The sequence below is a fragment of the Rhizobium sp. NFR03 genome (assembly GCF_900111275.1).
Taxonomy (GTDB): domain Bacteria; phylum Pseudomonadota; class Alphaproteobacteria; order Rhizobiales; family Rhizobiaceae; genus Ferranicluibacter.
This window is the reverse complement of sequence record NZ_FOGR01000001.1, coordinates 113,993-229,335: the sequence shown is the minus strand read 5'-3', so window position 1 is coordinate 229,335 and position 115,343 is coordinate 113,993. Positions and strand designations below refer to the sequence as shown.

Below are 115,343 nucleotides of genomic sequence, written 5' to 3'. Positions count from 1 at the left end.
CTGGAACACCATGCCGACTTCGCGGCGGACCTCGTCGATCTTCTTCAGATCGTTGGTCAGCTCGATGCCGTCGACGAAGATGTTGCCCTTCTGGTGCTCTTCCAGCCGGTTGATGCAGCGGATCATCGTCGATTTGCCGGAGCCCGATGGGCCGGCGATGACGATGCGCTCGCCGCGCATGACCTTCAGGTTGATGTCACGCAAGACGTGGAAATCGCCGTACCACTTGTTCATGCCGATGATTTCGATGGCGACGTCGGTGGAGGAGACGGACAGATTCTGGGCAGCTTGAGCCATTGGTGATCCCCGATTTATCGTTTGTGGCCGGTATCGAGACGACGCTCGACGGAGGCTGAGTAGCGTGACATGCCGAAGCAAAAGATCCAGAAGACGAAACCTGCAAAAATCAGGCCGGTCAAGGGTGTAACAGGCGTGCTCCACCCGCTGTCGCCGAAGCTGGCCTTCACGATGCCGAGCAGGTCGTACATCGAGATGATGGTGACGAGTGAGGTATCCTTGAACAGGCCGATGAAGGTGTTGACGATGCCGGGAATGACCAGCTTGATCGCCTGCGGCAGGATGATGAAGGTGGTCTTGTGGAAGTAGCTGAGGCCGAGCGCATCGGCCGCTTCATACTGACCCTTCGGAATGGCCTGCAGGCCGCCGCGAATGACCTCCGCCATATAGGCGGCGGCGAAGATGGAAACGCCGATCAGCGCGCGCAGGAACTTGTCGACCGGCGTGCCCGGCGGCAGGAACATCGGCAGGAGAACGCTCGCCATGAACAGCACGGTGATGAGCGGCACGCCGCGAACGAACTCGATGAAGAGGACGCTGGCCGTCTTGACGATCGGCATTTCCGACCGCCGGCCGAGCGCCAGCACGATACCGAGCGGCAGGGACACCACGATGCCGACGAACGACAGGATCAGGGTGACCATCAACCCGCCCCAGAGCGACGTCTCGACATGCGACAGGCCGAACCACCCGCCGACCAGCAGGAAGAAGGCGACCAGCGGCATGACGAACAGAAGCAGGATGGCGTTCAGGCCCTTGCGCGGCACTTTCGCCATCAGGAAGGGTACGAGAAGGCCGACGGCGAGTGCGAGGACCAGCAGCGGACGCCAGAGCTGGTCGCGCGGGTAGGAGCCGAACATGAACTGGACGAAGCGGTCGTTGACATAGGCCCAGCAGGCCCCTGTCCAGCCATCCGGCTGGATGCCGCCCTGCGCCGCCGTGGTGCAGACCGAGCGGTCGGCGCCGGTCCAGACGGCGGAGAGGAACAGCCAGTCGATGGCGCCCGGCAGGTAGTACAGCACCGCGATGATGGCGATGAGGGACAGGGCGCTGTCGGTCGGCGTCGCGAACATATTCTTCCGCAGCCAGCCGACGGCGGAGGAGTCCGTGGTCGGAGGCTTTTCGGGCGCGATGAAGTCGTGACGGACAAAAGCGATATTCTTGGCCATCTCAGCGCTCCACAAGTGACATTTTGGCGTTGAACCAGTTCATGATGACCGAGGTGATCAGGCTGATCGAGACATAGATCAGCATCCAGATGGAGATGATCTCGATCGAGCGGCCCGACTGGTTGAGAATGGTGTTGCCGACCGCGACCAGATCCGGAAAGCCGACGGCGACGGCCAGCGACGAGTTCTTGATCAGGTTGAGAAACTGCGAGGACAGAGGCGGGATGATGATCCGCATCGCCTGTGGCAGCACGACAAGGCGGGTGGTGAGGCCCGAGCGCAGGCCGAGCGCATAGGAGGCTTCCGTCTGCCCGGTGGAGACGCCGCGAATACCCGCCCGCACGATCTCGGCGATGAACGAGGCGGTGTAGAACGACAGCGACAGGTAGAGCGCCAGGAATTCCGGGCCGATGACCGTGCCGCCACGCATGTTGAACGAGCCGGGGATGGGATAATCCAGCGTCATCGGACTGCCGAGCAGGAAGAAGACGAGGATGGGAAGGGCCACGATCAGGCCGAGATTGACGATAAGGACGGGCGGCCGGATGCCGGTTTTCAGCTGGTGCGCATTGGCCCACAGGGTAAAGCCGATGGCGGCGACGATGCCGAGCGCGAAAGCGGCGAGAACATAGCCGAAGCCGTCGCCGGCAATGGGCGCCGGGAAATAGATGCCGCGATTGCTGACGAAGAACACGGCACCGGGATTGTCCTTCACATGCTGGAAGATGGTGCGGATGCTCGGCAGCAGCGCCAGAACCCCGAGATACCAGAAGAAGATGACGAGCAGCGGCGGAATGTTGCGGAAGACCTCGACGTAGATCGTGCAGAGCTTGGCGATCAGCCAGTTCTTCGACAGGCGGCCGATGCCGACGAGAAGGCCGACGATGGTTGCCGTGATGATGCCGAAGAAAGCGACCAGCAATGTGTTGAGCAAGCCGACCTTGAGCGCCTCGAAATAGGTCGAATCAGCCGAATAGGAGATCAGCGATTCGCCGATATCGAAGCCGGCGCGGCTGTTGAGAAAGCCGAAGCCGCTGGCCATTCCCGAACTTGCCAGATTGGCGGCGACGTTCCTCACCGCGAAATAGATGGACCCGACGACGACGGTCAGAATCACGATCTGGAAGAGGATGCTTCGGAAGACGGGATTGTAGATGAGCGACGCGGTCGGTCGATCCTCGCCGCCCCGTATCTGGACGTCGTTTGCTGCCATTCACATATCCCCTGTCGGTCACCCTTTTGTCCGGGTGTTCACGTCAAATGAGAAGAGGCGGGACAGGCCCGCCTCTTCGTTTTCTTCCGGTTAGCGGATCGGCGGTGCGTACTGCAGGCCGCCCTTGTTCCACAGCGCGTTCAGGCCGCGTTCGATCTTGAGCGGCGAGCCCTGACCGACGTTGCGCTCGAACACTTCGCCGTAATTGCCGACGGCCTTGATGATCTGGACGGCCCAATCCTTGGGCAGGCCGAGATCGGCGCCGAGCGTGCTGTTGGCTTCTTCGCCGAGGAAGCGCTTGATGTCCGGGTTCTCGGACTTCTTCATCTCTTCGACATTCGCCTGCGTGATGCCGAATTCTTCCGCCGTGATCATGGCGTAGTGCGTGAAGGAGACGACGTCGAACCACTTCGAATCGTTCTGGCGAACGGCCGGTCCGAGAGGCTCCTTGGAGATGATTTCCGGAAGAACGACGTGATCGTCCGGGTTCGCCATCTTCAGGCGGATCGAGTAGAGGCCCGACTGGTCGGTGGTGTAGACGTCGCAACGGCCGGCATTGTAGGCAGCGTCGGCTTCGTCCTGCGCTTCGAACACGACGGGCTTGAATTCCATCTTGTTGGCGCGGAAGTAGTCGGCGAGGTTGAGCTCGGTGGTCGTGCCGGACTGGACGCAGACGGAGGCGCCGTTCAGTTCGAGCGCCGACTTCACGCCGAGTTCCTTCTTCACCATGAAGCCCTGGCCGTCATAGTAGTTGACGGGGCGGAAGTCGAAGCCGAGCTGGCTGTCGCGGCTTGCGCTCCAGGTCGTGTTGCGGGCGAGCATGTCGATTTCGCCGGACTGCAGCGCGGGGAAACGGTCCTTGGCGGACAGGGGCGTGAACTTGACCTTGGTCGCATCGCCGAAGACGGCAGCGGCAACGCCCTTGCAGAGGTCGGCGTCGAGGCCGGTCCAGTTGCCGGAAGAGTCCTGAGCGCCGAAGCCGGCGAGGTTGGAGCCGTTCACGCCGCACTGCACGAAGCCCTTGGCCTTCACGTCATCGAGCGTGCCGGCGGACGCTGCATGGGCACCGAAACCCAGGACAGCCGCGCCGATCACGATCGGGAGAATTTTCTTTGCCATTCTTTAGACCCTTTTTCTGTTTCTTGTCGCTCTCACCCTGGCCACCGTTAGGCTTGCCGGAAGAAGCGCCCCCGCCACCCTCCTGGCGCGAGTGGGTCTATCTCATTCGTAAAACCGGGACGGGTCAAGTGACGTTGCCGAATTTCTAGGCCGTTCCAACATTATCACCTATTCTGCCTCTTTTCTAAACCGATACTGTTGGCGAGTGCAGTGTCCTGCGTAAATTCTAGGCAATTCCGGAGTAAGCCCGAGATAACCTTCCATCATGGGCTTGACCGCTGCGTCGGGCTCGCCCGAAAAGGGGTGCCTGAAACGGTGCGCGTAAGGCGTGCCGGCCGGCAGAATTCATGCGGATAACGGGATACGGTCTGGCCGCATTTCGGGGAAGAAAAGGACGGACGACATGAGCGACAAGCAGGATTTTCTGGCGACGGCGGGCGTGAATACGCGGCTGGCGCATACGGGAAATGTGCCGTCCGAATATCACGGCTTCGTCAACCCGCCGGTCGTGCGGGCGTCCACCGTGCTGTTTCCCGATGCGCGGACAATGGAGACGCGGGCGCAGACATACACCTATGGCACGCGTGGCACGCCGACGACGGATGCCCTGTGCGAAGCGATCGATGCGCTTGAGGGGTCTGCCGGCACGATTCTCGTTCCGAGCGGGCTGGCAGCCGTGACCGTGCCGTTCCTGGCCTTCCTCTCATCCGGCGATCACGCGCTGATCGTCGACAGCGTCTACTTCCCGACGCGCCATTTCTGCGACACGATGCTGAAGCGGATGGGCGTGACGGTCGAATATTACGATCCCGCCATCGGCGCCGGCATCGAGGCGCTCATCCGCCCGAACACGCGGCTGGTGCACACCGAGGCGCCGGGCTCCAACACGTTCGAGATGCAGGATATCTCGGCCATCTCGGGGGTCGCGCACAAGCATGGCTGCGTCGTCACGATGGACAATACCTGGGCGACGCCGCTTTATTTCAAGCCGCTCGATCATGGCGTCGATATCTCGATCCATGCGGCGACGAAATATCCGAGCGGGCATTCCGACATTCTGATGGGCACGGTTTCCGCCAATGCCAAGCACTGGGAACAGCTGCACGAGGCGACGATCACGCTCGGTATCTGCGGTTCTCCGGACGACAGCTACCAGATCCTGCGCGGGCTGCGGACCATGGGCGTGCGGCTGGAGCGGCACCAGGAAAGCGCGCTGAACCTCGCCCGCTGGCTGGAGGAGCACGAGGATGTTGCGCGGGTGCTGCATCCGGCACTGCCGAGTTTTCCGGGCCACGACATCTGGAAGCGCGATTTCACCGGGGCGAGCGGTATCTTCTCCTTCGTGCTCAAGGTGGATGATCCGGCACAGGTCAAGGCGCGTGCGCATGCGTTTCTCGATGCGCTCTCGTTCTTCGGGCTCGGTTATTCCTGGGGCGGGTATGAGAGCCTCGCGCTCGTCGTCGGCCTCTCGGACCGCACGATCTGCAAGCAGCCCGCCGAGGGACCGGTAATCCGGCTTCAGATCGGGCTTGAGGACGTGCCGGATCTGCGGCGGGATCTGGAAGCCGGATTTGCGGCGGCTGCGGCGGTCAGCGCCTAGAGTATTTCCGGTGAACACGGGTTCACCGGAAATACTCTGTCCTCTTGTTTCCTCCGCATTGTCCGACGCCGAAGCGATCCCGCTTCGGCTGGAAATGCTCTAGGACAACAGGCCGGGGAGGCGGTGGCCGTAGAGCCAGTCGAAATCTTCGGCCAGCCGCTCCGGTGTGCGCAGCGATAGAACGAAATTCCGACCAACACGGACGGGGCCGGATGCGTGGTAGGCGAAGCGGTTGAAGGCGCCGCGGGCGCGGACCTTTTCGATGCGGGGCTTGCGGCTCTCCACGAAGCTGTCGAGGGCGCTGCGGATGTCGATCCTGTGCGTGAGGGCGTTGGCCAGAGCTTCGGCAAGCGCTGCGGCATCCTCGATGGCCATGGCGGCGCCTTGGGCGGCAAACGGCATCATGGCGTGAGCGGCATCGCCGATGAGAACGCGGGTGCCGTCGTGCCACGGGCCGTCCGAGACCTCATAAAGCGGCCAGGCACCGAGCGGATCGGCCGATTCGAGGGCGGCGAGGAGCGCGGGGCTCCATCCGGCAAAGAGATCGGCGACGGCGGCGCGGGTCACAGCCTTTCCAGCTTCCGATTCGGCCGATGCGCGCCCGCTGCCGATCGCGACGAGGTTGAGGCCGCCATCGTTTCCCATGGGGTAGGCGACGAGGTGGGCGTTTCGGCCGAGATAGGCGGTGACCACGGTGGGATCGAAAGGCGGCGGCACCGGCCTGCGTGGCGGGAGGGTCAGCCGCCATGCGACATTGCCGGAGAAGCGTGCGGTGGCTGGATGCGAGGACAGCGGGCCGGAGATGCTATCGCGGACTTTGGAGCGGACACCGTCGGCGCCGACGATGAGGTCGGGCATTTCGCCCGTGTGACGGGCGATGGCTGCCGGGGTGTGGTCGCCGAGGGATACGCCGAGATGCAGGCGGCAGAGCGGATGCGCCCGGACGGCATCTGCCAGCGTGCGCTGGAGATCTGCCCTCGATATGACGGCGTAGGGCGCGCCCCAACGGCGGCGGGCGAAGGCCCCGGAGGGGACGGTCGCGAGCGTCTGAAGGCTGCGGCCATCGGCAAGACGAATCTCGTCCGGCTCGAACCAGAATGCGCGGAGCGTATCGGTCAGGCCAAGAGCTTGAAGGATGCGGGTGGCGTTGGGCGAAAGCTGAATGCCGGCACCAACCGCATCAAGGCTCTCAGCGCGCTCCAGGACATCGACGGCGATGCCCCTGGCGGCCATCGCCAATGCGCTGGTCAGGCCGGCGATGCCTGCACCGACGATCGCGACCTTAAGCTGCGGAAGGCTGCCATCGGCGGGCGCCGGATGTGGCATCCCGCGGGCGCCGGATCAGGCCGCCTTCGTCTGGAACAGGCAGCCGGTCGGGCGGGTTTCATCCATCTTCAGCGCGCCATTGAAGCGGAAGAGGGTCGAGCAGTAGGAACAGACCTTCTCGTTGTCGTCGCCCATATCGAGATAGATGTGCGGATGGTCGTAGGGCACGGAGGCGCCGGTGCACATGAATTCCTTGACGCCGACCTCGATCACCGCGTGACCGCCATCGTTCTGGAAATGAGGAATACCGTGCCCGGCCATGTCGTTCTCCACTGTCTCGTCTGTCTGTCGCGTCTATCTGGCGCGCCGGGGCGTCAATTCGGTCCGGGCGCTTTCGGAGCGGACATTAGGCCGGTTTGGCGGAAAAAGGTAGACGATTGCCGGCAGGCAACCGCGTTTTTTGCACGGCACGGGTTTTTTCGCGCGGCGGCGGGCAGTAAGGGAGACGGATGACATGAGGGGACCCGCTGAAATGGATCTGTCGCCGCCACCATTTTCGAGCTTTCGCCATGAAGGGCTCGATATCGCTTACTTCGACGCGGGAGATCCGGCCGGCGTGCCGGTGCTGCTGATCCATGGCTTCGCATCGTCGGCAAACGTCAACTGGGTGTTTCCCGGTTGGCTGAAAACGCTGGGCGATGCCGGCTACCGGGTGATCGCGCTCGACAATCGCGGCCACGGCGCCAGCAGCAAGCCGACCGATCCGGCGCTCTATCACCCCGATGCCATGGCGGGCGATGCCGCGGCCCTGCTGACGCATCTCGGGCTCGGTTCCGCGCATGTCATGGGTTACTCGATGGGTGCGCGGGTATCGGCATTTCTGGCGCTTTCCCATCCCGACCGGGTGCGTACGCTGGTGCTCGGCGGCCTCGGCATCGGCATGGTGACGGGCGTGGGCGACTGGGACCCGATCGCGGACGCGCTGCTGGCGCCGTCGCTCGATGATGTCACCCATGAGCGCGGGCGGATGTTCCGCATGTTCGCCGACCAGACGAAGAGCGACAAAAGAGCGCTTGCCGCCTGCATCGCGACATCGCGCGAGCTTCTGACCGAGGCCGAAATGGGCCGGATCGACGTGCCGACCCTGATCGGCGTCGGGACGAAGGACGACATCGCAGGCTCGGGGCAGGCGCTTGCCGATCTGATGCCGCAGGCGGTCGCCATCGACATTCCCAACCGCGACCACATGCTCGCCGTCGGCGACCGCGTGTTCAAGAAGGCGGTTCTGGCGTTTCTGGCGGAGAACGAGCCGGGCGACTAGGAACGGATCAGGCCGGGAACGAAGAAGGCTGACGACCCCCCATTTAAAATCGCGTGGAACTGCCCTATTGTGACGGGGTCTGTTTGGAAACCCGGAGGCGGTATCTCCGGTTTCCAAGCGGACCCTGACAACCCCATCCGCAGGCAAGATGCGGCCGCGAAGGAGTGCGACATGGTCGCCAGGACTGATACGATGATGGACATGCGTGCGAACGATACCGTCAAGACGATGGATCCGATCTGGGACAGCCTGCAGGATGAGGCGCGGCATGCAGCACTTCAGGAGCCGATGCTCGCTGCGTTCTTCTATTCCACCATCATCAACCAGCGCTCGCTGGAGGAAAGCGTCATCCACCGGATCGGGCAGAGGCTCGATCATGCGGATCTCGATGCGAGCCTCCTGCGGCAGGCCTTTCTGGACATGGCGGAAGACTGGCCGGAATGGGCCAGCATCCTTCGCGTCGATATACAGGCCGTCTACGATCGCGACCCCGCCTGCACCCGCTTCATGGAGGTCATCCTCTATTTCAAGGGTTTCCACGCCATCCAGACGCATCGGCTTGCCCACTGGCTGCTGATGCGCGGACGGCGCGACCTCGCGCTCTACCTGCAAAGCCGCTCGTCCTCCGTGTTCCAGACCGACATCAACCCCGGCGCGCGGATCGGCAAGGGGATCTTCCTCGATCATGCGACGGGCCTCGTCGTCGGCGAAACCGCCGTCATCGGCGACAATGTTTCGATCCTGCACGGGGTGACGCTGGGCGGCACCGGCAAGGAAGGCAGCGACCGCCATCCGAAGATCGGCAACGGCGTGCTGATCGGCGCGGGGGCGAAGATTCTCGGCAACATCCATGTCGGCCAGTGTTCGCGTGTCGCGGCAGGCTCCGTCGTGCTGAAGCCGGTTCCCCCCAAGGTAACCGTTGCCGGCGTTCCGGCACGGGTGGTGGGCGAGGCGGGCTGCTCTGAGCCTTCACGCTCGATGGATCAGGTGCTGCAAAGTTTCGAGATCTGACGGCGGACGCGTTTTTTCGGGAACATGTGCTCCTTGCGCAGCTTGTGTAACGGCTGCCATCGCCGTCGATGCAGGGTTTACAGCCGTTGGGGCTTCATGAGAGAAGCCCCGCACTTCAAACTGCTAGGAGACACGACTTGAAGCCTGAAGACATCAAGAAACTCGAAGCCTACTTCAAGCGCATTTTCAACCCGCAGATCGTCGTCAAGGCGCGTCCGAAAAAGGACGAGTCGGCCGAGGTCTATCTCGGAGACGAGTTCCTGGGTGTGGTGTTTCGCGACGAAGAAGACGGAGAACTGTCGTTCAGCTTCTCCATGGCGATCCTCGATATCGACCTCTGAGGTTTCTGTCGAAAACCGAAGTTCATTTATATCTCGCCCGGCTGGCCACGTGCAAGCCGGGCTTTCTCTTGTCTGGAGCACATCGACCGATCACGAAATGGTGCGCCGCGGGGCGAAACTTGACTTTATTGTGCACTGCACCTAAACTCCTGCCATCACAGACATCAGGAGGAATGTGCATGTTCAATTTTTCGGATGCCGGTTTTGCCGGAAAAGACGCCATGGAAGCGATGACGAAGAACTACGCTGCCATGACCAAGGGTTTTCAGGCGATTGCCATGGAAGCGGCGGAATACTCCAAGAAGAGCTTCGAGGAGAGCGTGGCGCATATGCAGAAGCTGACCGGCGTGCGCAGCGTCGAGGCCGCTGTCGAGTTGCAGACCGCCTTCCTCAAGTCCTCCTATGAGGGTTACGTCTCCGAAGCCACCAAGCTTGGCGGCATGTATACGGACCTCGCCAAGGACAGCTACAAGCCTTACGAAGCGCCGATGGCGCAGGCGGCAAACGCCATGCAGGCGGCCACCAAGGCGGCGGCTGCCTGATCGCGACATAGCGAAGGCCTCACGGCCTTTTGACATATACAAGCCGGTTGCGGGCGCCGCGGCCGGCTTTTTTGCGTCCGGTTCGTTCCTATATGTGGCTCGACCCTGGTTTCGCGAGCCCGCTTTTCACGTAAGGATGACAAAAACCATCAAACTTGGACGCGTGGTTCGAATATCGTTGCAGTGGGATGGAACGGGCTTAAAATCGCCGAGAGACACACTATCTGATGTGTCATGGAATGGTCGCAATGGGCTCCCAAGCTTTGCGATCCGACGAGGGAATGAAGACGAATGATCGCTCTGCCGATCCGGATGGCCAGGGGTGGCGAAGGGAACAGCGATACCAATCGCGGCACCTCGGTCATAACTAGGACGAAGACACAGACCAAGAAGCCGAGCCTGTACCGCGTGCTGCTTCTGAACGACGACTATACGCCGATGGAGTTCGTCATCCACGTGCTGGAGCGTTTCTTCCAGAAGGATACCGAAGCGGCGACACTGATCATGCTGAGTGTCCACAACCATGGCGTCGGAGAATGCGGCGTCTTCACCTACGAAGTAGCCGAAACCAAAGTGACGCAAGTGATGGATTTCGCCCGTCAGCATCAGCATCCGCTGCAATGCGTCATGGAAAAGAAATGAGGATCCGACGTGCCAACATTTTCGACTAGCCTTGAAAAGGCGCTGCACCAGGCTCTGACGCTGGCCAATGAGCGCCACCACGAATATGCGACACTCGAACACCTGCTGCTGGCGTTGATCGACGATGGCGATGCGGCTGCCGTCATGGGCGCCTGCAACGTCAATCTCGATGCCCTGCGCAAGACGGTGTCCGACTATGTCGACAACGAACTCGGCAACCTGATCACCGGGTATGACGAGGACAGCAAGCCGACAGCCGGTTTCCAGCGCGTCATCCAGCGCGCGGTCATCCATGTGCAGTCTTCGGGCCGCGAGGAAGTGACGGGCGCGAACGTGCTCGTCGCGATCTTTGCCGAGCGCGAAAGCCACGCGGCCTATTTCCTGCAGGAGCAGGAGATGACGCGCTACGACGCCGTCAACTTCATCAGCCACGGCATCGGCAAGCGTCCGGGCTCTTCCGAACCGCGCAGCCCGCGCGGCGCGGATGACACCGACGAGGCGCCGAAGGCTGCGCGCGACCAGGAAGAGGGCGGGCCCAAGAAGCCGCAGGACGCCCTGACCGCCTATTGCGTCAACCTCAACGAGAAGGCCAAGGTCGGCAAGATCGACCCGCTGATCGGCCGCCACACCGAGGTCAACCGCACGATCCAGGTCCTGTGCCGCCGCTCCAAGAACAACCCGCTTTATGTGGGCGATCCGGGCGTCGGCAAGACGGCGATCGCCGAAGGCCTTGCCAAGCGCATCGTCGAGAAGAAGGTGCCGGAAGCGTTGCAGGACGCGACGATCTTCTCGCTCGACATGGGCACGCTGCTCGCCGGCACCCGCTATCGCGGTGATTTCGAGGAACGCCTGAAGCAGGTCGTGAAGGAACTCGAGGAATATCCGGGCGCCGTGCTGTTCATCGACGAAATCCACACCGTCATCGGTGCGGGTGCGACATCGGGCGGCGCGATGGACGCGTCGAACCTCCTGAAGCCTGCTCTGTCCTCGGGCGCGATCCGTTGCATCGGTTCGACCACCTACAAGGAATATCGCCAGTTCTTCGAGAAGGACCGTGCACTGGTGCGCCGCTTCCAGAAGATCGACGTGGTGGAGCCGACGATCGACGACACCATCGAGATCATGAAGGGGCTGAAGCCTTACTTCGAGGACTACCACAAGCTGAAGTATTCGAACGAGGCCATCAAGTCCGCCGTCGAGCTTTCGGCCCGCTACATCAACGACCGCAAGCTGCCGGACAAGGCGATCGACGTGATCGACGAGACCGGTGCGGCCCAGATGCTGCTGCCGCTGAACAAGCGTCGCAAGCTGATCACCGAGAAGGAAATCGAGGCGACCATCGCGACGATGGCCCGCATTCCGCCCAAGACCGTTTCGAAGGATGACGAGACCGTTCTCGCCAATCTCGAAAAGGAACTGCGCTCGGTGGTCTACGGGCAGGATCTCGCCATCGAGGCCCTGTCGTCTGCCATCAAGCTGTCGCGGGCGGGCCTGCGCGAACCGAACAAGCCGATCGGCTCCTACGTCTTCTCCGGCCCGACAGGCGTCGGCAAGACGGAAGTGGCCAAGCAGCTGGCGGCGTCGCTCGGCGTGGAACTGCTGCGGTTCGACATGTCGGAATATATGGAACGCCACACGGTCTCGCGACTGCTCGGCGCACCTCCCGGCTATGTCGGCTTCGACCAGGGCGGCTTGCTGACCGATGGCATCGACCAGCATCCGCATTCGGTTCTGCTGCTCGACGAAATCGAGAAGGCGCATCCGGACCTGTTCAACATCCTGCTGCAGGTCATGGATCATGGCCAGCTGACGGACCATAACGGCAAGAAGATCGACTTCCGCAACGTCATCCTGATCATGACGACCAATGCGGGCGCGTCCGACATGGCCAAGGCCGCTTTCGGCTTCGGCTCGTCCAAGCGCGAGGGCGAGGATGTGGAGGCGCTGAACCGCCTGTTCACGCCCGAGTTCCGCAACCGTCTGGATGCGGTGATCCCGTTCGGCTCGCTGCCGACGCCGGTCATCCATCAGGTCGTGCAGAAGTTCGTCATGCAGCTGGAAACCCAGCTGTCGGAACGCAACGTCACGTTCGACCTGCACGAGGACGCGATCGCCTGGCTGTCCGACAAGGGTTACGACGAGAAGATGGGCGCCCGCCCGCTGTCCCGCGTGATCCAGGAGCACATCAAGAAGCCGCTCGCCGAGGAGATCCTGTTCGGCAAGCTGAAGAAGGGTGGCGTCGTCAAGGTCACCGTCGGCGTGAAGCCGGATGGCAAGAAGGGGCTCATCCTCGAGACGATCTCGGAGACGGCCCGCATCAAGCCGAAGGCCGAGGTGGAGCAGAAGCCCCGCAAGCCGGCCAAGGCTGCCAAGGCCGCGGAAATGGAAACCGTGGGTGCGGACGCCGGGCCGAAGCCGAAAAAGGCCAAGTCCGCCGACACCGAGGCGACCGCCGGCACGGATGCCGCAGCCGACGCGGCACCCCGCAAGGGCCGGACGGTGCCGAAGGTTCCGCGGAAGTAAAAGCGGATAGAGAACGAAAAATGCCGGGCCTTGTGCCCGGCATTTTTGTGTGTGGATGATGTGCCGAGCACTCTCTAGTGATGCTTGGGCTTGTCGTTCTCATCTGTACGTCCTGATCACGAACCTGTCTTGCAAGCGGAAATGATGAGCATCATGGGGCGTTCCAGCTCTTCTGCAAGGTCCGGTGTGGCCGCGATCTGGTCTTGCGTGGGTGCGAATTCGGCGATGTGACGCAGCGCGAAGCCGGCTTCGGTCAGGGTGTTGAGCGTGGTCGCGAGCGTGCGGTGGTATTTGAGCACGCCTTTGGCGAACCAGTCCGTGCGGCGCTCGCCTTCCATGGCATAGCCATTGACCGGCCAGGTCTTGCGTCCGTCCTCATCCGCAATCCAGTGCGGGTGCCGGGCTGCCATGAAGATGGGGTGCTCGATGGAGAAGACGAGATCCCCGCCGTCGACCAGCGCTTGCCCGATTGTCGTCACGAGCCTTGGGAAATTCTCGACATAGTGAAAGGCGAGGGCGCTGTAGACCAGATCGAAGCAGGCCTTCGGCAGGGCCAGTGTGTCGAGGTCGGCGATGTGGTAGTCGATCGCCGGGTCCGCTGTGTCGGCCCGCGCCCGTTCGATCATGTTCTCCGAAAGATCGTATCCGTGGACTTCGGCGGCACCCTGCTCGCGCAGCCAGCGCGCCGCCCAGCCGAAACCGCAGCCAAGATCGGCGACGTTCTTGTTTTTCACCGTAGGCAGCATCGCCCGGATGGCGGGCCATTCTGGTGCTCCGTCCAGCCCCTTAACCTGCCTTGGCAACTGGCTGTATCCGTTGAAGAAATCGGCATTGTCGTAGATGTTCTGGGCCATGCTCTCTCTCCGGTGAAGCCTGTTGCGCATGCGTGTGAGCGGTTTTGCAACAATGAGAGGCGTCGAGGCAAGAACGTCAGCCGTCCTCAGCGCCTCTACCGCACAGCCTCGATAACCCGCGCGTCGCTCCTTCTCGCCCACTCGGTCAGTCCGAAGGCGGCGATGCCGGCGAATGCGAGCGCGGTGGCAAGGGCGAAAAGGGTTCCATCGTAGAACGCGCCGAAGAGCGTGGCGAAGAGGGTGGAGACGAGGCTGGAGCCGGAGGCGATGAGGGAGGCGCCGAGGCCTGCCATGTTCCCGAGCGAGCGCATGGCCATGGCGTTGAGATTGCCGAAGAGGATGCCGATGGCGAAGAAGGCGGCAAAGGCCATGGGAAGGAAGGCGGCGAGCGGCGGTCTGCCGGACCAGAGCACGGACACCGCAAGGAGTGAAAGGCCGGCTGCCATCAGGCCGGCATAGCCGGCGCGCGCCATGGTCTCCATGCCGAAACGGTGCACGCATCGCGCATTGACGAAAGAGGCGAGGCCGACGCCGAGGGCAAGCAGGGCGAAGTAGAGCGGGAAGGTCTCGGCAATGCCGTAGATGTCGAAGAAGAGATCGGCGGCTGTTGCGAGATAGAGGAGCTGCGCGCCGAAGACGAGGCCGGTCGCGAGAATGAGACGTGTCACGCGCGCCGATGCGAGGATGCGGGCGGCGTTAGCGAGGAGGGTTTTCGGGCGAAGCGGTATGCGGCGGGCCGGGATCATCGTTTCGGGCTGGCGGCGGAAGAACCAGATGCCGAGAAGGAGCGCGATGGCAAGGTAGGCCGCGAAGATGGCGCGCCAGCCGGCAAGCGCCATGAGACCCTGAGCCAGAAGCGGCGCCAGCATGGGCACGAGGATGAAGAGCGTGAACATGAAGGACAGGATGCGCGCCATGGCATCGCCTTCGAATTGATCGCGGATCATCGCGCGCGTCGCGATCTTCGGACCCGCGACGCCGATGCCCTGAAGGATGCGGCCGAGGACCAGCACGGGAAGCGAGGTGGACTGGAGGGCGACGATGGTGCCAATGGCATAGATGCCGAGGCCGAGGAGGAGCGCCTTTCGGCGACCGATGGCATCCGAGAGGGGCCCAAGGAAGAGTTCGCCGATGGCCATGCCGAAGATGAACAGCGATATGACGGACTGGGTGGACAGCGGCGGCGCGGCAGGCATCTGCGTTCCGATACCGCGAAGCGCCGGCAGAAGGCCATCGATGCTGAGGGCGGTGAGGGATGTCAGGCAGGCGTAGAGAACGATCCGCTCGCGCAGGCTGGTCATGGCCGTCCTTTCCAAAAGATGGTGTTGCGGATCCGTTCAGCCGGGCCAGTGTGTTGATTACGTCATCCGGGATCCCGGCGATAGCGCGCATCGGACGATGCCGGGCGGTCGCCGCAGGTGGCGGGAGGCGCCGAGCTTGTTCCCTTCGCCGCTCAGTCACCGGTGTGATCGCCGCGCCGCATCAAGCGGCAGGCTTCCCGGCAGGAATGGCTTGACGGGGCATCGCCGTCGCGTCATCTGGTCGAGCATAACGGTTCAGGCGCCGCCTGCCGCTGAAAGGCGGCGCGGGTGCGGGGAAAGGGCGGCGTGGCGTATTCAGGGGACGATGGCGAGGGAACGGCCCGGTTCTGGTTCCTGAAGGGTGTGAAGGGCATTTTCAGCCTTCCGGCAACGATCCTGCTGGTGTCCTTCGTGGGCTTTACCGCCTTTGCACAACAGTCCGGCGTGCCGGTGGATCAGGCGGTGTTCATGACGGGAATCGTCTGGGCGCTGCCGGCCAAGCTCATTCTCGTCGGTTCGATCCACTCCGGCGCGAACCTCTTGACGGCCTTCGTGGCGGTGACGCTCTCCTCGATCCGCCTGATGCCGATGGTGGCGGCCTTGATACCGGAGATCCGTGCGGAAAAGACGCGCACCTGGGTCCTGCTGATCGTCTCGCATCTGGTCGCGGTGACGGCCTGGGTGATGGCGATGGAGCGCGTGCAGCATGTGCCGCGGGTGCATCGGGTTACGTATGTGCTTGGTCTCGGCTTGACCCTCGTTCTGGCCAATATGATCGTCGTCGGCGTGCTCTACCAGTATGTCGCAGAGTTCCCGCCGATCGTTGCCGGATGCCTGTTCTTCCTGACGCCGGTCTATTTCCTTACCTCCATCTGGAGCTCCGGGCGTCATCCGGTCATCCATATCGCGCTGGTCGTCGGCCTGCTGCTCGGGCCTCTTGCCACGCTGCTCGCGCCGGATTTCGACCTGCTGCTCTCCGGTATCGTCGGGGGCACGCTGGCCTGGGGCCTCGACGTGCTGCGCCGCCGACGGCTGGACGCACGGGTTTGAAGGAGGGATGGCTATGAACTGGCAACCCGATGCCTGGGGCTATGTCTTCATCGCGATTGCCGGGTTTCTGGCAACGGATCTCTGGCGCTGGCTCGGGGTCGTCGCCGGACGGCGGTTGCGCGAGGATTCGGAGGTTCTCAACTGGGTCCGGGCGGTGGCGACGGCTCTGGTCGCGGGTGTCGTGTCCAAGCTCATCGTCTTCCCGACAGGCGTGCTCGAAAGCTCGCCGCTCTGGCTCCGCGTCGGGTCGATTGCGGTCGGGGCGCTTGCCTTCTTCCTCGGGCGGCAGGTGCCGGCTATCGGCATCGCTTCGGCCATCGCCTTTCTGGGGGCGGGGCTCTATCTTCTCGGGTTCTGACACGAGACGACCTCATACGAAGCGAGTGGGGCCCCATGGCCAAAGACACCTCAGCGATGATCGACGGCCGGCGCGCGCGCCCTGGCGTGGAGCGTCATGCCATCGGAGAACGACAGGGCTCGCGGCCGGGGCCGGTGATGCTCAGCCTTCGCTGGCTGGCCCTCGCCGCGCTCGGCGTGCTGCTCGTCGTCGTCAACCCGCTCGCGGACCGGGCGGCGCAATATAATCGCGACGTGACCATCGGCAGCACGGCGCTCTACGGCACGTTGCGCGTGATGAACTCGGTGATGAGCGTGGCAAAGGATGCGGATGTTACCGGCGGGGTGGGGGTCGCCTCGGTCACCGCAAGCCCGGGACAACTGTTGCAGCCGGTGACCAACACCATCGACCGGATGGCCGATCTCCTGTTCTGGCTCGCTATCTTTTCCGGCGTGCTCTCCACGCTGTTTCTGCCGGTCGCCAAGGTCGCCGCCATCGGGCTTGCCGCCGTATCGGTATTGCGGGCCGGCGTGAGCCTTTCCCGACGCCGCTTGCCGCGCTCTGTGGAGCGGCTGGCGCGTGCCGTTCTGACGCTGTGCCTCCTGGGAGCCGTGGTGCTGCCGCTATCCTATGCCGTGGCGTTCCATGCCGGCGCGCGCATGACGGATAATGCATGGAAGGGCGCGACCGTCGTGTTCGACCGGATCAATGCGGATTACGATGCGGAAGCGGTCGGGCAGATCGATGCATTGAAAGAGACGCAGGCGCCTGCGGCCCCGCAGGCCGCACCGGACACGAGCTTTCTCGGGCGCCTCGGTTCGGCGGTCGATCAGTCGCAATCCGCGATTTCCGGCACGGTCTCTGCGGCGTCCGGTCTGGTGACGTCGCTGACCGAAGGCGTGGCATCGAAAACCAAGGTCATCACCGACGGTATCGCCATCTCCTCCGACCTCTTCACCGCCTCCATCGCCATCGCCGTCTCCTACCTCGTGAAGATCCTGGTAATGCCGCTGCTGATTCTCGGCGCGGCGCTGTATCTGATGCGGGCGGCGTTTCGGTAGGGGTATACGCGCAGACCTCGCGAGACGTCATTCTCGGCTTCGTGCCGAGGATCTGCTGTCGTCCCCGCGAACATCATGGTCCTTCATATCTCGGGCGGTGCAGCAGATGCTCGGGACAGGCCCGAGCATGACGAAAGAGAGCGCGATGCGGTTTCCTCAGCCTAGTGCGGCGCGGAGCTTTTCGGCGTTGGCCTTCAGGATATCGCCATCTTCCATTGTGCCGGAATGGGCGCGCATCGGCTGGCCTTCATGGCGCGGGATGATGTGGACATGGAGGTGGAAGACGGATTGGCCGGCGGGGGCTTCGTTGAACTGCATGATGGTGATGCCGTCGGCCGCGAAAGCCTTTTTGGACGCGATGGCGACTTTCTGCACGGCGGCCATCAGCGCGGGCAGGGTGGCGGGGTCGGCGTCCAGCAGGTTGCGCGAGGGGGCTTTCGGCACGACGAGCGCGTGACCGTCTGCCTGCGGCATGACATCCATGAAGGCAATGACGGCGTCGTCTTCGTAGACGGTGTGGGAGGGGATCTCGCCGCGCAGGATCTTTGCGAAAATATTGTTGGTGTCGTACTGGGTCATGAGAGGTCCCTCGTCAATGTTCGGTGTCGGATTCCACATCCTGCCGCTCGCCCTTTCGGAAAGGGCTGTGCTCGGTGAGGATGTCGCCCATGGCTTCCACGTCGAGGCGTTCCCGCTCGAGATAATCGGCGACAGCCCGCTTCAGGCCGGGATGCGTAAAATAGTGCGCGGAGTGGGTGGTGACGGGGAGGTAGCCCCGGGCGAGCTTGTGTTCGCCCTGCGCACCGGCTTCGACGCGCTTCAGCCCGCGCGAGATCGCAAAGTCGATGGCCTGATGGTAGCAGACCTCGAAATGCAGGAAAGGGTGGTCTTCGATGGCGCCCCAGTGACGGCCGTAGAGAGCATCGCCGCCGATGAAGTTGATGGCGCCGGCGATGTAACGGCCCTCGCGCCTGGCCATGACAAGGAGGATGTCGTCGGCCATGCGTTCGCCGATCAGCGTATAGAAGGCGCGGGTGAGGTAGGGGCGTCCCCATTTTCGGCTGCCGGTGTCCATGTAGAAGCGGAAGAACTGATCCCAGATGTCTTCTGTGAGATCGGTGCCGGTCAACCAGTCCACGGTGATGCCGTTTTCCAGAGCCGCCCGGCGCTCCTTCTTCAGAGCCTTGCGCTTGCGGGAGGCGAGGGTCTCCAGAAAATCGTCGTGGCTGGCATAGCCATTATTGGTGAAGTGGAATTGCTGATCGGTGCGGTGCAGGAAATCCGCGTCGTCGAAGATCGGAATTTCCGTCTCGGGCACGAAGGTGACGTGGGCTGAGGAGACCTTGTGACGCTTTGCAAGCTCCGTCAGGCCCGTGGCCAGCGCTTGTCTGACGGCTTCCGGCGCGAAGGGCTCGGATGTCGCCAGCAGGCGAGGGCCGGTGGCCGGGGTGAAGGGCACCGAGCTTTGGAGCTTCGGGTAGTAGCGCCCGCCTGCCCGCTCCAGCGCATCGGCCCAGCCATGGTCAAAGACGTATTCGCCCTGGCTGTGATTCTTCAGGTAGCAGATGAGCGCGCCCGCGAGCGCGCCTTCGCCCGTCTCCATGAGAAGATGCTGGCCGAGCCAGCCGGTCTCCGCCGTGGCCGAGCCGGAGTCCTCCAGCGCCGAGAGATAGGCGTGCGATACGAAGGGGTTGTAGGGCACCTCGGCGGTGCTCGAACCCTTCGACGTTCCGATGAGGCGATCCCACGCGGCCTTGTCGATGTCCTTGAACGACGTCTCGATGCGGATGCTGACTTCGTCTGCCATGCGTCAGGCCACCAGATCCCCGGTTGACCGCGCGCGTGGCTCGAAGCCTTCGAAGGTCATCTGGTCGGCGTGAAGGAAGGTGTGGTCCGCCGCCTCCTCGTCCCGCACCGTCCAGGTGATCACGGTCCGGCCCAGGTCGCGCTGGGCCGATATGAAGGGATTGGGCAGGTCACCATAGTGATAGGAGATGAAATCGAGGCCGAGCGCCATGGCCTCCTCGTGAAGCGCGAACGTCTCCGGCATTGCGCCTTCCGCCGTGAGGCCGAGGGGGAAGCGCGATTCGAGCGCCTTCAAGTCCTTCAGCAGCCAGTGGTCGAAGCTCATCAGGGCGACAGGGCCGTCGTAATTTTCGAGGATATCGACCACGGAATCGGCAAAGCCTTCATCGTCGCCCTGACGGCCCTTCAGCTCCAGCACCAGGGGAACGCGGCCCTTCACAAGACGCAGGAGCTGGGAAAGCGAGGGGATGCGGTCGGCCGTGTTGCCGATGGAGAAGAGGCCGAGTTCGCCCACGGTCTTCACGCGAATGTCGCCCTCGACACCGCAGAGGCGCTTCATGTCGTCATCGTGAAAGACGACGGGCACGCCGTCCGCCGTATATTGCAGGTCGCACTCGATGGTGTAGCCGTGGTCGATGGCGCGCTGGAAGGCCGAGACGGTGTTCTCCCAGATCGCATTGTTCATGTCGTGATAGCCGCGATGGGCAATCGGCCGGGCCGTCAGAAAAGCAGCACTGGGCATCGCGGTCACGCGATCTCGATGACAGCGTCGATCTCGACGGCGGCGTTGAAGGGCAGGCCGGCCATGCCGACGGCGGCGCGGGCATGAACGCCGGCCTCGCCGAGAATGGTGACGATGAGGTTCGAGGCGCCGTTCATGACGAGGTGCTGCTCGGTGAAGCCCGGCGCCGACGCGATGAAGCCGTTCAGCTTGACGATCCGGCGGATGCGGCCGAGATCGCCGCCGAGAGCGGCCTTCGCCTGCGCGAGGACGTTGATGGCGCAGAGTTCGGCGGCGCGCTGGGCCGCGGTGACATCGACGTCAGCGCCGACGAGACCGAGGACGGCGACCTTGCCGTTTTCCATCGGCAGCTGTCCGGAAATATAGAGGTGCTGGCCGCTGATGACGAAGGGGACGTAGTTTGCCGCGGGGGCGGCTGCAACCGGCAGCGTAATGCCGAGCTGTTCGATGCGGGCTTCGATTTCTGCGGACATGGATGTCTCCGGACAATATTGTATTCTCATAGGGAATGCGTCATGCACTTGTTTGTGCGTTGCAACGGAAACAGATCCGATGCCTCGCTTTCGACGCATGATTCAATATAGCATCGCGCGTCGATCCAACAGGAGCAGTTGAATGTTTCGTTCAGGCATGACCCGGTACGTCGTCGCATCCGCAGCGCTTCTGGGGACGACGGTGGTCGGGACGGAGAACGCCGCGGCGAACATCCTGGTTCCCCATCGCGCGGTCTACGATCTCGAGCTCAAGGATTCTTCCGAGCGCTCGGGCATTACCAGCATGTATGGCCGCATGGTCTACGAGTTCAACGGCTCGGCCTGCGACGGTTACACCGTGAGCTTCCGATTCGTGACCAAGGTGGATACCGGCGAGGACGTGCGGCTGACGGACCAGCAGACGACGACCTTCGAGGACCTGAAGACCGGCAATTTCCGCTTTCTGACGCGCTCCTTCACGGACGAGAAGCTGGACAAGGAAGTGCGGGGGCTCGCCCACGACGCCAAGGACGGCGTCACGGTGGACCTGACGGCGCCGGACAAGCGCGAGGTGGATCTGGCGCACAGCCTGTTTCCGACCGAACACATGCTCGAAGTGATCGACCGCGCCAAGCGCGGCGACAAGATCTTCGAATCGCGGATTTTCGACGGCTCCGACAGCGGCGACAAGACGCTGGTGACGACGACGCTGGTCGGTGCGCAGCACAAGCCCGAGGCCAGCGACGAGGATGCAGATGTCGGCAAGGCCGGCGTGATGGCGCAGAAGCCATTCTGGCCTGTGACGATCTCCTATTTCAACGACGAGGCGACCGGCGACGCGGTGCCGATCTACCGCATGGCCTTCAAGCTCTATGAAAACGGCATCACGCGCGACCTGACGATGGATTACGGGGACTTCGTGCTCAGCGGCAAGCTGGCCAATCTCGAAATGTTCAAGCAGGGCGGCGAGGGCACCTGCAAGTAGGCTTGGTCGGTGGTTCGAGGCATAAAACCTCGAACTTCACGCCTTTTGCCTTGATATTCGCGGCGTCCCGCTGTATGGCGGGCCGCATTCCACACGTGGGGTCTGGGACGTTTCGGGAGACATCCGTTGCGTTCCGCCCGGTGGCAGGTTCATCCGAGCCTGCTGTTTTCCCCACGGAGGTTCAACCGGAAAAGGATAAACGGCATGGCATTGCCCGATTTCAGCATGCGCCAGCTTCTTGAAGCTGGTGTTCACTTCGGCCACCAGACTCACCGCTGGAACCCGAAGATGAAGCCCTACATCTTCGGCGAACGTTCCAACGTTCACATCATCGACCTTGCACAGACCGTGCCCATGCTGTCGCGCGCCCTTCAGGCCGTCAGCGACACGGTTGCCAAGGGCGGCCGCGTTCTCTTCGTCGGCACCAAGCGCCAGGCGTCGGAAATCATCGCCGACAGCGCCAAGCGTTCGGCCCAGTACTACGTCAACGCCCGCTGGCTCGGCGGCATGATGACCAACTGGAAGACGATCTCCAACTCGATCCAGCGCCTGCGCAAGCTCGACGAGATCCTCGCTTCCGACGCTTCGGGCTTCACCAAGAAGGAACGCCTGAACCTCGAGCGCGAGCGCGAAAAGCTCAACCGCGCTCTCGGCGGTATCCGTGACATGGGCGGCGTTCCCGACCTGATGTTCATCATCGACACCAACAAGGAGTCGATCGCGATCGAAGAAGCCAAGCGTCTTGGCATCCCGGTCGTCGCCGTCATCGACTCGAACTGCGACCCGGACCAGATCGACTACGCGATCCCCGGCAATGACGACGCCTCGCGCGCCATCTCGCTGTACTGCGACCTGATCGCCCGCGCCGCTCTCGACGGCATCGCCCGTCAGCAGGGCGCTTCCGGCCGCGATCTCGGCGCCGCCAGCGAGCTGACGCTCGTCGAGCCGGCTCTGGAAGAAGAAGCCGTCGCCACCGACGCCTGATACCAGACACGATAACGGTCGGTCTCCTGAGAAGGAGGCCGACCGAGACTTATAGACGGGGCCGTCTGCGACTGATGAAGTGGGCGGCCCCGCATCTTTTCGAGGAGACCGCCGTTTCGAGGCGGGTCCGCATCGGGTGAGATTGTTCATCACGATGTCATCTTGAGGGGGCAAACCCTCACACACTTTCCGGCAAACGCCGCTCGACCGCATCTGAGCGCACCGGACGAGAGACAGAAAGAGGCCAAGACGATGACGACCATTACTGCAGCAATGGTGAAGGAACTGCGCGAGAAGTCCGGCGCAGGCATGATGGATTGCAAGAAGGCACTGGGCGAAACCAACGGCGACATGGAAGCCGCGATCGACTGGCTGCGCGCCAAGGGCATCGCCAAGGCCGACAAGAAGTCGGGCCGCACGGCTGCCGAAGGCCTGATCGGCATCACCAGTGCCGGCACCAAGGCCGTCGTCATCGAAGTCAACTCCGAAACCGACTTCGTTGCCCGTAACGACGCCTTCCAGGAACTGGTCCGCGGCTTCGCCAAGGTCGCCGTGGAAACGGACGGCACGGTCGACGCCATCAACGCCGCGACCTATCCGGCGACCGGCAAGTCGGTTTCCGACAGCATCAAGGACGCGATCGGCACGATCGGCGAGAACATGACGCTGCGCCGCGCAGCCCTGCTCTCCGTCGAGGACGGCGTCGTCTCGACCTACATCCACAATGCGGTGACCGACGGTCTCGGCAAGCTCGGCGTTCTCGTCGCGCTGAAGTCGACCGGCGACAAGGAAGCCCTGAACGCCATCGGCCGCCAGGTTGCCATGCACATCGCTGCGACCAACCCGCTCGCCATCCGCTCGACGGAAGTCGATGCCGCAGTTGCCGAACGCGAACGCAACGTGTTCATCGAGCAGTCCCGCGCTTCGGGCAAGCCTGACAACATCATCGAAAAGATGGTCGAAGGCCGCATGCGCAAGTTCTTCGAAGAAGTCGCGCTGCTCAGCCAGGCCTTCGTGATGAACCCCGACCTGACGGTCGAGGCTGCCATCAAGGAAGCCGAAAAGACGGTCGGCGCGCCGATCGAAGTCACGGGCATGGCCCGCCTCCTGCTCGGCGAAGGCGTCGAGAAGGAAGAGAGCGACTTCGCAGCCGAAGTGGCCGCTGTCGCCAAGGGCTGATTCTTCTTCGGCTTTGCGCAAATCGGAAGGGCATCGCGTGGACAACGCGGTGCCCTTCGTGTATCCGGCTGGACGCAATCTGCGTCCGCCCGGATACACGCAATCTGCGTTCATCCGGCTTGCCGCAACCGGCGCCGTCTGGCTGCCTGATTGTCCATATCCGATGCAGCCTCTACGAGTGCCGTATTCTCGACCCAACAGCGCGCCGGACGACCGGACGCGCGCCACGACAGGAGTGACGATGCCGGCCGAACCGCTCTATAAACGCGTGCTTTTGAAAGCCTCCGGCGAAGCGCTGATGGGCAACCAGGGCTTTGGCATCGACGTCACCGTTGTCGACCGGATCGCCTCCGATATCGCCGCCGCGCGCGCCATGGGCGTCGAAGTGGGTGTGGTCGTCGGCGGCGGCAACATCTTCCGCGGCGTCGCGGTTGCATCCAAGGGTGGTGACCGCGTGACGGGTGACCATATGGGCATGCTGGCGACCGTCATCAACGCGCTGGCGCTGGCCACATCGCTGCGCAAGCTCGAGATCGACACGGTGGTGCTGTCGGCTATCGCCATGCCGGAGATCTGCGAGAGCTTCTCGCAGCGCGCGACGCTTTACCACCTGTCTCTCGGCCGCGTCGTGATTTTCGCGGGTGGCACGGGCAACCCCTTCTTCACGACCGATTCGGCGGCGGCACTTCGCGCTGCGGAAATGGGAGCACAGGCGATCTTCAAGGGCACCCAGGTAGACGGCATCTACTCGGCCGATCCCAAGAAAGACCCGACGGCGACCCGCTTCGAGCGGCTCACGCATAGCGAAGTCCTGGACAAGGGCCTCGCCGTCATGGACGTTTCCGCCGTCGCGCTCGCGCGCGAAAACAGCATTCCGATCATCGTCTTCTCGATCCACGAGAAGGGCGGGTTCACCGATATCCTGACGGGTGGCGGCCGCGCCACCATCGTCACCGACAACTGAAAGAGCGGCCAACAGACGAAGCGGCGGTCTCGTGCATGCGGGATCGCTCCGATCGAGCAGGGAGAATGAAGATGAGTGAAGGTATCGACCTCAACGACCTGAAGCGCCGCATGGATGGCGCGATCAATGCGTTCAAGAACGACATCGCCTCGCTGCGGACGGGACGGGCCTCGGCCAACGTTCTCGATCCGGTGATGGTCGAGGCCTATGGCTCGCGCGTACCCCTGAACCAGGTCGCCAACATCACGGTGCCCGAGCCGCGCATGCTCGGCGTCTCCGTCTGGGACCGCTCCATGGTGAACGCCGTGGACCGGGCGATTCGCGAATCGAATCTCGGCCTCAACCCGATCATGGACGGCCAGACGCTGCGGATCCCGCTGCCGGAGCTCAACGAGGAGCGTCGCCGGTCGCTGGTGAAGGTGGCGCATGATTACGCCGAGAAGAGCAAGGTTGCGATCCGTCACGTGCGCCGCGACGGTATGGACAACCTGAAAAAGGCGGAAAAGGACGGCACGATCGGCCAGGACATCAGCCGTATCCAGTCGGAGAAGGTCCAGAAGATGACCGACGACATGATTTCCGACGTCGATCGCTTGCTCGTCGATAAGGAAAAGGAAATCATGCAGGTCTAGACTGCATATTGCATTTTCTCCTCCTCTGCGAAGTCAGGCCGTCCATGTCCGATCCGTCCGCCAGAATGCTTCCCGCGCACGTTGCCATCATCATGGACGGCAATGGCCGTTGGGCCGCCCGGCGCGGTCTGCCGCGGACCATGGGACATCGCAAGGGTGTCGAGGCCGTGCGCGAGACGGTGCGCGCGGCAGGCGAACTCGGTATCCGGTATCTCACGCTCTATGCCTTCTCCTCGGAGAACTGGAGCCGGCCCGAGCCTGAAGTCAACGACCTCATGGGTCTGCTCAAGGTCTTCATCCGCCGGGATCTGGCGGAGCTGCATCGCCAGAACGTGCGGGTCCGCATTATCGGCGATCGCTGGAACCTGCGCAGTGACGTGTTGCCGCTGCTGCTGGAAGCCGAGGAAACGACGCGCAACAATACGGCGATCACCGTCTGCATCGCCTTCAACTACGGCTCGCGTGACGAGATTGCCCGGGCCATGCAGTCGCTGGCGGTGGATGTCGCCGAGGGACGGCTCAGTCCCCAGCAGATCACGCCGCCGCTGATCGCCAGCCGGCTCGACACGGCCGGCATGCCGGATCCCGACCTCGTGATCCGCACCAGCGGCGAGGAGCGGCTGTCCAACTTCCTGCTCTGGCAATCCGCCTATTCCGAGTTCGTGTTCATGCCGGAATACTGGCCGGACTTCGACCGGACCCTGCTGATGCGCGCCATCGACGTCTATCGCCAGCGCGAGCGGCGTTTCGGCAATGTCGCTCCAGCGTCTTCCGCCACCCCGCCTCCTGCCAGCCTTGCGGTCGGTTCCTGATGAGCCGCGAACTCCAGCTCCGGATCGTCTCCGGCATCGTGCTTGCGGCCGTCGCGCTTGGCGACACGTGGATCGGCGGTCCCGCCTTCGCGATTCTCTCGGCTATCATCGGGCTTGCCGTCTGGCATGAGTGGACGAGCATGACGCGGATCGCCGAAGGCGATCGTGGCGCCTATTTCGCCGGCTGGGGTGTGCAGGCGGTCGTGGCCGTCCTCATCATCGGCGGTGGCGACGAATATGCGTTGCCGGTGCTCATTCTCGCATCCATCGCCGCCATCGTCTGGTCCCGATTCGAGGGACGGAACGGGGGGCGGGGCTGGTGGCTTCCGGGCGGCGTCGCCTATGCCGGGATGACGACGATCTCGCTTGCGACCATTCGTGACGACACCCAGGTCGGCTTCGTCGCCATGCTCTTCGTCTTCGCGGTGGTCTGGGCAACGGACATTCTCGCCTTTTTCTTCGGCCGCGCCATCGGCGGGCCGAAGCTTGCGCCCAGTATCTCGCCCGGCAAGACGTGGTCCGGCGCCATCGGCGGCGCCGTCTCCGGCGTCGTTGCAGGCACCGCTGTCTATGCCTCCTACTTCTCGCTCGAAGATGCGCGCATACCGCTCGTCGCGCTGGTGCTGTCGATTGCGAGCCAGTGCGGCGATCTCTTCGAATCCTATGTGAAGCGCCGGTGCGGCGTGAAGGACAGCGGCCGCATCATTCCGGGGCATGGCGGCGTCTGGGACCGGGTGGACGGGCTCGTGGTCGCCTGTTTCGCGGCGCTGATCATTGCTCTGGGGGAAGCCATGACGGGCGCTGGCGGCAAGATCGGGTCTCTGCTCCTGGGGCTGTGACCTGATGACAGCGGGGATACGGGCGAACCGATGACCGTCCCGCAGAAACGTGATTTCGCGGCCCGTATCGCATCGCATCTGCCGCCTCTATAAGACGTGTGCCGACGCCGACGAAACAGCCTCCGGCGACCTGAGCCCGCCTACGGCGAACTGACAAGGACGACAATGACTTACCTTGCCGATCTTCTCCATCTGTTCGTGGGCTATATCGTCCCGTTTCTGCTGGTTCTCACGCTGCTCGTCTTCGTGCATGAAATGGGGCACTATCTCGTCGGCCGTTGGTCGGGCATCAAGATCGTGGCCTTCTCCATCGGATTCGGACCGGAACTGGTGGGCTTCAACGACCGGCACGGAACGCGCTGGAAGTTCTGCGCCATTCCGCTCGGCGGCTACGTGAAGTTCTATGGCGATGAGGATGCGGCGAGCACCCCGGATTACCAGAAGCTCGAGGGGCTCTCGGCCGAGGAACGCGTGCGGACCTTTCTGGGAGCGGCGCTTTGGAAGCGCGCGGCGACCGTTGCCGCCGGGCCGATCGCCAATTTCATCCTCGCCATCGTCATCTATGCGCTTCTGTTTTCGACCTATGGCAAGCCGATCGCCGATCCCGTCGTCTCCGAGGTGAAGGCCGGCAGTGCGGCGGCCGAATCGGGCATTCGACCGGGCGACCTTCTCGTCTCCATCGACGGCTCCACCGTGACGACGTTCGACGACGTGCGCCGCTATGTCGGCGTGCGCCCGGAAATGCCCATCGTCGTTGAGATCCGTCGCGACGGGCAGCTGCTGCAGGTGCCGATGGTGCCGAAACGCACCGAGATCACCGACCAGTTCGGCAACAAGATGGAAATGGGCATTATCGGCATTCTGACGAACCAGGAGAGCGGCAATTTCCGCCTCCAGAGTTTCGGTCCGCTGGAGGCGATCGGGCAGGGCGCCGTGGAGAGCTGGCATATCGTCACCGGCACCTTCGCCTATATCGGCAATCTCGTGACCGGCCATATGAAGGCCGACCAGCTCGGCGGCCCGATCCGGGTGGCGCAGGCGTCCGGGCAGATGGCAACACTCGGTATTGCCGCCGTGCTGCAGCTCGCCGCCGTTCTCTCGGTCTCCATCGGTCTTCTCAACCTGATGCCGGTCCCGGTGCTCGACGGCGGACACCTGATGTTCTATGCGATCGAAGCTGTGCGTGGGCGGCCGCTCGGCCCCTCCGCGCAGGACATCGCTTTCCGCATCGGCTTTGCCATGGTCCTGATGCTGATGGTTTTCGCAACCTGGAACGATATTTCGTCACTTGTCGGACGAATGAGCGGCTCGGTTGGCTAAAGGTTAAGGAAGAGGCGCTAAACAGGAGCAAGGCTTCTCTTCAACGATTTGATTAGAAACGATTTGTTTACGATAATTCTCCTCAGTAGTGGCCGTTCAGCCACGGTGGGAATTGAAGTAAACGGAAATTAACGTGCTACCTTGCTTGTATGAGAAAAGCGGGTAAAACGGCAGGCATGACCGGAGTCGGCACGAGTTCGCCGCGGGACATTGGAAGAAGGTAAGATCAGAACATGAAGGCTGGTTCAAAGTTTTTGAACGCGGTGTCGGCGGTTGCGCTGTCTGCAGGGATTGTCGCATCTGGAACTGGCGTCGTCGTTCTTGCCAGTGCGTCTGTCGCTGAAGCTGCGACGATCCGTCGTATCGACGTTCGTGGCGCAACGCGCGTCAGCGCCGAGACGGTTCGCTCCAACATCACCATCGTTCCCGGCCGGGAGTTCACCAACAGCGATATCGACGCTTCGGTGAAGCGCCTGTACGCCACGGGGTACTTCTCCAACGTCAGCATCAACGTCTCCGGTGGCGCGCTGGTCGTTTCCGTCAGCGAGAACAACCTGATCAATCAGGTCGTCTTCAACGGCAACCGCAAGATCACCGACGAAAAGCTGGCTGGTGTCGTCAAGACCCGTTCGCTGGGCGCCTATAGCGAGGCGACCGCGCAGGCTGATATCCAGACGATCAAGGACGCCTACGCGGCCATCGGCCGCAACGATGTGACCGTAACCGTTCAGACGGCGCCGATCGCCGAAGGCCGGATCAACGTTGCTTTCGTCGTTAACGAGGGTGACCGGACCAAGATCCGCTCGATCAACTTCGTCGGCAACAACGCCTATAGCGACGGTCGTCTTCAGGGCGTCATCGCCACCAAGAAGTCCGGCATTCTGTCCTTCCTCAACCGGAAGGACGTCTACAATGCCGACAAGCTGCGTGCCGACGAGGAGCAGCTTCGCCAGTTCTATTACAATCGCGGCTATGCCGACTTCCGTGTCGTAAGCTCGGATGCCGTTCTCGACGAGACGTCGAACGAATACACGATTACGATTACGGTCGAAGAAGGCGAGCGTTACGACTTCGGCCCGGTGAATGTCGAGTCGACCGTCGAGGGCGTCAACGCCGAGGAACTGAAGGGTCTGGTTCAGAGCCGTCAGGGTACGATCTACAAGGCCAAGGACGTTCAGGAAACGATGTCGGAGATCTCCAAGCGCGTCGCCGCGCAGGGGTATCCCTTCGCTCGCGTCACGCCGCGCGGCAACCGCGACTTTGCGGGCCGCACGATCGCCGTCGATTATCTCGTCGATCAGGGTGAGCGCGCCTATATCGAACGCATCGAAATCCGCGGCAACACCCGCACGCGCGACTACGTGATCCGTCGCGAGTTCGACATGAGCGAAGGCGACGCCTTCAACCAGGAAATGATCGCGACGGCCAAGCGCCGCCTCGAAGCTCTCGGCTACTTCTCGACCGTCAACATCTCGACCCAGGCCGGCACGGCGTCCGACCGCGTTGTCGTCATCGTCGATGTGCAGGATCAGTCGACGGGTTCGTTCGGCATCGGCGCCGGCTACTCGGCCGGCAATGGCGGCGGCTTCCTCGTGGAAGCCTCGATTGAGGAAAAGAACTTCCTCGGACGTGGTCAGTACATCCGCATTGCAGCCGGTCGCGGCGAAGACAGCAAGACCTACAACGTTTCGTTCACGGAGCCCTACTTCCTCGGCTATCGCCTGGCTGCCGGCTTCGACGTCTTCAAGAACGAGAACGATTTCAACGACGACAACTACAGCTACGAGGATCAGGGCTTCAGCCTGCGCGTCACCGCGCCGATCACCGAGCGACTGTCGTCGACGCTGCGCTACAACTACACGGAACTGGACTATCACGCGTCCGACGACGAGCTCTCCGATCTGTCGTCGCCTTACCGTCGCGTCGTGAATTTCTCGCCATGGACCCGTTCGTCGATCTCGAACTCGTTCACCTACAATTCGCTCGACGATGCCCAGCTGCCGCATGAAGGCATCCTGGCAACGGCGACGCAGGAATTTGCCGGTCTCGGCGGCACGTCCGATTTCTACAAGCTGACGGCCAAGGCCAAGTGGTACTACACGCTTAACGACGACGCCGACGTGATCGGGTCGCTGTCGGCCGGTGCAGGCCATGTCTTCGGCACGGGCGGCGAGATGGAGGTGTTCGACCAGTTCCAGATCGGCAGCAACGAAGTCCGTGGCTTCGAACGTAACGGTATCGGTCCGCGCAGCCGCGAGTATGACGATGCCATCGGCGGCACGACGTACTTCACGGCTTCGGCTGAAGCGACGTTCCCGCTTCCGGGCGTTCCGCGTGATGCGGGCTTCCGTGGCGCCGTCTTCGCAGATGCCGGCACGCTGTATGGCAACGATGTCAGCACACGCGCCAGCGACCGGATCGTCGGTACGGATGCATCTCTGCGCGCATCGCTTGGTGTCGGTCTCCTCTGGGCTTCGCCCTTCGGTCCGCTCCGCGTCGATTACGCTGTTCCGATCGCCAAGGAAGATTACGACAAGGTACAGAACATCAAGTTCGGTATTTCGTCGAATTTCTGATATCGGCAGTCCAGAACTGCATGCCAAACTGTTCTGGAGTCTGGCCCATGGATGCTAACTGGTTTTTCCCGCCGCATGACGGGCTCCGCCTGAGTGATCTGGCGGAGCGCATCGGCGCTTCGCTGCAGGACGAGACGGCCGGTGACCGGATCGTCTCGTCCGTTGCACCGACCTATCGGGCTCGCCCGAACGAGATCTGCTACATGTTGCAACGGCGATATCGTGACGAGTTCACGACATCGCAGGCGGCCGCCGTGATCTGCGACGAAAGTGTCGCGTCGATCGTGCCGCCGCATATTCCGGTGCTGCTCGCGAAATATCCGCACACCGCCTTCGCGCTTGCCGGCGCCATCTTCCATCCCGAAGCGCTGCGCCCGATCCAGAACCTTGGCGGACAAAGCGGTATCTCGCCGGCGGCGTTCGTCGATTCCACGGCGCGGCTGGAAGACGGCGTTGACATCGAGGCAACGGCGGTGATCGGGGCAGGGGTCGAGATCGGCTCGGGCACGCGCATCGCGGCCGGCGTCGTCATCGGCCCGGGTGTGCGGATCGGTCGTGATTGCACGATTGCGGCTGGGGCGACGATTCTCTGCTCGCTCGTCGGCAACAATGTCATCATTCATCCCGGTGCCCGTATCGGGCAGGACGGTTTCGGCAATGCGCCTGGCCCACGCGGCGGCATGATCAAGATCGTGCAGATCGGCCGCGTCATCCTGCAGGATCATGTGGAGATCGGCGCGAACACGACGATCGACCGTGGCGCGATGGACGACACGGTGATCGGCGAAGGCACCAAGATCGATAATCTCGTTCAGGTTGGACATAATGTCCGTATCGGGCGTCATTGCGGCATCGCTGCGAAGGTCGGCATTGCCGGCAGCACGCGCATCGGCGATGGCGTCATGATCGGCGGCGCGGCTGCAATCAACGGGCATATCACGATTGGCGACCGCAGCCAGATCGGCGCGATGAGCGGCGTTGCCGCGGACGTGCCGGCCGGCGAGCGGTACGGCGGCATTCCCGCGCGCCCCATGCGTGACTTCCTGCGGGAAGCGGCAGAGATCGCGGCGCGGGCCAACTTAAGAAAGCGTAAGACGACGACGGGAGACAAGCAATGAACGACACCCCAATGGGCGACACCCCAATGTCTGACGCCCCCATGCGCGACACTGGGGCAACCGTTCTCGGCACGGCCGACATTCGCGAGATCATGAAGCTCTTGCCACACCGCTATCCTTTCCTGCTGGTCGACAAGATCATCGAGATCGACAGCGACAATTCCGCCATCGGCATCAAGAACGTCACGGCGAACGAGCCTCATTTCACAGGCCATTTTCCCGATCAGCCGATCATGCCCGGCGTTCTGCTCATCGAGGGCATGGCGCAGACGGCGGGTGCGATCTGTGCGCGAAAGACGGCGACCGGGAGCAATCTCGTCTACTTCATGACCATCGACAATGCGCGCTTCCGCAAGCCTGTCGTGCCGGGCGACCGGGTCGAGTATCATGTGGTCAAGCAGAAGCAGCGCGGCAGTATCTGGAAGTTTCATTGCGATGCCAAAGTCGATGGGCACCTCGTCGCGGAAGCGGATATCGGCGCGATGATCATCAGCAAGGACGAAGCCTGACATGATTGCCGAGAGCGCCAAGGTTCATCCGTCCGCCGTCATCGAAGACGGCGCCGTAATCGGCGAGAACGTCACGATCGGTCCGTTCTGTCATGTCGGCGGGCAGGTTGAGCTTGCGAGCGACGTCGTGTTGATGAGCCATGTGGTGGTAATCGGTCGCACGAGCGTCGGTCGGGGAACGAAGATCTTTCCGTCGGCCGTCATCGGCGGAGATTCGCAGAGTGTGCACCACAGTGCGGTCGATACCCGGCTTGTGATCGGCGAAAACTGCACGATCCGTGAAGGCGTGACGATGAATACCGGCACCGTGGAGCATGGTGGCCTGACCTCGGTCGGTGACAACAACCTGTTCCTGGCCTATGCCCATGTGGCGCATGACTGCCGGCTCGGCAACAACATCATCCTGTCGAACAATGTGATGCTGGCAGGCCATGTCGTGGTCGAGGACCGAGCTATTCTGGGCGGCGGTTCGGCCGTGCACCAGTTCACGCGCGTCGGGCGGCAGGCTTTTGTCGGCGGTCTTTCCGCCGTCAGCTACGATGTCATCCCCTATGGCATGCTGAACGGCAATCCCGGCATTCTCTCGGGCCTGAACGTCGTCGGCATGTCGCGCGCCGGCCACGACAAGGCGGTCATCCATCAGGTGCGCCGCGCCTACAAGCAGATTTTCGAAGGCGAGGGCTCCGTTCGGGCCAATGCGGCGGCAATCCGCGAGGACTATCTGGACTGTGCGCCGGTCATGGAAATCCTCGACTTCATCGGCGCGGAAAGCGACCGCGCGCTCTCGTCCCCCACACGGGGAAAGAAGGGCTGAACGCCGTGCCGGGCGAACTGCCCCAGAGCCCGGACCATTCTTCGGAGGCGAACACGGGACCTCCTCGTCAGGCAAGGCAGGGGCGTCTGGCGATCATCGCCGGCGGCGGGCGTCTGCCGCATCATGTTGCGGATGCGGCGCGGGCGCATGGCGAAAACCCCTATATCATCGCGCTGACCGGCGAGGCCGGGGACGGTTGGGGCGGCTATGACAGCTGCACGCTGGGGATCGGAAATTTCCGCGATATCAGCGCGACGTTCCGGAACGAAGGTATCGACCGTGTCGTGCTGAGCGGGGGCGTGCAACGGCGGCCGGAATGGCGGGATATCCGCCCGACGCTCAAGACGCTGTCGCGCGTGCCAGCGGTGTTGAAGACGCTGATTTCGGGCGGTGACGACGCGGTCCTGAAAATGGCAATTGCGTTGATCGAGGCAAGCGGTGCGCGTGTTATCGGCGTCCAGGAAATCGTGCCGGAGCTTCTGGCCGACATCGGGCCGATCGGGCGGATTTCGCCGGATGACGACGATCAACGGGATATTGCTGCGGCAACGGCGGCGGCCAATGCGCTCGGCAAGCTCGATGTCGGGCAGGGCGCCATCGCGGTCGGCGGACGGGTCGTCGCGCTCGAGGGACCTGAGGGCACCGACGCGATGATCGCACGCGTGGCGGGCCTGCGTCGCGACGGACGAATTTCGCAGCGCCGACGCGGCGTCCTCGTCAAGCTTTGCAAGCCGCAGCAGGATCTTCGCGCAGATCTGCCCTCCATCGGGCCTTCGACGGTCGAGAGCGCACTGGCGGCGGGCCTTGCGGGGATCGCCGTGGAGGCGGGCCGGGCTCTGGTTCTGGAGCGCACCGCAACCATCGATCTTGCCGACCGTTCAGGCTTGTTCGTGACGGGTCTCGATCGCGCTCTGCCGGTTTCCTGAACCAGCAGACGCGGTATGCAGGCTGTCGAGCGCGGTTTAGCGGGCATGTGATGGAAGGCGGGCGCGCTTTCGGCTTGCGATAGAGTTTCAAGGAGGCTGCATGCCGAGAGAGAATAGGCCGGAGCATATGAAGGTCGCGGTCGTTGCGGGGGAGGTTTCCGGGGATCAGCTGGGCGGCGATCTCATTCGGGCGCTGAAGGAGCGTGTCGGGTCCGTCTCGGTGGTCGGCGTGGGCGGCGAGGAGTTGGAGGGGCAGGGGCTCGTTTCGCTGTTCGATTACTCCGAACTCTCGATCATGGGCATTTCGCAGGTGCTTGCCCGGCTTCCGAAGCTGCTGATGCGCATTCGCCAGACGGCACAAGCGATCGTTGCCGCCAAGCCGGATGTGCTCGTCATCATCGACAGCCCGGATTTCACGCATCGCGTGGCAAAGCTGGTCCGGGCGTCGTTGCCGGACCTGCCCATCGTCGATTACGTCTGCCCCAGCGTCTGGGCGTGGAAACCCGAGCGGGCCCTGCGGATGCGACCTTACGTCGATCATGTCCTCGCCGTCCTGCCATTCGAGCCGGATGCCATGGCGACGCTCGGCGGGCCGCCGACGACCTATGTCGGGCACCGGCTGGCATCAGACGCAAATGTGCTTGGCGTGCGCGCGGCGCAGTGGAGCCGGGGCGAGGCGCGCAGTGCGCTCGGGGTCGAGACTGGAAGTGAAGAGGCACAACGAACCTGTCTTATCCTTCCGGGTTCCCGCGGCTCGGAGATAACGCGGCTGCTTCCCGTGTTCCGGGAGGCGGTGGAGATCCTGGCGCGGCGGTCGCCGGCGTTTCGCTTCGTGGCTCCGACCGTGCCGCGACAGGCCGAGCGTGTGCGGGAGCTGGTGCGCGACTGGCCGGTCGAGGTCGAGGTGCTGGTGGGAACGCAGGCCAAATGGCAGGCGTTCGCCGAAGCCGATGTCGCCATGGCGGCCTCCGGCACCGTTATCCTCGAACTCGGTCTTTGCAGCATTCCCGTCGTGTCCAATTACAAGGCGGACTGGCTGATCCGCATGATGCACAAGCGCATCCGTATCTGGACGGCCAACCTGCCGAACCTGATCGGGGACTATGTGATCGTGCCGGAATATTTCAACGAATCGATCCGTCCGGGTGCGCTGGCCCGCTGGATGGAACGCCTTGCACTCGACACACCGGAACGCCGCGCGATGATCGGCGGCTTCGATACGGTGTGGGATATCATGCGGACCGACATTCCGCCGGGCGAGCGCGCGGCGGACGTCGTGCTGGAGACGATGGAGAAGAAGGCTTCGCGCCTTTAGAGGCTGTCAGGTTCATTCTGAACCGGCCAGACTCTAAACCCCTTTTTTGTCGTTTGTCTCTTCGGGATAACCGGATTCCACTTATCCCTGACAAATTCTAGCCCGTCAGCCTTTGTCTGCCAGAAGGCGCTCGACGAGATCCGGGGTCAGCTCGGTGAAGTGGGTGATCACGACGGTGGGCCCGAGCGTTTCCACGGCGACGTCGGAGTAACCGAAGGGGACGGCGATGGAGGGAATGGCGGCATTCTGGGCCACGAGGATGTCGTTGCGGCTGTCGCCGATCATAACAGCGCGGCCGGGCGTTCCGCCGGCAAGGCGAATGGTGGCGAGCAGGTGCTCGGCATGGGGTTTGCGCACGTCGAACGTGTCGCCGCCTGTGATCGCGGCAAAGCGCGCCGTGAGGCCGAGTTTTCCGAGCAGCGTCTTTGCCAGCATTTCCAGCTTGTTGGTGCAGACGGCCAAGAGATAGCCGGCTTCCGACAACCGGTCCATGGCATCGAGCACGCCGGGATATGGCATGGACGCGCCGGGCATGGTGGCGTGGTAATGGGCGACGAATTCCTTCATCTGCCAGGCAAGATCGTCTTCGCTCAGCGGCTTGTCGCGCAGCTTGAAGGTTCGCTCAATCATGGCCTGCGCGCCATGGCCGACGAGATGGGTCAGGTCGTCATAGCCGACCGGTGCGAGGCCCGCCTGCATGACCGCATGATTGAGGCTTGCGACGAGATCGGGCGCGGTATCGACCAGCGTGCCGTCGAGATCGAAGACGATGGTGGCGGGGGGCAGGGAGCCGGCTGGGGAGGTCGAACTTGAGGGCATGGGCGAGGGCATGGGGCGCGGCCTTTGCGGTCTGGAGTTTGTCTGCCGGGGTATGCGACCTCGCGCCGAAATGCAATCTTTGGAGGACCGGCTTTGCAGGATGGGCTTTGCAGCCGCTGCGGGCTCTGCCGCACGCAGGTTCGGCGGGGGTGTTCGCGCCGGGGGCTTTCCTCTGCCGCTTGGGCCGTGTAAACCTCCGGGCGACCGGGCCCTGCCCGGACCATGGGTTCAACGGGAGACAGCGGCGCATGGATGCCCGCCAGATGAAGATCAAGGCCGCCGAGGCGGCGCTCGCGCATGTCGAGGACGGCATGCGGCTCGGGATCGGTACAGGCTCCACGGCGGAGGAGTTCATTCGCCTGCTCGCCGAAAAGGTCGCGGACGGTTTTCGCATCGAAGGTGTTCCGACATCCGAACGCACGGCGCGGCTGTGCCTGGAACTCGGCATTCCCCTGCGTTCGCTGGACGAGCTGCCCGAACTGGACCTGACGATCGATGGCGCGGACGAGGTCGATACCGACCTCAACCTCATCAAGGGCGGTGGCGGTGCGCTTCTGCGCGAGAAGATCGTCGCATCGTCTTCGGCGCGCATGATCGTCATCGCCGACGAGAGCAAGGTCGTGAAAACGCTCGGCGCCTTCAAGCTGCCGATCGAGATCAACCCGTTCGGTCAGAAGGCGACGCTGATCGCCATCGAGAAAACCGCTTCGCGGCTGGGGCTTTCCGGCGACCTTGCACTGCGCAGTTCCGGCGACGGATTGTATGAGACGGACGGGGGACATCTGATCGTGGATGCATCTTTTGGCCGCATTCCTGATGCAGATGCGCTGGCGCGCGAGCTGAACGGACTTCCGGGCGTGGTCGAGCACGGCCTCTTCATCGGCTTGGCTTCTCTGGTGATCATCGCCGGCGAGACGGGTGCCAGGATGATGACGAGCGCACGATCGGCCTGATCCCCATCGAATTACCGACGCGTCGAACCGGCGCGACGCCCAAGAACACACAGGAGCTTTTTCGAATGAACAGATTTGCAGGCCGGGTCCGCGTCTTGACCGCCTTCGTTCTTCTCGCCACCACGGCACCCGCAGCTTTTGCGCAGGACGTGACGGAAGACCACCTGAAGGCTGCGCGCGCTGCCATTTCCGCCATCGGCGCCACCGATAATTTCGACAATATCCTCCCGAACCTCGCCGAGCGCCTGAAGGCCAACCTGATTCAGGCTTCGCCGAACTATCAGGACCTCATCTCGTCCACGATCGACACGAAGGCGCTGGAACTTGCCGGTCGCCGCGCCGATCTGGAGCGCGAGGCAGCGACGATCTACGCCAAGACCTTCACAGTCGAGCAGCTCAACGCCATCAGCGCCTTCTACCAGTCGGAAGCCGGCAAGAAGCTGCTGAACGATGGACCGATCGCTTCGCGCGAAATGCTGAAGGCAGCCGACATCTGGGCAGCCGGCGTTTCCCGTGATCTGAATGCCGAAGCCACCAAGACGCTGCAGGCGACGCTGGCCGCCCCGGCCGAAGAAGCCGGCAAGCCGCCGACGGCACCGGCACCGGCACCGACCCCGGCGCCCTGAGGCTTCCCGGCCGATCATCAGCACGACACCATCGAGCCCTCCGCACCTGCCGGGGGGCTTTTCTTTTGCCGGTGTGGCGCCCTATATCAGGGACATGCCAAGTGGCAGCGCCGGATACGAGCGCGCCGCGCCCGCAGGCATTCGCAGTCTTCTCGGTCCCCGGAGCCTTCCATGACATCTTACGATTATGATCTCTTCGTCATCGGCGGCGGGTCCGGCGGGGTGCGCAGCGGTCGCGTTGCCGCGGCGCATGGCAAGAAGGTCGGGATTGCCGAGGAATTTCGCTATGGCGGCACATGCGTTATTCGCGGCTGCGTACCGAAGAAGCTCTATGTCTACGCGTCCGAATTCTCGACCGATTTCAAGGACGCCGAAGGATTTGGCTGGACGGTCGGCGAGACGTCTTTCGACTGGCACAAGCTGGTGGCCGCCAAGGAAGCCGAAATCACGCGGCTGGAGGGGCTTTACCAGAAGGGCCTCGCGAATGCCGGCGCGGACATTCTGCATACGCGGGCGGAACTGGTGGGGCCGAACAGCATCAAGCTGCTGTCGACCGGCCGCATCGTGACCGCGGAGCGGATCGTCATCGCCGTCGGGGGACGTCCGGCACCGCATGCGGCTCTTCCGGGCCATGAGCTGACGATCACCTCGAACGAGGTGTTCGATCTTCCCGAGCTGCCGAAATCCATTCTGATTGCCGGCGGCGGCTACATCGCCGTCGAGTTCGCCAACATCCTTCACGGCCTCGGCGTCGAGACGACGCTGATCTATCGCGGGAAGGAAATCCTCTCGCGGTTCGACAGGGACATGCGGCAGGGACTGCACAGGGCGATGGCGGAGAAAGGCATCCGCATCCTCTGCGAGGACATTATCGAAACCGTTTCGGATGCCGAGGATGGCCGTCGACTGGTGACGACGCTGAAGGGTGAAATCCTGACGGTGGACCAGGTGATGCTGGCGCTCGGGCGGGTGCCCAATACGGAAGGCCTGGGGCTGGAGGCTGCGGGCGTGAAGACCGACCATCAGGGCGCGATCGTCGTGGATGCGTTCTCGCGCACAAGCGCACCGGGCATCTATGCGCTGGGGGACGTGACGAACCGCGTGCAGCTGACGCCGGTCGCCATCCACGAGGCCATGTGTTTCATCGAGACCGAGTACAAGGGCAATCCGACCTCGCCAGATCACGACCTGATCGCCACGGCCGTGTTCTCCCAGCCGGAGATCGGCACGGTGGGCCTGTCGGAGGAAGAGGCGGCGCGGGCGCTGACCGATGTCGAGATCTACCGGACCGAGTTCCGGCCGATGCGTGCGACGCTCTCCGGCCGCTCCGAGAAGACGATCATGAAGCTCGTCGTCAACGCGGAAAATCGTAAAGTGGTCGGGGCGCATATTCTCGGGCCGAGTGCCGGCGAGATGGCGCAGCTTCTGGGCATTTCGCTGAAGGCTGGCGTTACCAAGGATGATTTCGACCGGACGATGGCGGTGCATCCCACGGCGTCCGAAGAGCTGGTGACGATGTATGCGCCGAGCTACCGCATCCGCAACGGCGAGCGGGTGTAGAGCCGGTCCGGCTTTGGTCGGCGCGCCGGTTCGGCTTTCGGTGAGATAGGCCGCGTCGACCGGAAGAGGACCGCGAGGAGCGGCACGAACCATCGCAGGCCATCCCACGAGGGGTGGTCGAGCGGATCGGCGAAGGGGTCGGTCTTGCCATGTGCACTGCGGTTCTTGAGCGTGTGGATCAGAAGCTGGTCGCGCATTGCGATCTCCTTGAGAATGCATGCTCCTGACATAGCCGCCGGTATCGCGCGCTCGTAGACGCAGGAATGAAAGGGGCGTTTCATTTCTGCGCGGAGGGCAGTGCCGAAAGGGATGCTATAAGGACGCTCGAAGGTATCACGCGGGCGGCGGCGCCCGGGTCGCGTCATGGCGGGGCGAACGATGGATGAGACGGCTTGGGATGAACTGCAACTCTTCCTGCATGTCGCCATGGCGGGCGGCCTGAGCGCTGCGGCGGCACGCACGGGCCTCTCCGCGCCGACGATCGGGCGGCGGATTCTGGCGCTGGAAAAGTCGCTCGGCCGGTCGCTGTTCGAGCGCAGCCAGCAAGGCTATCGCCTTGCGCATGACGGCGAGATCCTGCTCGACCGTGTCCTCGCGATGCAGGCGGCAGCCGATGGTATTTCGGGATGGCGCTTCGCGTTTCCGATCGTGACGCTGGCTGGCCAAAGCTGGATGGCAGGGTTCATGGCCGATCATCTTGGCGATATCAGAGACGCCTTCGACCGCTTCCGGCTCTGCTGCCGGGGAACGACCGAGGAGCTTGCTTTTCGTGGCGTCGATGTGAGCCTGCTTCCCGAAGCACCCGCCGGCGGCAATGTCGCGGCGTTGCGCTCGGTCGGCATACGCTACGCCGTCTATACGTCCCGGAAAGCCACTGCGGAAGCGCGGGCGCGGTGGGTCTCGATGTCCACCGACGCGGCGCGACGGGCGCCCGAGCGCTGGGTCTTCGAGAACCAAGAGGCCGATATCCACACCTGGACGACGAGCTTCGATCTTCTTCACAGGCTGGTGCGCAGCGGAGCCGGGCGCAGCCTCATGCCGGTCTTCGTGGGGGACGCGGATCCGGAGCTGGAGCGGATCGGCGAACCGGTCGCAGCGCTCGATCATGCGATCTTCATCGTCAGCCACGACGACGAGCGGCATCGCCCGGAAGTGCGGCTGGTGATCGAGCGTCTGGCGGCGCTGCTCAAAGCCAAAGCAGGCCTGTTTCGGGGCAATCCGTGATATTTCCCGCCTAAGCGTCAGGCGCGCTGAACGGTGAGTAGCGGCGGCGCCGACGGGCTTTGCAAGCGGCATCTTAACGTCTATAAGCCCGCATCGAAGATGGCACCGGAGGAGGCACCGGTGCGACGAGGCCCGCCCGATAGAGCGGGACCGTGAAAGGCGATCGAGATGGCACAGAACTGGACACCGACCAGCTGGAGGCAGAAGCCCGTCAGCCAGGTTCCCGATTTTCCGGATGCAGCCGCACTGGCGGCGACCGAGGCGCAGCTTGCGACCTATCCGCCACTCGTTTTTGCCGGTGAGGCGCGCAACCTGAAGAAGGCGCTCGCCAACGTATCCGAAGGCCGGGGCTTCCTGCTGCAGGGCGGGGACTGCGCCGAGAGCTTCGCCGAACATGGCGCGGACACCATCCGCGACTTCTTCCGCGCTTTCCTCCAGATGGCCGTCGTGCTGACATTTGGCGCGCAGCAGCCGGTGGTCAAGGTCGGGCGTATCGCCGGACAGTTCGCCAAGCCCCGCTCGTCCAACATCGAGCGTCAGGGCGAGACCGAGCTTGCGAGCTATCGCGGCGACATCATCAACGGCATCGACTTCACGCCCGAGTCGCGCATTCCGAACCCGGAACGCCAGATCATGGCCTACCGCCAGTCGGCAGCGACGCTGAACCTGCTGCGCGCTTTCGCGATGGGTGGCTATGCCAACCTCGACAACGTGCACCAGTGGATGCTGGGCTTCGTGAAGGACAGCCCGCAGGCCGAGCGTTATCGCAAGCTCGCCGACCGGATCTCCGAAACGATGGACTTCATGAAGGCCATCGGCATCACGCCGGAGACGAACCCGTCGCTGCGCGAGACGGATTTCTTCACCAGCCACGAGGCACTGTTACTCGGCTACGAACAGGCGCTGACCCGCGTCGATTCGACCTCGGGCGACTGGTATGCGACGTCGGGCCATATGATCTGGATCGGCGACCGCACACGCCAGCCGGACCATGCCCATGTCGAATATTGCCGCGGCATCAAGAACCCGATCGGTCTGAAGTGCGGTCCGTCGATGACGGCCGACGGGCTGATCGAGCTGATCGATATCCTCAACCCTGCCAACGAGGCGGGCCGGTTGACGCTGATCTGCCGCTTCGGCCACGACAAGGTTGCCGAGCATCTGCCGCGCCTCATCCGCGCCGTGCAGCGCGAGGGCAAGAAGGTCGTGTGGTCCTGCGACCCGATGCACGGCAACACGATCACGCTCAACAGCTACAAGACGCGGCCGTTCGAGCGGATCCTGAGCGAAGTGGAAAGCTTCTTCCAGATCCATCGCGCCGAAGGCACGCATCCGGGCGGCATCCACATCGAGATGACCGGCAACGACGTGACGGAATGCACCGGCGGCGCTCGCGCACTCTCCGGCGCCGACCTCGGCGATCGCTATCACACGCATTGCGACCCGCGTCTCAACGCCGATCAGGCGCTCGAACTGGCCTTCCTGCTCGCCGAGCGGATGAAGGGCGGACGCGACGAGAAGCGGATGCTGGTCAACGGCTGGGCATAAGCTGCCGCAATCCTCTCCTTCGTGATCCTCGGGTTTGTCCCGGGCACCTGCAACCGATGGATTTGGTTGACGTCAGCGGATCCTCGGCACAAGGCCGAGGATGACGGCTTCGTCAAAAAGCTGTGTGTCAGCGGTGTGAGGCCGGAGAGCGATCTCCGGCTTTTTGCGTTGGAACGCCCGACCGGATGGCGCCTTCAGTTTCGCCTGTTCTCATAGGATTCCAGACGGTCGTGGAGACGGGCGATGTTGGCCTGGAGGATGGCGATTTCCTTGAGGAGGACATCATCGATCTTGTGGTGCAGGGAGATCAGCTCGATCTCGGATTTCAGGTTCACCTCATAGTCCTTCGATGCGTTCAGACGGTCCTTCGCGGCTTCCCGGTTCTGCGACATCATGATTATTGGGGTTTGAAGGGCGGCGACCATCGAGAGGACGAGATTGAGGAAGATGAAGGGGTAGGGGTCGAAGGCTTCGTTCGGCATGAGGATGACGGTGTTGATCAGCGCCCAGCCGGCGAGGAAGACGAGAAAGCTGACGATGAAGCCCCAGGAGCCTCCGACGCGGGCGATCTGGTCGGCAAGCCGGTCTCCGACGCTCTGGCTTGCGATGAAGCTTGCATTGACATCCTCCGACAGTGTCTGGCGCGCGCTGGCCCGTCCGAGCACATGGCGCTCCACAGCGCCCAGCGCTGCCGCCGGCTTGTTGAAAAGGCGGCGGGAGATATCTTCGATGGTCGACATGCTGGCTCCAAGCTTCTGACTACTTTAGCAAAATCGATACCTCTTCCTTTTCGGCGGAACTGTGTCGTTGGGCTTTCAGGACAAAAGTGGGGTTCTTCCGGAAGGTAAATTAAGTCTTGGTTATCCGTTTCCGCGCTAAAAATGAAACCGCGCGATGTGCCAAATCCCCCTCTGCGCCTTGTCGGACATCATGTCCTCTCCCTCCCTGGCTGTCCTTGCGCGGTGATGCGCTTCACCGGAGTTTTCCGCATGTCGTTTCAAAATCTTTCCATCCTGAAAAAGGTCGGACTGGTCGTCCTCGTCATGGGGCTGTCCTCCGCCGCCATTGCCACCGTGGGTATCCGCGGTATCAGCGCGCTGGAGGAGACGATGGTTTCCGTCGGCGCACGCGAGGAGGTGGCCCGCGAGGCGATGGATCTCCGGGTTGACGTCATCTCCATCAGCCGCATGACCTATCAGCTCGCCGCCGAGCCGGCCAAGGTTGCGGATTTCCGCACGGAGGCCGCGCGCCGCCAGAGCGAAATGCTGGCGCGACTGCCGAAAATCGAGGCCGCCTCCGACGAGACGCAGCGGACCCAGCTCAAGGCGGTGGAGAGCAAGCTCAACGCCTATTTCGCCACGATCGACGCGATGCTGGATGCCGCTGCCGCGCCCGGCGCCAACAGTGCGTCGATGGCGGCGCCGCTTGGCATGGCGCTCGATGCGCAGAAGGCGGTGACCGCCGCGGTCAAGGTTTACAGCACCTATTCCGGCGATGCGCTGGCAACGGCGCGGACCGAGGCCCTGCAAAGTTCGGCCATGACCATGTTTATCGAGATCGGCGCGGCCATTGCCGCCATCGCGCTTGGCGGCTTCGTCAGCCTGCTCGTGGCGCGCCGTGGTATCGTCGCACCGGTTCGCGAGATGACCGGCGTGATGCGCGAGCTTTCCGAGGGCCGGCTGGATGTCGGTACGATGGACACCGCCCGCCTTGACGAGATCGGCGAGATGGCGCGGGCGCTCGACGTCTTCCGCCGCAACGCCATCGCCATGCGGGATATGAAGGCGCAGGAGGCCGCTCTTCAGGCCAGCAGCAGCGATCTCCAGTCGAGCATCGCGTCCGTCGTCGCCGCGGCTGTTGCCGGTGACTTCACGGCGCGCATCGACCGTGATTACGGATCGCCGGACCTCAACCGCTTTGCGGCGAGCGTCAACGAACTCGTCGGCAGCGTGGACCAGGCCATTGCCGAGTTGCGCCGCGTCATCGAGGCGCTGTCGCGGGCTGACCTGACCCAGAGCATGAACGGCCGCTTCCAGGGCGCATTCGGCGAGTTGCAGGCCAATGTCAACGCGACGATGGTCACGCTACGCTCCACCATGGAAAGCGTGCGCGGCGCAGGCTCCACGATTTCGGAAAGCTCGGCGGAACTGAGCGGCGCGGCGAACGATCTGTCTAAGCGCACCGAGCAACAGGCTGCGGCGCTGGAGGAAACAGCGGCCGCGCTCGACGAGATCACGGCGACCGTTCGCACGGCCTCGACACGCGCCCATGAGGCGCAGGAAATGGTACGCGAGACAAAGGCGAGCGCCGAGCGCTCGGGCGCCATCGTGCGCAGCGCCGTCGCTGCGATGGGACGGATCGAGGACTCGTCCAGCCGCATCAGCCAGATTATCGGCGTGATCGACGAGATCGCCTTCCAGACCAACCTTCTCGCGCTCAATGCCGGCGTGGAAGCGGCACGCGCCGGGGAGGCCGGTCGGGGTTTTGCTGTCGTTGCACAGGAAGTCCGGGAGCTTGCCCAGCGCTCGGCCAATGCCGCCAAGGAGATCAAGACGCTGATCAGTGCCTCGGCTTCGGAAGTGGAGGGCGGCGTGACGCTGGTGCGCTCCACCGGCACCGCGCTGCTCGAGATCGAAACCCTGGTCAATCAGGTCAACAACCATGTGGAAAGCATCGCCACGGCTTCGCGAGAGCAGGCAACGGCGCTGGGAGAGATCAATACTTCGGTCAACCACATGGACCAGATGACGCAGAAGAACGCTGCCATGGTGGAAGAGACGACGGCCGCCAGCGAGACGCTGGCCGACCAGAGCCGTCAGTTGCAACAGCTTCTGGCGCGTTTCCGCCTGGAAGAGGGTTACCAACCGGCCGCGCGCCGCGCAGCTTAAGGTCTGCGAAGATCAGCGACGAGGCGCGGACGATGTCCGCGCCTCAGACGGATGGGAGCATTCTGCAGCTCTCCGTCGTCATGCTCGGGCTTGTCCCGAGTATCTGCAACGGATTGGTTCTTTCGAGGTCGGCAGATCCTTGGCACAAGGCCAAGGATGACGTTGCACAAGACGGGCCGCAGACCCGCACCCGCCACCTCCGCCGATCACATCGCCGGCTGCGGAAACAGCTCTGCATGGGTCTCGAAGAAGCGGTCTGTGCCGTAGCGTTTGCCGAACATCATGTCGTGCTGGAGAAAGCGGTAGTCGCGCAGGACCGGGGCGATCTTCTTGTTGCGGGACCAGGCTTCGGTGTCCTTGCCCGCGGCGTCGATGAGCATGTAGCGGTCGACGACGTGGTAGCGGTTGAAGACGTCGCCTAGAAAGGCGGTGTAGTAGGGATGCTCGAAGCCGCCGGTCTTCAGGATCTGGTAGGAGAGGAAAGCAGGGCTGATCGTTCCGACGTCCTTCACAGGTCCGGTCTTGTTCGACCAGATGACCAGCGGCGTTTCATGGCTTGCCGCCATCTGCTCGACGGTCCCTTTGCGGGACGCCGTGACGTCGGGCATGTAGCCGGTGGAGGTGTAGACCGTGTTGAGCGGCGGCAGGTGGTCGCCGAAGAGCACGATGATCGTTTCGCGATCACGCTCCTTCGCCCAGTCCATCAGCATCTTCAGGCTGTCGTCGGCTTCCTTCACGCCCTGCGCATAGGTTTCGAGCACCTGACGGTCGTTCTCCGGCAGGTCGCCTTCGACCTTGATGGTGTTGTGAGCGTAGCGGTTGGCCTCGTAAGGGCCGTGGCCCTGCAGCGTTACCGTGAAGAAGAAGAAGGGATCGCGCAACTCGTCGGCCTGCCGCATGATCTCCTTTGTCAGGGACTCGTCGGAGGTGAAGATGCCGCGCTTTTCCATCGGCGGCAGGTTTTCCTCCGAACGAAACTGCTCGAAGCCGAAGGACTTGTAGACGGCGCTACGGTTCCAGAACCAGCCCTGGAACGGGTGAACGGCGCGCGCGACATAGCCTTCGCCGCGGAAGAAGGTGGCAAGCGACGGGATCGGGTTGCGGATGTACTGCTGGTAGGGAATGCTGCCATAGGGCAGGAACGCGTTCGAGAAGCCGGTCAGCGCCTCGAACTCGACATTGGCGGTCATGCCGCCGAACTCCGGAGAGAACACGTCGCCGGACTGCATTTCGCGAATCGTCGGCATGGGGTCCGGTGTCAGCGTTACGTTCGGCAGTCGGGTCGGGTCCCAGAAGGATTCGCTCATGAGGACGATCACATCGGGCTTGCCGCGATGCGACGTGCCGGCGGGAACAGGCTCTGTCGGGATCGCGTCGATCGCGTTCTGCATGTAGCCCGGAGGTGCTGCGACGTTCGCCATCGGCAGGTTCAGGACGAAAGCGAGCGTGAAGCCGTTGTGGCGATAGTTCTCGGTCTGGTCCCACATGATGGGAATGATCTGGAGACGATCGCGCACCCAGGAAAACTGGTTGTAGTCCATCAGATGGTAGAAGCCGCCAAGGAGCGGCAGGGCGAACGCAAGCCGGGCCATGCGCTGGCGGCGGGTCAGCCGGGGAAACCGGCGCCAGGCATGGCGGATGAGCCAGGTGAGGCCTGCAAGCGAGAGGACGAGGCCGATGGCGATGCCGATCGCGGTTCCCGGACGGTCGCGCACGAGAACGGGCATCAGCTCCATGATCTGGCGGCCGAAGAGGAAGTCGGTGGGATAAAGCGGATCGGACAGGAAGATCTGCTTCTGGCGCGTGATGAGGGCCGGCACCAGTGCCAGCGGCGCGATCAGGACGAGGCCATATTCCGCTCGCCCGACGATCGCATCGATGGCGAGGAACAGCAGGAAGAAGACGAAAGCCGTGACGAATGCGGGGCGCGCGGGATCGAGGAAAAAGGCATAGGCTTCGGCTGCCGAATTGCGGGCGATCCACTCCACGATGAAGATCAGGGATACGGCAAGCAGGAAAGAGACGACGACGCTGCGGATATTGGACAGGATTTTCGACGGGCGTGCGCCTTGCGCCGCTGTCGGTCCATAGACGTCCGCGGAGGGTCTTACGTTCACGGCAGACTGAAAACTCGCCATGGCCGGCTCCCTTCACAAATTCTTCGCATGACTGTCATACCGGTGTCATGTTGAACAGGGGATGAATGTGCTTTCCCACGCACAACGCCTGTGATTTCATGGTTTTCGGCGGGGTGTTGCATTCCCGCGCGGAGGAAACGGTATGCGGAGTTCGGTCGAAATCTTCACCGTGGACACGGGGCAGACGCAGGTGGTCTGGCAAACGGACCGGCTGGTCGAAGCACCCAATTTCGCGCCCGACGGTGACGGCCTGATCCTCAACGGAGACGGCCGGCTCTGGCGTTTAGGCCTCGATGGAGGAGAGCCTGAAGCGATCGACACGGGTTTTGCCGTCCGCGTGAACAACGACCATGGCCCTTCGCCGGACGGGCGGCTGCTTGCGATCAGCGACAAGACCGAGTTCGGGAAAACGGCGATCTACACATTGCCGCTCGGTGGCGGCACACCGAAGCTTCTGACGCCGGACCTGCCGTCTTACTGGCACGGCTGGTCGCCGGACGGCGCGCGCCTGACCTATTGCGGAATCCGCGACCAGGTGTTCGACATCTATACGAATGCGGTTGATGGCGGCGACGAAGTGCGGCTGACGCAGGGCGAGGGGCGCAATGATGGACCGGATTATTCGGCCGACGGGCGCTGGATCTACTTCAATTCCAGCCGGTCGGGTCGCATGCAGATCTGGCGCGTGCCGGCGGAAGGCGGACCGGCTGAGCGGATCACGGACAGCCCCTATGGCGACTGGTTTCCGCATCCTTCGCCGGATGGGCGCAGCGTTCTCGTCATTTCCTATGACGGCGATGTGATCGATCATCCGCGTGACCTGACGGTGCGGTTGCGGATGATGGACCCGGATGGCGGCAATGCGCGGGAATTGTTCGAACTGTTTGGCGGTCAGGGAACGATGAACGTGCCGAACTGGTCTGCGGACGGGAAGCGCTTCGCCTTCGTGCGATACGCGCCGGCTTGATCGGCGCGTCTGAGGCCACCGTCAATCGACGCGCGTCTCAGTTCGTCTGCTGTTGCTGGTATCCGGGACCTGCGGGATGGCGGAGGTCGATGGATGATTCTTCCGCTGGCAGGAAGGAGGGGCCGACCTGACGGACGCGATGGGCCTTGGGATCGTAGGGTCGCTCGTTGACCGATGGCGCCGGCGTTTCGATAGGCGCGGTGGACGGCAGGAGCGCCTTCGGAGCGGTCGGTTCGGACGGCGCCGGTTCCGTCGTTATCGTCACCACCGCCTTGTCGGAGGGCGTGCTCATGCGGGGCGCAGGTGCGTCACCCGGCAGTGTCGAGAAGCCGGACCCGGGGTTCCTGGCTGCCGACTGCGACGGGATGCGGCAGCCGCACTGGCTGCGGCTGGCGGGGCTTCCGTTCTTGTAGGCGAAGGCCGTCGGCAGATCGGTATAGGGCGCGCCGGTGCTGGCCGAGATCATGTCCTGCGTCTCGCCGGCCAGCGGATGGTAATAGAGTTCGGTTGTCGCTCCCGGGCAGCGGGCACTGCACGTCTGCGCATCCCGCTCGAAATCGTCCGGCGTGGCATTGGCGGAAATCGGGAAGAACGAGCCGTCGCAGGTGCGGACGCACATGGTCCGCAGCGGGCCGTCCTGCGTCAGCAGATGGAGGTTGGGCGTGGAGAGGTCCGAGATCGGCGGCTCGGACGTGGGCAGGTCTGATATCGGCGCATCCGATGAGCCGCGCAGGTTCGTCTCCTCGCTGCCAATCGGCGGAAGGTCGGCGATGATGTTGCGAAAGCGGCGGGGTTCGGACGTATCGGGGCCCGAGACCGAAGCGCTGACGAGATCGCTGTCGATCGCCTCGCATCGGTTGGCCTGAAGAGCCACCAGCACGCGGCGGCGCGCGGCGTCATCTTCCGAGCCCGCAATTTCCTCGGTGCGGCGGGCCTTCAGCTCCGCGAGATCGTCGCTGATCGCGGCGATCCTGTTGTCGAGATCGGCGCAGGCCTCTTCATTGTCGCCGTTGATGACGGTGACGCTGTCCGTGCTGCAGCCGAGCGCACGTTGCTGGCTGCGCGCGCTGCGAAGCTCGAGATTCTGCCGCGTGATGGCGCCTGTGAAATTGCGCTGGCGGGTATCGTCATATCCGCGGGCGCCACCTCTGTTCTCGATGTCGCTGGACATCGTTTCGGGCAGGTCGGCGAGGCGCGCAAAGAGCCTGTCGCAAAGCGGCGAGGCTTCGGCGCCTGCGGACAGGCACAGGAGCGGCGCAAGCAATGCGGCCATGGACACTCTGCGGATACTCAAACGTCGCCTGCCTCGGTGGGAATGTCCGGTCCCCGCTGGAACCGATAAAGTCCGCACTCTCAAGGCGCGGACAAGACCAGATCATAGCGGCTTTGCCGTTAGCTGCAACGCGCCGCGCGATCACATTCGCGCGGCCATGAAGGTTCAGACCGGGTGTGACGCTTCTACCACGGCCAGCGCCGCCATATTCACGACGCCGCGCGAGGTAACCGAAGGCGACAGGATATGGGCGGGCAGGGCGGCGCCGAGCAGAATCGGCCCGACATGCAGGCCGTCGATCATGCTTTTCACCACGCCGAAGGTGATGTTGGCGGCGTCGAGATTGGGGAAAACCAAGAGATTGGCGTCTTCGTGCAGCGTCGTCGAGGGCATGACGCGCTTTCGCAGAACCTGGGAGATCGCCGATTCGCCGTGCATCTCGCCATCCGCTTCCAGATCGGGCGCCAGTTCGCGCACGAACTCCATCGCCCGCCGCATCTTGCTGGCGCTTTCCGATTCGCGGGAGCCGAAATTCGAATGCGAGACGAGGGCCGCGCGCGGCGTGATGCCGAAGCGCTTGATCTCTTCCGCCGCCATGATGGTCTTCTGCGCGATCTCTTCCGACGTCGGGTTGAAGGTGACGAAGGTGTCGGTGAAGAACGTGGCGCCGTGCTGGGATATCAGCAGGCTCATCGCCGAGAAGTCCAGCGCACCCGGCCGTTTGCCGATGATCTGCGAGATATCGCGCAGGTGGCGGCTGTAGCGACCTTCAAGACCGCAGATCAGGGCATCGGCTTCACCGCGCTTCAGTGCCAGAGCGCCGATGACGGTGTAGTTGGTGCGCACGATGGTGCGGGCGGCTTCCGGGATGACGCCGAGGCGACCGACCAGCGAGAAATACTGATCGACATAATCCTTGAAGCGACGGTCGCTTTCCGGATTGATGACCTCGAAGTCGGTTTCCGGGCGGATGCGCAGGCCGAAGCGCTTGAGGCGCGATTCGATGATCTGCGGACGGCCGATGAGAATCGGCAGCGCGGTGCCTTCCTCGAGCAGCACCTGAGCGGCGCGCAGCACGCGCTCGTCCTCGCCTTCCGAGAAGATGACCCGCTTCTTCTCCGCCGCTTTCGCCAGCGTGAAGATCGGCTTCATGATGAAGCCGGAGCGGAACACGAAGCGGTTCAGCTGGTCGAGATAGGCGTCGAAATCCGTGATCGGCCGGGTGGCGACGCCGGTATCGGCCGCAGCCTTCGCCACGGCCGGGGCGATGCGCAGGATCAGCCGCTGGTCGAAGGGCGAGGGGATGAGGTAGTCCGGGCCGAAGATCGGCGTTTCCTCGGAATAGGCGCGGGCAGCGACGTCCGACGGCTCCTCGCGGGCGAGCCCGGCGATGGCGCGCACGGCGGCCATCTTCATTTCCTCGTTGATCGTCCGCGCGCCGCAATCGAGCGCGCCGCGGAAGATGTAGGGGAAGCAGAGGACGTTGTTGACCTGATTGGGGAAGTCCGAGCGTCCGGTGCAGATCATCGCATCCGGCCTTGCCGCACGGGCTAGGTTCGGCATGATTTCCGGATTGGGGTTGGCGAGCGCCATGATGAGCGGGCGCTCCGCCATCTGCACGAGCAGTTCCGGTTTCAGCACGCCAGCGGCCGACAGGCCGAGGAACACGTCGGCATTGGCGATCGAATCGGCAAGGACGCGGTTGTCGCTCTTCTGGGCGTAGACCGACTTCCACTCGTCCATCAGCACCTCGCGGCCTTCGTAGACGAGGCCTTCGAGATCGTGGACCCAGATGTTCTCGCGTTTCGCGCCGAGTTCGACCAGCAGATTGAGGCAGGCAAGCGCTGCCGCGCCGGCGCCCGAGGTGACGATCTTGGCCTTCGCGATATCCTTGCCAGCCAGTTCGAGGCCGTTGAGGATGGCGGCCGCAACGATGATGGCGGTGCCGTGCTGGTCGTCGTGGAAGACGGGAATGTCCATCTTCGCGCGCAGCTGACGCTCGACCTCGAAACATTCCGGGGCCTTGATGTCCTCGAGATTGATGCCGCCGAAGGTGGGCTCGAGCGCCGAGACGACATCGACCATCCGCGAAATTTCAGGTGCGTCGATCTCGATGTCGAAGACGTCGATGCCCGCGAACTTCTTGAAGAGGACCGCCTTGCCCTCCATCACGGGCTTCGACGCGAGCGGGCCGATATTGCCAAGGCCGAGGACAGCCGAGCCGTTTGAAACGACGGCGACGAGATTGGCGCGCGCCGTATATTCGGCGGCCATCGAAGGATCGTCGCGGATGGCGAGGCATGGTGCGGCGACGCCCGGGGAATAAGCGAGCGCGAGGTCGCGCTGGTTGCCCAGAGGTTTCGTCGCCTGGATCTCCAGCTTGCCGGGACGCGGATACCGGTGGAAGAACAATGCCTGTTCGTCAAGGTCGCCGCCGGCCGGTGTCTTCGGTGTCTTGGTGTCTTCGCCGCTGCTCATCGCATCAGTACCCTCTTTTTCAACGTGGCCCTTCTGGCATGATTTCGGCGATGCGTACAGTTCGCAAGGCATGGTTTCGGGAATGCATCTGACAGCTGCGGGCCTGCATTGTCATGCTCCTGAAACAGGAGTCTGCTTTCAGGGTGGCAGGCGCTGAAGCCCGGAGACGACAGATGGACCAGAGAGTGAGCGAGCCAACCATCCGGCATTTCCGGACCCTGTTCATTTCCGATGTGCATCTGGGCTCCAAGGCGGCAAAGACCGATTACCTGCTGGACTTCCTGCGACTGCACGATGCCGATACGATCATTCTCGTCGGCGACATCGTCGACGGGTGGCGGCTGAAGCGGTCCTGGTACTGGCCGCAGTCCTGCAACGACGTGGTGCAGAAACTGCTGCGCAAAGCCCGCAAGGGCACGCGGATCATTTATATTCCGGGCAATCACGACGAATTCCTGCGCGCCTTTCCCGGCATGCATTTCGGCGGCATCGAAGTGGCCTCGCGTCACATCCACGAAAGTGCCGACGGGTTGCGCTACCTCGTGCTGCATGGCGACGAGTTCGACGTGGTCGTGCGCAATGCCCGGCTGCTGGCCTATCTCGGCGACTGGGCCTACGATATGGCGATCGTCATCAATATCGGCCTTGCCGCCGTGCGCCGACGGCTCGGCATGCCCTACTGGTCGTTTTCGGCCTGGGCGAAGCAGCAGGTCAAGCACGCCGTCAACTTCATTGGCGAGTTCCAGACGGTGGTTGCCGCGGAGGCCCGCAAGGCCGAAGCCGATGGTGTCGTCTGCGGGCATATCCATCATGCCGTCATCGAGGATATCGACGGCATTCGCTACATGAACTCCGGCGACTGGGTGGAAAGCTGCACGGCGATCGCCGAGCACACGGACGGTCGCATGGAACTGATCACCTGGAACGTGATTGCCGGCGCGCCGCAGGTCGCCGAGGACAGCAGCGAGGCGGAAGCTCTGGTCGGATCGTTTCTGGCACGACAGGCCGCCTGAGCCGGGTCGCTTCGGAAAGAGCCGGTGACGGTAATCTCCCCGTTTCCGGGAGGGGTTCGGACTGGCGCGGCCTACCCGAGACATGATAACCGGCTGGATCGACATCAGGTCATCCCGAATGGATTCTCCCTCCTCGTCACGGCTCGCCGAGCCGGCGCCGCCTTCGCGATTCGTGGCGCGGATAGCGTTGCTCTTCAGCGCGCCATTGTTCATCAACGGGTTTGCTCTGCCCTTCTTTCCGGTCTGGCTGGCCTCTCTGTCTTTCGATGCCGCGCAGATTTCCGTGATCCTTGCCGTGCCCATGTTCGTGCGGGTGTTCTCGGCGCCGGTGGCGGGCATGATCGCGGATGCGCTGGGCGAGCGGACGCGGCTGCTTTTCTGGTCGGCAGGCCTGTCGCTGCTGACCGCGCTCGGTCTTTTCGTCTCCCACGCATTCTGGGCGGTGCTCGTCATCTACACGCTGCAAGGCGTGGTGTACTCGCCGTATGTGCCGATCGTCGAGGCGGTGGCGCTGACGGGCGTGCGGCGTTGGGGTTTCGATTATGCTCGCATGCGGCTCTGGGGCTCCATCGCCTTCATCTGCGCGACGATGATCGGCGGTGCGCTGATCGGGCGTTTCGGTGCCGTGATGGTGCTGCCGGCGATGACGGTGGGCTTCGTGGCCATGGTCGTCGTCACCTTCCTTGCGCCGCGCGTCGGGGCGCCACGGCGGCCATCGACGCTGACGACGCTCGCCGATGCGCCGCCGAAGGCGCTGCGCGCGCCTGACATCCAGATGATGCTGATGGGCGTCGGGCTCGTCAACGGCAGTCACGGCATGCTGTTTGCATTTTCGGCGCTCTACTGGACGAGCATCGGTTTTTCAGGGACCGAAGTGGGGCTTCTCTGGAGCGGCGGCGTCGCGGCGGAGATTGCGATGTTCGTCGCCGCGAAGGTCATCCTCGTGCGGGTAAGCCTTTGGGCGATGATCTTCTCCGGCGCGGGGCTCGCCATTCTGCGGTGGCTCGTCTTCCCGCTCGATCTCGGCTTCTGGGGCTATTTTGCGTTGCAGTGCTCCCATGCCTTCACCTACGCGATCATGCATACGGGGCTACAGACCATGCTGGTGCGCCGCGTGGCCGAGCGGCAGGAAACGGCGGCGCAGGGAATGTACTTTTTCTATACCGGCACCTTTACGGCGCTTTGCACCTTCGTCTCCGGCATCTTCTACGGCTGGTTCGGCGTGCACGGGTTCCTGTCCATGGCGGTCGCGGCCTTCATCGGTTTTGCGCTTCTCATCGCCGCCTGGACGCTTCAGCCCCAGAGCGCCGGCTCCAGCGGCATCAGCAGCGAACCTTCGTAGCGAAGGCCCGGCTCCCGGTCGCGGGACAGGAGCAGCGGTCCATCGAGATCGACGAAGGCAGCGCCCTGTGCGACGAGCGCTGCGGGCGCCATCGCGAGCGAAGTACCCACCATGCAGCCGACCATGACGTCGAGACCGAGGGCAAGGGCCCGGTCGCGCATGTCGAAGGCGTGGGTGAGGCCGCCGGTCTTGTCGAGCTTGATGTTGACGGCGTCGTACCGGCCGGCGAGGTGATCGAGATCCGCAATGGTGTGGACGCTCTCGTCCGCGCAGACGGGAACCGGCCGTGGCACACGGGCGAGAATGTCGTCATGGCCCGCCGGCAGGGGTTGTTCGATGAGGGCGATGCCCGCTTCCTCGCAAACGGCGAAGTGGGCCGCCAGGTTGGCGTCCGTCCAGCCTTCGTTCGCATCGAGGATGATGATCGATTCGGGCGCGGACCTGCGGACGGCGCGGATGCGGGCGGTGTCGTCCGCGGTGCCGACCTTGACCTTGAGGACCGGGCGGAAGGCGGCTTCCGCCGAGCGCGCGGCCATCGTCCCGACGTCGGCAAGCGAGATCGTGTAGGCGGTGACGAGAGGCTGCGGAAGAGAAAGGCCCGCGAGTTGCCAGGCGGGCAGGGCGCTCTTTTTGGCTTCGAGATCCCACATCGCGCAATCCACTGCATTACGGGCAGCACCCGGTGGCATGACGCGAGCGAGTTCCACCCGTCCGATGCCCCGCTCGATCACGTGGCGGCAGGCTTCGACGGCCTCGATGACGCTCTCTATCGTCTCGCCATAGCGGGCATAGGGCACGCATTCGCCGATGCCGCTCGTCCTGCCTTCCGACAAGCGGCAGGTGACGACGGAGGCCGCTGTCTTGGAGCCGCGCGAAATGGTAAATTGTCCGGCGATGGGAAAATGCTCGACGGTGATCTCAAGCGTGGTCATCTGCGTATAGCCTTTCCGAAACGATGCACATGAGGGAACGTGGCATCGACATCACGGTCGTCAACGGCCTGTCGTCACGATTGTCTCCGGTATCTTTTCCGTCGGTGACATCGTTAACGCCAGTCGCTATGAGTGTTGGCTGATCGCTACCGATGCAACCTTGGCCCAGAGAATTTAGAACCGCGTGACCAAAACCCTCGTCAAGACTGAAGCGACCGTCGAGCGCGACGATTCCGGCGAGAAGGGGGACACGGTCTATCGTTTCGGCGGTAACTGGCGTGCCTCCGGCCTGCCCTCCGTCGTCAAGCGCCTGGATGAAATGGCCAAGCCCGCCGGCGGGCCGCAGGGCTCGCAGGTGCGCTTCGACCTTTCCGACATCACGGCGATGGACACGGCGGGCGCCTGGATCATACGCCGCTTCATGACGAAGCTCGGCGGTGACGAGGCCGTGACGCTGGACGGCGGCAACGCCGGCTATCTCGAACTCGTCAAGGCGCTGCCGGCCGAACTTCGCGAACCCAAGGCCGACGATGGTTCGGCGCGCACGCTCGCCGACCGCGCCTTCCAGCCGATCGGCAAGGCCGTCGTTTCCATGTGGGACGACACGGTGGCCGCGATGTACATCGTCGGCTCAGCCGTTCGTGGCGCGCAGCTGAAGGTCGGTCGTCACAGCGGGCTCTCTCCGGCCGCCATTGTCAACCAGATCGACCGCATGGGCGTGCAGGCCGTGCCGATCGTCGCCCTGATGTCGTTCCTGATCGGCGCGATCATCGCGCAGCAAGGCGCCTTCCAGCTGCGTTATTTCGGCGCCGAGCTCTTTGTGGTCGATCTCGTCGGCATTCTGCAGCTGCGTGAAATCGGCGTGCTCCTGACCGCCATCATGATCGCGGGCCGCTCCGGCAGCGCGATCACGGCCGAGGTCGGGTCGATGAAGATGCGCGAGGAGATCGATGCGCTCAAGGTGATGGGCCTGAGCCCCATCGGCATTCTCGTCTTCCCGCGTCTCGTCGCGCTGACGATCGCTTTGCCGCTGCTGACGATCATCGCCAATTTCGCGGCGCTTTCGGGTGCTGCCCTGGTGGTCAACATCTATTCCGGCATTACGCTCGACACGTTCCTTGCGCGCCTGCAGGAAGCGGTCGATTTTTCCTCCGTACTCGCCGGCATGATCAAGGCGCCGTTCATGGCGCTGATCATCGGCATCGTGGCCTCCGTCGAGGGCATGAAGGTCGGCGGCAGTGCCGAATCGCTCGGCAAGCATGTGACGCAATCGGTGGTGAAGTCGATCTTCGTGGTCATCCTCATCGACGCCCTATTCGCCATTTTCTACTCGGCGATCAATTTCTGATGGAGGCGACACCGATGCAGACCGCCGATGACGTACGAGATATGACGCCCGAGATAGCGAAGGGCGAGGGCAATCGGGAGGTCATCCTGTCGGTCAAGGACCTGACGGTCGCCTTCGGCTCGAACGTGGTGCTGGATGCGCTGAACCTCGATATCTACCGGGGCGAGATCCTCGGTTTCGTCGGTCCGTCCGGCACGGGCAAGTCGGTGCTGATGCGCACCGTCCTGCGGCTGCTGCCGCGCCGCTCCGGCAAGATCGAGATTCTGGGCGCCGAGTATGATGCGGTGAGCGACGAGGAGCGCGTGGAACTCGACACGCGGCTCGGCGTGCTCTTCCAGCATGGCGCTCTGTTCTCCTCGCTGACGGTGAAGGAGAATATCCAGGTTCCGATGCGGGAATATCTCGATCTTTCGCAGGATATCATGGACGATCTGGCGCGGTTGAAGATCGAGCTCGTGGGCCTTGCGCCGGAAGCGGCAGACAAGTTTCCCTCGGAGCTTTCCGGCGGCATGATCAAGCGCGCGGCGCTGGCACGGGCGCTGGCGCTCGATCCAGACCTCGTCTTCCTCGACGAGCCGACATCGGGCCTCGACCCTATCGGCGCTGCCGAGTTCGATGAATTGATCGCGCGGTTGCGGGACACTCTCGGGCTCACCGTGTATATGGTGACTCACGACCTCGACAGCCTGTTCTCCGTCTGCGATCGCATCGCCGTTCTCGGAAACAAGAAGGTCATGGTGCAGGGAACGATCGAGGACATGCTCGCGTCCGACGACGACTGGGTTCAGTCCTACTTCCGCGGCAAGCGGGCGCGCTCGATCGTGCGGGACGAGAGTCAGGATCTGCGTCATCACGATCCGAATACGCCCCGGCGCGACGAAAACGGCCGACAGGGCAACCAGCAGAGCGGGCGCGCAAGCTGACCGGCTCTACGCGTTTCATACAGTTCCAATAAGGCCCGTGGGGCCACAGGGTAGACGCCAAAGATGGAAACCAAAGCCAACTACACGATCGTCGGGTTCTTCACCATCGCCGTGATCGTCGCCGCCTTCGGGTTCGTCTACTGGATGTCCCAGTTCGGACGCGGCGGCGAGATGGTCGAACTCGTCGTGAGCATTCCGGGCTCCGCAAACGGCCTGAGCGTCGGTTCGCCGGTGCGCTTCAACGGTATCCCCGTCGGCAGCGTCCGCAGTCTGGCAATCAATGCCAACGACCCGCGCTACTCCGTCGCGGTCACCGAAGTCTCCGCCGATGCGCCTGTGCTGACCTCGACCAAGGCGACGCTGGAAGTACAGGGCCTGACGGGCGCTGCCTATATCGAGCTCAGCGGCGGCAACAAGGGCGAGCCGAGCATTCTGCGCAAGGCGCTGGATGAAGGCACCTCGGCCCAGATTCAGGCCGATCAGTCGAGCGTGACAAGCCTTCTGGCAACCGCCGACAAGATCATGGATCGCGCCAACGACGCCATCGGCGATATTCAGGGCTTCGTATCCGACGTGCGCGGACCGCTGACCGGCACGATCACCAATGCCGAACGCTTCTCCAAGTCGCTTGCCGACAACTCGGAAGGCATCGACCAGTTTCTCGAAAGCGTGAGCGCGCTCTCGACCTCCATCAACAGCGCGGCGGAAAAGCTCGATTCAACCCTGACATCCGCCGATGCGCTGGTGAAGTCGGTCAACCCGCAGGACGTGAACCGCATCGTCTCCAACGTGGCCCGCATGAGCGACGAGCTGTCGGCAGCCTCTGCCGGCGTGTCCGATACGATCGCGACGATCCGCAAGACGGCGGAAACCTACGAGCGTTTCGGCGCCAACGCGACCACGACGCTCGCCAAGGTCGATTCGCTTCTCGGGGCCGTCGATTCGCAGAAGGTCGGCAATGTCATCAACGACGCCACGGTTGCCAGTGCCGACGCCCGCCGCGCGATCTCGACCTTCGCATCGCTCGCCGACAGCGTGCGCGAGCGTCAGCCGGAGATCGACCAGACGATTACCGACGTGACGCAGATGGCCAACAAGCTGAACGCGGCGTCCAGCCGTGTGGATGGCATTCTCGTGAAGCTCGACGGTTTTCTGGGTGATGCGGACGCGCCCGGCATCTCGCAGGATGCGCGCCAGACGCTGGCCTCGTTTCGCAACGTCGCCGACAACATCAACGCCCAGATCGGCCCGATCGCTAACAATCTGAAGCGCTTCACGAGCTCCGGCCTGCGCGATATCGAGGCGCTGGTCGACGATACGCGGCGCACCGTGCAGTCCCTCGACAACACGATCTCGACCTTCGACAAGAACCCGCAACGGCTTCTCTTCGGTGGCGATACCGTTAAGCAGTATGACGGACGCACCCGCCGCTGAGGCCTTTTAAAAGGTCGCAGGCGATTCGTGCGATTGGGTGGTTCCGGCCGAGGTTTGCGGCCGGTGCCACGCTCGCAAGCGGTGCTCTTTCCTTCCGGAACGGTGTCTCACCGGGATGATAGGACGAGAAGCGTGACATGGCTGCACAGGTTGTCGCTTTTCCGCACTGCACGTGATGCGACGGGGGCGTTTCGCCCTTGTCTTGTTCAAGTCGCCGCTTAGATTGCTCCCCATCAATAAGGGTCATGGCTGAATGTTTCCGGACGTCAACGGTACTGGTAAATCGCGTTTCCTCCGGGCTCTGGCTCTTCTTCTCGTGGTAGCACCGGTTGGCGCCTGCGCGAGCAAGCCGGACAACGACACCTACAGCCTGTCTTCCGTCCCGTCCGTCGAGGGACCGGCGGCGACAGCCAAGCAGATCCTCGTGCCCGAACCGACGGCGCTGAAGGCGCTGGACAGCGACCAGATCGTCATCCGGTTGTCGGGCTCCGAACTGCAATATCTCGCGAAATCACAGTGGGGCGACCGCCTTCCGCGGATGGTGCAGTCGAAGCTGGTTCAGGCTTTCGAAAACAGCGGCAAGGTCGGTGGCGTCGGCAAGCCGGGCGAGGGACTGGCCATCGACTTCCAGGTCGTGACCGAGATCCGTTCCTTCGAGGTGGATACAACAGGCTCACGCACCGCAGTGGTCGAGATCTTCGCGAAGATCGTCAACGACCGCAACGGCACCGTTCGTGCCCAGAAGGCGTTCCGCGCCACCGTCCCGGTCTCCGGCACCGGCGCACCGGCCTATATCAAGGGCCTCGACGGAGCTGCCGCGCGTGTGGTGGCGGATATTGTCCGCTGGACGCTGACGGCGATCTGAGACAGCCGGATGATCAGAAGCACCCTCCGCCATCGGCGTGGAGGGCTCATGTCTCTCACATGCATCTTCCATCTTCCGGCTGAACAGTTCCGGCGTTACGTCCGCATGGCGGGGATCGTGAGCTGGTTGACGACCTCGTTGACGCCTTCGACGGATTTCGCAGCTTCGATTGCACGGTCGGCTTCGTCCGGTGAACCGATGAAGCCTGAGAGAACGACTGTATTGCCGCGGGAGACCACACTCACGTCGCTGGCCTCGATATCGCGCATGGCAGCAAGCGTATCGGCTACGCGCGCTTCGAGATCCGCAGGCTGATCCGCTGCGACATCGCCAGGGTCCGTGCCGAAGAACGTCCGTTCCTTGAAGACCATTGCCGTCTCTCCTCTTGTTCGTGCTTTTTGACTGACGAACAACGTCGATGAGGGCGTTTGGTTGCGATTCTCTGTCAGGGGTAGCGGACGACCGGGGGAAGTGAGGACAGGATCGAGTCGACATTCCCGCCGGTCTTCAGTCCGAAGATGGTTCCACGGTCGTAGAGCAGATTGAATTCGACATACCGCCCGCGCCGGACGAGCTGCTCGTCGCGGTCTTCTTCCGTCCAGGGCGTGTTGAAGTTTGCGCGCACGATCTTCGGGTAGAGCATGGCGAAGGCGCGCCCGATGTCCTGCGTAAAGGCGAAATCGGCTTCCCAGCCGCCCTGTTCGTCAGCGGAGTGCAGCCAGTCGTAAAAGATGCCGCCTGTGCCACGCGGCTCGTTCCGGTGCTTCAGGAAGAAATACTCGTCGCACCATGCCTTGTAGCGGGCATGATCTGCGACGGCGTGGCGACCACAGGCGATTTCCAGGCCCTTGTGGAAAAGAACCGTATCCGGATCGGTCATGACGCGGCGCCGGTCGAGCACGGGCGTAAGGTCTGCCCCGCCGCCGAACCACTGGCTGGTGGTGACGACCATGCGCGTGTTCATATGCACGGCGGGCACGTTGGGGTTCACGGGATGGGCGATCAGCGAGATGCCGGACGCCCAGAACCGGGGGTCCTCGGTCGCTCCGGGAATCTGCGCACGAAACTCCGGCGAGAACTCGCCATAGACCGTGGAGGTGTGCACGCCGACCTTTTCAAAGACGCGACCGGCCATCATCGACATGACGCCGCCACCGCCTTCGCCATTGTCGCGCTGCCAGGCTTTTTGCTCGAAACGTCCCGGAGGCTCGTCGGCGAGCGGACCCGTGAGATCATTCTCGATGGTCTCCAGGGACGCGCAGATCGTATCACGCAGGCTCTCGAACCATGCGCGGGCGCGCAGCTTCTTGTCCTCGATATCCTCGGACAGGCCGGGTGGCAGGTCGGGTCGTTCCATCGCGGCAGTCCTTGGTGCATGGGGTGGGTGCATGGGGGTGGATGCATGGGGGTGGATGCATGGGTATGGTGCGTGGTGTTGAACCATTCCTAGACCATTTCCGTGACGAGCGGAATTATCGAGCGGGTCTATCCTGTTGTTTTACCGGTTTCCCACGGGCTTTGCGCAGGTCCTGCGGCCCGTCTGCGCGGGTGCGGTCTGCGCAGGAGCGCGTGCGTGATTCGACTCGCAAAAGGCAAGCGTGGTGCTTATCTTGTCTTCAGACCTTAGCTCTCCTGATGACGAAAGGGCGTGGAATGGCAAGACCTCCGGCACCTCCATCGCTCGATGGGCTGAAGCGGCAGATCGCGCGGCATCGCGAGCGGCGCGCCGAGACGGGTGGCAGTCTCTTCGTCCGCGAGACGTTTCTGCTCGACCGTCCGGCCGCCCGCCGCAAGGCGCAGGAATGGTTCGAGCATTTTCCAAAAGCCGCCTACTGGACCGAGGTCGAGAGCTGGCGTCAGCTCGAAGGCGACAGGATCGAGTTCACCATGCGCCGGCTGCCGACGGCTGATTAGGCGTCGGCGGACGTCTGGCGCAAGGCTTCTCCCGCGATCATCGCAACCGACATGGCAAGGTTCAGCGAGCGCTGGCCTTCCACCATGGGAATGATGATCCGCGCGTCCGACGCCGCGTGAACTGTGTCCGGCACGCCGGCACTTTCGCGGCCGAAGAGCAACGTATCCCCGGAGGCAAAGGAAAAGCGCGTATAGGGCAGGGCCGCTTTGGTGCTCGCCAGCACGAGCCGACGGCCTTCCCGCTGGCGCGCTTCCTCGAAGGATAGCCAGTTGACGTGACGCGCCAGCGTGACGGAGGCGATATAGTCGAGGCCGGCCCGCTTCAGGTTCCTGTCCGACAGATCGAAGCCGGCGGGCTCGATGATATCGACGCCAAGACCCAGGCAGGCGGCGAGGCGCAGGATGGTGCCGGTATTGCCGGCGATATCGGGCTGGTAGAGGGCGATGCGCAGCATGCCTGCCGGTTAATTCATCCGTGCCGAATTGGCAACAGCGGCGACCGGTCTTCGAGCCCGGCGAAAAAACGCCCGGCGCGATCTGGTATGTGAAGGAAAATTTCGTTAAGAGGTTGCCAGCGCCCACACGAACATTACGGAGGATTGCATGGATATCTCAGTGACCGTCAACCTCCCGGTGATCTGGCTCCGACCTGCTCGGATCGCATTTCACCGCTGACCGGTTCGCGCCGCTTCTCCTTTTCCAGGATTTCCTAGCGCCGCTCGCCAAGGTCGATCGTGCCTTTCCCGGCACCGATTCACCGTGAACGCCGCCTCACGGCCGTCGCAGCTCCGTTATCCCGAATGCGGAACCCTCCGCCTTCCCAAAACTCTCTTTCTCGCCGCGATCCCAAGGCCTTGCCACTTTCCGGGGTCGCTCCAGAATCTCCTATCTCGAGAGCATGATCATGTTCGGCTGGTTTGAATCCCGCCTTGAAGCCTATCCGCAAGAGGAGCCGACGGCTCCGCCGACGGGCCTGTTTGCATTCTGCTGGCACTATTCCAAGCCGGCGGCACCCTGGTTGTTCATCATGGCGTTCTGCGCGATGCTGATCGCCATCGGCGAAGTTGCGCTGTTCCAGTTCCTTGGCAGTCTCGTGGACTGGCTGGCGGCTGCGGACCGCGCGACATTCCTCCAGACGGAGGGAACGCGGTTGATGATCATGGGGGCGATTATCCTCGTCGGCCTGCCGGGGATCGTTGCGCTGAACTCGATGGTCATGCACCAGATCCTGCTGGGCAACTACCCGATGATCGCACGGTGGCAGATGCACCGCTATCTGTTGCGGCAGAGCATGACGTTCTTTGCCAACGAGTTTGCCGGACGCGTCGCCACCAAGGTCATGCAGACCTCGCTTGCCGTCCGCGAAACGGTGATGAAGATCCTCGACGTCTTCGTCTATGTCGTCAGCTACTTCGTCTCGATGCTCGTTGTCGTGGCCGCCGCAGACTGGCGGCTGCTCGCGCCGCTCGTCGTCTGGATGGCCTGCTATATCGGCATCGTCGCCTATTTCGTGCCGCGTCTTCGCAAGATCTCGAAGGAGCAGGCGGATACGCGCTCGATGATGACAGGGCGGATCGTCGACAGCTACACCAATATCGCGACGGTCAAGCTGTTTTCGCATGCGGGTCGGGAAGAGGTCTATGCCAGGGACAGCATGGACGCGTTTCTCGGCACCGTGCACAAGCAGATGCGTAAGGTCACGCTGTTCCACGTGCTGGTCTACACCAACAACTGCATCGCGCTGTTTGCCATCGCGTCGCTGGGCATTCACCTGTGGATGACGAGCGATGTCTCGATCGGCTCCATCGCGATTGCCGTCTCGCTCGCCATGCGGATCAACGGCATGTCGCAGTGGGTGATGTGGGAGGTGTCGGCGCTGTTTGAAAATATCGGCACCGTTTACGATGGCATGTCGATGATGACGAAGGCACATGACATCATTGATGTGCCCAATGCCAAGGTGCTCGACGCCTCGCGCGGCGGGATCGTCTTCGACGCCATCGGCTTCGACTACGGCAAGCACAAGCAGGTCATCGACCGGCTGTCGCTGTCGATCGCACCGGGCGAAAAGGTCGGTCTCGTCGGCCGTTCGGGTGCGGGCAAGACGACGCTGATGAACGTGCTCCTGCGGTTCTACGACCTGAAGTCGGGGCGCATCCTCATCGACGGGCAGGACATCGCCACGGTGACGCAGGACAGCCTGCGCCGGCAGATCGGCGTCGTCACGCAGGATACCTCGCTGCTCCACCGCTCCATTCGCGACAACATCGCCTATGGACGGCCGGAGGCGAGCGACGAGGAGATCATCGCGGCGGCCAAGCGCGCCAATGCCTGGGACTTCATCGCGATCCTCGAGGACAACCAGGGCCGCAAGGGGCTCGACGCTCAGGTCGGCGAACGCGGCGTGAAGCTTTCCGGCGGTCAGCGGCAGCGGATCGCGATCGCGCGCGTCTTCCTGAAGGACGCGCCGATCCTGATCCTCGACGAGGCGACTTCGGCGCTGGACTCGGAGGTCGAGCAGGCGATCCAGGAGAACCTGTTCGCGCTGATGTCCGGCAAGACCGTCATCGCCATCGCCCACCGGCTCTCGACGCTGACGGAGATGGACCGGCTGGTCATCCTCGAACAGGGGGAGATCATCCAGACCGGGACGCATGCCGAACTGGTGTCGGAGAAAGGCCTCTATGCCGACCTGTGGTCCCGTCAGTCCGGCGGGTTCCTGCAGGAGGATGTGAAGGACGAGGCTGCGGAGTAGCCGATCGGGTTTTGGCTTGTTGTGCTTCTTGCCGGGACTTGGTGGGTTTGACTGCCCCTCACCCTAGCCCTCTCCCCGCGCGCGGGGAGAGGGGACGTGGTTGCGGAGTGAGGCGGGCATACCGGGTCTCTTCTCCCCGCATGCGGGGAGAAGATGCCGGCAGGCAGATGAGGGGCTGATGGGGGCAATGGCGGTGTTGTGGTCGCTTCGCCTCATCCCGATCCGATCATGAACGGAATTTAACGCGCCCAAGCAGCCCACGCGCATTGTCGTGTCAAGCTTGGCGCGTATATTCCAGCCCATGTTCCTGCGCCCCGTCTTCCGCTTCTTCGAAACCTGGATCCAGCCTTTTGCCCACCGGGAGGCCTTGCAGCCGCCACGGGGGCTTTTGGGGTTTATCTGGTTCTACATCGCCCAAGCCAAGGCGCCGTTCATTGCCATGCTGGTGCTCGGCGGCGTGAGTGCGGCCATCGAGGCGGCGCTGTTCTGGTTCGTCGGGCGGCTCGTGGATATTCTGGCGACCGTCGATCGCGCTGCCGGATGGGAGGGTTTGCTGGTAACGCATGGGCGGGAGCTGGTGGGCATGCTGCTCCTGATCGGCATCGTCAGGTTCATCGTGACGCTGGTGATGGCGCTGGTCGATCAGCAGATCATTACGCCCGGCTTCTACAATCTGGTGCGCTGGCAGTCCTACCTCCATGTCGCGCGGCAGTCGGTGTCTTTTTTCCAGAACGATTTTTCCGGGCGCATCGTCACCAAGGTCTGGTCGGGTGGCCAAGCGGCGGGTGACGTCGTGACATCGCTGATGGAGAGCGTCTGGTTCGTCGGCATCTATTCGGTCTCGACGCTGGTGCTGGTGGGACAGCTGGACCTGACGATGGCGGCGGTGGTTCTCGTCTGGCTGGTTATTTTCGCGGCCCTTGCACGGTATTTCGTGCCGCGTATCCGGGCGCATTCCAAGGAGACGGCGGAAGCATCTTCGATGCTTTCGGGACGCATGGTCGATGCATACTCAAACATCCAGACGCTGAAGCTCTTCGGTCGCGACGAGGAAAACGACCGCTACATGCGCGAAGGCTTCGATACGTTTCAGGCGACGACGCTGCGTTTTACACGTTTCATCACCGGTGTCCGCGCCTCGATGGCGCTTCTCTCCGGCATCATGATCGTGACGATGGCGGCGCTCAGCGTACACCTGTGGCTGGCGGGGGCCATCAGCTCCGGCGCCGTTGCCTTCACGCTGGCGCTGGTTCTGCGGCTCAACTTCCTGCTTTCGCGCATGATGGTGCAGTTCAACGGCATCATGCGCAACATCGGCACCATCCAGAACGCGGCGGACATGATCGCGCAGCCGATCGACCTCGTCGACAGGCCGCAAGCGCCCGATCTCGTGGTACGGCAGCCGGGTATCGAATTCGAAGCCATCCGCTTTCACTACGGGCGCGAAAAGGGCGTCATCGACAATCTCTCGCTGACCATCCGGCCGGGTGAAAAAGTGGGCATCGTCGGGCGCTCTGGTGCGGGGAAATCGACGCTCGTCAATCTGCTGCTACGCTTCTACGACCTTGAGGGCGGGCGCATCACCATTGACGGTCAGGATATCGCCAGCGTTCGGCAAGAGTCGCTGCGAGCGCAGATCGGCATGGTCAGTCAGGATACCTCGCTGCTGCACCGCTCCATCCGCGACAACATCCTCTTCGGCCGGCCGGATGCCGACGACCACGCCTTGCGGCTTGCCGCCGAGCGGGCTGAGGCACTGGCCTTCATCGAACGGCTGGAAGACCAGCGCGGACGCACCGGCTTCGATGCGCATGTGGGTGAACGCGGCATCAAGCTTTCGGGTGGCCAGCGTCAGCGCATCGCCATCGCCCGTGTGATGCTGAAGGACGCACCGATCCTCGTTCTGGACGAGGCGACATCGGCGCTCGATTCGGAGGTCGAGGCCGCTATTCAGGACAATCTGGACGAACTGATGAAGGGCAAGACCGTGCTGGCCATCGCCCACCGTCTCTCGACCATCGCGGCGCTCGACCGGCTGATTGTCATGGATGCCGGCGCGATCGTGCAGGATGGGACGCATGCGCAGCTGCTCGCGGAGAAGGGGCTTTACGCCGAACTCTGGTCGCGCCAGTCCGGCGGATTTCTTGCCCGGGATGAAGCCGCGCAGTGACGGTCCCACGTCCCGGATCGCCGGCGATCAAGGCTTGCGGAAGGCGAAGTCGGCGATGAGGCCGTAGTGGTTCGAGCCGTAGTCCCGATCCAGTCGTTTCACCGAAAGAGGAACCAGCGGCGGTCGGCTGTAGATGTGATCGATTGCGACACCGAGGCCGGTTTCCACGAGTTGCACGGGCCAGGTCGCCGGCTCGCGCGGCACGGTGCGCAGGTGCAGAAGACGCAGCATCCTCTGCATGTCCGGCGCGATGGTGCCTGAGTTGAAGTCTCCCGAAAGCACCAGCGGTTCGGTCGTGTTGCGCATGAAGGCGGCAAGACGGTCCAGCTCCTTCATGTGGTAGTTGTCGAAGAAGGGCTTCGACAGGTGCGCTGCCACCATGCGGAACGCGCCGGCAGGCGCCGCGATGCGCGCCGAGATCACCCGGTCCTTGCGCAGGTCGCTGAGGTCCCCGATCGAGACATCGGTGACCGGATGTTTCGAGAACATCAGAAGATCGCAGGTTGGCGTCCGTTCGCCACAGCCAAGCCGATAGGGGTAGGCGGCTTCGATCCGCTTCAACTGCATGAACATCGGTGCGCCTTCGAGAATGACGGCGACATCCGCGTTGGACGCCAGCAGCATATCGGCGACATCGGTTGCGCCCTCGAGATTCTCCGACAGCATGTTGAACGAGATGATTCTGAGGCTTGGCCCCGCGGCAATGTCCGCATCTGTCGCTTCGATGGCGAACTCCCGCTTCATCAACACCGAATGGCCTGCAAGGGCCAGGGACGCGACGAGAAAGACGGCGCTCGTGCGGCTGCGGGTTATGACGAACGACGCGAGCATGGCAATCGCGATGGCCATCGCGGCGTGCGTCTGCATGCTGTTGAGCAGCAGCAGCGGCCAGACTGTGCCAATGTAACGGAGAGCGCAGAGGCCGAGGCCGAGAGCGGCAAGCGTATTCAGAATGATGGCAAGGGTCTTGCGCATGCAGGGCTCTCTCTGCCGGTCCGGAGCATGGGCGGTACCATGAAGAGGCAGATGCTGCAATGCAGCATTAGAGGTGCGGCATGTTGGCCTCATGAGCGATCTCTGCCCGGTTCAGACCAGATTTCGGCCCATCCGCCGTTGCTAGTATCGTATCCTCGCGGTGTCCGCGACAAAGCGTCACAGTCTGTCGTGCGCAAGGCTGCCCTGCGGCATTTGCAAGGCTGGACATGCCCGTTTATCAAGCATAGAACCCGGAATGGCTCGGGAATCCGGAGCGGCTTTGCGCTGCCCGCGAACCGGGCGGGAGGCCGCGGGGGATGCGGGATAAAATTGCGGCGAGCCGGTCTCGCCTTATTGATTTGGCGCCGTTCTTTCGCTCAAGTGCGTGGGGACAGAACCGGCGTCGGGGACGCGTGGGCGGCTTTCGCAGCTGCCGGGTTGAGAGGATGATGAGGCCGTGAGCGAACACCAGACAACAAGCGATACACCGAGCGAGCCGACGCGCCGCGACTTCCTGTATCTGGCAACCGGTATGGCCGGCGCCGTGGGCGTTGCGGCGGTTGCTTGGCCGTTCATCGACCAGATGCGGCCGGATGCCTCCACGCTCGCGCTCGCCTCCATCGAGGTCGACGTGTCAAGCCTGCAGCCGGGCATGTCGCTGACGGCGAAATGGCGTGGCAAGCCGATCTTCATCCGCAACCGGACGGAGAAGGAAGTGGAAGAGGCGAAGGCCGTCCAGCTTGCCGACCTGAAGGACCCGGTGGCCCGCAACGCCAACATCGCGGCCGACGCGCAGGCGACCGATCTCGATCGTTCGGCCGGCGAGGGCAAGGAGAACTGGATCGTGATGATCGGCTCCTGCACCCATCTCGGCTGTGTCCCGCTTGGCCAGGCCGGTGATTTCGGCGGATGGTTCTGTCCCTGCCATGGCTCGCATTACGATACGGCGGGCCGCATTCGAAAGGGTCCGGCGCCGATGAACCTCGCCGTGCCCAACTTTGCGTTCACGTCCGATACAGTCATCAAGATCGGTTGAGGGGGATTGCCGATATGAGTGGGGAACATTCAACCTATACGCCGACGACGGGACTGGAAAAGTGGGTGGATTCGCGGCTGCCGCTGCCGCGACTGGTCCATGACAGCTTCGTCTCCTATCCGGTTCCGCGCAACCTGAACTATGCCTACACCTTCGGCGCCATGCTGTCGGTGATGCTGATCATCCAGATGGTCACCGGCATCGTGCTGGCCATGCATTATGCCGCCGAAACGACCGTTGCGTTCAACTCGGTCGAGAAGATCATGCGCGACGTCAATCACGGCTGGCTGCTGCGCTACATGCACGCCAACGGTGCCTCGTTCTTCTTCATCGCCGTCTACCTGCACATCGGACGCGGGCTCTATTACGGGTCCTACAAGGCACCCCGCGAAATCCTCTGGATCCTCGGCGTGGTCATCTATCTCCTGATGATGGCGACGGGCTTCATGGGCTACGTGCTGCCCTGGGGGCAGATGTCCTTCTGGGGCGCGACCGTCATCACCGGGTTCTTCTCCGCCTTCCCGCTCGTGGGCGAATGGATCCAGCAGTTCCTGCTTGGCGGCTTCGCCGTGGACCAGCCGACACTCAACCGCTTCTACTCGCTGCACTACCTGCTGCCCTTCATGATCGCCGGCGTCGTCGTTCTGCACATCTGGGCGCTGCACGTGACCGGCCAGACGAACCCGACCGGCATCGAGGTGAAGACCAAGACCGATACCGTCGCGTTCACCCCTTATGCGACGCTGAAGGATGCGCTTGGCGTTTCCATCTTCCTCATCGTCTACGCCTGGTTCGTCTTCTACATGCCGAACTTCCTCGGCCACCCAGACAACTACATCCCGGCAAATGCGCTGAAGACGCCCGCCCATATCGTGCCCGAATGGTACTACCTGCCATTCTACGCGATGCTGCGCGCCATCACCTTCAATGTCGGCCCGATCGACTCCAAGCTCGGCGGCGTCCTCGTGATGTTCGGGGCGATCATCGTCCTGTTCTTCCTGCCCTGGCTCGACACCTCGAAGGTCCGCTCGGCGGTCTATCGTCCCTGGTACAAGCTGTTCTTCTGGATCTTCGTCGTCAACGCGATCCTTCTCGGCTGGCTCGGCTCGCGCCCGGCGGAAGGCGCCTATGTGGTGATGTCGCAGATCGGCACGCTCTACTACTTCGGCTTCTTCCTCGTGATCATGCCGCTTCTCGGACTGGTCGAGACGCCGCGCCGCATTCCGAATTCCATCACCGAAGCGGTGCTGGAACAGAAGGCCCGCAAGACCCCGGTGGCGGCGTGATGCCGAGAGAAGAGACCAAGGACTCCAACACGATGAAAAAGCTGATCACCGGCCTCTTCCTTGCGACCTTCACGCTTTCCGGCCTCGTGGCCGGGACGGCGCTGGCGCAGGAAAACGCACCGCATGAAGGCACGACGGCAACGGAAGAGCATGGCGGGGGAACACCGCACTTTCCGATCAAGAAGCCGCACGAGGAAGAATGGTCGTTCGCCGGCCCGTTCGGCCACTACGACAAGGGACAGCTTCAGCGCGGCCTCAAGGTCTACACGGAAGTCTGTTCCGCCTGTCATTCGATGAACCTGGTCGCCTTCCGGATGCTGGAAGAGCTCGGTTACTCGGAGGGGCAGGTCAAGACCTTTGCCGCGAACTACGAAGTGCAGGACGGCCCGAATGCCGAGGGCGAGATGTTCACCCGCAAGGCACTGCCATCAGACCATTTCGTGTCGCCATTCCCCAATGCCGAAGCTGCCGCTGCTGCCAATAACGGTGCGGCACCGCCGGACTTTTCGCTGATCGCAAAGGCGCGCGGCATCGAGCGTGGCTTCCCGACCTTTATCTTCGATATGTTCACGCAGTATCAGGAGGGTGGTCCCGACTATATTCATGCGCTGCTGAACGGCTATGAGGAACCGCCTGCCGGCGTGGAGATCGCGCAGGGCACGCATTACAACCCCTACTTCGCCAATGCTGCCGCGCTCGCCATGGCCAAGCCGCTGACCGAAGGTCAGGTGACCTATGACGATGGCTCGCCTCAGACGGTGGAGCAATACTCCCGCGACGTTTCCGCCTTCCTGATGTGGGCAGCCGAGCCGCATCTGGAGGAACGCAAGCGGACCGGCTTCATGGTGCTGATCTTCCTGCTGATCTTCACGGGCTTGATCTATCTGACGAAAAAGTCTGTCTACGCCAGCAAAGAGCACTAAGCTCGCTCGATCATCCGATAGACAACCGGGATCCCGCATTTTGCGGGATCTTTTTTTTGAGAAACACTGGTAAGGTCCGAGCGGGAAATGGCTTCGCTTTCTTCGGCACCGACATCGCATAACCGGACACCTGCCGGCCTCCTCCTACGCTGAACACCGGCAGTCTGAAGCTCGAACCGCCGGGGTCGTAGGTGGGATGGGTACGGTAGGCTTACGACCAGAAGCGGCGGAAAGCCGGGACGTGGTCCGCTTCCGCTTTGCGGTAACCGACACCGTGGCCGATGAGGAAGCCCGCGAGCCCGACAAGGCCGAGAAGAAGCATCGTGGAGGACGGGTGCTCGGTTGCCGTCTGGCGGACGGCAGCTGCTTCCGACTTGACGACATTCAAGGCTTTGGTTGCAGTTGCTTCATGCTCGCGATGGCCTTCGGGCAGGTCGAGATTGGTCATGTTCGTTTCCTTTGCTGTTCTGGATTTTGCGACGTCCGGTCCGGTTCTGTCGCTGCTAGCGTATCGTGTCGATGTCCAGCTCCGTCTGCCGGCGAGCGATCAGCTCCAGGGATCGGTCGGGCGCGATCCGGTAAACCTCTTCCCAGCCATCGCCGCGCGGGTCCCTGAAGCGGTGATTGAATGTGCTGCCGATGGGAGATTTCGTCAGCTTTGTGCGGGGCTGGCCGCCATAGATGATGCTGCCGGGGATTGGCTCCACCGATCCCGCAGATGTTCCGGCTGAGGTGCATGCCGTAAGGCCGAGCAAAGCGGCGGAAACAACAGCCGTGGCCAATGTCTTCATGAAGGTTACCTCGTCAATGTTCAGGCACAGAAGGCCTGTCATCAAACGAGCTTACGGCTGGTATCGTTCCATGTGGCGCGCGTGATGCTCCCTCAACAGGTTTCCGCGCACGGCGCTTGAGCATTCGGCTTTTGCGCATTGTAGACGCCGCAGCGATTCTTCTGTTTCGGGAGATCGTACGATCCCGTCGCCGTGCGAGGCCGGGAGGATGGAAACTTCTCAAGATGCGCTGGACAGTCGCGCCATGCAGAGGACGGCAGGATAGAACGAGGCCGACGCCTGCCCTTCGCTTGCCTTCCGGAACGTCGAAACCCGCCGCACATGTTCATGTGTAGCGGGTTTTGACGGGCGTCATGGCAGGCCCTGTGAGCGGGTTCATACGCATCTCGTTCCCCCGAAAACGCCAAGCGTCTTCGGGAGATTTGTTTCAGCTGAAGCGGCCGGCCGCATGGGCGAGCATGGTGTAGACCTTGCCGGTGTCCGACGTCAGATATGTCTGCGTGATCACACGATCGCGGTCGTTTCTCGCGACATCCGCCAGAAGTTTTTCAAAATCAGCGATGTAGCGATCGACAGCCGTGCGGAATTCCGCCTCGCGGTCGTATTTCCGCTGGATCTCATCGAATGTCTGCTGACCCTTCAGCGTGTAGAGGCGGCGCGTGAACACGTCGCGCTCTCCGCGCTGATAACGGCGCCAGAGATCGACCGAGGCGTCGTGATCGATCGCCCGGGCGATATCGACCGAGAGCGAATTCAGCGATTCCATGACATGCCGCGGATTGCGGCTGTCCGTGCTCCGCTGGGGCTGTGCTACCGGGGCAGGTGCCGTAGCCTCCGGCCGCAGGCGGGCGGGAGCGATCTGCTGCGGCTCTTCCTCGCGGGAGGCACCGCGCAGGAGATCGCGCATCCAGCCGGAACCGCCTTCGCGCATGTCATCCCCAGTAGCAGAAGCCGGGCGAAGCGGCGAGCGATCGACAATGCCGACGCTACCGCGTAGCGGCGTCTCCGCGGGCGCTGCCGGCCTCTGCTGGGCGACAGGCTGCTGCACCGGTTGCGCGGCACCTTCCGGCTGAGGGCGTACGGCTTCCCGTGCGGGAGCCTGTGTTTGCTGGGGTGGCATCGGCTGCGCCGGCTGCGGACGTGCTGCCTGGAATGGAGCCGACTGGACTGGCGCAGGTTGGACTGGCACAGGCTGAACTGGCTCAGGCCGGACTGTAGCAGCCTGAACCGGTGCGGGTTGCGTTGTTGTCTCCTGAGGGGCCCGTGCCGGTACCGGCTGAGCTGCTGCCTGCGCCGGAGCCGACGAAACCGGTGCCGGATGGCGTTGCGGCCGTGCCTGTGCCTCGGTCGCTGCAACCGCTCGGGCAGGTGCCGCTTCCGCCGTGCGGGCGCCCAGAAGTGTCGTTGGAGCCGACGGATAGGCCGGGTACTGATTGTCGGCCGGAGCCGCCGCGACGGGAGCATATGCCGGCTGGGCGGGGGCATATGCCGGCTGGGCGGGGGCAGGCTGGGCAGCTTGCGTCGCCATGCGGCCACGATGTGGTGTCGGCTCGCCGATTTCGAGCTGGCTGGAGGAGCGGCCGACGATGTCGGACAGCTCCTGCAGCGCCTTGATCTGCTCGGACACGGCGCGACGCATGACCGCGGCATTTTCCTTGGCTTCTTCCGGCAGGTCGAAGGCACCACGTTTCAGTTCGGCGCGGGTCATGTCGAGTTCGCGGCGGATCTCCTCGCCGGAGCGGCGAATCTCGTCGGTTGCGCCGGCAAAGCGTGCAATTGCCTCATCGACGGACTGACGGATCTGTTCGCGCATCTTTTCGGATACCGCGTCCGAACGCTTGCCTGTCTCATCGAGCAGGCCATCGATCTCGGAGAGCGAAGCGCCGACACTGCTGCGCAGGCGGGCGGCGATTTCACCCGTACGGTCTTCCGCGCGGGCGAAGGAGCGATCCACAGAGGCACCGGCAGCGTCGGTTGCCGCAGCAATGGCGTCGCGCATGGCCTCACCGGCGGTGCGGGTGCGCATTTCCGCGTCTGTCAGCGTGCGCTCGACATCGGAGGCGGCGCGCTGGACACCCTCCCGCAGGGTGCCTGCGACCTGGCTAGAGCGCTCTTCCGTGCGGGCCAGAAGTTCATCGACGGACTGTCCGGCTTCCTGACTTGCCTGGGCCAGCGCATCGCGCATTGCGGTCGCCGCCGTCTGCGCGCGGCCTTCCGCGTCGTTGAGGATACGGCCGACATCGCTGAAGGACGCCTGAATACCGCTGCGCAGATTGCCGGCGATCTGGTTCGAGCGATCCTCGGCGCGCTGGAAGGAACCTTCTACGAAGCCTTCAAGGGCACGCATCGTCCGCTCGATATCTTCAGAGCGGCTGACAAGTCCGAGGGAGAGCGTGCGAAGCGCTTCCTGCCGTTCTTCGAGCGTGCCTGCCAGGTTCGACTGGGCGGCCGCAAGAAGATCCGACGCCTGGCCGAGCATGCGGGAGTGATCCTCGAAGCGGCCGACAAGGCTGCCGACCTGCGAGAGGGTGTTCGACGAGATCGCGACCAGCCGGTCGGCCTTGCCTTCGAGAAGACGGCTGGAGGCCGACAGCATGTCGGATGTCCGCTCCGCCGTTTCCGAGAACCGCTCCCCGGTGGCATTCAGGCGTTCGTCCATGGCGCCGAAGGTGTTGGTGGCGTCCTCGACCACGCCGGCGATGGCGGCGTTGCTCGTGGAGAGGCGCTCGATCAGGGCTTCCGCCGTCGACTGGAGGCGGCTTTCGACCATGTGGATCGCCCGGGCGGTTTCCTCGGCACGCTGCGAGATGGCACCGAGCTGTTCGCCGGTACGGGCAGACAGAGCGGAGACGAGAGCGTCGTTCTCGGCGCGCAGACGCTCGGCACCGTCGCGGGCAGCGGCGGTCAGCCGGTCTGCCGCATCGCGGCCGGCGGCAACATAGGTTTCCACGACAGGACGAGCCTGCTCGTCGATGAGGCGCGACAGTTCGCTGGTCCGGCCTGACAACATGGAGTTGAGATCACGCGTGCGCTCGTCCAGCGTCGTCCGGATTGCTTCGCCGCGTGCTTCGAGAGCCTTTTCAACGTCGGAGAGGTTCCGTTGCAGCGCGTTACCCTGTTCGGCGATGCGATTCTGGGTTTCCGACGCGCGGATGAGGGTCGCATCGGCGGCCTCGCCGACGCTGCGGGCGAGCTCCGCGCTGCGCATGGCGGCTGTGGCCGCAGTGCGCTCGATGGCGTTCTGGAAGTCGGCCTGGCGCGCGGCCATGGCCTCCGCAAAATCGCCGCCGACCTTGGCCAGCGTGTCCGACGACCGAACGGCCTCGGCGTCGATGTCCTGCGTCGTATCGGATACGGCGCTGCGCAAGCTTCCGACGAGATGGGCAGCCTTGCCTTCGATGGTACGGCTGACATTGTCGAGACCGACGGTCAGGGCGCGATCCATGGTGCCCAGCCGTTCCTCGATGCGACCTGTACCGCGCTCGATGGTGGATTCGATCCGCGTTGCGGCTTCGCTGCTGATCCGGTCCAGCTCGCCGGTCCGCGACGCCAGCGTTTCGGCGATACGTTCGGCCGCTTCGCTGCTGATGCGGGCGATTTCCTCCGTGCGGCCCGCAAGGCTACCGGAAATGCGCTCAGCAGCAGTGCGGCTGGCATGGTCGAGTTCCGAGACGCGTTCGGACAGCGTGCCCGCGATGCGGTTGCCGGCGTCATTCACCAGCGTGTCGACACTGCCGACACTGTCGCGGATGCGTGTTTCGAGCTGGCCGAGGCTTGTCTCGATACGGGCGCCGGTTTCGTCGAAGCGGGTGTTGATGCCGGTGATGGAGGTGTCCATGCGCTCGGTCAGGCTATCGGCGGCGCGCGTCAGTTCGGCCGTGGTGTCGCCGAGGCGCACGGCGACGCGCGCTGTGCTGTCGCGCAGCCGGTTGTCGAGGGCTTCCGCACTCTGGTCGATCGTCCGGGCAAGCGCCTCCTGGCGTTCCTCGAGCGTCATTTCCAGCATTCCGGCGCTGGCCGCGATCGTGGTGGCGATGGTGGCCGCCTGATCGTTGAGCATATCGGAGAGCTGTGCGGATCCTGCGGTGACCGCCGTGTTCAGGGCGTCGATGCGCGTGTCGAGCGTGACGCGCAGACGGTCTTCCGTCGTGGACATCGTCTGGTCGAGGCTGGCGGCGCGAGCCGACAGGGTCTGCTCGATTGCGCCTGCCCGGGTATCGATAGCAGCGGCGAGTTCGGCCGCGTGGGCGGAAAGGGCACCGGCGATCTCGCCGCTTGCGCCTGTCATCGTGCCGGCGATGGCGTTGACGCGGCCGGTCATGTCTTCGGCGATTCCAGCCGTGCGGGCCGTCAGGTTGCGGTCGATTTCGCCGATGCGGTCGGTCATCGTCTCGGCGATCGCCGTTGCGCGGAAGGAGAGCTGGTCGGCGATATCCTCGACGCGGGTTGCCAGCGTATCGCCCATTTCAGACGCCCGGCCGACGAGGATGCGCGAAAGGTCTTCGGTGCGTTCGGCAAGCCGGTTGTCGAGAGATGCCGTCTGGCCGGTGAGCGTTTCGTCGAGTGCGCGAGCGTGATCGTCGATCATGCTGCCAAGGCGCATGGTTGTGCCGTCGAGTGCGCGCTCGATGCGGTCCGTGGCGCTCGAGAGCGAGCCGGAAAGGACGGCTGCGCGCTGCTCGATGGACCCGGTCGCGTCGTTCAGCATGTCGCTGAGGCTGGAGGCACTGGTGGCAAGCACGAAATCAAGCCGCTCGGTGGTCCCCTCCATGGCGTTTTCGATCGCCGTGGTGGAGCCGGTGAGGACATCGGAAAGTGCCGATGTGCGGGTTGCGAGCATCTCGTCGATATTGCCAGCCGTACCCGAAATTGTCTTGTCGAGATGACGCGTCGCTTCCGAAAGGGTGCTCTTTATGTTCGAGGCACCGCGGACGAGGACCGCGTTGATGTCGTCGGCATTGCCTTCGACGGCGCTTTCGATGGCAGAGGTGGTGGCCGCGAGTTCGCGGGCGCGTGCGGCCAGGACGGCATCGATGCGCTCTGCGGAGCCGGCGAGCGTGCCGTCCAGCAGGGTCGTTGCGCCGGACAGCGCGGCCGACAGGCCCGACGTGCCGCGGGCCAGCAGCGTGTCGATCTGTTCCGCGGTGCTTTCGATCACGCCTTCGATGCCGGCCGTGGACGATGCAAGAACGCCAGAGAGGGACATCGTCCGCTCCGACAGGACCTCGTCGAGCGCCCGGGTCGAGCCGGAAAGGGTGGTGTCGAGCGTCCGCGCCGCCTGGTCGAGCGTCTGAGAGAGCGTGGAGGTGCGGCTTGCGATGACCTGGTCGATCTGGTCCACGGTGCCTTCGATCGCGCTTTCGATGCCGGCGGTCGAGGAAGCGAGCACGCCCGAGAGCGTCATGGTGCGCTCGGTCATGATGTCGTCGATGCGCTCGGCCGTGCCCGAGAACGTGCCGTCGAGTGCGCGGGTCGCGTCCGACAGGGCGCCCGTGAGGTTGGTCGTGCCGCGTGAGAGAACACGGTCGATCTGCTCGGCCGTACCTTCGACGGCGCTTTCGATGCCGGCGGTGGAGGAGGCGAGCACGCCCGAAAGAGACATGGTGCGCTCTGCCATGATGTCTTCGATACGCTCGGCTGTGCCGTCGAAGGTCCGATCGAGCGTCTGGGTTGCCGTGGCGAGCTTGCTTGCGAGAGTGTCCGTGTTCGAGGAGAGAACCCGGTCGATCTGTTCGGCCGCACCTTCGACGGCGCTTTCGATACCAGCGGTCGAGGAAGCGAGGACGCCGGAGAGCGTCATGGTGCGCTCGGTGAGGATCTCATCGATACGCTCGGCGGTGCCCGAGAAGGTGTTGTCCAGCGTGCGCGTCGCATCCGACAGGGCGCCGGTGAGGTTGGTGGTGCCACGTGTGAGGACGAGGTCGATTTGTTCGGCGGTGCCTTCGACCGCACTTTCGATGCCGGCGGTGGAGGAGGCGAGGACGCCGGAGAGCGTCATTGTGCGCTCGGTGAGGATCTCATCGATACGCTCGGCGGTGCCCGAGAAGGTGTTGTCCAGCGTGCGCGTCGCATCCGACAGGGCGCCGGTGAGGTTGGTGGTGCCGCGTGTGAGGACGAGGTCGATCTGTTCGGCGGTGCCTTCGATGGCGCTTTCGATGCCGGCAGTCGAGGAGGCGAGGACGCCGGAGAGCGTCATGGTGCGCTCTGTCATGATCGCGTCGATACGCTCGGCCTTGCCTGCGAACGTGTTGTCGAGGTTGCGGGTGGCGTCGGTCAGGGTGTTGCCGAGAGCGCTCGTTCCGCGCGACAAAATCTGGTCGAGCTGCTCGCTCGTGCCCTCGATGGCCGCCGTGGAGCCCGCAAGAACGCCGGCAAGGCGCGTCGTGCGCTCTGCCATCACTTCGTCGATCCGTTCCGCCGTGCCGGCAAAGGTGCGGTCGATGATGCGCGTTGCGCCCGACAGCGTGTCCGACAGGGTCGACGTGCCACGGGAGAGGAGCGTGTCGATCTGCTCCGTCGTGCCTTCAAAAAGGCTTTCCATGCCGGCTGTGGTGCCCGCAAGGACGCCGGAAAGTTCGAGCGTGCGCTCGTTCAGCATGGTGTCGATCTGTTCGGCTGTCCCTTCGAGTGCGGCCGTGGAACTTGCGAGCACGCCGGAGAGCGTCATGGTGCGTTCGCTGATCATATCGTCGATGCGCTCGACCGTGCCGGTGAAGGCACCTTCGATGGTTCCCACAGCCGTCGACAGACTGGCGTTCAGCGCGCCGGCGCGTTCGCTCATCAGGGTTTCGATGCGCGTAGTATTGCCGGACAGCGTTTCCGTGATCGTCGCGGCGCGGGCTGCCATGATCGCGTCGATCCGCTCGGCATTGCCTTCCAGCGTGCCATCAAGCGCTTCGGTGCCGGCGGCCAGCATGACGGAGAGTTCAAGCGTGCGGTCCGAAAGCGTTTCATCGAGACGCTGGTGGCTTGTGGCGATGGTGCTCGCGAGGTCGTCGGCGCGTGCGGCGAAAGACCCTTCGATACGATCCTGTGCGGCGTCGAGACCCTGGAGCAGGCCGCGGGCACGGCTGTCCAGCGTCTCCTGAAGCCGCTGCTCGGCATTGCCGATGGCCGCGGCCACATCGTCGCTACGGGTCGCGAAAGCCTGCTCGATATTTCCGCGAGACGTTTCGAGAGCGCCGAGAAGACGTTCGCTGCGGGTGTCAAAGGCGTCCGACAGGCGCCGCTCGGTCGTTTCCAGAGCGGATGTCACGACGCCGGTGCGCTCGGTGAGGAGGGCGCCGATGCGGGTCTCGGAAGCGCCGAGCCCTTCCATGAGCGCGCCGGTGCGGGCATCCAGCGTCTCGGCGAGACGAGCCTGGGTGGTGCCGAGTGTGGCTTCGATGCTGTCGGCGCGTTCGGCGAAATCGGACTCGATGCGGTCCTGCGCGGCGGTAAGGGCGCTCATGAGCGAGCCGGAGCGGGCAGCCAGAACGGTGTCGATCCGCTCGTGAGCCTGACCGATCACACTGTCCATTTCACCGGCGCGCGCGGAGATGCTCTCCTCGATCATGGCCTGTGAGGCGCCAAGCGTCGTGGCGATGGAAAGCGACTGATCGGTGATGGCCGAGTGGAATTTCTCCAGACCGTCGTCGAGCAGACGGCCCAGCGTGTCGGAACCGCCGGCCACGGACTGGTCGATGCGCGAAAGGCTGTCGGCCATCTTGGCGTCCAGCAGGCCCGCGCGCCGGTCGAAGGCGGTGGCGAACTCGTGGAAGCGGCTGTCGAAGGTGGTGGCCAGCTGACCGACCGTGCCCTGCAGCTTCTCCTCGAAGAAGCCGGAGCGCAGGTCGAGATCCATGATGGCGTCGTCTGCCGCGGTCTTCAGGTTCTGGCGGAAGCTGGCGCCCTTTTCGTCGAGCGCGCCGTTCAGCGTGTTGAGAATGTCGTCGAGGCCGCCGGTGATAGCCTGCTGACCGATGACGAGGCTTTCGTTCAGGTCGCGCGTGCGGGCGATCAGCGTCTCGTTCAGCTGACGGGCGCGCTCGTTCAAGGCAGCGTTCAGCTTCTCGGTGTTGCTGTCGAGTGTTGAGGCGCGCGTCTCGAACTGACCGAGAAGCTGCTGTCCACGCTTGATGAGCGTGTGGTTCAGGGCCTCCAGTCGCGTGTCGAACTCGCTGGTGATGTCGGCGCCGGCCGTGGTGAGGCCGCTGACGAGCGCATCGGTGCGGGTGCTGAGGAGCGTGCTGATCGACTGCGATGCGGCCTGCGACTTCTCCATCAGCGCCGCAGCGCGGGTCTCGATCAGCGAGGCCGCTGCTTCACCCGAGGTCGCAAGGCGCGTCTGCAGGTCTTCGCTGGCATTCGTCAGGTCGTCGCGCAGCTGGGCATGGACGCCGGTAATGGAAGAGCGGATGCGTTCTGCATGGCCGACGATCGCTTCGCGCTCGAGGCCGAGTTCCTGGACGAGCGTGCGGACCCGCAATTCGTTGTCGCTGTAGCTGCGCTCGAGCGCGTTGACTTCCGAATGAACGAGCGTTTCCAGCTCGGTCGCGCGGGCGATGGTCCGCTCGATGCCTTCGTTCATGGCGGAAACTTCGCGGCGGACGGCCTGACCGACCGTCATGATGCGGTCGGACGCGGTGGTTTCCGGCTCCGCGAGACGGAGCGCGACCTCCGTCATTGAGCGGGCGGCGTTCCGCATCTCCTGTGCGCGCGACATCATGACGCCGAAAGCGAAGAAGAGCATGACGGGCAGGAGGATGAAAATGGCGGAAACGATGGCGCCCGGCAGGGCGGCAAGGGCCGCCAGAGAACGGATCTGCCAGATTTCAGGTCCGTAGAGCAGGTTGGCGATGCCAAGGCCGCCGAGGATCCAGACGAGCGACAAAACGACAGCGCCGCGCATGGCGGCGCGACCGGAGCGGTTTTCAAGCGAGCGCAGCATGGCCGGCGCGGTGCGACGGCTGTCGTCATTGGCAGGTGCGAAGATCGGCGATTTCGCGCCCGGCGCAGCGGGAACCGGTTCCGGCGCAAGGCTGCGCGGCGGCGCGAGCGGGTCATCGACAGGCTGAGCGGCGCGAGGCTGGGCCTGAGCCTGCCGGGGAGCGGCCGGCTGGGCAGGCTTTGCACTTCCTGTCGTGCGCGATGGGGAAGGGGCCTGCGCGGCGGTTGCCCCGGTCTGGGCCTTCGGTGCAGGGCGGCCTGCTTCCGGCGGCGTCTCGTTGAGAGCGGACTTCAGTTCGTCGAAATCGATCCTCAAAGCGTCTTCGAGCGCTTGGAAGGCCTTGTCGTCGATCGACTCATTGCTCTTGTTCGTCGCCATGCAGATACGCCTCGTTACCGAACTTTCCGTCTCGACATCGCGCAGCTCTCATGGCTGCCGACAATGCCGGATCGGGGGTGAGGACAGTTCCTGCGCATTGGATGCACGCAATACAATGACCGCACCAATTTCATACCGCGACCGGTGATGCTTCTCCCATGGTCGCACAGCCATGGAAAGAGGCTCCCGGAGGGATGCCGGACCCTTTTGGGAAACCGGTATCCTGTAACGTATCGTAGTGACACATCCGGGGTAGTCTTACAATTAACGCCCCCGGGCATTCGTTAAAATCCTAACAAGTTCTTAACGGAAATCGGGCCCGATACGGCGTGAAGGCCCTGCAATGCCGGATGTTTTCGTTCGTTAACCATACTTGAGAAAAGGCGCCCTGATTGCGCCCGTTTTTCATCTGATAGCAGGCCGGCTGCTGTGAAATCCACAGGAGACGGCGGTGCAGCGACCGGCCGGGCACATAGGGGCTTCAGCCTTCCGATGACCCGCTCGTTTTCGCCGCGTCCGTCACCCGGATTCCGAGCCTGCGGGATGTTCCGCAACGAGCCGGCAGCGTTGGAAAACAGAACAAGGAAACGTGCATGGCCGCCCTCAATATCGCCTTCGACAGTCCCGAAACCGCATTCGGCCATCGTCATTCCCGCGGACGCCCTATCGACCTCGTTCACCTCGCCAACCAGACGATGGGCGACAAGGCGCTGGAACTGGAAGTTCTCCAGATCTTTGCGCGTCAGTCGCGCCAGATCGTCAAGGAGCTGCTGGTGGAAGACGCACTGGTTCGCAAGGCCGCTGCGCATCGGCTGAAGGGTGCGGCTCTGGCCGTCGGTGCTTTCACGGTCGCGCATGTCGCAGCGTCCGTCGAGGAACGACCGGAGGATTCCGAAACGCTCGCCTCGCTCTCGTCCGCCGTCCTCGATACGGAAATTTTCATTCTCAAGCTCTGCCGGTGACGGCCTGACGCGTATGGTTACGGCTGTCGGTGAAGGGAAAGCAGGCAAATCGACCTGCTTTCTTGACGGCCTGCCTGAAACAGTGTGAGAAAAACGGGCACCCCTTTTTGCGGGCGTCGTGCCCGTTTCTGGCACTGGCGGTCCGCGCATCGAGCATCCGAGACCGCGCATCATGACAAAACTCAGCATCATCGCCTTTGACGGCACCCGCCACGAGCTGGACGTCCAGACCGGATCGACCGTCATGGAAAATGCGGTCCGTAATTCCGTGCCCGGCATCGAGGCTGAGTGCGGCGGCGCCTGCGCCTGTGCCACCTGTCATGTCTATATCGATGAGGCATGGACGGCGGCCGTCGGCGCTCCGGAAGCCATGGAAGAGGACATGCTGGACTTCGCTTACGACGTCCGGCCGACCTCGCGGTTGAGCTGTCAGATCAAGATGAGCGACGCGCTGGACGGGCTCATCGTGCATGTGCCTGAACGGCAGGCCTGATCCGGTCCGTATCGTTTCCGCCCAAAAAAAGCCCCGCCTGTCACAGGGACAAGCGGGGCAGGAGGGCGCATCGCACGCGGATGAGGGAGGGATCATCTGCGGCAATAGGATACGCCAGGAGAACAGTGGTGCAGGGCTCGACGTGTCCGGTCGCCACGCGATCCGGTTCCGACAGGTCCTTGCGAATATCTTCATGGTCTTGAAGCCGGAAAAACAACGGCCTCGATGCACATCTTGGCGGCATCGGCATTGGAAGCTTCGTTTCTTCTTGGCTTCCGATGATTAGACTATAGCCGATCTTGCGCGCCGTCACTATCGCTAGAAATCATCAGTGAGTTGTTGCCACGACGATGCCGCTCTCAGCGGGTTTTGGTCTCGCCGGGTTTCATCATGCGCTCCAGGCGATACTGGAGCAGCCGCACCATGCGCAGGTCGAAATTGGCGGCTTCGCGGCGGTCGAAGGCGGCCTGATCCTTGTCGTGTGCGGCGATCGCGTCTTCGCTGGCGCGGGCAACCCGGGCCTGCATCCGCTCGCAATCCACCTCCGGCGGGAGCGACAGGAACGTCTTTTCCATGTCGCGCGCGTGGTTGCGGGCAATCTCGGCGTGACGCTCCTCGTGGCGCTTGATGTCGCTCGACAGCGTGTCCCAGACGAGACCGAGATCGCGGCCGGCTGTATTGCGGTTCTTCCAACGCGGCAGGATGAGGCGGGTGTTGAGGGTCACGCGTGCGCTGCCGACGGCACAGAGGCGGCCGCGGCGGACATAGCTCACCATCCCCCCGAACTTGATGCGTGTGGCACCGGGATGCCGCGCGCCCGTCTCCCGCATCTGGGGACCTTGCGACGAGAGCGCGGCGTCGAGTTCCGCCGCGGTACGGCCGCCGACGGAGAAATAGGTGATCGTCTTGTTCATCACCGTTTCCGCCCCGGCAGTCAGCGGTTCCGTGATCATGAGAAGGGCCGCCAGCGGGACGAGGAGGAATTTGCGGGCGGTGGTCATGGATAAGCTGTCTCGGCGGTTGATGTCGCCTGAAGCTTGGGGCATAGGCTGGGTAAGCGCAACTGGAAACGGCCTGCCGTCTTGAAACAAGGTTAGCGCTGCAACCCCACAAGGTCGGCCTTTTCGCCGAGATCCGCTATGGTTGATTCCCTCGATGCCGCCGATCCCTTCACCGCCTTCGACTGGTCGCTGGCGCATGGCCGCAGCCTGACGCTGGGACCAAAGGGCGTGCTCATGGCGATCGTCAACGTGACGCCCGATTCCTTCTCGGACGGTGGCAGCTTTCTCGATATCGACGCAGCGCTTGCGCATGCGCGCGCCTGTCTGGAGAACGGCGCCGCCATTCTCGATATCGGTGGCGAATCGACGCGCCCCGGAGCCGAGGCGGTCTCCCCGGCGCAGGAGCAGGATCGTGTTCTTCCGGTCATCGAGTGGATGGCGCGCGAGACGGACGCTCTGATTTCCGTCGACACCTACCGTGCGGAGACGGCACGTCTGGCGCTAGCGGCCGGAGCGCATATCGTCAACGATGTGCACGGCCTTCAGCGGGAGCCTGATATCGCTGCCGTCGTGGCGCAAGCAGGCGCGGGCGTCTGCATCATGCATACAGGGCGCGGACGAGTGAAGGCCGAGGATGTGATCGAGGACCAGAGGCTGTTCTTCAGCCGGTCGCTGGAGATCGCCGGGGATGCCGGAATCGCCGCCGACGCCATCGTTCTCGATCCGGGTTTCGGTTTTGCCAAGGACGCATCCGAAAGCTGGGCGCTGATGGCAAGGCTCGGGGAGTTGCATTGCCTCGGGCACAAGCTGCTGATCGGGACGTCGCGCAAGCGGTTCCTCGGGGCGGTCACCGGCCGGGAGGCGGGCGCGCGCGATGTCGCAACGGCAGCGACGACGACGGCTGCGCGCCTTGCCGGCGGCGCGATATTTCGCGTCCACGATGTCGCATTCAACAGGGACGCCCTGATGGTCGCGGATGCTATACTCGCGGGACGACCCTGACGGCTTCCAAGCGTTTCGGCAAATTTTCTCGGCGGCATCTGCGAAAAGCGGTTGCTTCCCCTATCGGCAGGAGATCCTGATATGACGCCGACCTATACGATCACGCTCAAGAACTGCGCCTTCTTCGCGCGGCACGGCGTTCACGACGAGGAGGAGTTTCTCGGGCAGAGATTCTTTGTCGATGCCGAACTGGTGGTCGAGCAGGGTTCGGCGCTGCGGGAGGATCGAATCGAGGATACGGTGCATTACGGCATCGCCTTTGCCGAGATCGAGAAGATCATCACCGGCCGCAGGCGCTATCTCATCGAAGCGCTGGCGCTGGAAATAGCCGAAATGCTGTGCGCCCGCTGGCCGCAGATCCACAGGGCGAAGATCTCCATCCGCAAGCCGAACGCGCCCGTGCCCGGCGTACTGGACTACGTCGCGGTCACCGTCGAGCATGTCGCCAAGCCATGAGCATGATCGAGGACGGCGTATGGCATCAGGCGGCTATCGGGCTCGGCGGTAATATCGGCGATGCCGCGGCGGCGATCGCCGAAGCGCTGGCGCGGCTCGAGGCGCATCCCGACGTGACGGTCGCGGCCGTTTCCAGCCTCTACCGCACGCCTCCCTGGGGCAAGACCGATCAGGACTGGTTCTTCAACGCCTGCGCGGTCTTGCGCACGTCGCTGGAACCCCTGGCGCTTCTCGAGGCATGCCTCGACGTGGAAAAGGCAATGAAGCGGCTGCGGCTGGAGCGCTGGGGGCCGCGAACGATCGACCTCGACGTGCTGACCTATGATGCGATCAAGATGGAAACGCCGGACCTCACGCTGCCGCATCCGCGCATGACCGAGCGTGGCTTCGTCCTGCTGCCGCTGGCCGAAATCCTTCCCGACCATCTGCTGGCAGGTCGCAGTATCGCACAATGGGCACAAACGGCCGACGCGGCGGGAATCGAGACCGTCGATGGACGGGAAGACTGGTGGCACGACCGCGCTGCCATCCGCTGATCCGGATGGATGGAGCAGGGCGCTCGGGCGAACCTGTCCGATGAGATCTCAGTTCTCGCGCAGTCTGCGACGCCTCGGCGGAGAATCGTCTAGCGAATGGAGCCAACGGCCATCTGATCGGTCTGGCGCGTGAGCGCGACGCCGATGACGGGGACCATGGTTTCCTCGACCTTCACAGAGATCGTGATGTTGAGCAGCGACGGATCCGACATGCGGGCGATCATCGCGCCGTTCAGCTTCTTGCGATTGATGCCGACGACGATCTTGTCCTTGGAGACATTCCCCGAGACGATATCGAGGCCCTTGCCCTCCGCGCCGTCAAGGAACTTGCCGGAGTAGCTGTTGCCCTTCTGGCTGATGACGGCCGACATCGGCTGCTTGAAGACGCCGACCCGGCAGAAGCCGTCGAGCTTGATGCCAGCCTCTTCCGTCGGTTCGCCGGTGAGGTCGCAGGTGAACTTCGTGCCCTTGTATTTGCCCGCGACGATTTCGCCGGGACCTTTCCACTGGCCCCCGACCTGTTCGAAGAAGGCCTTGTCGCGGCTTTCGGCCAGCGCCGGGGCAGGGGCGACGGCGATTGCCGCCAGCGTGAGTGCGGCCATGCATGCGGCAGGGCCACGCGCGATCAAAGAAGGGCGCGAGAACATGAGCGATCCTTGAGGGTCGGTGTCGAGAACGTGAGGTGACATTGGCACTTGAATGGTTAATGGAGCGTTTCAGTTGGTCTGTCCGTGCTCGCAAACCGGCACGATCTGCCAGATCGCTGCAGATTTGCAACGCTTTCGGTTCGCGGCATTCCTGAAGACGAGTCGGGCCGGTGAGACCATCGATGACGCATCTCGGAGGAGATCGCATCCAACATTGCCGGCGCGGGACACGCGGGCGGAGGCCGTCTGATCCATCGCCACGGTTTGCTGACGCGGCTGACGCACGGGATGTGGGCCGTTGCGGGGGCAAGGGCGGTTTCCGGGAGGATGTCGGCTATGACTGGTATGGCGGGATCTGAGCGCTCCGCCGATCTGGGCGGCCGGTCTGGGCGGCCGCTAGACATCGTCCGTTGATGCCCGCCTCTGGCCGGGGGCGATATCGCCGATGAAGTCGCCGATTCCGGGGCGCTTGAGGGCGCGGAAGGGCATGGGTCGGCAGAGGTCCATGGCGGCGATGCCGATACGGGCAGTCATGAGGCCGTTGACGACGCCTTCGCCGAGGCGGGCAGAAAGCTTCGATGCGATGCCGTGGCCGAGCACCTGCTGGACGAGGCTGTCACCGACGGCAATGGAGCCGGTGACGGCGAGGTGGGCGAGCACATCGCGGATGAGGCGGAAGAGGCCGAGCGTGCCCGGACGCCCGCCATAGAGATCCGCCATGGCGCGGATGAGCCGGGCCGATTCGAACACGACATACCCGAGATCGACCAGCGCGCGCGGGCTGACGGCCGTGACGATGGAAACGCGTTTCGACGCGTTGAGGATGAGGGCGCGCGCTTCCCGGTCGAGCGGCGTCAGGAGTTCGCGCTCGGTGAGGTCGATGAGGTGGGGACCGTCGATGATCTCGCCCTCCGTCGCTTTCAGCCGTTCGCGACCGCGCGCTGTCTCGGGACGCGCCGCGAGATGCTGGACGAGGTCGTTCATGGTCTTGCGGGCGACCGTATTGCCGGGTGCCGCAAAAGCGGCCGTTACCTCGTCCTTCAGCGCCTGGACGGCATTCAGCCGCATCAGCCCGAGGACTTCACGCGCAACGATGCCAAGCACCGCGAACACGACGATGGCTGCGGCGGCTATCGCGACATAGCCGAGCGCATCGTTGCGGGTGAAGAGATCGCGCACAAGGCTGTCGATCCAGAGGCCGAGGGCGAGCGAGACGAGGACGCCGAGCGCACCGAGCGCGAGTTTCGCCAGCGAGAACCGCCGCCGGGGACGGCGCTCCTCCAGCGCGGAGACCACGGGCGTGGCGAGCGTCGTTTCCGCAAAGGGGTCTTCCGCGTCCGGCGTCAGGACGACGCCATCGCCGAAGCTTGCCGGTGCCCGGCGGGTTTCGGCCTGCGGCGGTTGATCGCCTTCGACGGTGAAGGCGGCGGGGCGGCGTGGAAGGTCGCTCATGCGAGGCGGTCTCCGAACAGGAACTGCATGGCCCGGTCGAGCCGGATATGCGGAACGGACAGCTTCAGCCCGCCCCCCGTCTCCTCGATGTGCGGCGGACGGAAGCGGACGAAATTTACCTCCGGCTCGTGATGGCCGGGCTCTTCATCGGTCTGGCGGAAAAGGCTGTCGGGGTCGCGTGGCAGGTCGCCGGGAAAGATCGCCGTCTTGCGCTCGCCGTCGAAAAGTTCGCCATTGATGCGCTCGCCGGCAATCGGCGTTCCCACGATGACCGGTAGCGGATGGCCGTCATGGTTGACGGTCGCCTCGCGGGTGGCACGAACCGAGGCGAGCGCCATGACCTCTACGCCGGCGCCGCTTCCGCCGATGCGGTCCATGGCGCGCGAGACGATACGGGCTGTGATCCGCTCCAGCCGGTCGTGGCTTTCGTGATGCAGATGGTCGGCCTTTGTCGCGGCGATCAGCACCTTGTCGATGCGGCGGGTGAGGAAGGACGACAGGAACGAGTTCGTGCCCGGTTGGAAGCAGCCCATGACGTCCGCCAGCGCGCTTTCGAGATCGAGCAGCGCTTCGGGACCCCGGTTGATAGCCTGCAGCGCATCCACCAGCACGATCTGGCGGTCGAGGCGGGCGAAGTGCTCCCGGAAGAACGGTTTGACCACATGCGTCTTGTAGGCCTCGTAGCGGCGCTCCATCATCGCATGCAGCGAACCGGAAGCGGGGCGGCCATCGGGCAGATCCGGCAGGGGTGCGAAGGTCAGTGCCGGCGACCCTTCGAGATCACCCGGCATCAGGAAGCGGCCCGGGGGCAGGGTGGAGAGCGAACGCTCGTCCGTGCGGCAGGCGCGGAGATAACGGGTGAAGGCCTCGGCCAGCGCGCGGGTGCGCCCCTCGTCCGCTTCTGCCTGCGGCGGCGCCGTTTCGCAGAGCGCAAGCCATTCGGCAGAGAGTTCGCGGCGAATGCCGCTGCGCGCCCGGGCGACGGTGGCGGCGCTGAAGGTGCGATAATCCTGCGAGAGAAGCGGCAGGTCGAGCAGCCATTCACCGGGGTAGTCGACGATGTCGATCGACAGGCGGCCGGGCGAAAACATGCGGTTCCAGCCGCTGGCGCTTTCATAGTCGAGCGTGATGCGGAGTTGCGAGATGGCCCGTGTCGAATCGGGCCAGATGCGATCGCGCACCAGCGCCGTGATGTGATCCTCGTACTGAAACCGCGGCACGGCGTCATCCGGTTGCGGTTCCAGCCGGATCTTCGACACGCGGCCCGAGCGCACGGGCTCGAACACCGGCAGGCGGCCGCCATTCAGCAAGTTATGGACGAGGGAGGAGATGAAGACCGTCTTGCCCGCGCGCGACAGGCCTGTGACACCGAGGCGAACGGACGGATTGACGAGCCCTGCGGCGCGATCCGTCAGGGTATCCAGAGCGATTTTCGCATCGTCGGACATGCGGGTGAGAAAAGACACGCGACTGGGCTTCCCTTCGTAACATCAGGAGACATCCGGACCGAACGGCCCGCACGCGATATAGGGAGCCGCGCGCGTGGGGGGAAGGCGCGGACGTTGAACGTGGTGCGGAAAGCGCGCTTCGGGATGGGCGTTTAGGGGGCTAGGACCTCGACCAGCCGGCCTGGGAGTTCGCCCGGCGCGGTTTCCGGCCTGCGGGCGATGGCGACGACCATGCCGGGCAGGAAGCCTGCGGGCAAAGCCCGCGTGGCCGCTGTCGAGCCGAGGCACTCCCAGGCGAGATGCTCCAGAACGGGATTATGACCAATGAGCGTCAAGGGCGTACTATTGCCGGCTCTCGTCCTGATGTCGTCGAGGACAGCGAGATAGGCCTCGAGCGCACCGTCATATAACGGCTCCTCGAACGAGATCGACGCGGATGGGATGGCGCCGAGAAGAATATCCGCCGTCTGGCGGCAGCGACGCGCCGTCGAACAGGCGATATCGCCGAGCGTCCAGCCCCGTTTCTGCACAGCTTCGGCCATGCGGGCCGCATCCGACCGGCCCATTTCATCGAGCGTGCGATCGAAATCCCGTTCTCCAGCCCTCGGGCCGCCGGCGCGGGCATGTCGGACAAGGAACAAAGCTGGCTGGGAAATTACGGAAGACATGGGGGACGCCACCGGACGACTGTGATCAGACCTTGTCTCCCGGCCGTGGGCAAAGATCAAGCACCCGTCGAAGGCCGCGCGGTTGCGGCGATGGCGAACCGAAAAAAGACTGCCTCTTTTTTCGGCCGGATTGCATCGCAAAGCGGGACGAACCTGTGGTCGTGCACGAGGCGTCCGCTATCGGACCGTGGGTCTCCTGTCATGCTCTTGTAATTCTGGTGAAATATGAGGCCGTTAGCTTCGTTTTCGAGCAGTCTGAAATATGCATACGGCGTGCGCGGAGACTTGAAACACAATCTTCATAGGTCTATAGACCCGCCGCATGAGATGTTCTTCAGGAGAGCCGCGTTGAGTGAGAAGATCGATCTTGGTACCTTCGTTCTTTCCGAAGACGATGAATTCATGAACTCCCATCAACGGGCTTATTTTAGAGCCAAGTTGAATGCCTGGAAGAACGATATTCTCCGGGAAGCGCGTGAAACACTTGGCCATCTCGCCGAAGAGAGCGCCAACCACCCCGATCTCGCCGACCGTGCTTCATCGGAGACCGATCGCGCCATCGAGCTTCGGGCACGCGATCGCCAGCGCAAACTGATTTCCAAGATCGACGCGGCCCTGCAGCGGATCGATGAAGGCACCTACGGCTATTGCGAGGAAACCGGGGAGCCGATCGGCCTGCGCCGCCTCGACGCCCGTCCCATTGCTACCCTGTCGATAGAAGCACAGGAACGCCACGAGCGTCGCGAGAAGGTGTATCGCGACGAGTGACGGCCCGCGCCGTCCCGCTTACGTTCGCTAGCCTATGAATGGTCGCCTCTGGCGGCCATTTTGCGTATGGAGCATTCAGTAGCGGGGCTCTCGTTCCCCTCTATCTATCGACTGCCTGCGCGGCATCAGCCGATGTCTATCGGCATGCCGGACATCACGGGCGCCCGTCGCCTCTGCCGTCACTTTACGGTTTGCGTTCGTTTCCCATCTCGCTCAGCATCCGGTTCATTTCCTCTTCCAGCGTCGGCTCGTTCCGCGGAGCTTGGCGTGCGGGTTCGATGGAGGGCGCGCGTGGTGCGGCTTCCGGGGAGAGACGGCCGAGGTCGCCGGAGATCTGGGCGTCGAGCAACCGCTCGAAGTCGCGGCCTTCGTCAAGCTTTCCGATTTCGGTGCCGGTTGGCCCGGATCTGGCCGCCGGGGATGGAGGCTGAGGCTGGGCTGCGGAGGGAGCGGGGACCTGCGGGAGGACGCGGGAGCGGGCAGCATCGAGAATGTCCTCGGGGCTCTTTCGCGCCGGCTGAGCGGCGGACGCCGGGGTCGGCTGCGGCTTTGATGGTTGTGTGGGTGACGCCGGTGCGGTCGCGGGTGCGCCGACACGCGTTGCCGGGTGCGGGCGAGGTGCGATCGCGTCGTCGCCATAGAGCGCCTGGCCCATATTGGAAACCGGCGGCTGGACGGGGCGTGCTGTGGGGCGGGCCTCCGGTGCCGGTGGCACGCGTTGCTCGGATCTTGGCTCCGCTCTCGGATCGGACCTGCTTTCCGGGCGTCGCTCCTGCGTGATGCGGGCGGCAGGAGGTGGCAGGGCATCCGGACGGCCGGGCGCAGCGAGGTTCATAGCCGGGGGCTGGCTGGCGATCCGGGGTGTCGCGGCCGGCGCTCCTATGGCCGTCTGTCCCGCTTCCGACGACTCCAGTCGCGGCTTGCCATCGACGATCCGGCTCTCGATGACGATATCGGTCGGACCGCCGATCATGATCAGGTGTTCGACGTCGTCACGGCGCACGAGCACGAGCCGGCGGCGGGTATCCACGGCCGCCGCATCGAGGACCGCAAGCCGAGGCTGGCGATTCTTGCCGCCGCGAATGAAGGGCGAGGATGCGCGATTGCGCATGAACCAGAGGACCGCCACAAGGAGCAGCAGGCCTGCGGCAACGGCCACGGCTGCGATGATGAACCGACCGCCGTTATTGCCGACGACATCTTCAAACATCTTCGCTCTCCTCGTCTGGAACGTACGGCGCATGCGTGGCGCCGCGATTTTCTGGAATTGACGTCTTTTTGCTTGTGGAAACAAGCCGTGAGAACGCGTTGTCCCGATAAATGGGGCGGGAGGCTGTCGCGTCCAGAGATTGCCGGGCTGAAAACCGGGCCGATGCGCGGAATGTCGGACACGGATCGAAACGGCCGGGGTCCAAGACGCCGCGATCAGGTCAGTCACGTGCTTAACATCTCCTCCATGACTTCTTTCATTGCGCTGTTGCAAGAGGAGTCTTCACCTTGCCGGGATATCGACGGGGAGAGAACCGCAATGAAGAATGCCCACCGCGTGCCGAATGACGCAACGGCGCTACGATACCGAGATTCCTTGTGAATTCGGGGTGAATTCGCTCCCTTCACGCCGTGAGAACGCTTTGTCAGACTGGCGCCGGCTGATAAAGAGAATCGACCAATGACGTCGCGTGCGCGGCCCTTCGACGGGCCGGGCCATTCCAGGCGGCGGGGCAATGAGGACCCTGATGACGAAACTGCGACAGGCAGACGAGTATCGCATGCCGATCGTCGATCGGGGAACGCGTCCGGGGACCGTGCTGCGCATCGTGCTTCTGGCGATCGTGCTGATCGCATCGGCAGCGGCTTTCGTGATCTTCAAGAACCAGCTCGGCAACGAGGTTGTGCTCGGCATTCTCGGCATCCTCGCGATGGTCGGCATCTTCTTTCTGGTGTCCGCCGTCATCGGCTTCATCGAGGTCATGCCACAGTCGCGCCCGGACGAACTCGCCCGCGCCTTTCTCGACGGGCACCCGGACGGCACGCTGATCACCGACCGCAAAGGCCGCATCGTCTATGCCAATGCGGCTTATGGCGCCCTGACCGGGGCCGACAAGGCCACCGATGTGCAGTCGCTGGAAACCATCCTCTCGCGTGACCGCGAGGCCACGGAGGCGATCTACCGCCTGACGAACGGTCTGCGCGAGGGCAAGGCAGGCCACGAGGAATTCCGGCTGATGAAGCCGTTGCGCCCGGCCGGCGGCTCGGCAGGCTCCGGCGCGCACTGGTTTCGCCTGAAGGCCCGCGTGCTGCCGCTCGAGGATGCCGACCGCAACCCGCTCTATATCTGGCAGATTTCCGACATCACCGCGGATCGGGACGATCAGGAGCGCTTCTTCAAGGAGCTCCAGAACGCGATCGACTATCTCGACCACGCGCCGGCCGGCTTCTTCTCCGCCGGCAAGAAGGGCGAGATCTTCTATATCAACGCGACACTTGCCGACTGGCTCGGCCTCGATCTCACCAAGTTCCAGCCGGGTTCGATGACGATTGCGGATCTGGTTGCCGGCGAGGGGCTGGCGCTGGTGCAGTCGGTGCAGGCGGATCCGGGCCTTCGCAAGACGAAGACACTCGACCTCGACCTTCGTCGTGCCAACGGGCAGAGTTTTGCCGTGCGCATGGTTCACCGGGTTTCCTCGGCGCGCGATGGCGCGCCTGGCGAGAGCCGGACCATCGTGCTGGCCCGCACGGTGGACGAGGAAGCCGATCCCTCCGCCTCGCTTGCGGCCATCCGCTTCACGCGGTTCTTCAACAATACGCCGATGGCCATCGCCTCCGTGGACGGCAATGGCCGGATCCTGCGGACCAATGCGCCGTTCCTGAAACTCTTCTCGGGCGTCGTTTCGCAGGATGACATGGAACGCGGGGCGCTCCTGGAAAGCGTCGCACGGGTATCCGAACGCGGTCGCCTGCAGGAGGCGCTGGCCGCAGCCAAGGACAGGCAGAGCGACATCGCGCCGCTGGACCTGCCGCACCCGACAGACGACCAGCGGTTCTTCCGCTTCTACGTCAATGCCGTGATCGACCAGAGCGATCAGGCGCCCGAAGAGGCCGCCATCGTCTACGCCGTGGAGATCACCGAGCAGAAAGCGCTGGAAACCCAGATGGCGCAGACGCAGAAGATGAACGCTGTCGGCACGCTTGCGGGCGGCATCGCGCACGACTTCAACAACGTGTTGACTGCCATCCTGCTCTCGTCGGATCATCTTCTTCTCTCGGCCCGGCCTTCCGACGCCAGCTTTGCGGACCTGATGGAGATCAAGCGAAACGCGAACCGGGCCGCCGTGCTGGTGCGCCAGCTGCTCGCCTTCTCGCGCAAGCAGACCATGCGCCCGACCGTGCTGAACATGACGGACGTCATCGGCGACCTGCGGATGCTGGTCGATCGCATGACGGGAACGCATGTGAAGCTGGAGGTGGAATACGGGCGCGACCTCTGGCCCGTTCGGACCGATCTCGGACAGTTCGAGCAGGTGCTGATCAACCTTGCGGTCAATGCCCGCGACGCCATGCCGAACGGCGGCACGATCACGATCCGGACACGCAACCTGCCGGCCGAGGAGGCAGCCGCGCTGAACCGGCGCGAGCTTCCGGCGGAGGACTTCGTCGCGGTCGAGGTCACCGACGAGGGCACCGGCATCGCGCCCGAGATCGTCGACAAGATTTTCGAGCCGTTCTTCACCACCAAGGAGGTCGGCAAGGGCACGGGCCTCGGCCTGTCGATGGTCTACGGCATCGTCAAGCAGTCCGGCGGCTTCATCTATCCGGAATCGGAAGTTGGCAAGGGCACGACATTCCGCATCCTGCTGCCGCGCTTCATCGAGGAGCCTCTGCCCGCTTCCGGCGAGCCCGGCGCTCTCGATCAGCCGTTGACGCTGGCAGCGTCGATCCCGGCAAAGGCCGAGGAGCCGACGGATCTTACCGGCGACAGCGCCATCGTTCTCCTCGTGGAGGACGAGGAAGCCGTGCGCCGGGGTGGCAAACGCATGTTGGAAACACGCGGCTACAAGGTCTACGAAGCGGGATCCGGCGTCGAGGCGCTGGAGGTGATGGAAGAGCTGAACGGCATGGTGGACATCGTCGTCTCCGACGTGGTCATGCCGGAGATGGATGGGCCGTCGCTGCTGCGCGAACTTCGCAAGACCTATCCGGATCTCAAGTTCATCTTCGTTTCCGGCTATGCGGAGGATGCCTTCGCGCGGAACCTGCCGGCGGACGCGAAATTCGGGTTCCTGCCGAAGCCGTTCTCGCTGAAGCAGCTGGCGGTGGCCGTGCGCGAGATGCTGGATAGCTAGACGCGACGGGCGCCTATCCCGCCTGCCGGCTCAGCATGGCGGGCGCAATGGCGGCAAGGCTCGTGACGGAACGGATGAAATCCGACTGGCGGGTCAGCCCGGTCTTGCGCAGCAAGCTTTTGACATGGGTGCGGACGCTGGCAATCGACGTGCCGCGCGCAGCCGCTATGCCTTCGACGGTGACGCCGCGCGCGAGCCGTGTCGCGACGTCGGCTTCCGTCGGAGACAGATCGTAGAGCCAGTGGAGCCATTCCGGGTCGATGACCGAACTGTCCTTCGGCTGGGCAAGCACGAGCAGCGTTCCGCCCTCGCCGAGAATGTCGCGGGCATGGTAGCAGGCCGGTATGGCATGGAGCACGCCGACGATGCCGGCGCCATTGCCAATCGGGATGGAGCGCACTGTCGACGAGGCTTGCCTGTTGTCGGCAAGCGCCTGTTTCAAGGAACGGTTCGCCCTGACATCGGTAAGGGCAAGGCGGCCAAAGGCCGATGCTATGAACACGGTACCTGCCAGATCCTCGAAAAGGGCGTTTGCTGAGAGGACCGTGTGGTTCCGGCGCAGGATAGCTGCGGGAATGCCGACCATGGCAAGGGCGGCTGTGGCCGTTGCGGCCTGCCGCATTTTCAGGCGGCTCGTCAGGGCGACGGCGCGGGCCAGATGCGGACGGATGCCATCGAGCCAGCCGAGGTCGCCGGGGGTGAAGTTGCCGCTTGCCTGCCCGCGATCGACGGAAAATACGGCAAGATCCTCATGCGCGCCTTTGATGACCGTCGCGGCCGTGTGGAAGATATCGCGCGGACGCAGAAATTCGGTCACGATCGGAAGGCGTTCATAATCGCCTTCGGCAACGTCGCTGTCCTGAAGAAAGCCCGGATGAGCCCGCGCGAGCAACCCGGCAAGGCGCGGATTTTTCTTGTCCCAGCCGCCTGCGACATAGTCCTCCATGATGGCGCGGATTGCGGCCGGGGCGTCCCAGGAGAGTTCCCCGTCGGACAGGGTGAAAAGCGAACCGCCGCGACCCCGCAAGCGGTTCGAAAGGCTGTCGATCACGGCGACCCATTTCTCCGGAACGAGGCTTGCGGTGTAAATCCGTCCGATCAGATCGGCATCGTCGCTATCCATAGGGTGTCCCATCATTGCCCTCACGCCCACGCCCGACCAGTGGCAGATCCATGGAATCGCGCAACATGATCGTATCATCATGGTATCGCGTTAAGGTTGATGTGCATTGCGATCCTGGGCATGCAGAATTTCGAGCAGATTCTTTCTTATGTCAGCCGCTTCTCCCCAATTCTGGCGAGGACGCGATGGGTGCTCTCGGATAACGGTTGGATGTTGTGCAACATTCTCTCATGGGGTTGAAATGAAAAAACTTATTGCGGCCGTACTGGTCTCTCTGTCGCTTTCGGCATGTGTTTCGGGCGGTGGCGCGCCGGCGAACAAGGGGGCGGCGCTGACATCGGCGGAAAGCGCGTTCGTCGGCGACTGGAGCGGAAAACTGCCGAGCGGCAAGCCCGTCCGGCTCGTCGTGGCCGCGGACGGCGCCGTGCGCTACTTCTTCCAGGGGCAGCCACAGTCCCTGTGGAATGTGAAACTGACCGCGAGCCGTCTTTCCATGACGGTCGGCAAGAACGGAAGCACCGTGATCATGTCGCCCAGCGGTGCTTATGTTTTCACGTGGGGTCCAACGGGACAGGTCACCCGCGCAACCCTCAGCAAGGGCTGATTTCGCCTTCGGAAAGCACCGGTCACGGACGGGTTTTCTGGGCTGAACATCGACCGGCCGGGTCAAGGCCCGGCGTGCGGTACCTGCATGTTTCCGGGTGGAGCGGGACACATCCGCGCCACCCGGCTCGGGATTGCAAGCTACATCAGCGCGACGGCGATTTCGGCGGCGAGACGCGCATTGTTCTCGACCAGAGCAATGTTGGTCTCAAGGCTGCGCCCGTCCGTCAGCTCGAAGATGCTCTGCAGCAGGTAAGGCGTGACGGCCTTGCCGATGATCTTGTCCCGGTCGGCATTATCAAGCGCGCGGGCGATATAGATCTCCATTTCATCGCGCGGAATTTCACTTTCCTCCGGGACAGGGTTCGCAATCAGCATGCCGCCGTCGATGCCGAGGCGATCGCGCATCCGCTGGAAGTTGGCGATGGCTGCCGGGCTGTTCAGCATCAGCGGGCTCTTCAGGCCCGAATCGCGCGACCAGAAAGCGGGAAAGATCTCGCTGTCATAGGTGACGACAGGCACACCGCGGGTTTCCAGCACTTCGAGCGTCTTGGGAACATCGAGAATGGCCTTGGCCCCGGCGCAGACCACGATGACGCCGGTGCACGCGAGTTCCTCGAGATCGGCCGAGATGTCGAAGGTCTCCTCGGCCTTGCGGTGGACCCCGCCGATGCCGCCCGTGGCGAAGACGCGGATCCCGGCGCGCGCGGCGGCAATCATGGTGGCAGCAACCGTCGTCGCGCCCGTACGGCGTTCCGCGATGGCGAAGGCGAGGTCCGCCCGCGACACCTTCATCGCGCCGCGCGTCTGGGCCAGCGCCTCCAGCAGTTCCGCATCGAGGCCGATGTGCAGCGTGCCGTCGATGACCGCGACGGTGGCGGGTACGGCGCCCTGGTCACGAATGATCGCCTCGACGCTGCGGGCCATGTCGAGGTTGCCGGGGTAGGGCATGCCATGGGTGATGATGGTCGATTCCAGCGCGACGATGGCCGAGCCGCGTGCCTTGGCGGCGGCGACTTCGGCGGAATAGGCGATCGGCAGATCGTGCGAGATGGGTCGTGTCATGAGGCATCCTTTTCGGCACTGCGGTGATGAGGCGTTGAAGACAGGATTTCGGCGGGAGACACAAGCCGCAATTCCTGCGCCAGTCGTTCGGGGGAGAGATCGTCCGCGACCGCGAGCGGCGAACGGACGGTGACGGCCGCCGCACCCACGCCTGCGCGCAGGCACTCGCCGAGGGCCGCGCCCCGCATCAGGGCGTTAAGGAAGCCCGCCGCCAAAGCGTCTCCGGCGCCGGTCACGTCGGCAAGGGCGTCGATATCGGGCGGGCGGACGGTCGCAACATCGTCATCTTTGAAAGCAACGGCTGCACGGCCGCCGCGCGTGACGACACCGCCGGAAATGCCGACGCGACGCAGGATCGCCGGCCAGCCCTCAGTCGTCACACTCTTTTCCCCGCCGATCGCAGCGGCCTCGACCTCGTTGAGAAACAGGAGATCGAGATGGGGAAAGGCCGACGTCAACCGCCCGACCTTTGCCGGAGAGATGGCGATGGCCGCCGTTCGTGCCCCGGCCTCTTTCGCCATCCGCACGGCGCTGGCAAGCGTTTCGGCCGGCAGGTTCGCATCCACCAGCACCAGATGCGCCACGGCGACGAGATCGCGCAGCGCACGCTGGCGCAGCCTGCGCGGCGAGAACATCGTGTAGAGCTCCATGTCCGCGAGTGCGACGACGAGGTTGCCGTCTGCTTCCAGAATGGCGGTGTAGCTCGGCGTGCGCCTGTCGAGGAAGGTGAACGACCGATCGATGACGCCGGCTGCCTCCGTCGCGCGCGCCACGGTCTCGCCCTCCGCGTCGCCGCCGCGCGGCGCGATCATGCTGACGGACAAGCCCAGTCGCGCCATGCCGCGGGCGGCGTTGAAGCCGCCGCCGCCCGCCTCCTCGAACCAGCGGCCCGGATTGCTGGCACCCAGCGTCGTCGCACCCGCAATCCGACCGCGCCGGTCGATATGCGCGCCGCCGAGGACGACCACGTTCTTCATTCGGATTCTCCTCGTTCAAGACCCTTAGGCAACCGATTCGCTCGACGGGCCAGCATGCGGAAGGGTTCTTCAGCAATGGCAGAAGGAGCGTGGAACATGAGAAGAACGAAAATCGAATTCGAATGATGTGTCAATGTGTTGATGGCCTCTTGTGGAATGAGAACAAAAAGAGTACATACAGACCAGCGGCGGGTTCATTGCCTCGATTGACCCGATAACCTAAAGGTGGATGAAATGGCTCAGAACTCTTTGCGGCTCGTAGAGGACAAATCGGTGGATAAAAGCAAGGCGCTGGAAGCAGCACTCTCCCAGATCGAACGGTCGTTCGGCAAGGGATCGATCATGAAGCTCGGTGGAAAAGACAGCATCGTCGAGATCGAGACCGTTTCGACGGGATCTCTCGGACTGGATATCGCGCTGGGCATCGGCGGCCTTCCCAAGGGTCGTATCATTGAAATCTATGGTCCCGAAAGCTCGGGCAAGACGACGATGGCGCTGCAAACCATCGCCGAAGCGCAGAAGACCGGTGGTGTTTGCGCTTTCGTGGATGCCGAGCACGCGCTCGATCCGGTCTATGCCCGCAAGCTCGGCGTCGATCTCGAAAATCTCCTGATTTCGCAGCCGGATACCGGCGAGCAGGCACTTGAGATCACGGATACGCTGGTGCGCTCCGGCGCGATCGACGTTCTCGTTATCGATTCGGTTGCGGCGTTGACGCCGCGGGCGGAAATCGAAGGCGAGATGGGCGACAGCCTGCCCGGTCTTCAGGCACGCCTGATGAGCCAGGCGCTGCGCAAGCTGACGGCCTCGATTTCCAAGTCGAAGTGCATGGTGATCTTCATCAACCAGATCCGCATGAAGATCGGCGTCATGTTCGGTTCGCCGGAAACGACGACCGGCGGTAACGCGCTGAAGTTCTACGCTTCGGTTCGCCTCGACATTCGCCGGATCGGCGCGGTCAAGGAACGTGACGAGGTCATCGGCAACCAGACCAAGGTCAAGGTCGTCAAGAACAAGATGGCGCCGCCCTTCAAGCAGGTCGAATTCGACATCATGTATGGTGAGGGCGTTTCAAAGACGGGTGAACTGGTCGACCTCGGCGTCAAGGCCGGTATCGTCGAGAAATCCGGTGCATGGTTCTCCTACAATAGCCAGCGTCTGGGGCAGGGCCGTGAAAACGCCAAGGCCTATCTGCGGGACAATCCGGAGACGGCACGCGAGATCGAGCAGTCGTTGCGCCAGAACGCCGGGCTGATTGCCGAGAAGTTCCTGGAAGATGGCGGTCCCGAGCCGGACAGCGACGGTGACGACGCCGCTCTGGGCTAGGACGCAGGGATGCAGCGCCCGGTTTTGATCGAACGTCGCCCGGAGTGATGGTCTGACAATCTCGGTATGCGTCGCCTCATTGTTGTCTGTGCCGCTTCAGGCAGGCTCGACGGGTTATGATTTCAGGCCATGCCTTGAACGGCCGCTCCCTTTCGGAGCGGCCGTTCTGTTGTTTGACAGGCACAGCCTTCGACGAACCGTTCGTTGGACGTGAACGGTTGCATGCGGCAGAGCCTGTTGCGGGACATGCTGCTGGACAGGGATTTCCGCGGGCGATAAAAGCCTCGGGTTCGTGCAAGGCTGATGCTCCGTTGACGGAAGAGGATGGCGCTTGGACGTGTGCAATCGATACCGCCCGGAGCCGCTCGTCAGCAGCGGCCAGGGTAGAGCAGGGACGAAGGACCAGACATGAGCGGCGTAAACGAGATACGGTCGACATTCCTCGACTATTTCAAGACGAACGGCCACACGGTCGTGCCGTCGAGCCCGCTCGTTCCCCGTAACGATCCGACGCTGATGTTCACCAATGCCGGCATGGTTCAGTTCAAGAACGTCTTCACCGGTCTTGAGCAACGCCCTTATTCCACGGCCACTTCGGCGCAGAAATGCGTGCGCGCGGGCGGCAAGCACAACGACCTCGACAATGTCGGCTACACTGCTCGCCATCACACCTTCTTTGAGATGCTTGGCAACTTTTCGTTCGGCGACTACTTCAAGGAACGAGCGATCGAACTCGCCTGGAACCTGATCACAAAGGAGTTCGGCATCGACGCCAAGCGCCTGCTGGTCACGGTCTACCACACCGATGACGAGGCGTTCGGCCTCTGGAAGAAGATTGCCGGCCTTTCGGATGACCGGATCATCCGTATTCCCACCAGCGACAATTTCTGGGCGATGGGTGATACGGGCCCGTGCGGTCCGTGTTCGGAAATTTTCTACGACCATGGGGATCATATCTGGGGCGGACCTCCGGGCTCACCGGATGAGGACGGCGATCGGTTCATCGAGATCTGGAACCTCGTCTTCATGCAGTACGAGCAGGTGACGAAGGAAGAGCGCCTCGACCTGCCACGTCCGTCGATCGACACCGGCATGGGCCTGGAGCGCGTCGCAGCACTGCTGCAGGGCAAACACGACAATTACGACATCGACCTTTTCCGCGCCCTGATCTCTGCATCCGAGGAAGCAACCGGCGTCAAGGCCGAGGGCGACCGTCGGGCAAGCCATCGCGTGATTGCCGATCATCTGCGTTCGTCCGCGTTCCTGATCGCGGATGGCGTGCTGCCGTCGAACGAAGGCCGCGGTTACGTGCTTCGCCGCATCATGCGCCGTGCGATGCGTCACGCCGAGCTCCTGGGCGCGCGCGAGCCGCTGATGTGGAAGCTGCTGCCGGCGCTGGTCGGCGAGATGGGCCGCGCCTATCCCGAACTTGCGCGTGCGGAGTCGCTGATCTCGGAGACGCTGAAGCTCGAGGAGACCCGCTTCCGCAAGACGCTCGATCGCGGTCTCGGGCTGCTCGCCGATGCGACAGCGACGCTCGACAAGGGCGATACGCTCGATGGCGAGACCGCCTTCAAGCTTTACGATACCTATGGCTTTCCGCTCGACCTGACGCAGGATGCGTTGCGCGGCCGTGGGATCGGCGTCGACCTGACCGGTTTCACCGATGCGATGCAGCGGCAGAAGGCCGAGGCCCGCGCCAGCTGGTCCGGTTCCGGCGATACCGCCACCGAGACGATCTGGTACGAATTGAAGGACCGCTTCGGTGCGACCGAGTTTCTCGGCTACGATACCGAAACGGCCGAAGGTGTCGTGCAAGCGCTCGTGCGCGGCGGGGCGCTGATCGAGTCTGCGTCTGCCGGCGAAACCGTCCAGATCGTCGTCAATCAGACGCCGTTCTACGGCGAGTCCGGCGGACAGATGGGCGATACCGGCATCATCACCTCCGATGGCGCGCGCCTGAACGTGACGGACACCCAGAAGCGCGGCGAAGGCGTGTTCGTTCACATCGCAACCGTCGAGGAAGGCACAATCCGGGCTGGCGACGCTGTTGCCCTGACCGTCGATCACGCCCGCCGTGGACGGTTGCGCGCCAACCATTCGGCAACGCATCTGCTGCATGAGGCATTGCGCGAGGTTCTGGGCACACATGTCGCGCAGAAGGGTTCGCTGGTCGCGCCCGAGCGTCTGCGCTTCGACGTTTCTCACCCGAAGCCCATGACGGCCGAGGAATTGAAGGTCGTCGAGGACATGGCCAACGAGATCATTGTCCAGAACACGCCTGTCACGACCCGCCTGATGAGCGTCGACGACGCCATTGCCGAAGGCGCGATGGCGTTGTTCGGCGAGAAGTACGGCGATGAAGTGCGCGTGGTCTCGATGGGGCAGGGCGTGCGCGGCGGGAAGGCCGGTCGCCCCTATTCGGTCGAGTTGTGCGGCGGTACGCATGTCGGCGCGACGGGCGAGATCGGGCTCGTGCGGATCCTCGGCGAAAGCGCCGTTGGTTCGGGGGTGCGCCGCATCGAGGCGCTGACCGGCGTTTCGGCGCTCGGATATCTCTCGGAACAGGATGAGCGCGTGAAGACGCTGGCGTCCACGCTGAAGGTCCAGCCGGCTGACGTCCTCGGTCGCGTCGAGAGCCTGATGGACGAGCGGCGCAAGCTGGAACGCGAACTGGCGGATGCCCGGCGCAAGCTTGCGCTCGGCGGCGGCGGTGCTGCCGGTTCCACGGATGCGCCGCGTGACATCAACGGCATCAAATTCCTCGGCAAGGTCGTTACCGGCGTCGATCCGAAGGACCTGAAGGGGCTTGCGGACGACGGCAAGAAGAGCCTCGGCTCCGGCATCGTCACCTTCATCGGCGTTGCCGATGACGGGAAGGCCAGCGCCGTCGTCGGCGTAACGGAAGACCTCGTCAAGGCGCACAGCGCCGTCGATCTCGTCCGCATCGCCTCGGCCGCGCTTGGCGGCAAAGGCGGCGGCGGCCGTCCCGACATGGCCCAGGCCGGCGGCCCCGACGGCACGCTTGCCGCCGATGCCATCGAAGCGGTCGCGCAGGCGATTGCCGATATCGCGGCGGCTGCTTGATCCGCATGATAGCCGGAAAATGTCGGCCACCATATGCGGTGGCCGACACTCCGTCCGGACAAGATCGGCTTGACGCAGATGAAGGTACCAAACATGGCGCTGACGCATGCACGTCGATATGAGTGACGAAAAGCGCTGCATCGCCAACTGTAACATCGATCTTGATGTAAGGCGTTATGCCGTCGGATACGGCTTGGTGAATATGAGCTGTTCTGTATGCAGCCGAATATTGGCGAGAAGTGCCTCGCGCTCGTCCGTGCTCTCCATACATTTCCCCTGATCGACGACAGCATGAAGCGCGTTGAACAGGAAAACGGAGGTGAATGCCGGATCCTTCAATTCCCATGCGTGACTGCGGCAACCGGCGTTGAGGAGGTCCGTGAGGTCGTCGATCAGGATGTTTCGCGTCAGGCCATCCCGAGACGGTACGGGGGCGGTGGTGAAGAGAAGATGATGCAAGCGCGCGGTCGTCAGATATCCGAGGGCGCATGCAGTAACCCATGCCATAAGTCTGGATTTCCAGTCGCCTTTGCGCTCCCGATCAACGTCTGCTTTCACGGACGCGAAGAGATTTTCGACAAAATCAGTCCTTAACGCTTCGATCACGTCGGTTCGCGAGGCGAAGTGCAGATAGAACGATCCTTTTGAAACCATCGCAGCGGACGTGATGTCTTCTACGGACGTGCTCTCGACGCCTTTTTCGAGAAACAGTCTCTGGGCCGCCTCCAGCAATTGCCGGCGGCGTTCTTCAGGGGGACGGGTTCTGGGTTGCCTGGAGGGGGGATTCGCCATTGATCAAGCTCGCTCCGATTTCAATCCTGGAATCCATCCCGGCTTAGGAGAGTATGACGGTGCGGCGGCGCTCGGGTTCGGCCTCGTGCAGATATCCAGCGAAAATGTCCCGCATTGCGGTTGCTTCGATCTCCGGAATCAGCCGGCCTGCTTCGCCACGGTGATAGCCGCTGTGCGTGATCACATGCGCCAGCATCTCCTCGCGGGACATGCGCCCCGGCTTTCCATCTGTAAACGTAAAATCGACATGCTCCTCAAGGTCTGAAGCGCTGATCCCGGCTGTATAGTCCAGATACCACATATCGGTCTCGCGTATTGCGGCCGTGAGGTCATCGATAGCCGGTGGATCGGCTCTCCAGCTCGCCGTGAACGTATGAGTCTGCCCCTGAAGGTTGGCCGCGAAGATGCTGTCCACGAGATGCGCGTGGTGGAGAATGCGCAGTGCTGCGGTCATGGCCTGTGTCGTCCCATCCGGGAGGCGCGCTAAAGCGTTCAGCAACTCGTCATCGCTGCGAGATTTGAAGTGAAAGAGTGCGTGCAAGAGAGACTGTGTCGTCATCACGACCTCCATTAGGGATGACGACAATATACGACTGTGACTGACGGTCAGTCAATGAAATTCACAAGGCAGTTGCTCTGTCAGGAGGACGTATGGCATCGGAAATCGGTAAAGGGTCACCGTGATGATAAGCCTGTCGCCCCGACGTTCCTTGCGGTTTCGCCGTGACGACATGGGTCGAAATCAGGATCCAGGGCTTCTCGGCGATCCGGAAGATATTGACCTGCTTCCCGTTTTTCGGGTGGAGGCAGCACTGAAGCGGTCGTTACTGGTCCAGAGACTTCCGGTACTGAATAAACCCGGATGCTGCAGCAACGCGATCGTAGAGGCGGCGGGCGGTGGTGTTGTCGTCTTGGGTCAGCCAGTAGAGGCGACCGGCCTGTTTTTCGCGGGCGAGGTCGGCGGTGGCTTCGATGAGAGCGGCTCCGGTGCCAGAGCCCCGGTTGGCGGGATCGACGAAGAGGTCCTGAAGATAGCAGGTGCATTCCGGAAGCCAGCAGGATCGGTGGAAAATGATGTGGGCGATGCCGGAGAGGTGGCCGCTGGCGTCGAAGGCGCCGAGCGCATGCATGGGTTCTGCTGGCTCCTGCAGTCGTTGCCAAGTCAGGTCGTATTGCGCCTCTGGGAGCGTCGTCTCGTAGAAGGCGAGGTAGGCGCGCCACATGGGTTCCCACTGCGCACGGTCCTGCGGTTCGAGAGGGCGGATCGTCTGCTGTGCTGGCCTTGTGCTCATCTGTATCTCGCGGAGGTATCTGCGTGGGCAAGAGAGCTGTACGTTATATAGCCGAGCGGCGAAACGAAAGAACCCGGCTTTACAGCCGGGTTCGATACGGGTCGTCAGCTTTCGCGCCTGATCAGGCGGCCATCGCCTTGCGCAGGTTTTCGTCGATCTTGTCGAGGAAGCCGGTGGTGGAGAGCCAGGGCTGGTCCGGACCGATGAGAAGCGCAAGATCCTTCGTCATGTAACCGCCTTCGACGGTCTCGATGCAGACGCGTTCCAGCGTGTCCGCGAACGTCGAGAGGTCGGCATTGTTGTCGAGCTTGGCGCGATGCGCGAGGCCGCGTGTCCAGGCGAAGATCGAGGCGATCGAGTTGGTCGAGGTTTCCTCGCCCTTCTGGTGCTGGCGGTAGTGGCGTGTGACCGTGCCGTGCGCGGCTTCGGCTTCCACCGTCTGGCCATCCGGCGTCATCAGAACCGAGGTCATCAGGCCGAGCGAGCCGAAGCCCTGGGCCACGATGTCGGACTGGACGTCGCCGTCATAGTTCTTGCAGGCCCAGACGTAGCCGCCGGACCACTTCAGCGCGGAGGCGACCATGTCGTCGATCAGGCGGTGCTCGTACCAGATCTTCGCTTCCTTGAACTTGGTCTCGAACTCCTTTTCGAAGACCTCCTGGAAGATGTCCTTGAAGCGGCCGTCATAGACCTTGAGGATGGTGTTCTTGGTCGACAGGTAGACGGGAACGCCGCGCTGCAGGCCGTAGTTCAGAGAGGCGCGGGCGAAATCGGTGATCGATTCGTCGAGGTTGTACATGCCCATGGCAACGCCGGCCGCCGGTGCGTCATAGACTTCATGTTCGATTTCCGTGCCGTCATCACCGACGAACTTCATCGTCAGCTTGCCCTTGCCGGGGAACTTGAAATCGGTCGCGCGGTACTGGTCGCCGAAGGCGTGACGGCCGACGATGATCGGCTTGGTCCAGCCGGGAACGAGGCGCGGCACGTTCTTGCAGATGATAGGCTCGCGGAAGATGACGCCGCCGAGAATGTTGCGGATCGTGCCGTTCGGCGACTTCCACATCTTCTTCAGGCCGAATTCCTCGACGCGGGCTTCGTCCGGGGTGATGGTCGCGCACTTGACGCCGACGCCGTGCTTCTTGATGGCGTTGGCCGCATCGATCGTCACCTTGTCGTCGGTAGCGTCGCGGTTTTCCATTCCGAGATCGTAGTATTCAAGGTCGATATCCAGATAGGGATGGATCAGTTTTTCCTTGATGAACTGCCAGATGATGCGGGTCATCTCATCGCCGTCGAGTTCGACGACGGGATTGGCAACCTTGATCTTGCTCATGAAAACGTGCCTCGTAGCTTGGAGTGGGGCTTTACGATACGGATGCCCCGTTTGCGGAACGGACGATAGCTGGCGCTATAGCATTGGCAAGGGCGAAGGCAAAGCGGCGGGCGTTAAAACTTATGCGACCTTCGCGATCTTATCGTTTGAAAACAGCGGATCGAGCGTGGATTACGGCATGATCATGGATGTCTCTTCCCTGCGTGACTGGCTTCTTGCCAACGACCCGGCATTCTCGCGGCTGCGCACCGGGTTGCGGGTGACGCTGAGCGTCTGCCTGTCCGTCGGCCTTCTTGCGGTTCTGCACAGCGCTGTGCTCCCGTTGCCGAAGGCCGCCTATGCGCTGGCTATCACGCTGTCGATCCAGAGCGGCCTGTCGGTCAAGGACGCCTCGATGCGTGATCAACTCGTGACGCGGCTTCTCGGTTGCGGCGTGTGCATCGCCGTCGTTTGCATTGCCGCGCTTCTCGAAGAGACACGGGTCGTCTCGGATCTCGTTTTTCTCGTGCTCATCTTCGTGGCCGCCTATGCGAGGACATTCGGGCCTCGCGGCTTCGCGCTCGGCATGTTCGCCTTCATGTCCTATTTCATCGGCGCCTATCTCAAGCCCGATGTCATGGAATTGCCCGCTACGGCATTCGGGCCATTGGCGGCGCTTCTGGTCGGGCAGGGTGTCCGCCGCTTCGTTCTGCCGGACGACTGGCGCGTCGATCTCGGCCGGGCCGTTGCGGCGGTGGAAACGCGGATCGATCGCATGCTCTCCGAGATCTCGGCGACGACCGGCGGGATCGACGAACGGGACCGGCGGCAAATGGACCGGCAGGTGGAGCGGCTGAAGGATGCGGTGCTGATGGCGGAGAGCTTCGTTCCCGCGCGGCCTGAAACAGACGGTCGACACGATGCGGAGCGGGATGATCCGCGCCGGATCGCCGTGACGATCTGCCTCTTCGAGCTGCATGTCGCCGCGGAAAGCCTCGTCGTTCTCTCGCGGCAGGCTTTTCCACCGGCGCGGCTCGTTGCGGCCTTGCGCGGGGGATCGCCGGAAAGCGTGGAGCGGCTGGCCCGTAGCGCTGCGCGCGCGGCACCGGATGATGTCTATCTGCAAGAGACGATCGATGCCTGCCTGTCTCTGGACGCCGTCCGGCGACGCCTTGCTGTTGCGGTACAGAGGCTGATGGCGGCGCCGGATGTTTCGCGGGAGACGCAGGCGGCTGATACCGGTGGATCTCGCGGGCAGAAGCGTGCGCGCTTCACGCTCTCCGATCCGGCTGTGCGCACAGCGATCCAGATTACGCTTGCCTCCGCGCTTGCCATGGTGTTCGGGCTGATGCTCTCGCGGGAGCGCTGGTTCTGGGCAGTGCTGTCGGCGTTCCTCGTCTTTACCAATACGCGCTCTCGCGGGGACACGGCGATGCGTGCGGTGCAAAGATCCATCGGGACGCTCTTCGGGATCGCCGTCGGGCTGGTGGCGGCAAGTCTGCTGCAAACGATGACACCGGTCCTTCTCGGTCTTGCCGCCATCTGCGTCTTTCTCGCCTTCTATCTTCTGGCAATCTCTTATGCGGCGATGACATTTTTCGTGTCGATCGTGCTGGCGCTGGTCTACAGCCTCATCGGCAGTCTGACGACGGAGGTGCTGATCCTGCGGCTGGAAGAGACGGTCATCGGCTCGCTTGCGGGGCTGGCCGTGGCCTTTCTGGTCTTTCCGGCACGGACGGAAACGCTGGCGGGCGACGCCCTTCAGCGATGGTGCACGGCGCTGCGGCGCGTGTTGACCGATGCGGCGGAGGGGCGGAGCGGTTTCGATCTCATTCACCGGTCGCAGGTGCTGGAACGAGCCTATGCCGAGCTCTCGTCCATCGTCCGGCCGCTCGGATCGTCCTGGCAGCTGGTCACCCGGCCGGGGGTCGTTCGGCAGACGCTCATGACACTGATGACGGCAACCTACTGGGCGCGCACCTTTGCCGGCGGGCTTGCGGCCGATCCGTCGCGCCAGGGTTCGGTTCTGCACCTCGTCGGCGCACCGGCAACAGAGGGCGGCGGTCTGCGGTCGGAACAGATGGTGCCGCTGGTGGCGGAGGCGCTTGCCGCTATAGACCGGATCGAGGCGAAGGGCGGTGCTTTATTTTTAACGAAGCGTCATCCGCTGCCGCGCAAGCGCCGTCATTTCCGCCTATCGCGGCAATCGTCCCTCGTCGGTCTGGAGATGGTCGCACTGACGCTGTCGCGGCTGGAGCCGGAGCCACAGACGGGGGACGCGCAACAGAACCCCGCGCCGACCAAGCCGGGGCCGCATCAGGAGAGCAGCGCGTGAAACGAACCCTTCTCTTTATCCTTTTTGCCCTCGCCGGTACGGCAGCGCTTGCTGCGGATGCCACGGCGCCGGTCAAGGAAATCATGACGGAAGCGCAGAATGGCTGGTCGGAAAATCCGGTTGGTGAACCCCGTGACTATTTCGATGACGAGCGCCTTGGCCGTATCTACAGCCAGGATTTCGTGCGCGTCTATAAGGACGCGACCCGCTTTCCCGCTTTCGAGGATGGCGACTCGCCGCTCGATTACGACCCGATCGTCAGCGGGCAGGACAGTTGCTCGCTGAAGGATCTGAAGATCGTACCGGCAACGCCGGCGACCGGGCACACAGACGTGGCCGTGACGTTCGACAATATTTCCTGCCTCGAAGATCCGGGTGACAGGAAGCCCGCGGAACTCCACTTCATCGTGGTCGAGGAGAAGGGGCGTGCGGTCATCGATGATATCCTGCGCGGCGGTGAGCGGGGATCGCTGAAGGCGGAACTCGCCGCCATCGCCGCACAGGGCGCACAATAGGCGGCGTCTTTCAAAACCAGACGATCTGTGCGACGAAGCGCCGATATATGACGGTGCGCGTTCGGATGCCGCACCGCTTGGAATGAGGACGATATGGCAGGCACGAACAGTGAGCGCCAGCTTCTGGCGGAAGGACCGGCGATCATTCTGGTCCATCCCCAGCTTGGCGAAAACATCGGCATGGTTGCCCGGGCGATGGCGAATTTCGGGTTAGCCGAGCTTCGACTGGTCAATCCGCGTGATGGCTGGCCGAGCGAAAAGGCGCAGGCCGCCGCCAGTCGGGCCGATCACGTCATCAATCAGGCCAAGCTTTACGAGACCACGGAAGAAGCCGTTGCCGACCTCAATTTCGTCTATGCGACGACGGCGCGCGACCGATATGGCTATAAGCCCGTTCGCGCCCCGGGCGTTGCGGCGGAGACGCTGCGTGGCCGTTTCGCCAAAGGCGAGAAGACAGGCATTCTGTTTGGTCGGGAGCGAACCGGTCTTACGAATGAAGAGATCGCGCTTGCCGACGAGATCGTGACGTTTCCGGTCAATCCGGCTTTCGCCTCGCTCAATCTGGCGCAGGCCGTTCTGCTGATGTCGTATGAATGGATGAAGACGTCCATGGTGTCGGAGGACCAGACGTCTTTCCAGGCGCTGCCGCAGCAGCCGGCGACGAAGACCGATCTTCAGGGTCTGTTCGACCATGTGGAGGAGGCTCTCGATGCGCGAGGCTATTTCCGCCCGCTCGCCAAGCGCCCGAAGCTGGTCGACAACCTGCGGGCGGTGCTGACGCGGCCCGGCTTCAGCGCGACGGAAATCCGCGTCATTCGCGGTGTCATTTCCTCGCTCGACCGCTTCTCGCGGGAAACGCCGCGCGGCGCGGGTGCGCCTGTCGATGGACGAAGCGGCGCCGGCCGGTTTGTCGCGCAGCCAGCGCCGGACGAGAGCGAGAGCTGAGATGAAACCGGTTCTCATCTTCGACAGCGGTATCGGTGGACTGACGGTGCTGCGCGAGGCGCGGGTGCTGATGCCGGAGCGGCATTTCATCTACGTCGCCGATGATGCCGGCTTCCCCTATGGCGACTGGACAGATCTGGACGCGCTGACAGCGCGCATCGTTGCCCTGTTCGGGCGTTTGATAGCCGAGCATGATCCCGAGATCTGCATCATTGCCTGCAATACCGCCTTCACGCTGATGGGTGGTGAGGTGCGGGCGGCGTTTCCGCAGATGCGCTTCGTCGGCACGGTTCCAGCCATCAAGCCCGCAGCCGAGCGGACGCGCTCCGGGCTGGTCTCCGTGCTGGCGACCCCCGGCACGGTCAGCCGCGCCTACACGCGTGACCTCATCCAGTCCTTCGCGGCACAGTGCGACGTGCAGCTCGTCGGCTCGCAACATCTCGCGGCGATGGCGGAAGCCTATATTCGCGGGGAAACGGTCGAGGATGCCGCCGTTCTGGCAGAGATCGCGCCCTGCTTTCGGGAGGTTGAGGGGCGTCGCACCGATATCGTCGTGCTGGCCTGCACGCATTATCCCTTCATGGCCAATCTCTTCCGGAAACTTGCCCCCTGGCCTGTCGACTGGCTCGATCCGGCGGAAGCCATCGCCCGGCAGGCACGCCGGCTGGTGCCGCCGCCAGAGAGCTACATTCCGCTGACGGGCATCGACCCCGCCATCTTCACCTCGGCCGCGCCCGACTTCTCGACGCGGCGCTTGCTGCAGGGATTCGGGCTGACGGTCTCGCCATCGCTTTAAGGCCTTGTTTTGGCGCATGTCGTTCTCGCAAAACCGCTGCACACTTTTGCGCGACATGCTTTAGCTGTGGGTTGCGCCGGATGATGGGCGCGGGACGGCGTGAATTCTGATAGGCATGAAGACTGCCGGCGTGGCGGCGCGGCACTCCAGACGAGAACGAGGGTTTCATGAAGGTCGGCATCGACATGGGGACGGCGATGGACGGCAAGTCCGTACCGCTCGATATCGAGGAACTGCTGGCGACGCGCCTTCTGGTGCAGGGCAATTCCGGTTCCGGCAAGTCGCATCTGCTACGCCGCCTTCTCGAGCAGTCCGCACCCTGGGTCCAGCAGTGCATCATCGACCCAGAGGGAGACTTCGTGACGCTGGCCGACAGGTTCGGCCATGTCGTCGTGGAAGGCGAGCGGACGGAGGCGGAGCTTGTGGGGATCGCCTCGCGCATCCGCCAGCATCGCGTCTCCTGCGTGCTGTCGCTCGAAGGGCTCGACATCGAGCAGCAGATGCGGACCGCCGGCCTGTTTCTCAACGCGCTGTTCGATGCGGACCGGGAATTCTGGTATCCGATCCTCGTTGTCGTGGATGAGGCGCAGCTGTTTGCGCCCTCCGTCGGCGGAGACGTGACAGAAGAGGTGCGCAAGCTCTCGCTCGGCGCGATGACCAACCTGATGTGCCGCGGCCGTAAGCGCGGCCTTGCCGGCGTTATCGCGACGCAGCGGCTGGCGAAACTTGCCAAGAACGTGGCAGCAGAAGCCTCCAACTTCCTGATGGGGCGAACTTTTCTCGATATCGACATGGCGCGCGCCGCCGATCTTCTGGGTATGGACCGACGGACGGCGGAGATGTTCCGTGATCTGAAACGGGGCTCCTTCGTGGCGCTGGGCCCTGCCTTGTCGCGCCGTCCGCTGCCGGTGACGATCGGGACGGTGGAGACATCGGCGCGTTCGACGAGCCCGATGCTGACGCCGCTGCCGGAGGCCGTGGCGGATGTGGAGGACCTGATCTTCACGCCCGATCCGGACGAACTGACCCGGCCGTTGATACGCCGCGCCGCCCCGGCGCCGCGTCCGGCGACGGATATTCTGGCCGAACTTTCACGGCCCCGCCCGGAGGCTGTGGCTCCGGTCGAGGCGCGTCCGCAGCAGCCGGAGATGCCGCCGGCCGACCGGGAGGCCCTGCTCGACCAGATTCTTGCGGAAATCCTCGATCATCCCGGTGCCGCCTTTCGGGCCGATGCGGAACTGTTTCAGGATTTTCTCGTGCGTTGCCGTATCCGCCGCGTACCCGGTGCTGCGCTGTCGCTACCCGCCTTCCGGCGCAAGATGGCCATCAGCCGCTCCGGCGTGGATGCCGGCACCGCTGCGAGCGACGCATGGAAGACGGCCCTCGATCTATCGCGCCAGGTGACGGAAGATTTGCAAGGTGTGTTCCTGAACGTTGCGCAGGCGGCCTTGCGCGGCCTGCCGTGCCCCTCCGACCTGATGATCGCGCGCGCCTATGGCACCCATTCGGCGCGCCGCGCCCGCCGCCTGCTCGGCTATTTCGAGGAGCAGGGGCTGATCGTCGTGCATGGCGATGCTGCCGGGCGTCGGATCGTTGCATTTCCCGATCTCAATGCCGAGACGGCGCCGGGCGATCCCAATGCCGCTCTCGACTTGGATGAGCGGAGCGCGGCGGAATAGCGTTCATACAATGATATGTCGCTGGTCTGTGCTCTCGTGTTGACAATTTGCAAACATCACCCTAAACACCGCGACAACGCCGGGCTGCAAAGCCCGGTGTTTTATTTGACATGTCCCGTGGTGTCTCCGTTAGCGTAATGTGAGATGCCTGTCAGAACGGCGCAAGCGGTTCAGAGGAGGGCGTGTTTCCTTCATCCTTCCTGGAAACAGGTGGGTGCAACGTTCTGAAAGGAAATGCGATGAGCAAGCGCGAATCGTCCAAGTACAAAATCGACCGCCGTATGGGCGAGAACATCTGGGGTCGTCCGAAGTCCCCGGTGAACCGCCGCGAATACGGTCCCGGCCAGCACGGCCAGCGTCGTAAGTCCAAGCTTTCGGACTTCGGTGTCCAGCTGCGCGCCAAGCAGAAGCTCAAGGGCTACTACGGCGACATCCGCGAGAAGCAGTTCCGTGCGATCTACGACGAAGCCAACCGCCGCAAGGGTGACACCTCGGAGAACCTGATCGGTCTGCTCGAATCGCGTCTCGACGCGATCGTGTACCGCGCCAAGTTCGTACCGACGCCGTTTGCCGCGCGTCAGTTCGTCAACCATGGTCACGTCACGGTCAACGGCGTTCGCGTCAACATCGGTTCCTATCGCTGCAAGGTCGGCGACGTGATCGAAGTTCGCGAAAAGTCCAAGCAGCTTGTTTCCGTTCTCGAAGCTGTCAGCCTCGCAGAGCGTGACGTGCCCGACTACATCGAAGTCGATCATAACAAGATGGTTGCGACCTTCGCACGCATCCCGTTCCTTGCCGACGTGCCTTACGCCGTCATCATGGAACCGAACCTCGTCGTCGAATTCTATTCGCGATAAGCATTTGCGCAGGCTTCGGCCTTGCACATTCCGGAAAAAGCCGCTCCATTCGGGGCGGCTTTTTTCATGTGAAAGATGCGGTAGCAAACGACGTGAGGACCCATGTCGGATACGGAACATCTCGATCTCCAATCAGTGCTCGACGACATCTACGCGGCCATCGAGCCGCGGCGCGGCGAGGGGAAGGTTGCGGACTACATTCCGCAGCTTGCGCGCATAGATCCCAAGAAATTCGGCATGGCGATCGTCACCGTCGACGGGCAGGTTTTTTCTGTCGGCGATGCCGCTGTGCCGTTTTCGATCCAGAGCATTTCCAAGGTCTTCACCCTGACGCTTGCGCTGGGCAAGCATGGGGAAAGGCTGTGGAAGCGGGTGGGGCGCGAGCCGTCGGGATCGGCGTTCAACTCGATCGTGCAGCTGGAACACGAGGGCGGCAAGCCACGAAACCCCTTCATCAATGCCGGTGCCATCACCATCAGCGATCTCATTCTCGCCGGTCACACGCCGCGCGAGGTGATCGGCGAGATCCTCCGGTTCATGCGAATGCTCGCCGATGACGAGGATATTTCGATCGATCCGCAGGTGGCGAAATCGGAAGCCGCGACCGGGTTCCGCAATGCGGCGCTTGCCAATTTCATGCGGTCCTTCGGCAAGCTCGATCATCCCGTTGAGCATGTGCTCGGCGTCTACTTCCATCACTGCGCCATCGCGATGACCTGCGTGCAGCTTGCCAGGGCCGGCCTCTTCCTCGCCAATAACGGGCAGCAGCCGGGCAGTGGGCATTCCATCGTGTCGCGCCAGAGGGCGCGCCGCATCAACGCGCTGATGCTGACCTGCGGCCATTACGACGGCTCCGGCGACTTCGCCTATCATGTGGGTCTGCCCGGCAAGAGCGGCGTCGGTGGCGGCATTATGGCGGTGGCCCCCGGCAAGGCGGCCGTTGCCGTCTGGTCGCCGGGCCTGAACGAGAACGGCAATTCCCAGTTGGGCTCGGTGGCGCTGGAGATGCTGGCAAACCGAACCGGATGGTCCGTTTTTGGCGCATAGAGTGTGACAAGGGTCGATTTGTCTTGATCTTGACACGTCGGGCGGGCATGGCAGGCCATCCAAACACATCCGCGCGCCTGTCGGCCTCCTGCCGAAAAGCCTCTGCCGGAAAGCCCGTCGATGACACCTGATTCCATGCTCAACAACGAGACTGCCGAGAGCTTGCATCGCGAGGAAGCACCGGCCGATCTGCCGGCCATCTTCCGTGGCATGCCGGACAGCGTCAGCTTCAACAAGCTGCGCAAGCGGCTGCTGCGCAATGTTCGCCAGGCGATTGACGATTTCGGGATGCTGAACGGCCAGAAGCGCTGGCTGATCGGGGTGTCCGGCGGGAAGGACAGCTACGGCCTGCTTGCGCTGCTCATCGACCTGCAATGGCGGGGCCTGCTGCCGGTCGAACTGATTGCCTGCAATCTCGACCAGGGACAGCCGAACTTTCCAAAGCACGTCCTGCCGGAGTACCTGACGTCCATTGGCGTTCGCCATCGCATCGAGTATCGCGATACCTATTCGATCGTGAAGGAGAAGGTGCCCGCGGGCGGCACGTATTGTGCGCTCTGTTCGCGTCTGCGGCGCGGCAACCTGTACCGGATCGCCCGCGAGGAGGGTTGTGACGCTCTCGTCCTCGGCCATCATCGCGAAGATATCCTCGAAACGTTCTTCATGAATTTCTTTCATGGCGGG

General features: G+C 63.4%; 99 protein-coding genes and 1 pseudogene (2 of these 100 running past the window's edge). 61 read left to right on the top strand and 39 right to left on the bottom strand.

The window, feature by feature from the left end:
- The 4 genes from BSG19_RS01030 to BSG19_RS01015 form a co-directional block, all read right to left on the bottom strand.
- A protein-coding gene (locus BSG19_RS01030; protein ID WP_092984039.1) for an amino acid ABC transporter ATP-binding protein crosses the window boundary here: on the bottom strand, positions 1-297 show its start. It extends 474 nt beyond the left edge of the window; 297 of the gene's 771 nt are visible here — the first part of the coding sequence; its start codon is at positions 295-297; its stop codon lies beyond the left edge, outside the window.
- A gap of 14 nt (positions 298-311) precedes the next feature.
- Positions 312-1,466 carry an amino acid ABC transporter permease gene (locus tag BSG19_RS01025; protein ID WP_092984037.1) on the bottom strand — a complete coding sequence of 385 codons (1,155 nt, stop codon included), beginning with the start codon at positions 1,464-1,466 and terminating at the stop codon, positions 312-314.
- Between the two features lies 1 nt (position 1,467).
- Complete coding sequence (locus tag BSG19_RS01020; RefSeq protein ID WP_092984035.1) at positions 1,468-2,679, bottom strand: amino acid ABC transporter permease; 1,212 nt, start codon at positions 2,677-2,679, stop codon at positions 1,468-1,470.
- A 90-nt stretch (positions 2,680-2,769) separates the two neighbouring features.
- Positions 2,770-3,798 carry an amino acid ABC transporter substrate-binding protein gene (locus tag BSG19_RS01015; protein WP_092984033.1) on the bottom strand — a complete coding sequence of 343 codons (1,029 nt, stop codon included), beginning with the start codon at positions 3,796-3,798 and terminating at the stop codon, positions 2,770-2,772.
- Between the two features lie 403 nt (positions 3,799-4,201).
- Here BSG19_RS01015 and BSG19_RS01010 point away from each other — a divergent pair, with 403 nt between their 5' ends.
- Positions 4,202-5,398: a cystathionine beta-lyase gene (locus tag BSG19_RS01010; protein ID WP_092984031.1), complete on the top strand. Its 1,197-nt coding sequence runs from the start codon at positions 4,202-4,204 to the stop codon at positions 5,396-5,398.
- Positions 5,399-5,497: 99 nt separating this feature from the next.
- On the opposite strand, the gene BSG19_RS01005 is transcribed toward BSG19_RS01010, so the two are convergent.
- Positions 5,498-6,724, bottom strand: coding sequence for an FAD-dependent oxidoreductase (locus BSG19_RS01005; RefSeq protein WP_092984029.1), 1,227 nt, complete (start codon positions 6,722-6,724; stop codon positions 5,498-5,500).
- A gap of 15 nt (positions 6,725-6,739) precedes the next feature.
- Positions 6,740-6,985: a zinc-finger domain-containing protein gene (locus tag BSG19_RS01000; protein WP_062473826.1), complete on the bottom strand. Its 246-nt coding sequence runs from the start codon at positions 6,983-6,985 to the stop codon at positions 6,740-6,742.
- 211 nt (positions 6,986-7,196) lie between these two features.
- Between BSG19_RS01000 and BSG19_RS00995 the strand changes: the two genes are divergently transcribed.
- The 6 genes from BSG19_RS00995 to clpA all read left to right on the top strand — a co-directional run bounded on the left by BSG19_RS00995 (position 7,197) and on the right by clpA (position 13,044).
- Positions 7,197-7,985 carry an alpha/beta fold hydrolase gene (locus BSG19_RS00995; protein ID WP_092984027.1) on the top strand — a complete coding sequence of 263 codons (789 nt, stop codon included), beginning with the start codon at positions 7,197-7,199 and terminating at the stop codon, positions 7,983-7,985.
- Positions 7,986-8,156: 171 nt separating this feature from the next.
- Complete coding sequence (gene cysE / locus BSG19_RS00990) at positions 8,157-8,996, top strand: serine O-acetyltransferase (protein ID WP_092984025.1); 840 nt, start codon at positions 8,157-8,159, stop codon at positions 8,994-8,996.
- 137 nt (positions 8,997-9,133) lie between these two features.
- Positions 9,134-9,337 carry a DUF3126 family protein gene (locus BSG19_RS00985; protein ID WP_062473820.1) on the top strand — a complete coding sequence of 68 codons (204 nt, stop codon included), beginning with the start codon at positions 9,134-9,136 and terminating at the stop codon, positions 9,335-9,337.
- A gap of 179 nt (positions 9,338-9,516) precedes the next feature.
- Positions 9,517-9,879, top strand: a complete 363-nt coding sequence (locus tag BSG19_RS00980) for a phasin family protein (protein WP_092984023.1) — start codon at positions 9,517-9,519, stop codon at positions 9,877-9,879.
- Positions 9,880-10,170: 291 nt separating this feature from the next.
- Positions 10,171-10,521 (top strand): ATP-dependent Clp protease adapter ClpS, encoded by a 351-nt coding sequence (clpS, locus tag BSG19_RS00975; RefSeq protein ID WP_092984021.1) that lies wholly within the window; start codon positions 10,171-10,173, stop codon positions 10,519-10,521.
- A gap of 9 nt (positions 10,522-10,530) precedes the next feature.
- Entirely contained in the window at positions 10,531-13,044 is a 2,514-nt protein-coding gene (clpA, locus tag BSG19_RS00970; protein WP_092984019.1) for an ATP-dependent Clp protease ATP-binding subunit ClpA, read from the top strand.
- Positions 13,045-13,160: 116 nt separating this feature from the next.
- Here clpA and BSG19_RS00965 read toward each other — a convergent pair whose 3' ends face one another.
- Together BSG19_RS00965 and BSG19_RS00960 are read right to left on the bottom strand one after the other, a co-directional pair.
- Positions 13,161-13,898 (bottom strand): class I SAM-dependent methyltransferase, encoded by a 738-nt coding sequence (locus BSG19_RS00965; RefSeq protein ID WP_092984017.1) that lies wholly within the window; start codon positions 13,896-13,898, stop codon positions 13,161-13,163.
- Positions 13,899-13,993: 95 nt separating this feature from the next.
- Positions 13,994-15,199: an MFS transporter gene (locus BSG19_RS00960; RefSeq protein ID WP_092984015.1), complete on the bottom strand. Its 1,206-nt coding sequence runs from the start codon at positions 15,197-15,199 to the stop codon at positions 13,994-13,996.
- 306 nt (positions 15,200-15,505) lie between these two features.
- Here BSG19_RS00960 and BSG19_RS00955 point away from each other — a divergent pair, with 306 nt between their 5' ends.
- The 3 genes from BSG19_RS00955 to BSG19_RS00945 are packed head-to-tail and all read left to right on the top strand — an operon-like array spanning position 15,506 to position 17,647.
- On the top strand, positions 15,506-16,249 hold the full coding sequence (locus BSG19_RS00955) for an AzlC family ABC transporter permease (RefSeq protein WP_092984013.1): 744 nt from the start codon (positions 15,506-15,508) through the stop codon (positions 16,247-16,249).
- Positions 16,250-16,262: 13 nt separating this feature from the next.
- On the top strand, positions 16,263-16,607 hold the full coding sequence (locus BSG19_RS00950) for an AzlD domain-containing protein (protein WP_092984011.1): 345 nt from the start codon (positions 16,263-16,265) through the stop codon (positions 16,605-16,607).
- Between the two features lie 35 nt (positions 16,608-16,642).
- Entirely contained in the window at positions 16,643-17,647 is a 1,005-nt protein-coding gene (locus tag BSG19_RS00945) for a hypothetical protein (RefSeq protein WP_092984009.1), read from the top strand.
- Positions 17,648-17,803: 156 nt separating this feature from the next.
- Here BSG19_RS00945 and BSG19_RS00940 read toward each other — a convergent pair whose 3' ends face one another.
- From BSG19_RS00940 to BSG19_RS00925, 4 genes are read right to left on the bottom strand one after another with little or no spacing between them, the layout of a single operon-like run.
- Complete coding sequence (locus tag BSG19_RS00940) at positions 17,804-18,226, bottom strand: HIT family protein (RefSeq protein WP_092984007.1); 423 nt, start codon at positions 18,224-18,226, stop codon at positions 17,804-17,806.
- A 13-nt stretch (positions 18,227-18,239) separates the two neighbouring features.
- The gene (locus BSG19_RS00935; protein WP_092984005.1) at positions 18,240-19,454 is read right to left on the bottom strand and encodes a GNAT family N-acetyltransferase; all 1,215 of its coding nucleotides are present in this window, start codon (positions 19,452-19,454) and stop codon (positions 18,240-18,242) included.
- Between the two features lie 3 nt (positions 19,455-19,457).
- The gene (locus BSG19_RS00930; RefSeq protein WP_092985455.1) at positions 19,458-20,195 is read right to left on the bottom strand and encodes a glycerophosphodiester phosphodiesterase; all 738 of its coding nucleotides are present in this window, start codon (positions 20,193-20,195) and stop codon (positions 19,458-19,460) included.
- Positions 20,196-20,200: 5 nt separating this feature from the next.
- Complete coding sequence (locus BSG19_RS00925) at positions 20,201-20,668, bottom strand: RidA family protein (protein ID WP_062473803.1); 468 nt, start codon at positions 20,666-20,668, stop codon at positions 20,201-20,203.
- 142 nt (positions 20,669-20,810) lie between these two features.
- On the opposite strand from BSG19_RS00925, the gene BSG19_RS00920 reads away from it, so the two are divergent.
- The 14 genes from BSG19_RS00920 (at position 20,811) to lpxB (ending at position 35,641) form a co-directional block, all read left to right on the top strand.
- A complete protein-coding gene (locus BSG19_RS00920; RefSeq protein ID WP_170865818.1) occupies positions 20,811-21,653 on the top strand; it encodes a cell envelope integrity EipB family protein in 843 nt (280 codons plus the stop codon).
- Positions 21,654-21,857: 204 nt separating this feature from the next.
- Positions 21,858-22,637 carry a 30S ribosomal protein S2 gene (gene rpsB, locus BSG19_RS00915; RefSeq protein ID WP_092984003.1) on the top strand — a complete coding sequence of 260 codons (780 nt, stop codon included), beginning with the start codon at positions 21,858-21,860 and terminating at the stop codon, positions 22,635-22,637.
- A gap of 252 nt (positions 22,638-22,889) precedes the next feature.
- Positions 22,890-23,816, top strand: coding sequence for a translation elongation factor Ts (tsf, locus tag BSG19_RS00910; RefSeq protein ID WP_092984001.1), 927 nt, complete (start codon positions 22,890-22,892; stop codon positions 23,814-23,816).
- 241 nt (positions 23,817-24,057) lie between these two features.
- Positions 24,058-24,780, top strand: coding sequence for a UMP kinase (gene pyrH, locus BSG19_RS00905; RefSeq protein WP_092983999.1), 723 nt, complete (start codon positions 24,058-24,060; stop codon positions 24,778-24,780).
- 71 nt (positions 24,781-24,851) lie between these two features.
- Positions 24,852-25,412 (top strand): ribosome recycling factor, encoded by a 561-nt coding sequence (gene frr, locus BSG19_RS00900; RefSeq protein ID WP_092983997.1) that lies wholly within the window; start codon positions 24,852-24,854, stop codon positions 25,410-25,412.
- Positions 25,413-25,456: 44 nt separating this feature from the next.
- Positions 25,457-26,224 (top strand): isoprenyl transferase, encoded by a 768-nt coding sequence (locus BSG19_RS00895; protein WP_092985451.1) that lies wholly within the window; start codon positions 25,457-25,459, stop codon positions 26,222-26,224.
- The gene (locus tag BSG19_RS00890; protein ID WP_092983995.1) at positions 26,224-27,063 is read left to right on the top strand and encodes a phosphatidate cytidylyltransferase; all 840 of its coding nucleotides are present in this window, start codon (positions 26,224-26,226) and stop codon (positions 27,061-27,063) included. Before BSG19_RS00895 ends, BSG19_RS00890 begins: the two co-directional genes overlap by 1 nt.
- Positions 27,064-27,228: 165 nt before the next feature.
- Positions 27,229-28,383, top strand: coding sequence for an RIP metalloprotease RseP (gene rseP / locus BSG19_RS00885; RefSeq protein ID WP_092983993.1), 1,155 nt, complete (start codon positions 27,229-27,231; stop codon positions 28,381-28,383).
- Between the two features lie 233 nt (positions 28,384-28,616).
- Positions 28,617-30,959 carry an outer membrane protein assembly factor BamA gene (gene bamA / locus BSG19_RS00880; protein ID WP_092983991.1) on the top strand — a complete coding sequence of 781 codons (2,343 nt, stop codon included), beginning with the start codon at positions 28,617-28,619 and terminating at the stop codon, positions 30,957-30,959.
- Between the two features lie 47 nt (positions 30,960-31,006).
- Positions 31,007-32,077 (top strand): UDP-3-O-(3-hydroxymyristoyl)glucosamine N-acyltransferase, encoded by a 1,071-nt coding sequence (gene lpxD / locus BSG19_RS00875; RefSeq protein WP_092983989.1) that lies wholly within the window; start codon positions 31,007-31,009, stop codon positions 32,075-32,077.
- Positions 32,078-32,118: 41 nt separating this feature from the next.
- Positions 32,119-32,586, top strand: a complete 468-nt coding sequence (gene fabZ / locus BSG19_RS00870; protein ID WP_092983987.1) for a 3-hydroxyacyl-ACP dehydratase FabZ — start codon at positions 32,119-32,121, stop codon at positions 32,584-32,586.
- Between the two features lies 1 nt (position 32,587).
- Positions 32,588-33,400, top strand: a complete 813-nt coding sequence (gene lpxA / locus BSG19_RS00865; protein ID WP_092983985.1) for an acyl-ACP--UDP-N-acetylglucosamine O-acyltransferase — start codon at positions 32,588-32,590, stop codon at positions 33,398-33,400.
- Between the two features lie 86 nt (positions 33,401-33,486).
- Complete coding sequence (lpxI, locus tag BSG19_RS00860; protein WP_244529090.1) at positions 33,487-34,326, top strand: LpxI family protein; 840 nt, start codon at positions 33,487-33,489, stop codon at positions 34,324-34,326.
- A 100-nt stretch (positions 34,327-34,426) separates the two neighbouring features.
- The gene (lpxB, locus tag BSG19_RS00855; protein WP_244529051.1) at positions 34,427-35,641 is read left to right on the top strand and encodes a lipid-A-disaccharide synthase; all 1,215 of its coding nucleotides are present in this window, start codon (positions 34,427-34,429) and stop codon (positions 35,639-35,641) included.
- Positions 35,642-35,746: 105 nt separating this feature from the next.
- Here the strand turns inward: lpxB and BSG19_RS00850 are convergent, their stop codons facing one another.
- Entirely contained in the window at positions 35,747-36,472 is a 726-nt protein-coding gene (locus tag BSG19_RS00850; protein ID WP_244529050.1) for an HAD family hydrolase, read from the bottom strand.
- Between the two features lie 236 nt (positions 36,473-36,708).
- Here BSG19_RS00850 and rpiA point away from each other — a divergent pair, with 236 nt between their 5' ends.
- From rpiA to gor, 3 genes are all read left to right on the top strand, one after another.
- On the top strand, positions 36,709-37,413 hold the full coding sequence (gene rpiA, locus BSG19_RS00845) for a ribose-5-phosphate isomerase RpiA (protein WP_092983981.1): 705 nt from the start codon (positions 36,709-36,711) through the stop codon (positions 37,411-37,413).
- Positions 37,414-37,478: 65 nt separating this feature from the next.
- Positions 37,479-38,039 carry a DUF2059 domain-containing protein gene (locus tag BSG19_RS00840; RefSeq protein ID WP_092983980.1) on the top strand — a complete coding sequence of 187 codons (561 nt, stop codon included), beginning with the start codon at positions 37,479-37,481 and terminating at the stop codon, positions 38,037-38,039.
- Between the two features lie 171 nt (positions 38,040-38,210).
- Positions 38,211-39,599, top strand: a complete 1,389-nt coding sequence (gor, locus tag BSG19_RS00835) for a glutathione-disulfide reductase (RefSeq protein ID WP_092983979.1) — start codon at positions 38,211-38,213, stop codon at positions 39,597-39,599.
- Here the strand turns inward: gor and BSG19_RS00830 are convergent.
- Positions 39,569-39,796 carry a hypothetical protein gene (locus tag BSG19_RS00830; protein WP_092983977.1) on the bottom strand — a complete coding sequence of 76 codons (228 nt, stop codon included), beginning with the start codon at positions 39,794-39,796 and terminating at the stop codon, positions 39,569-39,571. The genes gor and BSG19_RS00830 overlap by 31 nt on opposite strands.
- Before the next feature lie 181 nt (positions 39,797-39,977).
- On the opposite strand from BSG19_RS00830, the gene BSG19_RS00825 reads away from it, so the two are divergent.
- Both BSG19_RS00825 and BSG19_RS00820 read left to right on the top strand, forming a co-directional pair.
- Positions 39,978-40,823 carry a LysR family transcriptional regulator gene (locus BSG19_RS00825; protein WP_092985445.1) on the top strand — a complete coding sequence of 282 codons (846 nt, stop codon included), beginning with the start codon at positions 39,978-39,980 and terminating at the stop codon, positions 40,821-40,823.
- 168 nt (positions 40,824-40,991) lie between these two features.
- Entirely contained in the window at positions 40,992-42,371 is a 1,380-nt protein-coding gene (locus BSG19_RS00820; RefSeq protein WP_092983975.1) for a class II 3-deoxy-7-phosphoheptulonate synthase, read from the top strand.
- Positions 42,372-42,565: 194 nt separating this feature from the next.
- On the opposite strand, the gene BSG19_RS00815 is transcribed toward BSG19_RS00820, so the two are convergent.
- Complete coding sequence (locus BSG19_RS00815) at positions 42,566-43,111, bottom strand: DUF1003 domain-containing protein (protein WP_092983973.1); 546 nt, start codon at positions 43,109-43,111, stop codon at positions 42,566-42,568.
- A 249-nt stretch (positions 43,112-43,360) separates the two neighbouring features.
- Here BSG19_RS00815 and BSG19_RS00810 point away from each other — a divergent pair, with 249 nt between their 5' ends.
- The gene (locus BSG19_RS00810; RefSeq protein WP_092983971.1) at positions 43,361-45,259 is read left to right on the top strand and encodes a methyl-accepting chemotaxis protein; all 1,899 of its coding nucleotides are present in this window, start codon (positions 43,361-43,363) and stop codon (positions 45,257-45,259) included.
- Between the two features lie 206 nt (positions 45,260-45,465).
- Here BSG19_RS00810 and BSG19_RS00805 read toward each other — a convergent pair whose 3' ends face one another.
- Positions 45,466-47,397: an LTA synthase family protein gene (locus BSG19_RS00805; RefSeq protein WP_092983969.1), complete on the bottom strand. Its 1,932-nt coding sequence runs from the start codon at positions 47,395-47,397 to the stop codon at positions 45,466-45,468.
- Positions 47,398-47,539: 142 nt separating this feature from the next.
- On the opposite strand from BSG19_RS00805, the gene BSG19_RS00800 reads away from it, so the two are divergent.
- Complete coding sequence (locus BSG19_RS00800; RefSeq protein WP_092983967.1) at positions 47,540-48,364, top strand: TolB family protein; 825 nt, start codon at positions 47,540-47,542, stop codon at positions 48,362-48,364.
- Positions 48,365-48,401: 37 nt separating this feature from the next.
- Here the strand turns inward: BSG19_RS00800 and BSG19_RS00795 are convergent, their stop codons facing one another.
- Both BSG19_RS00795 and BSG19_RS00790 read right to left on the bottom strand, forming a co-directional pair.
- The gene (locus tag BSG19_RS00795) at positions 48,402-49,637 is read right to left on the bottom strand and encodes a DUF2865 domain-containing protein (protein ID WP_092983965.1); all 1,236 of its coding nucleotides are present in this window, start codon (positions 49,635-49,637) and stop codon (positions 48,402-48,404) included.
- A 165-nt stretch (positions 49,638-49,802) separates the two neighbouring features.
- Positions 49,803-52,115: an NADP-dependent malic enzyme gene (locus BSG19_RS00790; RefSeq protein WP_092983963.1), complete on the bottom strand. Its 2,313-nt coding sequence runs from the start codon at positions 52,113-52,115 to the stop codon at positions 49,803-49,805.
- A 173-nt stretch (positions 52,116-52,288) separates the two neighbouring features.
- On the opposite strand from BSG19_RS00790, the gene BSG19_RS00785 reads away from it, so the two are divergent.
- Together BSG19_RS00785 and BSG19_RS00780 are read left to right on the top strand one after the other, a co-directional pair.
- Positions 52,289-53,128 carry a UDP-2,3-diacylglucosamine diphosphatase gene (locus BSG19_RS00785; protein WP_092983961.1) on the top strand — a complete coding sequence of 280 codons (840 nt, stop codon included), beginning with the start codon at positions 52,289-52,291 and terminating at the stop codon, positions 53,126-53,128.
- 118 nt (positions 53,129-53,246) lie between these two features.
- Positions 53,247-54,470, top strand: a complete 1,224-nt coding sequence (locus BSG19_RS00780) for an MFS transporter (RefSeq protein ID WP_092983959.1) — start codon at positions 53,247-53,249, stop codon at positions 54,468-54,470.
- Here the strand turns inward: BSG19_RS00780 and dgcA are convergent.
- Complete coding sequence (gene dgcA / locus BSG19_RS00775) at positions 54,422-55,402, bottom strand: N-acetyl-D-Glu racemase DgcA (protein ID WP_092983957.1); 981 nt, start codon at positions 55,400-55,402, stop codon at positions 54,422-54,424. The genes BSG19_RS00780 and dgcA overlap by 49 nt on opposite strands.
- A gap of 289 nt (positions 55,403-55,691) precedes the next feature.
- Between dgcA and BSG19_RS00770 the strand changes: the two genes are divergently transcribed.
- The 4 genes from BSG19_RS00770 (at position 55,692) to BSG19_RS00755 (ending at position 59,972) form a co-directional block, all read left to right on the top strand.
- Positions 55,692-56,750, top strand: a complete 1,059-nt coding sequence (locus BSG19_RS00770) for an MlaE family ABC transporter permease (RefSeq protein WP_244529089.1) — start codon at positions 55,692-55,694, stop codon at positions 56,748-56,750.
- A gap of 41 nt (positions 56,751-56,791) precedes the next feature.
- A complete protein-coding gene (locus BSG19_RS00765; RefSeq protein WP_092985441.1) occupies positions 56,792-57,673 on the top strand; it encodes an ABC transporter ATP-binding protein in 882 nt (293 codons plus the stop codon).
- 63 nt (positions 57,674-57,736) lie between these two features.
- Positions 57,737-59,107 (top strand): MlaD family protein, encoded by a 1,371-nt coding sequence (locus BSG19_RS00760; protein ID WP_092983955.1) that lies wholly within the window; start codon positions 57,737-57,739, stop codon positions 59,105-59,107.
- Between the two features lie 253 nt (positions 59,108-59,360).
- Positions 59,361-59,972 (top strand): ABC-type transport auxiliary lipoprotein family protein, encoded by a 612-nt coding sequence (locus BSG19_RS00755; RefSeq protein WP_092983953.1) that lies wholly within the window; start codon positions 59,361-59,363, stop codon positions 59,970-59,972.
- Between the two features lie 95 nt (positions 59,973-60,067).
- Here the strand turns inward: BSG19_RS00755 and BSG19_RS00750 are convergent, their stop codons facing one another.
- On the bottom strand, positions 60,068-60,343 hold the full coding sequence (locus BSG19_RS00750) for a BON domain-containing protein (protein ID WP_092983951.1): 276 nt from the start codon (positions 60,341-60,343) through the stop codon (positions 60,068-60,070).
- Positions 60,344-60,417: 74 nt separating this feature from the next.
- Positions 60,418-61,329 carry an oxygen-dependent coproporphyrinogen oxidase gene (hemF, locus tag BSG19_RS00745; protein WP_092983949.1) on the bottom strand — a complete coding sequence of 304 codons (912 nt, stop codon included), beginning with the start codon at positions 61,327-61,329 and terminating at the stop codon, positions 60,418-60,420.
- Between the two features lie 296 nt (positions 61,330-61,625).
- Here hemF and BSG19_RS00740 point away from each other — a divergent pair, with 296 nt between their 5' ends.
- On the top strand, positions 61,626-61,886 hold the full coding sequence (locus BSG19_RS00740) for a hypothetical protein (protein WP_092983947.1): 261 nt from the start codon (positions 61,626-61,628) through the stop codon (positions 61,884-61,886).
- Here BSG19_RS00740 and BSG19_RS00735 read toward each other — a convergent pair.
- Positions 61,883-62,341 (bottom strand): tRNA (cytidine(34)-2'-O)-methyltransferase, encoded by a 459-nt coding sequence (locus BSG19_RS00735; protein ID WP_092983945.1) that lies wholly within the window; start codon positions 62,339-62,341, stop codon positions 61,883-61,885. The genes BSG19_RS00740 and BSG19_RS00735 overlap by 4 nt on opposite strands.
- Before the next feature lie 449 nt (positions 62,342-62,790).
- Here BSG19_RS00735 and BSG19_RS00730 point away from each other — a divergent pair, with 449 nt between their 5' ends.
- Together BSG19_RS00730 and BSG19_RS00725 are read left to right on the top strand one after the other, a co-directional pair.
- Positions 62,791-64,641, top strand: coding sequence for an ABC transporter ATP-binding protein (locus BSG19_RS00730; RefSeq protein WP_092985439.1), 1,851 nt, complete (start codon positions 62,791-62,793; stop codon positions 64,639-64,641).
- Positions 64,642-64,942: 301 nt separating this feature from the next.
- Positions 64,943-66,811, top strand: a complete 1,869-nt coding sequence (locus tag BSG19_RS00725) for an ABC transporter ATP-binding protein (protein ID WP_092983943.1) — start codon at positions 64,943-64,945, stop codon at positions 66,809-66,811.
- Between the two features lie 27 nt (positions 66,812-66,838).
- Here BSG19_RS00725 and BSG19_RS00720 read toward each other — a convergent pair whose 3' ends face one another.
- Complete coding sequence (locus tag BSG19_RS00720; protein WP_092983941.1) at positions 66,839-67,786, bottom strand: endonuclease/exonuclease/phosphatase family protein; 948 nt, start codon at positions 67,784-67,786, stop codon at positions 66,839-66,841.
- A gap of 457 nt (positions 67,787-68,243) precedes the next feature.
- Between BSG19_RS00720 and petA the strand changes: the two genes are divergently transcribed.
- The 3 genes from petA to BSG19_RS00705 are packed head-to-tail and all read left to right on the top strand — an operon-like array spanning position 68,244 to position 71,031.
- Positions 68,244-68,822 carry a ubiquinol-cytochrome c reductase iron-sulfur subunit gene (gene petA / locus BSG19_RS00715; protein ID WP_092983939.1) on the top strand — a complete coding sequence of 193 codons (579 nt, stop codon included), beginning with the start codon at positions 68,244-68,246 and terminating at the stop codon, positions 68,820-68,822.
- Between the two features lie 14 nt (positions 68,823-68,836).
- A complete protein-coding gene (locus BSG19_RS00710; protein WP_092983937.1) occupies positions 68,837-70,108 on the top strand; it encodes a cytochrome b in 1,272 nt (423 codons plus the stop codon).
- Positions 70,109-70,140: 32 nt separating this feature from the next.
- Complete coding sequence (locus BSG19_RS00705; protein WP_092985437.1) at positions 70,141-71,031, top strand: cytochrome c1; 891 nt, start codon at positions 70,141-70,143, stop codon at positions 71,029-71,031.
- A 211-nt stretch (positions 71,032-71,242) separates the two neighbouring features.
- Here the strand turns inward: BSG19_RS00705 and BSG19_RS00700 are convergent, their stop codons facing one another.
- The 3 genes from BSG19_RS00700 to BSG19_RS00690 all read right to left on the bottom strand — a co-directional run bounded on the left by BSG19_RS00700 (position 71,243) and on the right by BSG19_RS00690 (position 81,129).
- Positions 71,243-71,479 (bottom strand): hypothetical protein, encoded by a 237-nt coding sequence (locus BSG19_RS00700; protein WP_092983935.1) that lies wholly within the window; start codon positions 71,477-71,479, stop codon positions 71,243-71,245.
- A 55-nt stretch (positions 71,480-71,534) separates the two neighbouring features.
- Positions 71,535-71,822, bottom strand: a complete 288-nt coding sequence (locus BSG19_RS00695; RefSeq protein WP_092985435.1) for a hypothetical protein — start codon at positions 71,820-71,822, stop codon at positions 71,535-71,537.
- Positions 71,823-72,249: 427 nt separating this feature from the next.
- Positions 72,250-81,129: an apolipoprotein A-IV repeat region-like domain-containing protein gene (locus BSG19_RS00690; protein WP_092983933.1), complete on the bottom strand. Its 8,880-nt coding sequence runs from the start codon at positions 81,127-81,129 to the stop codon at positions 72,250-72,252.
- A gap of 593 nt (positions 81,130-81,722) precedes the next feature.
- Here BSG19_RS00690 and BSG19_RS00685 point away from each other — a divergent pair.
- Both BSG19_RS00685 and BSG19_RS00680 read left to right on the top strand, forming a co-directional pair.
- Positions 81,723-82,091 carry an Hpt domain-containing protein gene (locus BSG19_RS00685; protein WP_092983931.1) on the top strand — a complete coding sequence of 123 codons (369 nt, stop codon included), beginning with the start codon at positions 81,723-81,725 and terminating at the stop codon, positions 82,089-82,091.
- Positions 82,092-82,263: 172 nt separating this feature from the next.
- On the top strand, positions 82,264-82,584 hold the full coding sequence (locus tag BSG19_RS00680) for a 2Fe-2S iron-sulfur cluster-binding protein (protein WP_092983929.1): 321 nt from the start codon (positions 82,264-82,266) through the stop codon (positions 82,582-82,584).
- Between the two features lie 359 nt (positions 82,585-82,943).
- On the opposite strand, the gene BSG19_RS00675 is transcribed toward BSG19_RS00680, so the two are convergent.
- On the bottom strand, positions 82,944-83,537 hold the full coding sequence (locus BSG19_RS00675; protein WP_244529088.1) for a DUF922 domain-containing Zn-dependent protease: 594 nt from the start codon (positions 83,535-83,537) through the stop codon (positions 82,944-82,946).
- Positions 83,538-83,723: 186 nt separating this feature from the next.
- Here BSG19_RS00675 and folP point away from each other — a divergent pair, with 186 nt between their 5' ends.
- The 3 genes from folP to folK all read left to right on the top strand — a co-directional run bounded on the left by folP (position 83,724) and on the right by folK (position 85,579).
- Positions 83,724-84,587 carry a dihydropteroate synthase gene (gene folP, locus BSG19_RS00670; protein WP_092983925.1) on the top strand — a complete coding sequence of 288 codons (864 nt, stop codon included), beginning with the start codon at positions 83,724-83,726 and terminating at the stop codon, positions 84,585-84,587.
- 81 nt (positions 84,588-84,668) lie between these two features.
- Entirely contained in the window at positions 84,669-85,043 is a 375-nt protein-coding gene (gene folB / locus BSG19_RS00665) for a dihydroneopterin aldolase (RefSeq protein WP_092983924.1), read from the top strand.
- Positions 85,040-85,579, top strand: a complete 540-nt coding sequence (folK, locus tag BSG19_RS00660; protein ID WP_092983922.1) for a 2-amino-4-hydroxy-6-hydroxymethyldihydropteridine diphosphokinase — start codon at positions 85,040-85,042, stop codon at positions 85,577-85,579. The genes folB and folK overlap by 4 nt, the downstream gene beginning before the upstream one ends.
- Positions 85,580-85,668: 89 nt before the next feature.
- Here folK and BSG19_RS00655 read toward each other — a convergent pair whose 3' ends face one another.
- From BSG19_RS00655 to BSG19_RS00635, 4 genes are all read right to left on the bottom strand, one after another.
- Positions 85,669-86,226, bottom strand: a complete 558-nt coding sequence (locus BSG19_RS00655) for a hypothetical protein (protein WP_092983920.1) — start codon at positions 86,224-86,226, stop codon at positions 85,669-85,671.
- A 396-nt stretch (positions 86,227-86,622) separates the two neighbouring features.
- Entirely contained in the window at positions 86,623-87,678 is a 1,056-nt protein-coding gene (locus BSG19_RS00645) for a YcjF family protein (protein WP_092983916.1), read from the bottom strand.
- Positions 87,675-89,126, bottom strand: a complete 1,452-nt coding sequence (locus BSG19_RS00640) for a YcjX family GTP-binding protein (RefSeq protein WP_092983914.1) — start codon at positions 89,124-89,126, stop codon at positions 87,675-87,677. The genes BSG19_RS00645 and BSG19_RS00640 overlap by 4 nt, the downstream gene beginning before the upstream one ends.
- Before the next feature lie 152 nt (positions 89,127-89,278).
- On the bottom strand, positions 89,279-89,794 hold the full coding sequence (locus BSG19_RS00635) for a SixA phosphatase family protein (RefSeq protein WP_092983912.1): 516 nt from the start codon (positions 89,792-89,794) through the stop codon (positions 89,279-89,281).
- Between the two features lie 348 nt (positions 89,795-90,142).
- On the opposite strand from BSG19_RS00635, the gene dksA reads away from it, so the two are divergent.
- Entirely contained in the window at positions 90,143-90,562 is a 420-nt protein-coding gene (gene dksA / locus BSG19_RS00630; RefSeq protein WP_092933940.1) for an RNA polymerase-binding protein DksA, read from the top strand.
- 184 nt (positions 90,563-90,746) lie between these two features.
- Here the strand turns inward: dksA and BSG19_RS00625 are convergent, their stop codons facing one another.
- A complete protein-coding gene (locus tag BSG19_RS00625; RefSeq protein WP_092983910.1) occupies positions 90,747-91,772 on the bottom strand; it encodes a flagellar biosynthetic protein FliO in 1,026 nt (341 codons plus the stop codon).
- Positions 91,773-92,298: 526 nt separating this feature from the next.
- Here BSG19_RS00625 and BSG19_RS00620 point away from each other — a divergent pair.
- On the top strand, positions 92,299-94,905 hold the full coding sequence (locus BSG19_RS00620) for a cell cycle histidine kinase CckA (RefSeq protein ID WP_092983908.1): 2,607 nt from the start codon (positions 92,299-92,301) through the stop codon (positions 94,903-94,905).
- Positions 94,906-94,918: 13 nt separating this feature from the next.
- On the opposite strand, the gene BSG19_RS00615 is transcribed toward BSG19_RS00620, so the two are convergent.
- Entirely contained in the window at positions 94,919-96,028 is a 1,110-nt protein-coding gene (locus BSG19_RS00615) for a helix-turn-helix transcriptional regulator (RefSeq protein ID WP_170865817.1), read from the bottom strand.
- A 241-nt stretch (positions 96,029-96,269) separates the two neighbouring features.
- On the opposite strand from BSG19_RS00615, the gene BSG19_RS00610 reads away from it, so the two are divergent.
- Positions 96,270-96,632 (top strand): hypothetical protein, encoded by a 363-nt coding sequence (locus BSG19_RS00610; RefSeq protein ID WP_092983904.1) that lies wholly within the window; start codon positions 96,270-96,272, stop codon positions 96,630-96,632.
- Positions 96,633-96,772: 140 nt separating this feature from the next.
- Here the strand turns inward: BSG19_RS00610 and BSG19_RS00605 are convergent, their stop codons facing one another.
- Complete coding sequence (locus BSG19_RS00605) at positions 96,773-97,696, bottom strand: pseudouridine-5'-phosphate glycosidase (protein ID WP_092983902.1); 924 nt, start codon at positions 97,694-97,696, stop codon at positions 96,773-96,775.
- Positions 97,693-98,673, bottom strand: a complete 981-nt coding sequence (locus BSG19_RS00600) for a carbohydrate kinase family protein (protein WP_092983900.1) — start codon at positions 98,671-98,673, stop codon at positions 97,693-97,695. The genes BSG19_RS00605 and BSG19_RS00600 overlap by 4 nt, the downstream gene beginning before the upstream one ends.
- A 234-nt stretch (positions 98,674-98,907) precedes the next feature.
- On the opposite strand from BSG19_RS00600, the gene recA reads away from it, so the two are divergent.
- Positions 98,908-99,999 carry a recombinase RecA gene (recA, locus tag BSG19_RS00595; protein WP_092983898.1) on the top strand — a complete coding sequence of 364 codons (1,092 nt, stop codon included), beginning with the start codon at positions 98,908-98,910 and terminating at the stop codon, positions 99,997-99,999.
- A gap of 408 nt (positions 100,000-100,407) precedes the next feature.
- Complete coding sequence (gene alaS, locus BSG19_RS00590) at positions 100,408-103,086, top strand: alanine--tRNA ligase (protein ID WP_092983896.1); 2,679 nt, start codon at positions 100,408-100,410, stop codon at positions 103,084-103,086.
- A gap of 174 nt (positions 103,087-103,260) precedes the next feature.
- Here alaS and BSG19_RS00585 read toward each other — a convergent pair whose 3' ends face one another.
- From BSG19_RS00585 to BSG19_RS00570, 4 genes are all read right to left on the bottom strand, one after another.
- Positions 103,261-103,878 (bottom strand): TetR/AcrR family transcriptional regulator, encoded by a 618-nt coding sequence (locus tag BSG19_RS00585; protein ID WP_244529049.1) that lies wholly within the window; start codon positions 103,876-103,878, stop codon positions 103,261-103,263.
- Between the two features lie 43 nt (positions 103,879-103,921).
- Positions 103,922-104,437, bottom strand: a complete 516-nt coding sequence (locus BSG19_RS00580; RefSeq protein WP_092983894.1) for a DinB family protein — start codon at positions 104,435-104,437, stop codon at positions 103,922-103,924.
- A 265-nt stretch (positions 104,438-104,702) separates the two neighbouring features.
- Entirely contained in the window at positions 104,703-105,170 is a 468-nt protein-coding gene (locus BSG19_RS00575) for a GNAT family N-acetyltransferase (protein ID WP_092983892.1), read from the bottom strand.
- A gap of 121 nt (positions 105,171-105,291) precedes the next feature.
- A complete protein-coding gene (locus tag BSG19_RS00570; RefSeq protein WP_092983890.1) occupies positions 105,292-106,506 on the bottom strand; it encodes an NADP-dependent isocitrate dehydrogenase in 1,215 nt (404 codons plus the stop codon).
- Between the two features lie 178 nt (positions 106,507-106,684).
- Here BSG19_RS00570 and BSG19_RS00565 point away from each other — a divergent pair, with 178 nt between their 5' ends.
- The 8 genes and pseudogenes from BSG19_RS00565 to ttcA all read left to right on the top strand — a co-directional run.
- Positions 106,685-108,820 (top strand): FUSC family protein, encoded by a 2,136-nt coding sequence (locus BSG19_RS00565; protein ID WP_244529048.1) that lies wholly within the window; start codon positions 106,685-106,687, stop codon positions 108,818-108,820.
- Positions 108,817-109,335, top strand: coding sequence for a hypothetical protein (locus BSG19_RS00560; protein ID WP_092983888.1), 519 nt, complete (start codon positions 108,817-108,819; stop codon positions 109,333-109,335). The genes BSG19_RS00565 and BSG19_RS00560 overlap by 4 nt, the downstream gene beginning before the upstream one ends.
- A gap of 93 nt (positions 109,336-109,428) precedes the next feature.
- Positions 109,429-110,280 (top strand): RNA methyltransferase, encoded by an 852-nt coding sequence (locus BSG19_RS00555; RefSeq protein WP_092983886.1) that lies wholly within the window; start codon positions 109,429-109,431, stop codon positions 110,278-110,280.
- Between the two features lies 1 nt (position 110,281).
- Positions 110,282-111,076: a glutamate racemase gene (gene murI, locus BSG19_RS00550; RefSeq protein ID WP_244529047.1), complete on the top strand. Its 795-nt coding sequence runs from the start codon at positions 110,282-110,284 to the stop codon at positions 111,074-111,076.
- 167 nt (positions 111,077-111,243) lie between these two features.
- The gene (locus tag BSG19_RS00545; RefSeq protein ID WP_092983882.1) at positions 111,244-112,755 is read left to right on the top strand and encodes a helicase HerA domain-containing protein; all 1,512 of its coding nucleotides are present in this window, start codon (positions 111,244-111,246) and stop codon (positions 112,753-112,755) included.
- Between the two features lie 239 nt (positions 112,756-112,994).
- A complete protein-coding gene (gene rpsD, locus BSG19_RS00540) occupies positions 112,995-113,612 on the top strand; it encodes a 30S ribosomal protein S4 (RefSeq protein WP_092983880.1) in 618 nt (205 codons plus the stop codon).
- Positions 113,613-113,714: 102 nt separating this feature from the next.
- Entirely contained in the window at positions 113,715-114,659 is a 945-nt protein-coding gene (locus tag BSG19_RS00535) for a glutaminase (protein ID WP_092983878.1), read from the top strand.
- 210 nt (positions 114,660-114,869) lie between these two features.
- A pseudogene (gene ttcA / locus BSG19_RS00530) lies at positions 114,870-115,343 on the top strand (tRNA 2-thiocytidine(32) synthetase TtcA) (its annotated part continues 363 nt past the right edge of the window); the annotation flags it as partial.

Bases quoted from the DNA above. Each gene is read 5' to 3' on its own strand.
- BSG19_RS00690 (WP_092983933.1), bottom strand. From the start codon at position 81,129: ATGGCGACGAACAAGAGCAATGAGTCGATCGACGACAAGGCCTTCCAA.
- BSG19_RS00695 (WP_092985435.1), bottom strand. From the start codon at position 71,822: ATGAAGACATTGGCCACGGCTGTTGTTTCCGCCGCTTTGCTCGGCCTT.
- BSG19_RS01000 (WP_062473826.1), bottom strand. From the start codon at position 6,985: ATGGCCGGGCACGGTATTCCTCATTTCCAGAACGATGGCGGTCACGCG.
- BSG19_RS00710 (WP_092983937.1), top strand. From the start codon at position 68,837: ATGAGTGGGGAACATTCAACCTATACGCCGACGACGGGACTGGAAAAG.
- BSG19_RS00580 (WP_092983894.1), bottom strand. From the start codon at position 104,437: ATGACGACACAGTCTCTCTTGCACGCACTCTTTCACTTCAAATCTCGC.
- BSG19_RS00850 (WP_244529050.1), bottom strand. From the start codon at position 36,472: ATGCCCTCGCCCATGCCCTCAAGTTCGACCTCCCCAGCCGGCTCCCTG.
- folB (WP_092983924.1), top strand. From the start codon at position 84,669: ATGACGCCGACCTATACGATCACGCTCAAGAACTGCGCCTTCTTCGCG.
- folK (WP_092983922.1), top strand. From the start codon at position 85,040: ATGAGCATGATCGAGGACGGCGTATGGCATCAGGCGGCTATCGGGCTC.
- BSG19_RS00645 (WP_092983916.1), bottom strand. From the start codon at position 87,678: ATGAGCGACCTTCCACGCCGCCCCGCCGCCTTCACCGTCGAAGGCGAT.
- BSG19_RS00815 (WP_092983973.1), bottom strand. From the start codon at position 43,111: ATGTCGACCATCGAAGATATCTCCCGCCGCCTTTTCAACAAGCCGGCG.
- BSG19_RS00760 (WP_092983955.1), top strand. From the start codon at position 57,737: ATGGAAACCAAAGCCAACTACACGATCGTCGGGTTCTTCACCATCGCC.
- BSG19_RS00790 (WP_092983963.1), bottom strand. From the start codon at position 52,115: ATGAGCAGCGGCGAAGACACCAAGACACCGAAGACACCGGCCGGCGGC.
- BSG19_RS00565 (WP_244529048.1), top strand. From the start codon at position 106,685: ATGATCATGGATGTCTCTTCCCTGCGTGACTGGCTTCTTGCCAACGAC.
- BSG19_RS00785 (WP_092983961.1), top strand. From the start codon at position 52,289: ATGGACCAGAGAGTGAGCGAGCCAACCATCCGGCATTTCCGGACCCTG.
- BSG19_RS00800 (WP_092983967.1), top strand. From the start codon at position 47,540: ATGCGGAGTTCGGTCGAAATCTTCACCGTGGACACGGGGCAGACGCAG.
- BSG19_RS00895 (WP_092985451.1), top strand. From the start codon at position 25,457: ATGTCCGATCCGTCCGCCAGAATGCTTCCCGCGCACGTTGCCATCATC.
- BSG19_RS00980 (WP_092984023.1), top strand. From the start codon at position 9,517: ATGTTCAATTTTTCGGATGCCGGTTTTGCCGGAAAAGACGCCATGGAA.
- BSG19_RS01020 (WP_092984035.1), bottom strand. From the start codon at position 2,679: ATGGCAGCAAACGACGTCCAGATACGGGGCGGCGAGGATCGACCGACC.
- BSG19_RS00925 (WP_062473803.1), bottom strand. From the start codon at position 20,668: ATGTCCGCAGAAATCGAAGCCCGCATCGAACAGCTCGGCATTACGCTG.
- BSG19_RS00920 (WP_170865818.1), top strand. From the start codon at position 20,811: ATGTTTCGTTCAGGCATGACCCGGTACGTCGTCGCATCCGCAGCGCTT.
- BSG19_RS00730 (WP_092985439.1), top strand. From the start codon at position 62,791: ATGTTCGGCTGGTTTGAATCCCGCCTTGAAGCCTATCCGCAAGAGGAG.
- BSG19_RS00610 (WP_092983904.1), top strand. From the start codon at position 96,270: ATGAAAAAACTTATTGCGGCCGTACTGGTCTCTCTGTCGCTTTCGGCA.
- lpxA (WP_092983985.1), top strand. From the start codon at position 32,588: ATGATTGCCGAGAGCGCCAAGGTTCATCCGTCCGCCGTCATCGAAGAC.
- rpsD (WP_092983880.1), top strand. From the start codon at position 112,995: ATGAGCAAGCGCGAATCGTCCAAGTACAAAATCGACCGCCGTATGGGC.
- BSG19_RS00575 (WP_092983892.1), bottom strand. From the start codon at position 105,170: ATGAGCACAAGGCCAGCACAGCAGACGATCCGCCCTCTCGAACCGCAG.
- BSG19_RS00570 (WP_092983890.1), bottom strand. From the start codon at position 106,506: ATGAGCAAGATCAAGGTTGCCAATCCCGTCGTCGAACTCGACGGCGAT.
- BSG19_RS00750 (WP_092983951.1), bottom strand. From the start codon at position 60,343: ATGGTCTTCAAGGAACGGACGTTCTTCGGCACGGACCCTGGCGATGTC.
- murI (WP_244529047.1), top strand. From the start codon at position 110,282: ATGAAACCGGTTCTCATCTTCGACAGCGGTATCGGTGGACTGACGGTG.
- BSG19_RS00720 (WP_092983941.1), bottom strand. From the start codon at position 67,786: ATGCGCAAGACCCTTGCCATCATTCTGAATACGCTTGCCGCTCTCGGC.
- BSG19_RS00940 (WP_092984007.1), bottom strand. From the start codon at position 18,226: ATGACCCAGTACGACACCAACAATATTTTCGCAAAGATCCTGCGCGGC.
- BSG19_RS00965 (WP_092984017.1), bottom strand. From the start codon at position 13,898: ATGGCCCAGAACATCTACGACAATGCCGATTTCTTCAACGGATACAGC.
- BSG19_RS00820 (WP_092983975.1), top strand. From the start codon at position 40,992: ATGGCACAGAACTGGACACCGACCAGCTGGAGGCAGAAGCCCGTCAGC.
- BSG19_RS00890 (WP_092983995.1), top strand. From the start codon at position 26,224: ATGAGCCGCGAACTCCAGCTCCGGATCGTCTCCGGCATCGTGCTTGCG.
- BSG19_RS00725 (WP_092983943.1), top strand. From the start codon at position 64,943: ATGTTCCTGCGCCCCGTCTTCCGCTTCTTCGAAACCTGGATCCAGCCT.
- BSG19_RS00795 (WP_092983965.1), bottom strand. From the start codon at position 49,637: ATGGCCGCATTGCTTGCGCCGCTCCTGTGCCTGTCCGCAGGCGCCGAA.
- BSG19_RS00685 (WP_092983931.1), top strand. From the start codon at position 81,723: ATGGCCGCCCTCAATATCGCCTTCGACAGTCCCGAAACCGCATTCGGC.
- BSG19_RS00830 (WP_092983977.1), bottom strand. From the start codon at position 39,796: ATGCGCGACCAGCTTCTGATCCACACGCTCAAGAACCGCAGTGCACAT.
- tsf (WP_092984001.1), top strand. From the start codon at position 22,890: ATGACGACCATTACTGCAGCAATGGTGAAGGAACTGCGCGAGAAGTCC.
- BSG19_RS00840 (WP_092983980.1), top strand. From the start codon at position 37,479: ATGAACAGATTTGCAGGCCGGGTCCGCGTCTTGACCGCCTTCGTTCTT.
- BSG19_RS00600 (WP_092983900.1), bottom strand. From the start codon at position 98,673: ATGAAGAACGTGGTCGTCCTCGGCGGCGCGCATATCGACCGGCGCGGT.
- BSG19_RS00740 (WP_092983947.1), top strand. From the start codon at position 61,626: ATGGCAAGACCTCCGGCACCTCCATCGCTCGATGGGCTGAAGCGGCAG.
- BSG19_RS00805 (WP_092983969.1), bottom strand. From the start codon at position 47,397: ATGGCGAGTTTTCAGTCTGCCGTGAACGTAAGACCCTCCGCGGACGTC.
- BSG19_RS00945 (WP_092984009.1), top strand. From the start codon at position 16,643: ATGGCCAAAGACACCTCAGCGATGATCGACGGCCGGCGCGCGCGCCCT.
- folP (WP_092983925.1), top strand. From the start codon at position 83,724: ATGGTTGATTCCCTCGATGCCGCCGATCCCTTCACCGCCTTCGACTGG.
- BSG19_RS00705 (WP_092985437.1), top strand. From the start codon at position 70,141: ATGAAAAAGCTGATCACCGGCCTCTTCCTTGCGACCTTCACGCTTTCC.
- BSG19_RS00735 (WP_092983945.1), bottom strand. From the start codon at position 62,341: ATGCTGCGCATCGCCCTCTACCAGCCCGATATCGCCGGCAATACCGGC.
- BSG19_RS00605 (WP_092983902.1), bottom strand. From the start codon at position 97,696: ATGACACGACCCATCTCGCACGATCTGCCGATCGCCTATTCCGCCGAA.
- dgcA (WP_092983957.1), bottom strand. From the start codon at position 55,402: ATGACCACGCTTGAGATCACCGTCGAGCATTTTCCCATCGCCGGACAA.
- BSG19_RS00640 (WP_092983914.1), bottom strand. From the start codon at position 89,126: ATGTCCGACGATGCGAAAATCGCTCTGGATACCCTGACGGATCGCGCC.
- BSG19_RS01015 (WP_092984033.1), bottom strand. From the start codon at position 3,798: ATGGCAAAGAAAATTCTCCCGATCGTGATCGGCGCGGCTGTCCTGGGT.
- BSG19_RS00995 (WP_092984027.1), top strand. From the start codon at position 7,197: ATGGATCTGTCGCCGCCACCATTTTCGAGCTTTCGCCATGAAGGGCTC.
- recA (WP_092983898.1), top strand. From the start codon at position 98,908: ATGGCTCAGAACTCTTTGCGGCTCGTAGAGGACAAATCGGTGGATAAA.
- BSG19_RS00545 (WP_092983882.1), top strand. From the start codon at position 111,244: ATGAAGGTCGGCATCGACATGGGGACGGCGATGGACGGCAAGTCCGTA.
- gor (WP_092983979.1), top strand. From the start codon at position 38,211: ATGACATCTTACGATTATGATCTCTTCGTCATCGGCGGCGGGTCCGGC.
- BSG19_RS00555 (WP_092983886.1), top strand. From the start codon at position 109,429: ATGGCAGGCACGAACAGTGAGCGCCAGCTTCTGGCGGAAGGACCGGCG.
- BSG19_RS00635 (WP_092983912.1), bottom strand. From the start codon at position 89,794: ATGTCTTCCGTAATTTCCCAGCCAGCTTTGTTCCTTGTCCGACATGCC.
- BSG19_RS01005 (WP_092984029.1), bottom strand. From the start codon at position 6,724: ATGCCACATCCGGCGCCCGCCGATGGCAGCCTTCCGCAGCTTAAGGTC.
- lpxD (WP_092983989.1), top strand. From the start codon at position 31,007: ATGGATGCTAACTGGTTTTTCCCGCCGCATGACGGGCTCCGCCTGAGT.
- BSG19_RS00960 (WP_092984015.1), bottom strand. From the start codon at position 15,199: ATGACCAGCCTGCGCGAGCGGATCGTTCTCTACGCCTGCCTGACATCC.
- rpsB (WP_092984003.1), top strand. From the start codon at position 21,858: ATGGCATTGCCCGATTTCAGCATGCGCCAGCTTCTTGAAGCTGGTGTT.
- BSG19_RS00620 (WP_092983908.1), top strand. From the start codon at position 92,299: ATGACGAAACTGCGACAGGCAGACGAGTATCGCATGCCGATCGTCGAT.
- clpS (WP_092984021.1), top strand. From the start codon at position 10,171: ATGATCGCTCTGCCGATCCGGATGGCCAGGGGTGGCGAAGGGAACAGC.
- BSG19_RS00700 (WP_092983935.1), bottom strand. From the start codon at position 71,479: ATGACCAATCTCGACCTGCCCGAAGGCCATCGCGAGCATGAAGCAACT.
- pyrH (WP_092983999.1), top strand. From the start codon at position 24,058: ATGCCGGCCGAACCGCTCTATAAACGCGTGCTTTTGAAAGCCTCCGGC.
- rseP (WP_092983993.1), top strand. From the start codon at position 27,229: ATGACTTACCTTGCCGATCTTCTCCATCTGTTCGTGGGCTATATCGTC.
- BSG19_RS01025 (WP_092984037.1), bottom strand. From the start codon at position 1,466: ATGGCCAAGAATATCGCTTTTGTCCGTCACGACTTCATCGCGCCCGAA.
- BSG19_RS00675 (WP_244529088.1), bottom strand. From the start codon at position 83,537: ATGATCACGGAACCGCTGACTGCCGGGGCGGAAACGGTGATGAACAAG.
- BSG19_RS00825 (WP_092985445.1), top strand. From the start codon at position 39,978: ATGGATGAGACGGCTTGGGATGAACTGCAACTCTTCCTGCATGTCGCC.
- BSG19_RS00585 (WP_244529049.1), bottom strand. From the start codon at position 103,878: ATGGCGAATCCCCCCTCCAGGCAACCCAGAACCCGTCCCCCTGAAGAA.
- BSG19_RS00950 (WP_092984011.1), top strand. From the start codon at position 16,263: ATGAACTGGCAACCCGATGCCTGGGGCTATGTCTTCATCGCGATTGCC.
- BSG19_RS00615 (WP_170865817.1), bottom strand. From the start codon at position 96,028: ATGGATAGCGACGATGCCGATCTGATCGGACGGATTTACACCGCAAGC.
- BSG19_RS00930 (WP_092985455.1), bottom strand. From the start codon at position 20,195: ATGCCCAGTGCTGCTTTTCTGACGGCCCGGCCGATTGCCCATCGCGGC.
- cysE (WP_092984025.1), top strand. From the start codon at position 8,157: ATGGTCGCCAGGACTGATACGATGATGGACATGCGTGCGAACGATACC.
- rpiA (WP_092983981.1), top strand. From the start codon at position 36,709: ATGGATGCCCGCCAGATGAAGATCAAGGCCGCCGAGGCGGCGCTCGCG.
- lpxB (WP_244529051.1), top strand. From the start codon at position 34,427: ATGCCGAGAGAGAATAGGCCGGAGCATATGAAGGTCGCGGTCGTTGCG.
- hemF (WP_092983949.1), bottom strand. From the start codon at position 61,329: ATGGAACGACCCGACCTGCCACCCGGCCTGTCCGAGGATATCGAGGAC.
- bamA (WP_092983991.1), top strand. From the start codon at position 28,617: ATGAAGGCTGGTTCAAAGTTTTTGAACGCGGTGTCGGCGGTTGCGCTG.
- BSG19_RS00780 (WP_092983959.1), top strand. From the start codon at position 53,247: ATGGATTCTCCCTCCTCGTCACGGCTCGCCGAGCCGGCGCCGCCTTCG.
- BSG19_RS00935 (WP_092984005.1), bottom strand. From the start codon at position 19,454: ATGGCAGACGAAGTCAGCATCCGCATCGAGACGTCGTTCAAGGACATC.
- BSG19_RS00625 (WP_092983910.1), bottom strand. From the start codon at position 91,772: ATGTTTGAAGATGTCGTCGGCAATAACGGCGGTCGGTTCATCATCGCA.
- BSG19_RS00755 (WP_092983953.1), top strand. From the start codon at position 59,361: ATGTTTCCGGACGTCAACGGTACTGGTAAATCGCGTTTCCTCCGGGCT.
- BSG19_RS00535 (WP_092983878.1), top strand. From the start codon at position 113,715: ATGTCGGATACGGAACATCTCGATCTCCAATCAGTGCTCGACGACATC.
- BSG19_RS00765 (WP_092985441.1), top strand. From the start codon at position 56,792: ATGACGCCCGAGATAGCGAAGGGCGAGGGCAATCGGGAGGTCATCCTG.
- BSG19_RS00680 (WP_092983929.1), top strand. From the start codon at position 82,264: ATGACAAAACTCAGCATCATCGCCTTTGACGGCACCCGCCACGAGCTG.
- fabZ (WP_092983987.1), top strand. From the start codon at position 32,119: ATGCGCGACACTGGGGCAACCGTTCTCGGCACGGCCGACATTCGCGAG.
- BSG19_RS01010 (WP_092984031.1), top strand. From the start codon at position 4,202: ATGAGCGACAAGCAGGATTTTCTGGCGACGGCGGGCGTGAATACGCGG.
- BSG19_RS00655 (WP_092983920.1), bottom strand. From the start codon at position 86,226: ATGTTCTCGCGCCCTTCTTTGATCGCGCGTGGCCCTGCCGCATGCATG.
- alaS (WP_092983896.1), top strand. From the start codon at position 100,408: ATGAGCGGCGTAAACGAGATACGGTCGACATTCCTCGACTATTTCAAG.
- frr (WP_092983997.1), top strand. From the start codon at position 24,852: ATGAGTGAAGGTATCGACCTCAACGACCTGAAGCGCCGCATGGATGGC.
- BSG19_RS00810 (WP_092983971.1), top strand. From the start codon at position 43,361: ATGTCGTTTCAAAATCTTTCCATCCTGAAAAAGGTCGGACTGGTCGTC.